Genomic DNA, 112,694 nt, shown 5'->3' with positions numbered 1-112,694 from the left:
AGCAGCGCCCACAGCACGGCCCGGACCGGTCGCGGGGCGACCAGGTCCGAGTCGTAGAAGAGCTCCAGGGTGTGCTGGCCGAACACGACGAGCGCCGCCGCCCAGCGCAGACCGGTGAGGGCCGGCAGGCGGCTGTCGCGGTTCACGCTGAATGTCTAGCCACTCTTCCCGGCCGGTGCACGCCGAGCCGGGAAGAATTCACCCCGATGTGACCAGTGGTCACCTCACATGACCGCCATGTCACCGCCGGTTCCGCTCACGGTCACGGCCACGGCCGGAAGGCAGGCGCATCGTCATCATCGTCATCAGGCTGAGCGCGAGGATGACGAGGCCGATGACGATGTTGTTGGCGATGGAGCCGCCGGACGGGTGGGCCCCCTGGATGACCCACGGGGCGACGAACGTCCACACGCCGAGCACCACCGGCACCCAGGTGAGGCCGTGGGTGCGCCCGTACGCCGCGGCGAAGCCGACGGCGAGGAAGCTGACGGCCACGCCACAGATGAAGTTGTTGACCGCGAGGTCACCCTCGAACGGCGCGAAGCCGACGATCCAGGGCGACAGGGTGAGGTAGATCCCGGCGAGCAGCAGCCCACCGTCGGTGATGTGCGCGGTCGGCGTCTCCGCCGCGCGGTCGTAGTGGGCCCGCAGCTCGAGGATGTCCGGGTGCTGTTCGAGGTCCGCGATCGGACGGGTCATGACGGTCCCCTTTCGTTGTCGACCTCGGGGTTGTCTAACCCGTACCGCTGAGAACTAACACGAATTGGGTGGGTACGGCGGCGGCGCTGCAGACGCCGGCCGCCGCACCCCGGTTCGCGATGGGAGCCGCGAAAAGGGTTGGCATCACCTCCGGTGGATCGATAGCCGTCGCGACCATAGGTGAAATCAGGACGCTTGTCCCGGGAGCGCTCCCATGCCAGAATCAGCGCCACCTCGCGTCTGGGAGCCGACGGGGCACACGCAGCGACTGGCTTATGTACCAACGCCGCCGCACTGTCGCGTGCCCGTATTCCGCCCAGAAACTTTCACGAGGAGCACCCCACACATGACCACCCGGACCCAACGCTGGATGCGTGTGGCGTCCGTCGGCCTCCTGGCCGCCGGCACGCTGTTCGTCATGCCGGCAGGACCCGCACACGCCGCCGCCGGCTGTACGGTCGTCTACTCGGTACGCAGCCAATGGCCGACGGGCTTCACCGGCGATCTGCTGGTGACGAACCTCGGCGACCCCCTGACGAGCTGGAACGTGTCCTGGACGTTCGCCGGCAACCAGCAGGTGCAGCAGAGCTGGAACGGCGACTACTCCCAGACCGGCAACCAGGTGACGATCCGCAACGCCCCGTGGAACGGCAACCTGCCCAGCAACGGCACCGTCAACCCGGGCTTCAACGCCGGGTACAGCGGCACCAACGTCAACCCGACGAGCTTCTCGCTCAACGGCGTGACCTGCACAGGCCCGAACCAGGCGCCGACGGTCGCCATCACCTCGCCGGCCGCCAACACCCGGTACACGGCGCCGGCGACGATCCCGATCGCCGTCACCGCCAGCGACCCGGACGCCGGTGACTCGATCGCGAAGGTCGAGTTCTACCACGACGGCCTGCTGCTCGGGCAGGACACGACCGCCCCGTACACGTACAGCTGGGCCAGCGTGCCGAGCCAGACCGGGGCGTACAGCCTGCAGGCCAAGGCCTACGACAGCAAGGGCGCGGTGACCACGTCCGCGGCGGTGCCGGTGTTCGTCGACCCGTTCGTCGGGCCGTCGATCGTGGCCACGCCGTCGCCGCTGACCGTGCCCGAGGGCGGCTCGACGCCGCTGTCGGTCAAGCTGAACCAGGCACCCACCTCGAACGTGACGGTGGCGGTCGCCCGTACCGGCGACACCGACATCACCGCGTCGCCGACCTCGCTGACGTTCACGGCCGCGAACTGGAACGTCGCGCAGGTCGTCACCGTCTCCGGCGCCCAGGACGCGGACACCACCAACGGTGCCGCGACGATCAACCTGACCGCTACGGGTTGGGCGTCGGCGTCGGTACCGGCGAACGAGAGCGATGACGACGTCGCCGGCGGCGTGTACGTCCAGCGGTTCCTCGAGCAGTACCAGAAGCTGCACAGCTCCGGGTACTTCTCGCCGGAGGGCGTGCCCTACCACTCGATCGAGACGCTCGTCGTCGAGGCGCCGGACTGGGGCCACGAGACCACGTCCGAGGCGTTCAGCTTCTGGCTGTGGCTGGAGGCGCAGTACGGCCGGGTGAAGCAGGACTGGGCCCCGTTCAACAAGGCCTGGGACACGATGGAGAAGTACATCATCCCCACCCACGCCAACCAGCCGACCGGCGGATACAACCCGAACGACCCCGCCGACTACGCGCCCGAGGCCGGGCAGCCCAGCCTGTACCCGCAGCAGGGCGGCCACCTCGACTCGTCGGTGAAGGTCGGTGTCGACCCGCTGTACACGGAGCTGACCTCGACCTACGGCAACACCGACGTGTACGGCATGCACTGGCTCGAGGACGTCGACAACGTCTACGGCTTCAGCTCGTGCACCCCGCAGCCGGGCTCCACGGTGTCGTACATCAACACCTACCAGCGCGGCCCGCAGGAGTCGGTGTGGGAGACCGTCGCCCACCCGTCCTGTGAGGACTTCCGCTTCGGCGCGAAGGCCAACGGCGGCTTCCTGCCGCTGTTCATCGACGGCTCGCCGGCCAAGCAGTGGCGCTACACCAACGCCCCCGACGCCGACGCGCGCGCCATCCAGGCCGCGTACTGGGCGCAGCAGTGGGCCTCGGCCCAGGGCAAGGCCGCGGACGTCGCCACCGTCGTCGGCAAGGCCGCCAAGATGGGCGACTACCTGCGGTACGCGATGTACGACAAGTACTTCAAGAAGCCCGGCTGCACGTCGACGGGCTGCGCCGCCGGCACCGGCAAGGACTCCGCCGCGTACCTGCTGAACTGGTACTACGCGTGGGGCGGCGACGCGGGCGGCCAGTGGTCGTGGCGCATCGGCTCCAGCCACAACCACCAGGGCTACCAGAACCCCCTGGCGGCGTACGTGCTGTCCAACGTCACCGGGTTCGCGCCGCGCTCGCCGTCGGCGAAGGGCGACTGGCAGACCAGCCTCGGCCGGCAGCTGGAGTTCTACCAGTGGCTGCAGTCCTCCGAGGGTGCGTTCGCCGGTGGTGCCACCAACAGCTGGGGCGGCAACTACTCGGTGCCGCCGGCCGGCACGCCGACGTTCTACGGCATGTTCTACGACGAGAAGCCGGTCTACCACGACCCGCCGTCCAACCAGTGGTTCGGCTTCCAGGCGTGGTCGGTGGAGCGGGTCGCGGAGTACTACTACGCGACCGGTGACGCCAAGGCCAAGACGATGCTCGACAAGTGGGTGGCCTGGGCGATCGCGAACACGACGTTCACCGCGAACGGCGACTTCAAGATCCCCGACACGCTCCAGTGGACCGGCGCGCCGGCGACCTGGAACCCGGCCAGCCCGGCCGCGAACACCAACCTCCACGTCAGCGTGGTCAGCACCGGCACCGACGTGGGCATCGCGGCCGCGTACGCCCGCCTGCTGACCTACTACGGCGCGAAGGCCAACAACACCGCGGCGAAGACCACGGCGAAGAAGCTCCTGGACGGCATCTGGCTGCACACCGACAGCAAGGGCGTCGGCATCCCGGAGACCCGCACCGACTACAACCGCTTCGACGACATCTGGTCCTCGTCCAACCAGCAGGGCCTGTACATCCCGTCCGGGTACAGCGGCGTCATGCCCAACGGTGACGTCATCGCCCCCGGGAAGTCCTTCCTGGACACCCGCTCCTTCTACAAGAACGACCCGAACTGGCCGGCCGTGCAGGCCTACCTGAACGGGACCGGCCCCGCGCCGACGTTCACCTTCCACCGGTTCTGGGCCCAGTCCGACATCGCGATGGCGATGGCTGACTACGGCCTGCTGATCGGCGGCTGACGCACCACCCTCGCACCGGCGACCACCGTCTCTCCTGAGGCGGTGGTCGCTGCGGTGTGAGGGCTGTGGCGGATAGGTTGGGCCGATGAGCGACAACATCCACCCGCTGCGGACCGTCCACGTCGGCACCCGTCGCGCCGAGGTGGACGAGCTGCTCGCCCCGCTCATCGAACTGCTGTGGCGCGAGGGGCTCCACACCCTGACCAGCTGCCAGGACGCCGGAGAGAGCAACGCGAGCTGGGTCGATGTCCTGCCACACATGGCGGCCTTCATCGAGTCCCGCCGCGGCTGGGCGTTCATCGACTTCCCGGTCGACGACGGCCTGTGGTTCCTCACGGCGCTCGCCAACGCCGGGCCGCGCGACGCCTTCTACGCCCGGATGACCCACTGGGCCGCCCCGGATGCCTGGGACGTCAAGATCAGGCCGAGCGACGTGGCCATGTTCGACTGGCCTCAGCCGTCCAAGTTCGAGAACCGGCTGCTGCAGGTGTGCTTCCCCGTCACCGACCTGCCGGAGATGCTGCGCCGCCTGCGCCAGCACCAGGCCGGCGAGTTTGTCGCCCCGGCTCCCGCCGACCTGACCACCGTCGGCCGGTCGCGCCCCGCGCCGGTGTCGTTCGCCCCCACGCCCGCGGTGCGTGCCTCCGCGGCGGCCCTGGCGCTGCGCGCGACCCTGTCTTCCGGCAAGACGTGGGACGACCCGGACCCGGCAACCCTGGCCGAGTTGCTCGCCGGCCTCGACCTCAACGACCGGCACCTCGTCGTCGGCCGCCTCGACCTGGCGCCTCGCGACCAGTACTACCTGCAGGTCTACCTCAACGACGACCGCAGCTTCCAGGTGGAGTTCCGCGAAGGCGGCGAGGACCGCCACTACTGCGCCTACCTCCCGCCCCAGCCCGAGGCCGCGGGCGTCGACGCCCTGCTCGACATCGTCACCGGCTGGGCCACCGATCGCCCCGCCTGGCGCGACACGCTGCAATGGTTCCCCTGGCGGAGGTAGCGCGCCGTTCTCCAGCCACGGCCAGGTCCCAGCTCGCGGCCAGGTTGTCACCAGGTGCGCGTGCCAGGCTGCTCCGGTGACCGTGGACCCTGCGTCGCACTCCTTGGGCCCCGCGTGGGACGTGCCGGAGCACGTCCTGATCGCCTACGCCACCACCCGCGACCCGCACTGGAGGATGCCCCTGGAGGAGTGGGCGACCCGCGGGCCCGGACCCCGGCACGGCATCCGTCCCCGCGCCGCGTACGACCGGCGCACCGGCGACGAGCTGCCGCTGACCGTGGTGCCGCTGCACTACCGCAACGACCTCGAGTCGCGGTCCCTGATCGCCGCCGGCCGGATCGCGCCGCCGTGGCCGCACGCGTGGCGCACCGAGGACTGGGGCGAGCCGCCGTGCGAACTGGCCGGACCCAGACCGTTGCGCCCGCACGGCACCGTCCGCCGGCTCGCGCTCGCGGGCCGCTGGTCCGAGCTCGCCTCGACCGCCTGGCCGGTCGAGGCCGCCCCGTCGCTGTGCGACGTCCTCGACTCGGACCTCGACGTGCCCGTCCGCGGCCCGCTGGTCGACCACCTCGCCCGCCTCGATCACGGCCCGGCGTCCGCCGTGATCCAGCGGCAGCTGGGCCGCTTCGTCTTCGTCGACCCCGACCTCACCGCCGCCCGTCGCTGCCTGCACGCCCTGAGCACCATGACCGGCACCGCCTTCGCCACCCTGCTCACCCACGCCTGGTTCAACGCGTGGCCGGCGCCGATCCCGCAGTGGGCCGCCGAGGAGGTCGAGGCCGCCAACGGCTACGCGCTCGGCCAGGTCGACGCCGGCGGGCGCTGGGTGTCCGCCTGGGACATTCCCGGCTGGGACTTCGGCGAGGGACGGCCCGGATCCGCTGGTACGTTGGGGCGTGTCTCAGGTTGACGGGCGGCCCGCGGCGGTCGAGGACGTGCACGTGCTGGCCGCCGGCATGCCGCACGTCACCGTCGTCCACGGCTCCGGCGACAACCCGGTCTACCAGGTCGGCGGGAAGTCCTTCGTCTTCTTCCGCAACCCGCGCCCCGACGCGGTCGACCCCGCCACCGGCGAGCGGTACCCCGACGTGATCGTCTTCTGGGTCGAGTCCGACGCGGACAAGCAGGCCCTGATCCAGGACGCGTCGACGCCGTTCTTCACCACCGCACACTTCGACGGCCACCCGTCGGTGCTGCTGCGGGCCAGCCGGATCGGCGAACTGACCCACGCCGAGCTCGCCGAGGTCGTCCAGGACGCGTGGCTGTCCCGCGCCTCGGCCCGACGGGCGGCCGCCTGGCTCGCCGCTCGCTAACCTTGGCGCCGTGACCTGGATGCTGATCGAGGACTCCTTCCCCATCCCATCCGGCGGCATCGCCGTCACCGGCCGCCCCCACGACGGCGACCTCACCCGCGGCGACCGGCTCTGGCTGACCGACGGCACCACCCGGCACCCGGTCACGATCGCCCGCGTCCTGCACATCTGCGGCCGCCGCTCGCCAGACGTCGCCCCCGCCGGTCTCAACGCCGCGTTCGAACTCACCGGCGCCCCGCCCGGCCTGACCCTCACGGGCCTGCGGCTGCTGCTCGGCGACACGGCATGAACCCCGCCACGGGTGACCTCGCCGCCGCCCTCCGGGTGGAGTTCGACCGCACCGGCGTGGTCCTGCCGGTCTCCCCGCGGCACGACGTCGCCTGCCCGTCGGAGCACGCGGTGGTCGGCGCCGGCCCGCGCACCACGCGCGTGGCGGCCTACGACTGGGACCACCTGGCCACCCCACCGATCGGCAAGGCGTACAACATCCGGTGCTACGACGGCACGCTCGGCATCGCCGACGGCTGGGTCCCCGACCTGCCCACGGCCGCCGCTCTCGCCGCCCGGTGGCAGTCCGGCTCCACCGCGCCTGCCCTCGCCGCGAAGTTCCCGCTGCTCGGCCCAGTCGAGATGCTGGCCGCCCGCGAACGCGGCGACGAGCGCGAATACATGTGGCACCGGTACGCCTCGAACCACCGGGGCTGGCTCCACGCGCCGCTCGTCCCGTTCATCGTCGCCGCCTTCCACGAGCCCCGCCTCCGCGCCTTGACCCCCGTCGTCGTCAGCCACATGCGGGTGTTCAGCGTCCGCGACCCGTCCTTGCCGGCAAGGGCCTACCCGTGTGTCACCGCCCTCGCCGACGACGTGTTCCGGGTGTGGCAGCGCGGCGGCCCCGACCTCGGCGAGACCGACATCGCCGGCAGCATCGCCCTGCTCCTCGCCACCCCCTGACCCGCCCGGTACGGTCCACCGGTGCCCTCCACCCGATGGACAGCGACCGGTGCTGGGAGCTGGTCCAGGCGGCCCGCGCCGCGGCCGGACCGATCGGCGACGACCTCGGCGACCGGCTGGCGGACGCGCTGATCGGGCTCCTCGCCGCGCTGCCGCCCGACGAGATCGTCGCCTTCGAGCTGCGGTTCAGGCAGCTGCGCGGGCGTCTCGCCGGCCGCGAGGACGTGTACGCGGCAGCGTTCCTCGGGGAGGTGCCGGCGGCGGTCATGATCGGCGAGGCGGCGGTGGCGAAACGGTCGGGCCGGTACGATCCGGCTGTGGGTGAGGAGCTCCTGGACGACTTCATCAGAGCCAACCGAGAGCGGGACCTCGGCGTGTACGGGGTGCATGTGCACCGGGAGGGTGACGAGGACGTCGAGCGGCGGGTGCGGTCCGACGACCGGGTGAACCTGTACTCGGTGTCGAAGACGTTCACCTCCGTCGCGCTCGGGATCGCCGAGGCCGAGGGGCGGCTCAGCCTCGACGACCGGCTCCTCGACCACTTCCCGGAGCTGCGGCCCATCGCGGCCGACGGGGTCGAGGACGTCACGCTGCGGCACCTCGCCACGATGGCGAGCGGCACGAGCCACGAATGGTTCGCCGACATGCGGGTCGACGCGCTCGACCTGCTGCACGAGATCGTGGCCGCGCCGCTGGACGCCGTGCCGGGGACCCGGTTCGCGTACACCGACTCGGGGCCGTACGCGATCGGGCGGGTCATCGCGAGGGCCACCGGCGCCGACGTGCGGGACTTCCTGATGCCGCGGCTGTTCGGGCCGCTGGACCTGCACAACCCGGCCTGGCACACGTGCCCGCAGGGGTTCCCGTTCGCGGCGAGCGACCTGTTCCTGCGCACCGGCGAGCTGGCCCGCTTCGCGCGGCTGCTGCTGCGGGAAGGCAAGTGGAACGGCCGGCAGCTCGTCCCGGCGGACTACGTGCGGCGGATGACGCGGGAGTTCGCGGACACGAGCAGCATCATCGAGAGCGAACGGTTCAACCACGGCTACGGGCTCGGCGTCTGGATCGACCGGGACGGCATGTACCGGATGGACGGCCGCTACGGCCAGTACGCCGTCATCTGCCCGACCCGCCGCGCCGCCGTCACCGTCACCGCCCACTCCGAGCGCGAGGTCGACCTCCTCGAGGCCATCCACGAGCTCATCCTCGACCGCCTGGGCTGACGGCGGGCCCTAACCGCGGGCCTTCACGGCCGCGACCAGGTCGTCGAGGCGACCGCGGATGGCGGCGCCGGTGACGTGGTCGAAGTAGTCGCGGGAGCTGACGATCTCGCCGTCGCGGACCCGGAGCACGAAGATGCCGGGCTGCGTGAACGGCTTGCCGTCGGCGGTGCCCTGGTACTCGAACTCGGCGATCACGACCTCCGGGTCGACGGTCTCGTGGATGGTGATGTTGGTCGCGCGGCGGTCGAGCGCCGGTCCCGTGCCGGTCGGCGCGAAGTGCGCGCGCAGCTCGTCCCGGGAGCGCAGCGCCGGCCCGCGCATCGGGTCGAACGGGTGCACGACGTTGGTCTGTTCGGCGTACAGGTCGGGCAGCTCCTCCCACCGCCCCTCGGCCACGCCGGTGACGAGCGCCAGGAACACCTCGCGGGGACTACGATGTGGAGTCATGACTCCGATTATACGGAGTCGCGACTCCGGAACAAGGGGAGCGATGCGAATGCCCGGCCGTCCACCACGCGCCGACGCGCAGGCCAACCGGCAGCGCATCCTCGACGCCGCCGAGCACGTCTTCGGTACCGGCGGCAAGGCGGCCTCGACCGAAGAGGTGGCCCGGCTCGCGGGCGTCGGCATCGCCACCGTCTTCCGGCACTTCCCGACGAAGACGGCGCTGGTGGAGTCGGTCCTGGTACGCCGCTTCGACCGGCTCCGCGCACACGCCGACGCGCTGCTGGACGCCGCCGACCCCGGCGCGGCGTTCTTCGGCTTCTTCGGCCACCTCGTCGCCGACGCCGCCACGAAGATCGCCATCGGCGAGGCGCTGCACGACCTGACCGGCGGCGGCGACACCGATGCGGTCCAGGCGTCCCTCGGCCTGCGCCGCTCGTTCGGCGCCCTGCTGGAGCGCGCCCAGCGGGCCGGCGCCGTCCGCGACGACGCCGAGCTGCCCGAGGTGTACGCGCTGCTGGTCGCCACCTCCCGCGCCGCCTCCCAGGCCGGCCTCGACGACGACGTCCGCGCCCGCATGCTCGCCATCGTCTTCGACGGCCTCGCCCGCCGCTGAGCAGAGCTGGCGCCGTCCAGCGATGAGCAGGCGTCAGCGGCCCGCCCGGTCGAAGGGCGCGTCGCGGGGGAGGAGGCGGTCGCGCGGGCCCGCCGCGCGCAGCACCACGTCGAGCACCCGGTCCGGATCGGCGGCGTAGCACGCGCTGAACCAGCCCATGTTCGCCTCCACCACCGCCCACCGCTCCTCGCCCCGGTCTGCGTCGCTCGCCAGCCCGACGTCCACCACCACCGCGCTCGGCAGCCCGCCCGCGCACGCGCCGAGCAGCCCGCCCGCGAACTCGAGCACCGCGCCCCGGTCACGGCACCCGTCCAGCGGCGCCGGGTCGAGGCGCCCGTGCGTGGCGTACCGGCTGCCCGCGTGCACGACCCCGTCGAGCACGAACAGCCGGTACTCCACCAGGAACGACACGATCCCGCTCACCAGCACCGGCGTGTCCGCCGCCAGCGCCGGCAGCCGCGACCCGTCGGCGTAGACCGTCGCCGGCAGGTCCTTGTCCCGGGGCTGCTTCACGAACACCGGCGTCCGCGTCCACCGCGCGTCGCCGACGGTGCTCATGACGATGTCGCGGCAGGTGTACCGGTATGGCAAGGTCACCAGCCAGTCGTCGGCCGGCTCGAGCAGCGCCAGGTCCAGCGCCGCCGCCACCCCGCCGGCGAACACCGGCCCGCCGTAGACGTGCCCGGCTCCGCGCGGCTCGTGCGGCCCCTGGACCACCGGCAGCCCCCGCCGCCGGGCCGCGGCGGCCAGCAGCCGGGCGGTCGCGTCGAGCCTGGGCGGCAGCACGAGGAAGTCGGTCACGCCCGGGGATTCTGCCGCAGCACCCGCACCGGCCACAGTGGATTTCAGACGGTGACGACGACGTTGCCGACCTTGTGGCCGCTGTCGACGTACCGGTGCGCCTCGACGATCTCGGTCATCGGGTACGTGCGGTCGATGACGACGCGGATGCGTTGCTGGGCGAGGAGGTCGCGCAGGTCGGCGAGGGCGGCGTGCTTGCGGACCGACATGCCGGTGCGGACGCGGGGGCCGCCGGTGACGGCGGTGCGCAGGGCGTGGACGTTGTTCACCATGCCGGTGGTGGGCAGGTAGCAGCCGCGCGGGGCGAGGACCGGGCGGCACGCGGCGAACGAGCTGCGGCTGACGGTGTCGAAGACGACGTCGTACCGCTCGCCGCTGGTGGTGAAGTCCGAGACCGTGTAGTCGTGCACGCGGGTGGCGCCGAGGGACTCGACGAGCTTCGCGTTGCGGCCGCTGCACACGGCGTGGACCTCGGCGCCGGCGTGGGCGGCGATCTGGACGGCGTACGTGCCGATGCTGCCCGACCCGCCGATGACGAGGACCCGCTGCCCGGCGCGGATGCCGGCCATGGTGCGCAGGAAGTGCCAGGCGGTCGTGAAGCCGTCGACGGCCGCCGCGGCCTCGGTGTAGCCGACCCCGTCCGGGATCGTGGTGAACGACGCCTTCTCCGGCAGGCACTTGTACTCGGCGTTCGCGCCGACGGAGAAGCCCGTGAACCCGAAGACCCGGTCCCCGACCCTGGTCCGGCTGACCGTCGGCCCGACGGCGGCGACCTCGCCGGCGAACTCCAGGCCGAGCACGCGGATGCCCTTGCGGGGCCGCCGGAGCCCGAGGATGACCCGACCCCAGCGGGGCTCGCCGCGGCGCATCCCGCACTCGGCGGTGGTGACCGTCGTGGCGTGCACGCGGACCAGCACCTGGTCGCGCTTCGGCTCCGGCGCCGGCAGCGACACCTGGGTGAGGACCTCGGGTGGACCGTACGCGTTGAACATGACCGCTCGCATGCGCGACATCATGCGGAGAGGAACCTGTCAGCACGCTGAGTGCCGAGGTCAGTCCTCCCAGACGTCGACGCGCGGCAGCCCCCGCGCGTCGCGGGCCGCGTCGACCATCCGCTGGATGAGCGCGGTCTTGGCCCGCGTGTACGCGTCGCCGTCGTGCCCGGCCCCGGCCAGCCGCCGCTTCAGCGCGCCGTACTCGTCGCGGTCCGCCGGATCGCGCAGCAGGTGGTCGCGCAGGAGCCGCTCGTTGCGCGTGTCCCAGGTGTCCGCGGTCACGACGTGCAGGTGGTAGGCGACCGGCGAACCGTCCCGCCGGTAGAACAGCCGGCCCCGCATGCCGGTCTCCAGCCGGCGGTACCCCAGCGACCCGAGCACCTCGTCGGCCTCGACCACGGCGTCGAGCGTGACGGTGGCCGACATCAGGTCGATGACCGGCTTCGCCGCCAGCCCCGGCACGGCGGTGCTGCCCACGTGCTCGACGGCGCCGAACAGCCCGGGCAGCGCCGCGGTCAGCTCCTCGACCGCCCGCCGGGCCGCGTCCGCCCAGGCTGGGTCATGGTCATGGATCTCGATCATCACACCGGGACCCTACCGGGCATACTGCTGGCATGCGTGAGACCTACGCCCACACCGCGGTGCTCGACCTGACCGGCGACGATCGGGCCCCCGGCGGCGCGATCACCGTCGCGCTGTGCGGCGCCTACGACCACGAGCCGCCGTGCCCGCTCGCCGCCCACCACACCGCGACGGTCCGCGACGGCGACGAGCTGCGGCTGCGGGTGCTGTTCGCCGCCGAGCCCGCCGACGAGCCCCGCGTCCGTGCCGGCATCGACGGGGCGCTGGCCGCCGGCGAGCTGACCGGACCAGACGGCGTCGTCACCCACTGGCGGCTGCTGCGCAGCGGTCCGGCCGGGGTCGCCGCCGCCGACGCCGCCCACGCCGAACGGCTGCGGTCGTCATAGACACCGCCGCGCTGGTCGCCGCCGCGTTCGACGCCGGCCGCCCGGTCGCGCCGCTGGTGCGCATCGGCGGGGGTGTCTCCCACGCGGTGTACCGGCTGCGGACGTCGACCGGCAGCTACGCCGCCAAACGGCTCAACGTCGTCGACGAGGCGTGGTGGTGGGACGAGTACCACGCCGCCGCCCGGATCGAGCGGGCGGCCCGGGTGAGCCGGCCCGAGCGGCTGCCACCCCTGGTCGCGGCGATCGAGGCCGAAGGCGCCACGCGGCACTGGCAGCTGCACCGCTGGTGCGACGGGGCACAACCCCGCCGACCCCGGCGACGACCTCGCCGACTGGACCGGCGCCACCCTCGCCGAGCTGCACCGCGAACCCGCCGCCGACGGGCAGCCGCAACCGGCGCTGTACCCCCTGGAGGCCTGGCACGAGTGGCTCGCCGGGCACGATTCAGACTTCGCCCGGCAGGTCCGCGAGCACCTGCCGACCGTCGCGGCGGCCCTGGCTCACCTCGCCCGGCCCGGCCCGGCGCTGACACCGGTCGCCTCCCACCGCGACATCAAACCCGACAACGTCCTGCTCACCGCGGCCGGACCGGTGCTGCTCGACTGGGACGGCGCCGGCCCCGACCTCGCCGAGCACGAGCTGCTGCGCTCGGCCCTCGCGATGGGTTTCGAGGAGCGGCGGGCCTTCAGCCGTACCGTCGCCGCCTACCACCGCGCGGGCGGCCGCCCGATCCCGCCGGACCCCGCGCTCTTCCACGGCATCGTCGAGGCGCAGCTGCGCACCGCCGAGTGGCTGCTGTGGCGGGCCCTCGGCCACCGCGGCGACGACCCTGCCGACCGGGCCCGGTCCGCGACCGAGTGCCTGGCCCGGCTCCGCGGCACCGCGAAGAGCCTCCGCCGCATCCCGGAGTGGGTGGGCTGGCTCGCCGGCCGCTGAGGCGGGATTGCCCGGCGGTGCTATCCAGGTGTGCATGGGGATGAGCCCTGAGGCGCGGCGGCGGCTGGACGAGCGGTTCGGCCAGCGGGTCGAGCGCCGGCGGCAGGACCACGCCGCGAACTGGGAGCATGCGGTGCGGGTCGGCCAGGGGCTCGGCCTCGGTGACCCGCTGGGCATCTACCACACCGAGGTCTTCCCGCCGCTCGGCGCGCGGCGGGTGCTGTGGCTGGTTGCACCGGCCGTCGCGTACGTGGCCGGCGTCGTCCTGCTCGTGCTGTGGAACCCGGACCGGGCGCTGCCGTTCATCGGCGTCTTGCCGTTCCTCGTCGGCCCGTACGTCGTCGTGTGCGTCCTGATCACGCGGCGCCGCCGGTTCACCCGGTGGCTGTACGCCTACGGCGGCGGCTTCGCCGAGGTCGACCCCGACGGGCCGCCGCGGCCGGTCCGCTGGGACGAGATCACCGACGCGGTCGACGCGTGGCGCCACGACGGCGGGGAGTCGGTCAGCAGCTGGGCCTACGACGGGTTCCTGCTGACCACCGCCGGCGGCCGGACCGTGCCGGTCACCGCGAAGTACGAGAACGCGCTCGACCCGTACGCCCCGATCGGCGGCATGATCGCCGCGCTGATGCCGGCCGAGGTCGGCGCCGCCATCCCCCGGTTCCCCACGATCGCCGGCCTGATCGTCGACCGGGCCGTGATCCCGGTCGTGGAACGCCAGGCCGGCGCCGTGCGCGGCGGCGCCGTCCTCACCCGCGGCGGCGTCCGGGTGACCCGCGACGGCATCGCCGGCCCGAAGGACACCACGGTCACGCCCTGGGCGGCGATCGACCGGATCGAGCTACGGCCCGGCCGGGTGAAGGTGCGCCCGGTCGCCGGCAAGGCCCGCACGTACACCGACCATCGCGCCGGCTCCGGCTACTCGGTGCTCTGCCGGGTTCTGCTGGCTCTCGGTGTGACCGCCTCCTACGAGGCCAGGGGCTGACCCGGTCACCTCGCCCACGACACGTCCAATGCGAGGTCGATGACGAGGCCGTCGGCGGCCCGGACGAAGGCCTCGCGGGTCGCGGGCGAGTCACCGTCGACGTTGCTCTCCACGGTCAGCAGCCGGCCGTCCGGCAGCGTCACCACGAGGGTCAGCGTCCACGAGAGGTTGCTCGCCGGTGGGGCGGTGGCGGCGATCCGGCCGGTCACGCCACGGACGTGCACCGGGTCACCACCCACCGGGACGTCGACGGCCGGGCCGACCGTCGCCTTGAGCGACAACAGCGGCGCAACAACATCGAGCATGATCGAGGTGGCGTTCCAGTGCCGGGTGTTGTCGGCGGTCATGTCGTACTTGCCGCTGGGCAATGGCCCCGGCCGTCCCTGCCGCACCGGCGGGCTGAACACGGCCGGGTCCGGGCGCACGGAGCGCGCGACGCGGAGGATGTCGTCCTGTGGGATCGCTGGGGAAGACTGCACGCGGGCGGAGTGTGTGGCGTCGATCTGCCAGGTGACCACCGCTCTGCTGTCCGGCGCCTCGCCGACGAACACGGTGCCGGGGACACCGTTGATGTCCACCGCGCCGTCCGGGGTCGGCCCGGGCCGCGCGGGCATCTCGACGATCTCGAGTTCCAGGTACCGCACCGACGGCTGGAACTGGCCGACCATCGGGCCGTCGGTCCACCTGCGGAAGACGGCGCCGCCCGTCTCCTGGTCGACGACGACGACCCCCCGGCGCCGTTCCCGGTAGCCGTCGGGGACCCAGGTCGGGCCGTACCGCAGCGCGATGCCCGGGGTCGCGGCCGGGCCGGGGGTCGCCGCCGGTGGGCCGGCCTGGCGCCGGCCGGTGGCGGCCAGCGCGACGGGCACGGCGAGGGCGAGCACCAGGACGGCGGCGACGGCGGCGACGACCGTCCGGGTGGTCCGCCGCCGGGCGATCAGCGCGGGCAGCGCGCCGCGGAGCCGGTCGGGGTCCGGTGCGGCGTCGGCCCGCTGCTCCTGCAGCTCGCGGACGAGCGTCTCGAGCTCCGTGGTCACGGTGCCTCCTTACTGGTGATGAGCGAGCCGGGCAGGGCCGCGCGCAGCGTGTCCATGGCCCGGCTCAGGTGGGTGCGGACCGTCGACGTCCGGCAGCTCAGGACGTCGGCGATCTCCTCGACGGGCATGTCCTCGTAGAACCGCAGCGCGATGACGGCGCGCTGCCGCGGCGGCAGGCCGCCGATGAGCCGCATCATGGCGTCGCGGTCCGCGTGCCGCTCCGCGTGGTCCGGCTCCGGCATGTCGATCCCGTCGCCGAGGTGCAGCAACCTGGCCGCCGCGCGGCGGCGCCACGACAGGAACTCGTTGACGACCTGCGCTGCACGTACCGCTCGGGCGCCTCGACCCGGCTGATCCGCCCCCATCGCGCCTGCGCACGGACGAGGACCTCCTGCACCACGTCCTCGGCGAGGTGCGGGTTCCAGGTCACCACCGTCGCGTACCGCAGCAACGCCGCCAACCGCGACGCGACGAACTCCTCAAACGTCACCAGAAGCGCCTCTCCTCGCGCTGACCCGTTCCGGACGGTAGGAGAACGCACCGGAACCCCCGATATGGCCACCGCCGGCCGGGCATTTTTCCGACGTTAGGGTGACGCGGTGGATCTGGGACGGGTGCGGGTGGCGTACGGGGCGGTGTCGGACCTCTACATCGAGCTGTTCGGGACGCGGGAGCAGTCGCACACCGACGACCTCGCGTTCATCGAGCGGCACCTGACGAGGGCCGGCACGGTGCTCGACGTGGGCTGCGGGCCGGGGCACATGACCGACCACCTGCGCTCGCTCGGCGTCGACGCGACCGGGATCGACCTGGTGCCCGAGTTCATCGCCCACGCCGGGGCGGCGTTCCCGGGTGGCAGGTACCTGCTCGGGTCGATGGACCACCTGCCCGTCGCCGACGGGTCCGTGGCCGGGATCCTGTCCTGGTACTCGCTGATCCACCGGACACCGCAGGAGGTCGGCGGCGTCCTCGCCGAGCTGCGGCGGGCCATGGCCCCGGGCGGGGTGCTGGTCGTCGGGTTCTTCGACGGCGACGCGGTCGAGGCGTTCGACCACAAGGTCGTGACGGCCTACCGGTGGCCCGTCGACGAGTTCTCCGGCCTCCTGGAGCAGGCCGGCTTCGCCGAGGTCGAACGGTGGCGGCGGCCCGCCGACGGCACCCACCGCGCGCACGCCGCCATCGCGGCCGTCACCGCTTGATGAGCCGCTCGGCGATCGCGTCGGCGATCTCCGGGTCCTCCGTCCACACCGGGTCACCGGGGCGCGGGTCGTGGAACACCACGTCGGTGAAGCCGAGCGCCTCGTACCGGCCGACGAAGTCCTCGAACGCGGCGACGCTCGCCAGGGGGCGCTCCGCGGTGTTGCCGACGAGGTAGATGCGGTCCAGCGACGCCGGGTCGCGGCCGAGGGCGGCGCAGCGGTCGTCGAGGATCGCGGCCTGGCGGCGGACCGCGGCCTCGATCGCGGCGGGGGACTGGTCGGCGGCGTCGGGCTCGCCGAAGGTGATCCACGCGTCGGCGTGCCGGGCGGTGAGCGCGAGCGTGCGAGGGCCGGCCGCCGCGAGGGCGATGGGCAGCCGGGGCCGCTGGACACAGCCGGGGACCATCCGGGCGTCGTCGACGGTGTAGTGCTCGCCCCGGTGCGAGTACACCTGCGAGCGCAACAGCCCGTCGAGCACGTCGACGAACTCGGTGAGCCGGTCCGCCCGCTGCCGGGGGCTGAGCACCGGGTCGCCGAGGACGGTGGCGTCGAAGCCGGTGCCGCCCGCGCCGACGCCGAGGGTGAGCCGGCCGTCGCTGACGTGGTCGAGGGTCAGCGCCTCCTTCGCCAGCAGCACCGGGTGCCGGAACGTCGGCGACGTGACCATCGTGCCGAGCCGCACCCGGCTCGTCACCCCGGCGAGCCCGGTCAGCCAGGGGATCGCCGCGTGCCACGGCTCGTCGCGGTACCGGCGCCACGACAGGTGGTCGTAGGTCCACAGGTGCGCGTAGCCGAGCGCCTCAAGGTGGCGGGCCCGGGCGACCGAGCGCGGCCACGGGTCGGTCGGGAGCAGCAGCACGCCGAGTCGCATGCCGCGATCTTATGCGGGCGCCGGCGACGACCACGACCAGCGCGGCGCCGTACGCGACCCGCTGCACCGTCGTCTGCACCAGGCCCAGGTCCGTGGCGAGCTGCGCGAAGGTGCCCGCGACGGCGAGGGTGAGCCATTCGGCGGGCGCGCCGTAGGCGACGAGCATGACCAGCAGCATCGCGTACCACGGGTAGGTCGGCGCGGTCACGAGCAGCGCCGCCGCGACCATGACGGCGGCGCCCCGCCACGGCCGGTCCGGGTCGGCGGTCCGCGCCACGTGCACGGCGGCCGCGGTGAGCAGCAGCACGGCCGCGGGCGCGACGGCGGGGGCGGGCAGCAGCAGGGCCAGCAGCGCGAAGCGGGTGCCGCTGGCGTAGCCCTCCTCGTGCAGGTAGCCGGGCAGGTAGCCGAGGACCGCGGGCCCGGCCGCGACGACGTGCGGCAGGTACACGGCGGCGACCGCGCCGGCCGCGGCGAGCGCGACGGTGACCGGCCGCCGCCGCAGGACCGCGGGGCCGAGCAGCGCCGGGGTGACCTTCGTGGCGACCGCCAGCCCGAGCAGCAGCCCGCCGAAGGCCGCCGCCCGCCGGGTGCCGGCCCGGGCCAGGACGTACAGGGCGGCGGCGGCGAGCGCGACCGCGGCGACGTCGACGTGCGCGTTGTTGCCCGCCTCCAGGGCGACGAGCGGGCACCACGCCCACAGCACCGAGCGCCGGGGGTCGCGGCCGAGGCGGCGCAGGGCGTACCAGAGCAGCATCGCCGTGCCGAGCGCGAACGCCGACATGGTCAGCTGCATCGGTCGGGTCCGCGCGCCGGCGGGCACCACCGCGAACAAGGCCTCCGCGACCGGCGGATAGATCGTCGGTACGTCCGGCCGGTTGATCAGCGTGCAGCCGCTCGGCACGCACCAGTTCGAGTGCTCCGGCCACAGGAACTCGTCGCGAAGGCGGGTGAGCTCCGGCGCGGACGGCGGGAACCGGTAGGGGTCGATCCCGGCGCGCTGGACCCGGCCGTCCCACACGTAGCGGTACATGTCGTCGCTGCTGTTCGGCGGCTCCAGCCCGGCGGCGAGCGGGAGTGCGGCGCCACCGGCGAGCACGAGGACCAGGGCGGTGCGGCGGTCGAGGCGGCACACCAGCCACGCGCCGGCCGCGAACGGCAGCCACATCAGCAGGTACCAGCGGCCCGGCAGCACCAGCAGCGCCGCCAGCATCGCGGCCAGGCACGCGACCGCGGCGACCCGCCGGGCGGTCATCGCCGCCTCCGCAGCCGCACGACGGTCCACGCGCCCGCGACCGCCCACACGACGGCGAGGACCAGCGCGAGCCCCCGGCCGTAGGACTGCGGGAACGCGGACGGGTTGCCCGCGACGCGGCCCGCGCCGATGACGAACGGCAGCGCGACGGCGGTCACCGCGGCGCTGACGACGAGCGCCGCCCGCACCGGGTCGCGGGCCGGTCGCGGCACCCACCGGGTGAGCGCGACACCGGCGAGGACGACGGCGGGGACGACGAGGAAGTCGTGGCCGGCGAGCAGCACGGCGGCGAACACCAGCTGCCCGAGCGGACTCGCGCCGCCGTCGGTGAGCAGGCCGTAGGCGCCGTAGCCGGCGGCGCCGAGCCCGAGGACCACCAGCAGCGCCCTCACGGCGACACCACGGTCAGCGCGCCGACCCACTTCGTCTGCAGCACGCCCGGCCGGTCCGGTGCGATGAGCCGGCACGGGTAGCCGTGGTCGGGGTGCAGCGGCTCACCGTGCAGCCGCAACGCCAGCAGCGTCAACGGGTCCTGCGCCAACCGGGCGTCCACCGTGGACGTGCGGTAGCCGCCGTCGCGCTGCAGCGACTCGACGGTCACCGCGAGGCCCGCGGCGCCGACGAGGCGGAGCAGGTCGGCGACCCGGACGCCGGTCCATTCGGCGTCGGCGCTCCAGCCCTCGACGCAGGCGATCGGCAGCGAGACCGTGTGCTGCGGCATCGCCTCCAGGTCGGCGAGGCTCAGCGCGTGCCGGCCGCCGGGGCCGGTCACCACGAGCCGGTAGCCGCCGTCCACCGCGGTCACGCCGGCGGCGGCCGCGGTCTTGTTCACCGGTACACCCTGCGGACCGACATCGGGCAGCCGCGGTGCCAGCAGTGACAGCCGCCGCAGCGGGCGGACCGTCTGCCCGGCGGTGGCGAGCGTGATGACCCCCGCCGCCGCCCCGACGAGCCCGAGGACGGCGCGGCGCGATCGCCGGGCGGACGGCGACGGGGTGGGCGCGCGGAGGACCGGCAGTTTCGCCGCGACGTGCAGCAGCACCGCGCCGGCCAGCAGCCACGCCGTCCAGTAGTGCGCGCCGACGAACCCGAACGGCATCAGCGAATACCAGTAGGCGATGTTGAGCAGCCCGGTGACGAGCTCGAACAGCGCGGCGGCGGACAGCAGCGCGACGGTGCCGCGTTCCAGGGCGTGCGCCACACCGCGCACCGGCGGCCACGCGAACAGCTTCGGGTAGACCGACCAGACCTTCGCGGTGAGCAGCGGGAAGCACGCGAGGCCGGTGGCGACGTGCAGACCCTGGGTCAGCCGGTACAGGTGGACCGGGCGCGACGGCCAGCGCCACCACCCGGGCGGGTGCTGGATCGCGTGGCTGATCAGGCCGGTCACGAGGCACACGGTGAACGCCCCGGCGAGCCACAGGCCCAGGTGCGCGGTCAGGCGCGGATCCGTGGGCCGCCGCGCCAGGCGTGTCAGGGCGTCAGGTGGGCGAACCATCGGCCGGCCTCCGTCCAGGTCCCGGCGAGCCGCAGCGCGGCGTCGCGGGCGACGGCGGCGATGTCGTCGACGCTGACGAACGCCCACGCGAACGCGGTGCTGGTCCGGTCCGCGTCGGTGAGCGCGACCCGGCCGCTCCAGGTCCGCCCGCCCGGCGGGTCGACCTCGACGAGGACGCTGCCGTCGCCGCCGATGAGCCCTCGGCAGCGGCGCAGCAGCCGGGCCGGGTCACCGCCGATGCCGATGTTGCCGTCGGCGAGCAGCGCGCAGGTCCAGTCGCCCTCCCGGGGCAGCGGGGCGAACAGGTTGCCACGGATGACGGGCGCGCCGCGGCGGCGGGCGTACCGGACGGCCTGCGGGCTGACGTCGACGCCGAGGACGCGGCGGCCGGTCGCGGCGACGGCCTCGGTGAGCCGGCCCGCGCCGCAGCCGAGGTCGAGGGTGCCGTCCGTGCACCGGTCGACGAGCTGCGCGTCGCCGGGCCTCGGCGCGCCGGACCACGATCCGGCATCGAGCGGGCGGACCAGGGCACCGTCGGCGTCGACCAGGTCCATCCCGGCGGGCTCGCCGCGGGCGGCGCGGCGCAGCGCGGCACCGTAGAGGGCGACCGGCGCGCTCATGTCGCGGCTCCGGCCGGTACCGACGCCGAAACCGCCATCGTGAACCGCCCCGGTTCGCAGCCGGCGGCGACGGCCCGGGCGTCCTCGGCGGTGTCGACGTCACGCAGGGTCGGCAGGGTCGCCACGCCGACGCCCAGCCCGCGCAGCGCCGCGCGGGTGGCGGCACCGGTGTCCGATGTGGACATCGGGACGCCCGCGAGCACCCTGGCGGTGGACGGGTCCCGCAGGCCGAGCGCCCACCAGCCGCCGTCCTCCGCCGGACCGAGGACCGCTCCGACGGTGGCGAGCGCCGCGCAGGCCGCGACGACGTGGCCGATGCGCAGCTGCGGGGTGTCCATGCCGACGAGGAGGGTGGCGACGCCGGGGAGCGCCGTGTCGGCGTACGCGGCGGCGAGCCGCTCGCCGAGACCGTCGCCGCGCTGCGGGCGGCGGTGCCAGCCGGGCGGGGCCGGCAGGTCGCCGTCGACGACCAGCGTCCGGCGGGCGGCGGGCGCGGCGGTGAGGACGTCGACGGTGTCGGCGAGCATGGCCGCGGCGATCCCGGCGGCCTCGGCCGGCGTGCACGGGGGACAGAGGCGGGTCTTCACCCGTCCCGGCACCGGCGTCTTCGCCAGCAGCAGCAGCTGGACCCTCATCGCGCCAGCACCTTCGACATGTCGCGCACGGCGCGGGCGGTGCCGCGGACCGACCCGGTGACCTTCGACCGGCCGCCGGCGATGCGGGGCGCGTAGTCGACGTCGACCTCGGCGATGCGCCACCCGGCCGCCGCGGCGCGGACCATCATCTCCAGGGGGTAGCCGAACCTGCGGTCGCGCAGTCCCAGCCCGAGCAGCGCCTCGCGGCGGGCGGCGCGCATGGGACCGAGGTCGTGCACGGGGATCCCGGTGGTGCGGCGCAGGCGCCACGCCACGACGGCGTTGCCGGCCCTGCCGTGCAGCGGCCAGGCACCGCGGGCGGTCGGGCGGCGGCGGCCCAGCGACAGGTCGAGGCGCCCCCGCAGGACCGGTTCGGTGACGCGGGGCAGCTGCCGCGGGTCGAACGAGCCGTCGGCGTCCATGAAGCACACGACGTCGGCGGTCGCCGCCTCGAGGCCCGCGTGGGCGGCGGCGCCGAACCCGCGCGGCGCGGCGTGGACGACGACCGCGCCGTGCGCCTCGGCGATCGCCGCCGACCCGTCGGTGGACCCGTTGTCGGCGACGACCGCCCGGTAGCCGTCCGGCAGCCGGGACAGCACCCACGGCAGCGCGGCGGCCTCATTCAGACAAGGCAATACGACATCTGGCACGGATCGGACGCTACCGAGGAACCCGGGGCGAAGATCTTACGAGGAACGAACCAACCATTACGAACCGCGAACGCGGCCATCGACCGCCGTCGCCACTGCCTACGGTCGACGGCATGCGGATCCTCGTCACCGGCGGAGCCGGGTTCATCGGCGGTCACGTCGTCACCGCGCTGCGCGCCGCGGGCCACGACGTCGGCGTGCTCGACCTGCTGCACCCGGCCGCGCACCGCTCGCCCCCGCCGGACGCCGACCGCGTCGACGTGCGCGACCGGGCCGCGGTCGCGGCGCTGCTGGACGGCGCCGACGCCGTGGTGCACCAGGCCGCGATGGTCGGCATGGGTGTCGACCTGTCGGACCTGCCGGAGTACGTCGGCTGCAACGACCTCGGCACCGCCGTTCTGCTCGCGGAGATGGCCCGCGCCGACGTCCGGCGGCTCGTCCTGGCCAGCTCGATGGTCGTCTACGGCGAGGGCGGCTACGCGTGCCCGTCGCATGGCGCGACGTCGCCGGCGCCGCGCGCCGCCGCGGATCTCGACGCCGGACGGTTCGAGCCGGGCTGCCCGTCCTGCGGCACGCCGCTGGAGCCCCGCGACGTCGACGAGGACGCGCCGATGCGGCCGCGCAGCGTGTACGCCGCGACCAAGGTCGCCCAGGAGCACCTCGCGCAGGCCTGGGCGCTCGCCGGCGCGGGGACGGTGGTGGCGTTGCGGTACCACAACGTGTACGGGCCCGGCATGCCCCGCGACACGCCCTACAGCGGCGTCGCCGCCATCTTCCGTTCCGCGCTCGCCGCCGGACGGGCACCGCGCGTCTTCGAGGACGGCGCGCAGCGCCGCGACTTCGTCCACGTCACCGACGTCGCCGCCGCCAACGTGCTGGCGCTCGGCGCGGCGGTCGACGGGTTCCGGGCGTACAACATCGCCTCGGGCCGGCCGACCACCGTCGGCGCCATGGCCGCGACCCTCGCCGCCGCGATGGACGGCCCGGCACCGGTGATCACGGGCGACCACCGCGCCGGCGACGTCCGGCACGTGGTCGCCGCCCCCGGCCGCGCCCGCGCCGAGCTCGGCTTCACCGCCGCCGTCGACCTCACCGAGGGGCTGCGCGACTTCGCCACCGCGCCGCTGCGCGCCCTCTGAGGGCTTTCTTCAGCGGGGTCCGTCAGAGGGCGGTCGGGTCGATGACCCGGACGTGCGGGTCGGTCACGTCGTAACCGAGGCGGGCCACCATGTCGGCGGTGCCGCCGGGCCCGTCGCCGTTGCGGCCGTCCCAGACCAGCAGCGCCCGCGGCCGGTCGTCGAGGCCCTTGACCAGCTCGACCATCCACTGGTTCGTCTGACTGAAGACGTCGGCGTCGCCGGTACTGTGCAGCACCCGCACCTCGCTGCCGCGCAGCACGCGCCGGAAGCGGGCGCTCCAGTCGGTGCCGGGCAGCGCCACCGACGACGGCTCGAACTCCGCGACCGGCATCGCCAGGCACAGCGTCACGGCCGCGCCGCGGGCGATCGCGGCCTCCGCGGCGATCAGGTCGGCGCCGCGGGCACCGCCGCACACGAGCACCGACCCGGGCCCGACCCGCCACTCGTCGAACGTCTCCGCCACCAGCCTCGCGACCTCGCCGGCGACCCGCTGCGGAAACCGTGGTGCCGGCCGCCCGGGCGCGTCGACGAGATGGCCGCCGGCCAGCACGACGGGCATCACCGCTCGACGCTGGGCGTGGTCGTGCCGTCGGCCTGCCTGACCACCAGCTGCCCCCAGTGTCCGTTCTCGGTCCGCAGGACCTCTTCGACCCGCAGCAGCGCGGCGCGGTCGTCCGGCGCGTCCCGCCAGGAATGACCGGCCGAGCGTACCCCCTTCAACGCGTCCTCATAGGACCGACGCAGGCTGGAGAACCCCATCAGCGAGCTGTACCCGGCGACCGCCCCGGCGAGCGCCGCGATCAGCGCCGCGACCAGGCCGCACACGCCGCGGGCCGTCGCCGAGCCGGGCCCGGTGAACACCTGCGCGGTCGCGCCGACCACACCCGACAGCACCAGCAGCCCGTTGCGGAGCCGGACGCCCTGCTTGTGAGCGTTGCGGAACTCGTCGCGCCGTCGCTCCAGAAACCGTTGCTGCTGCTGTACGCGGTGCTGCTCGTACAGGTCGCGGAACTGCGACTCGCGGTCGGTCACGTCAGCTCCTCACCCTCGTCGATCGCGTCGACCGCGCGGACGAGCAGCCGCGCCCGATTGTCGCCCGTGTATGGCTCGACGCGGGCGAGATAGATGAAGTACAGCGCCCGCAGGCGCTCCGCCTTGACCCGCGCGAGCCGGTAGTCGGCGAGCGCGTGGTCGTCCACGACGAACTGCGACACCCCCGCCAGCGCGACCGCCAGCACCGCCAGGACCGCCGACGGCCAGCGCTGGTCCGACAGGACCGCCTGCAGCCCGCCGAGCCCGGTCAGCAGCGCGGAGCCGAGCAGCACGACGATGCCCTGCAGCCGGTAGCTGTGCTGGCCGCGCAGCGCCTCGAGGTCGTAGCGCTCGAACCGCTCCTCGACCGGGCGCAGCGCCTCGAAGTCCTCGGCGAGCGCCGGGTAACCGGCCTTCGCCGCCGGTGGCATGATCGGATCGGAAACGAGCCGCGATCCGCGTCGCGGAAACCGCCGGAAAAGGTCGCGCACGCCGCCTCCGTCACCATCGACATCGTCGGCATTGAATCTACGAAAGCGCCGCAACCGTTGACAACGGTCACATCGTCCGCATACCCGACCCGAACCGCCGACCCGCTCAGATGATGCGGGAAACCGGCCGCTGGACCGTTCCGGCGTACCGTGGACTCGAGGGGGTGAGACAGATGATCGTCACCCAGGAAGAGATGCGGGTCGGCGTGCCGGCGATGAGTGCCTACAAGCACCTGGTGCATCTCAGCGAACACCCACGGTTCATGTCCGGGGTCCTCGCCGTGAGCCAGGCCGGCGACGAGGCCGCGCATCTGGCGCTCGACATCGGCGGGCGGCGGGTCGAGATCGACGCGGTCCTCGGCGACACCGAGCCGGGGCGGTACGTGCGATGGGACAGCGCGCAGCTCGTCGAGGCGTACTGGCTGGAGCCGCTCGGCGACGACGCCACCAACGTGGTGGCGGTCGCGCAGCTGGACGAGCGACTGGTGCACCCGCACGGCGCGCAGCCGGACGCGGAGTTGCACGCCCGGCTGCGCATGGATCTGAAGGGCTTCAAGCGTTACTGCGAGGAGGCCGAGGCAACCGCTGAGGAAGCTGAGTCAACCCCTCAGTAGCGGTAGTGCTCCGGCTTGTACGGGCCTGCCACGTCGACGCCGATGTACTCCGCCTGCTCCTTGGTCAGCTCGGTCAGCCGGACGCCGAGCGCCTCGAGGTGCAGCGCGGCGACCTTCTCGTCGAGGTGCTTCGGCAGGCGGTACACCTGGCGCTCGTACGCGTCCGGCTTCGTGAACAGCTCGATCTGCGCGATCGTCTGGTTGGTGAAGCTGTTGGACATGACGAAGCTCGGGTGACCGGTGGCGTTGCCCAGGTTGAGCAGCCGGCCCTCGGACAGCACGATGATCGCGTGGCCGTCGGGGAACGTCCACTCGTGCACCTGCGGCTTGATCTCGTTCTTCACGATGCCCGGGACCTTCGCCAGCCCGGCCATGTCGATCTCGTTGTCGAAGTGCCCGACGTTGCCGACGATCGCGTTGTGCTTCATGGCGGCCAGGTCGGCGGCCATGATGATGTCCTTGTTGCCGGTGGTGGTGATGAACAGGTCCGCGGTCGCGACGACGTCCTCGAGGCGGACCACGGGCAGCCCGTGCATGGCGGCCTGCAGCGCGCAGATCGGGTCGATCTCGGTGACGACGACCCGGGCCCCCATGCCGCGCAGCGCCTCGGCGGCGCCCTTGCCGACGTCGCCGTAGCCGCAGACTACGGCGAGCTTCCCGGCCAGCATCACGTCCGTGGCGCGGTTGATGCCGTCCAGCAGCGAGTGGCGGATGCCGTACGTGTTGTCGAACTTCGACTTGGTGACCGAGTCGTTGACGTTGATCGCGGGGAACAGCAGCTCACCGCTCTCGGCGAGCTTGTAGAGCCGCTTGACGCCGTTGGTGGTCTCCTCGGTGACGCCGCGGATGCCGGCGGCCAGCTTCGTGAAGCGCCGGTTGTCCTTCGCGAGGCTGTCGGCGAGGGTACCCAGTACCAGCGCGAACTCCTCCGAGTCGGCCGACGTCGGCTGCGGGACCCGGCCGGCGGCCTCGAACTCGACGCCCTTGTGCACCAGCAGCGTGGCGTCGCCGCCGTCGTCGACGATCATGTTCGGGCCGAGGCCGTCGCCGAAGTCGAACAGCTGGTCGGTGCACCACCAGTACTCGGCGAGCGTCTCGCCCTTCCACGCGAACACCGGCGTGCCGGCGGGCGCGTCGACCGTGCCGTGCGGGCCGACGACGACCGCGGCCGCCGCCTCGTCCTGCGTGGAGAAGATGTTGCAGGACACCCAGCGGACCTCGGCACCGAGCGCGACGAGGGTCTCGATCAGCACCGCCGTCTGCACGGTCATGTGCAGGGAGCCGGCGATCCGGGCGCCGCGCAACGGCTGCGCGTCGGCGAACTCGCGGCGCGTCGCCATCAGGCCCGGCATCTCGTGCTCGGCGAGGCGGATCTGGGTCCGGCCCGCGGCCGCGAGGGAGAGATCGGCAACGGCGAACTCGATCCCGTTGCGCGTCTGCAGATACTTGTGCATAGCCTAAGGTCACCTCCCGGTGACAGGAGGCGCCCTTGGGTCAAGGGTAGTCAACGACCGAGCGTGGCGAACCCTCGCGGGTCCGTCGCAGCGCCTCTCGGCCGTGACCGCGGCGCTCAGCCGCGATTGGGTTCGACGGTACCGCCTCCGTCGTTTTCCCCGCAACCGAGTGTGCGGTAGACGTCACGGAGCAGGTCGGTCACCTCGAACCGGCCGACGGTGAGCTTCAGCTGGTCGAGCTGGTCGAGGAGCGCGTCGGGTTTCGCTATCGCGCCGGGCAGGGGTTCGTTCCTTGTGGTGACCCTGGGGCCGGCGGTCCAGAAGCTCTTGGCCGTCCGGGGCTCCGGGTCCGTGGGCGCCACGTGCCTGGTCTCGGACACGCGGTGGCTGCGCAGCTCCTCCAGAAGCTCGTCGCGGCCCTTGCCGCGCCAGGCAAGGATGGTGAACGGGTCGTTGTCGAACTCCTCCGCCAGCACGTAGCAGGCGGCGGTCAGGTGCCGGCACGGCTTCTGCCAGCCGGGGCAGTCGCAGTCCATGACCAGCTCGGCGAGGCTCTGCGGGAACAGCGACAGCCCGTAGCTCTGCAGCAGCTGGTCCAGGTCGTCCGGCAGCTGACCGGCGAGCAGCTTCGCCGCGTACCGAGCCTCCTTCGACAGCGCCCGTTCGATGCGGGCCCAGTCGGCGGCGGAGAACGCCTTCGCGGCGATGCGGGACCGGTACGTCTCACCGTCCTCGTCGAGGATCAGCGCCGTCACGATGCTGCTGGAGATGGTGAGCGACCGGACGTTGCCGGCGCGGGCGTAGCGGCGGCCGACGGAAAATGTCGTACCCATGCGCAAGGATTCGAGCATGGCGATGAACTGGTGGGACCAGCTCGTCTCACTCATCCGTCGCCTCCGGGCGCAGGGTCATCAGGTCCAGGAGGTCGTCGGTGGACAGGCCCGTGAGCCAGCCCTCGCCGCTGCCGACGGCGACCCCGGCGAGGGTCCGCTTCTCCGCCATGATGGTGTCGACCCGCTCCTCGACGGTGCCGACGCAGACGAAGGTGTGCACCTGCACGTCGCGGCGCTGCCCGATGCGGAAGGCGCGGTCCGTGGCCTGCTGCTCGGTCGCCGGGTTCCACCACCTGTCGACGTGCACGACGTGGTTGGCGGCGGTCAGGTTGAGCCCGGTCCCGCCCGCCTTCAGCGACAGCAGCAGCACCCCAGGCCCCGTCCCGGTCTGGAACCGTTCCACCATCGCGTCCCGGGCGCCCTTCGCGGTGCCCCCGTGCAGGAACTCGACCCCGGTCCCGAGCCGCCCCGCCAGATAGGGCGCCAGCAGGTGGCCGAACTTGGCGAACTGTGTGAAGACCAGCGCCCGGTCCCCGGCGTCGAGGGCCGTGGCGAGGATCTCCTCGAGACGGGCCAGCTTCCCCGACCGTCCCGCCAGCGGCGTGCCGTCGCCCATCAGGTGCGCCGGGTGGTTGCACACCTGCTTGAGCTTCGTCATCGCCGACAGCACCAGGCCCTTGCGCCGCTCACCGGACCGCCCCTCGCGCAGCTTCACGAAGAGCTCGTTGACGACCGCCTTGTAGAGCGTCGCCTGTTCCAGGGTCAGGTTGCACCACTGGCGGCGTTCGAGCTTGTCCGGCAGGTCCGCGATGACCGCCCGGTCGGTCTTCACCCGGCGCAGCAGGAAGGGCCGCGTGACCCGGCGCAGGCGGGCGGCCGCGTCGGCGTCGGCGTAGCGCTCGACCGGCACCGAATAACGGGCCCGGAAGATGCTTGCCGGTCCGAGGATGCCGGGGTTGAGGAAGTCCGCGATCGACCACAGCTCCGTCAGCCGGTTCTCCACCGGGGTGCCGGTCAGCGCGACCCGGTGCCGCGCCGGGATCCGCCGCACCGCCCGCGCCGCGGCGCTGGTGCTGTTCTTCACGTGCTGCGCCTCGTCGAGCACGATCCGGTCCCAGTCCCGCGCCGCCAGCCGGTCCACGTCCCGGGTCGCGACCTGGTAGGTGGTGAGGACCAGGTCGGCGTCGTCGTGATCGTCCGCCGTCCGTTCCGTGCCGTGGTGGACGGCGACCCGCAGGCCGGGCGTGAAGCGCCCGATCTCGCGCCGCCAGTTGCCGAGCACCGACAGCGGGCACACGATCAGCGTCGGCGGCCGGGGGCTACGCTCGCGCAGCAGCGCCTCCAGCGCCAGGACCTGCACGGTCTTGCCGAGGCCCATGTCGTCGGCGAGCAGCGCCCCGACGCCGAGCCCGTCGAGGAAGGCCAGCCACGACAGGCCCTTGCGCTGGTAAGGCCGCAGCGTCGTGGCGAGGGACGCGGGCGGATCCAGCAGCTCCAGACGCTCCACGGCCCGGCCCGTCAGCAGGTCCGCGAGCCATCCCGTGCCGTCGACGCCGGTGACCGGCAGGGGCAGGTCGCCCTCGGGGATGAGCCTGACGAGCCGCATCGCCTCACCGGCCGACATGTGCCCCTGCCCGCCCCGGGCGAGGAAGGCGAGGCCGGCGCGGAGCTTCTCCCGGTCGAGGTGCACCCAGCGGCCGCGCAGCCGCACCAGGGGCACCTTCGCCCGGGCCAGCGCCCGCAGGTCCGCCTCGCTGAGGAACTCGTCACCGATCGCGAGCCCCCACCGGTAGCGCACGATCGCGGCCCGGTTCGCCGTCGTGTCGCGCAGCACCGGGGCCGCGGGCTGCGCCGTGTGCGTCGTCAGCGTCAGCCCCAGATCCTGCCGCCGCTGCCACTGCGCCGGCAGCAGCACCCCGAAGCCCGCGTCGTGCAGGATCCCCGCGTGCCGCAGGAAGCCGTAGGCGCCGATCGTGTCCAGCCGCAGCTGCTCGGGGCGCGCGTGGTGCAGCGCCTCGTCGAGCTCGGGCCAGAGCCGGCTCGCCCTGCCGAGGTCCGCCAGCAGCACGTCCTGCGGGTAGTCGACCCACCGGAAGAGCGGCGACGCCCCGCTGCGCCAGACGTCCTTGGCCGGCACGAGCAGCCCGGGCTCCGCGACCGGCTGCAGCATGAACTCCACCAGCCACCCCGACACGTCCCGCCCGTCGTCGACCCGCACCCCCGCCGCACCGGCCGCCGCCCCGACGGCGTCGTCCTCCTCGTCCTCGTCGAACTCCTCGACAAACGTCAGCCGGAAGCACAACCGCACCGCCGCCGGCCGCCCACTCTCCGCCCACCGCCGGATCTCGTCCCGCACCCGCCGCACGTCCGTGCTCTCGCGCACGGCCCGCCCCACCAAGCCACCCACCCCACCCGGCCCACTGCTGCTTGCCGTGCCGCCGTTGCTCGGCCCGCCGCCGCTGCCGTTGCTTGGGACGCCGCTTGCCGTGCTGCCGTTGCTCAGCCCACCGCTGTTGCTCGGCTCGCTGCCGCTTGCCGTGCTGTCGTTGCTCGGCCGACCGCCGTTCGGTGTGCCGTCGGCGTCCAGTGCGCTGCCGCTGCTCAGTGCGCTGCTGGTGCTCGGCACGCCGGCGGCATTCAGCGCGTCGTTGTTGCTCAGCGTGTCGCTGTTGCTCAATGCGCCGCCGCTGTTCGGTGCGCTGCCTGACGCGGGGTCGCCGTTTGGTGAGTTGGTGTTGCTTGGCGTGCTGTCGACGTTCAGTGCACCACTGTCGCTCGCCGTGTCGCTGTAGCTCGGTGTGCTGCCGCCGTTCAGCGCACTGCTGTTGCTTGGCATGCGGCGATTGCCTGGCGTGTGGTCGTCGTTCAGCCCGCTGCTGGTCGGAGTCTCGTTGCTGATCGGGACGTTGCCGCTGCCGGGTGCGCGGCCGTCGCTCGGCGCGCTGCTGGTGCTTGGCGTGTGGAGGTTGCCTGGCGTGCGGTCGTCGTTCAGTGCACCGCCGCTGGTCAGCGGTTTGTTGTAGATCGGGACGCTGCCGTTGTTTGGCGTGCGGTCGCTGGTCAGCGCGCCGTCGCTTTCCGGTCGGCTGTCGGCGTTTGATGGGTCGCTGGTGCTTGGCAACTCGCGATTGGTCGGTGCGGTGCTGTCGCTCGCAGTGTCGCTGTTCGGTGCACTCTCGTTGCTCGGCGCGTTGGAGGCGTTCAGTGCGTCGATGTTGCTCGGCGCGCTGCTGATTGCCGTGCTGCTGTTGGTCGGCACGCCGCTGCTGGCGTTCGCCTCTGCCACTCCGACGCCGTCCGGGCCCACCTCGCCCGGCGTGCTGTCGGCGTTCAGTGCGCCGCTGTCGCTCACCGTGTTGCTGTAGCTCGATGCGTTGCCGTTGCTCGGCGCGCTGTTGTTCGGCGTGTTGCCGTTGCTTGGCGTGCGGTCGCCTCTCAGTGCGTCGCCGCCTTCCGGTGCGCGACCGTTGTTCGGTGCGTTGGAGGCGTTCAGTTCGCCGCTGGTGCTTGGCGCGGTGTCGACATTCGGTGTGTCGTCGCTGCTCGGGCCGGGACCGGTGTTCGGAGTTGGGTGGTCGCGGAGGGTGGAGTCGCCGTTCCGGGTGCCGGCGCTGTTTGGGGCGGGGCCGGGGTTCGGGGTTGGGCGTTCGCGGAGGGTGGGGTCGGGGGAGGTGAGGGCGGCGAGCCAGGCGCGGACGGTGCTGTCCTGGCGGACCGCGGCGTCGGTGACGATGGGGCGGTTGGTGAGGGCGGCGCGGACTAGGGCGTCGACCTGGTGGTCGAGCGCGGCGCGGGCGGCCTCGTCGGGGGTCCAGTCGGCGGCCGCGCAGGCGGCGCCCGGCAGTGAGCCGCACAGGGATTCGAACGTGATGGCGTCGTCGGCCCACAGGACGGGGCGCCAGCGGGCCTCGATGGGGTGGTCGAGGAGGTCGGGGAGGACGCGGCACCGGTGCACCAGGTCGGCGGCGAACGTGACCAGGTCCGTCAGCGCGCCGATCGACGGGGCCGCCACGACGGTGGAGTCGGGGGCGTCGGCGGCGGTGAGGGCGGCTTCGAGGTCGGTGCCGGGTGGGGCGTACACGATCGGGACGGTCCACAGCATCGTGGCGGTGGTGTCCGGGTCGCGGTCGGTGGCGGTCGGTGGGGTGAGGGTGGGGGAGGGCAGCGGGCGGGAGCCGGTGGTCGGCAGGGCCAGGTCGGCGGTGGCGACGTCGCCGGGGAGCGGGGGGAGGACCGCGAACGGGTGGGGGACCGCCCGCCTGGGGCGGCGGCGCAGGCCTGAGGCCGGGCCTGGGGTGGTCTCGGCCCAGTAGGCGAGCCGGCCATCGCCGGTGATGACCCCGTGCACGACGTTCACTCCGAGACCCTACTCCGGACGGCCGCCACGGCCCGAACGGCGCGGCGTCAGTGCGGGTCCGGCCTCGTGTGGAGGATCTCGCGGACCTGTTCGGCGGCGCGGAGGATGCTCTCGCTGATGAAGTCGCTGAAGCGGGCGATGTTCTCGAGGCGGACGGCGGCGGGGCTGCCCGGGCCGAGGACGGCGACGCCCTGGCGGGCGGTGGCGGCCACCTGGCCGATGCCGTGGGCGCTGGCGATCGTCGACTGGTACCAGACGTCGTCGTCGACGAAGTAGCGCTCGCGGCGGCGGTCGTCGCGTTCGCGGCGGATGAGGCCCTGCTGCTCGAGGAACGCGATGGCCTTGGACACCGACGCCGGGCTGATCTGGAGGTGCTGGACGAGCTGCGCGGCGGTGAGGCTGCCGGCGTCAGCGATGAAGAGGCAGGTCAGCACCCGGGCCACCATCTTCGGCAGACCCTGCTGCATCAGCAGGGTGGTGAAGGTCTCCTCGTATTCGCGGACCGCGGCGCCGTCGCGTCCGTTGCCCTGGGCGAGGGCCCGCGGTCCGGCGGGCGGCGCGTGACGGCGGCGGTGGGCGCGGCGTTCGGTGGCCCGGTGGGCGAGGTCGGCACGGTAGGCGGTGGGGCCCCCGTTGCGCATCACCTCACGCGTGATGGTCGAAGTGGGACGGTCGAGCCGCCGGGCGATCTCCGCATACGCGAGGCTGTCGGCGAGCCCGGCCGCGATCTGCTGCCGCTCCTGCTGCGTGAGTCTGCCTCCCGGCACCGCCGTCTCCCTTCCTCCGGTACGTCCAGCGTAGCGTTCGCCGCCAGTCCAATGCAACGAACCAGGTGCAACGCATTGCGTTAGCCGTACACCTATTGCAACGAATTCAGCGCTTTGAACTGCACAAATATGAGTCAGACGCAACGACAATGTTGCCCGGAGTGCGAACGCAAAGTAGCGTTTCTGGTGTTGGAAAGAACAACGAACCGAGGAGAAACGCCATGCAGCAGTTCGACAGCCCCGCCGCCGTCACCGCCGTCCTGGAGGTCCCCGCCGGCCGGATCCAGGTCATCGCCGCCGACCGGGCCGACACCACCGTCGAGGTGCTTCCCGCCGACGCGGGCAAGCGGCGCGACGTGCAGTCGGCCGAGCAGACCCAGGTCGAGTTCGGCGACGGTGTCCTGCGGGTCAAGGCACCGGCCGGCAGCTCGGCCGGGTCGGTCGAGGTGACGGTGCGGGTCCCAGCCGGCTCGCGGGTCGAGGTGAAGGCCGCCGCCACCGAGTTCCGGGGCGTCGGCCGGCTCGGCGACGTCGCCGCCGAAGGCCTGTACCGCGCGGTGAAGCTCGACGAGGCGGCGAGCGCGCGCCTGTCCGCCCACGACGGCGACGTCACGGTCGGGCGGCTCACCGGGCCGGCCGAGATCAGCACCATGAAGGGCGACATCAACGTCGCCGAGGCCGTGCGCGGCGCGGTCGTCCTGCGCACCCAGATGGGCGACGTGACCGTCCGCGCCGCCGCCGGCGTCGACGCCTCCCTGGACGCCGGCACGGGCCACGGCCGGGTGCACAACGCGCTCAAGAACGCCGGCACCCCCGAGCTGACCATCCACGCCACCACCGCCCACGGCGACATCGACGCCCGCAGCCTCTGAACGACGAAACGACGAACGATGAAAACGACGAACGATGAAAACGACGAAACGACGAAAGACGCCCGCAGCCCCTGAACCCCGCACACACCCGAGGGAGACGCCATGAACGGCACCATGAATAGCGCGACCTGGACCGGCATGATCCCGGTCGAAGACACCGCCCTCGCCGCCACCGACACCGGCGGCCCCGGCATCCCGGTGGTGTACCTCAACGGCCAGTTCGCCACCCAGGGCTACTGGCGGCGGGTCATCGCCGAGCTCGGCGTCGGCCCGCAGTGGCGGCACATCACCTACGACGAGCGGGCCCGGGGCAAGTCGCGACGCTCGCAGGACTACTCGTTCGAGGCCGCCGTCCGCGACGTCGACGCGGTCCTCGCGGCCAGGGGTGTGGACCGGGCGCTGCTGGTCGGCTGGTCCTACGGCGCGTTCGTCGGGGCGCACTGGGCCAGCCGCAACCCGGATCGGACGATCGGCGCGGTGCTGGTCGACGGCGCGCAGCCGTACGACTGGCTGGACGAGGCCATGGAGGTGCGGATCCGCAAGATGTTCCGGCGGATGGGCTGGTTCCTGCCGCTGCTGCGCCCGACCGGTCTCGCCCCGCGGATGACCGCGGACCAGCAGGCCGACAGCAACATCGAGATCGGCAGGATCTCGCGCGTGAGCGAGCTCGGCCCGGTGCTGGACCGCATCACGGTCCCGACCCGCTACGTGGTCGCCTCCGGCACGTCGCTCGGCAGCCGCGGCGACGAGCAGGAGCGCATCCGCGCCGGCCTCGGTGCGGTGACCGAGCGGAACCCGAACATCCGCATCAGCGCGAAGGTCCCCAGCAACCACGGCGCCATCCTGAGGAAGGACTTCCGGGCCGTCGCCGACGCGGCGCGGGACGTCGCGGGCCTCTAGGGTGGCGGCGTGGCAGAGCTGAGCAGGTTCCACCGGCTGTGGGCGGCCGCCGCCGCGGGCAACCTCGGCGACGGCGTCTACCGGGTCGCGATCCTGCTGCTCGCCGCGCGGCTGACCAGCGACCCGGTGGCGTTCTCCGCGCTGACGGCCCTCGGGTTCGTGCCGTGGCTGCTGCTCGGGCTGCCCGCGGGCGTCCTCGTCGACCGGCATGACCGGCGGCGGCTGGCGCTGCTCGTCGGGATCGTGCGCACCGCGGTCCTGGCGGCACTGCTCGTGGCCGTCGCCACCGACACGATGTCGTTGTGGCTGCTGTACGGCGTGGTCGTCGTCCTCGGCGCGGGCGAGACGGTGTACGACACGTCGGTCCTGTCGATGGTGCCGGCCGTCGTCGAGCGGGACCGCCTCGAGGCCGCCAACGGCCGGCTGCAGGGCGCGGAAATACTCGTCCAGAACTTCGTCGCCCCGCCCCTCGCCAGCGCCGTGTTCGCGGTCACCGCGAGCGGGGCGTTCGGCGTCAACGTCGCCTGCTACGCGATCGCCGCGGCGCTCATGCTCGCGCTGCCCGGCACGTACCGCGCCGCCCAGGGCGACGGGACCGCGCCGATGGGGCGGGCGATCGGCGAGGCGCTGCGGTTCGTGCGCGGCCACCCCGTCCACCGCGCGATGCTCTCCGTGGTGATCGTGCTCGGGTTCGCCAACGCGATGGCCACCGCCCTCGTCGCGCTGTGGACCCGGGAGACCCTCGACGTGCCCGAGGCCGCGTTCGGCGCGTTCCTGCTGACCGCCTCCGTCGGCGGGCTCCTCGGCAGCCAGACCGCCGCCCGGGTCGCGGGACGCACCGGCCGCGGGCGGGCGATGGTCCTCGCGGCGACCGTCACCGGGCTCGGGATGCTCCTCGCGGCCGCGACCCGGAACGTGTACGTGGCGGCGTTCGCGTGGGCGCTGACCGGGTGGGCGATCCTGGTGTGGAACGTCGTCTACGGGTCGCTGCGGCAGCGCCTGACCCCGGACGCGCTGCTCGGCCGCACGATCGGCGTCTACCGGGTCGTCGCCTGGGGCGTCATGCCGCTGGGCGCGCTCGCCGGTGGCCTGCTCGCGGACGCCGGCGACCTGCGGACCCCGATCCTCGTCGCGGCGCTGCTGACCCTCGCCGTCGGCGGGTACGCAGCGTCCGCCCTCACCAACACCCGCATCGATGCGGCGGTCGCCGAGGCCGATGTCGCGAGCGCCCGGCCGTGAGTGGTAGAACCAGCGGATGGGGTACTCCGTGCGGCCCACGGGCAGGCTGCAGCTGCCGGCCGCGGACGACGTCGCCGCCGCCACCGCGATCAGGGCCGCGCTGGCCGTGCGGGACGGCTGGTTCAGCGAGGCGATCTGTCCGGACGCGAACACGATCGCCGACCTCGCCTGGGTGGGCGCGGCGCAGATCGTGCGGGACGGGGACTGGATCGAGTTCGCCCGGGACGAGGAGGGCGACGCGAAGTGGTCGGAGCAGGCGACCGCGTTCTACGTGGAGCTGGCGCCGTTCGTCCGCGCCGGCACGGTCAGCTGCACCGGCGAGGACGGCTCCACCTGGGCATACGAGTACGGCGACGGCAGGATCACGCAGCAGGGCTGGAACGCCTGGGACTGCTCCCTGGAGCCGTTCGGCGAGCCCGTGTACCCGTGGCGCGAAACCTGACGCTCAGCCGTGGTCGCGGCGCAGCGTGAGCTGGAACGCCCTGGTCGGCGGCGCCGGCTCGGAGCCGTAGGACGCCAGCAGCGTGCACGACAGCGGCGCGTCCGGCGCGGTGATCCGGTGGGCGGTCACGTGCGCGGAGTCCCAGTGGACGCGGGGCACGTCGCCGCTGGGGCCGAAGCAGGCGTCGAGCTCCGCCCGGGTCAGGGTCGGCTCGACGAAGTGGATGACGACCGCGGACAGCCCCGCCCGGTCGAAGGACAGCTCCAGACGCGCGGTGCCGGGCGGGCTCGGCTGCACGAACAGCCGGCCGAGGTCGTCCTGCGTCGGCGCGGGCAGCCCGAGCAGCGCGGCGACCTCGGCGGGGTGCTCGGTGGTGACGCCGCAGATCCGCCGCGCCCACGTCCACAACAGGTCGGTGGTGATCGGCCGGGCGATCAGGTCCAGCAGGTGCGCCGGCGCCGGCGGGCGGCGCCACACGGTGGGCCAGTCGTCGAGGTCGACCATCTCGGATCCGTCGACGATGAGGGTGTACAGCGGCTCCGCCGGGAAGTCGTTGACCCGCACGGTGAGGCTGCGCCCGTCGATCTCGGCGTGGTAGGGGAACTCGCCGTCACCCGAGTGCTCCCACCGGATGGGTGTGGCGATCAGGTCGCTCATCGCGCGGGTCCTCAAGCAGCTGGGCAAAGCGGACCTGAACAGCGTATGGGGTGTCCGCAAGCCCACACTTGAGGGGCGTCACACCTGCCCCTGTTCAGGCGGCGACAGGGCTAACGTCAGTCCCGCTATGCGTCGTCATCTGATGTGGGTCATCGGGCTCACCGCGTACATCATCGCGGTCTTCCACCGCTCGTCGCTCGGGGTCGCCGGGGTCGCCGCAGCGGACCGGTTCGGGGTCGGCACGTCGCTGCTGGCGCTGCTGTCCGTGGCGCAGCTGGCCGTGTACGCGGGCATGCAGATCCCGGTCGGGGTGCTGCTGGACCGGTTCGGGTCGCGGCGCATGCTCGTCGGCGGCGGGCTGCTCATGGTCGCCGGGCAGCTGCTGTTCGCCTACGCGCACGACATCGGGCCGGCGGTCGCGGCCCGCGTGCTGATCGGCGTCGGCGACGCGATGACGTTCATCAGCGTCCTGCGGGTCGTCGCGCTGTGGTATCCGCCGCGCCGCAACCCGCTGATGGTGCAGCTCACCGGCATGGTCGGGCAGCTCGGTGCGCTGTCGTCGGCGGTGCCGCTGGTCGTGCTGCTGCGCGACGCGGGCTGGACCGCCACGTTCCTCGGCGCGGCCGCGCTCGGCGCCGCCGCGATCGCGCTCGTGGCCGTGAGTCTGCGGGACTCACCGGTACAGGAGCCGACGAAGCCAGCGGGGTCGGACCGGGCGCTGAAGGCGTCGTGGGAGCATCCGGGCACGCGGCTCGGGCTGTGGACGCACTTCGTGTCGTCGTTCTCCGGCAGCGTGTTCGCGCTGCTGTGGGGCTATCCGTTCCTGACGCAGGGGGAGGGCCTCGCCCCGGCGACTGCCGCGCTGCTGCTGTCGCTGCTGACCGTCGGCGGCATCGTGCTCGGCCCCGTCGTCGGGCACTTCTGCGGCCGGCTGCCCTACCACCGCTCGACCCTGGTCCTGGCGATCGTCGGGAGCTCGGCGCTCGCCTGGGCGGTCGTGCTGCTGTGGCCGGGCCGCGCCCCCGTCGCCGTGCTCATCGTCCTGGTCCTGGTGCTCGCGGTGAACGGCCCCGGCTCCATGATCGGCTTCGACTACGCCCGCTCGTTCAACCCGGCGGCCCGCATCGGCGGCGCGACCGGCATCGTCAACGTGGGCGGGTTCGTCGCCTCGATCCTGGTCATCGTCGCCATCGGCGTGCTGCTGGACGTGCAGACCCCGCCCGGCGCCGCCCACCCGTCGCTGCCGGCGTTCAAGTGGGCGTTCGCCGTCCAGTACGGGTTATGGGCGCTCGGCGCCGCCCAGGTCTGGCGCTACCGGCGCACCACCCGCCGCGCCATCCCGCCGGAGCACCTCGCCGCCATGCGCCGCGGCGACCCCCTCCCGGCCGTCGGCTGACGTCGCCGGTTCCCCAGGGGGCGGCGCCGTAGCCGTGCCGCATCCGGAACAGCATCGGCTCCGTCCCGGTCGCGGTCACGTGGGCGATCAGCTGGGCCCGCAGCGGCTCCGGGATCCCGGCCCGCAACGGCCGGGTCCACTCGAGGCAGGTGAACAGGTCCGCCGCGCCGTCGAGCTGGCCCGCCGACAGCGGAGCCGCCGCCAACGCGTCGAAGATCGCCCCGGTGGGCTCGGCGAGCAGGAGCCGCTGGGGCACGAGCTCGTACCAGAACGTGCCGCCGTCTTCGCGTGCCGGCACGCCGGCCCAGGTGACCAGCGCCCGGATCCGGTCCGTCAGGTCCGGGATCCGGCGCGCCAGCATGCCCGCCAGCCGCTCCTCGGCGTGGCGGTGCCGCCGGGTCACGGATTCGGCGAAGTGCTGCAGGCCGAGCGGCGCGGCCGCCACCCAGCGAACCCGCCGCGCCTCGCTGTCCGCCGCCGCACGGGCGGCCCTGAGCTGGGCGTCCCGTGGACCGGTCAGGCCGTGCTCCGCCGGCCATCCGATCAGCGCGGCGGCGTCGCGCAGCTCGGCGGCGCGGTCGCCGAGGCCGCTGAGCCGCGTCTGACCGTGCACGGTCCACCGGGCGAGCTCGCGACCGTCGGCGCCGGACACGACCATCGTGGGCCGGTCACCGCACCAGCAGTGCTCGCTGTCCCTGACGCCGCCGTCCACGACGCTCAGCACCCGCGCCGGCCCCGCGATGTCGCCGCCGGTGACCACGATCCTGGCGGCGTCGGCGTGGTCGGCCTCGTCGGGCCGGGCGTCGGCGATGAGCACCTGTGCGGCGTTGGCCGGGATCCCCCGCAGCCGTGCCGTGCTCGGCGCCTTGACCGTCCTGCTCACGCCGGCGAGCGTACTGACGGACCGGACAGCCGGCACCCGACTTTGTCGCGCGTCTCAGTGCGGGTGCGGGGCAAGCACGTGGGCGGGCAGCACGCGCCCGGCGAGTTCGGCCAGGCGCTCCGGGTGCAGCGCCTCCGTGAGCCGCGCCGTGAGCTCCGGCGGCAGGCGGCGCGCCAGCACGGGGGCCGCCGCGGAGGCGAGCATCGTGGCGGTCGCGGCGGTGGTGGCGATGCCCCAGCCGACCGGGCCCAGCGGGGTGCAGCCGAAGAACTGGCTCAGGCCGGGGGTCTGGACGACGCCGGCGAGCACGGCGGCGGAGCCCAGGCTCGCGACGAGGACGCCGGGGCTGGTCCACCCGACGAGCAGGGTCTGGCCGAGCTGCGTGCCGACCAGCGCGGCCAGCGCGACGGTGCGGGCCCGCACGCCGCGGCCGCTGAGGGTGGCGGCGGCGACCCACGCGCCGGTGGCGCCGGTGACGGTGGCCGCCGCGCGCAGTGCGATGTCGTGGGTCAGCGCGGCGCCGAGCGACGCCTCCGGGCCCTCGCGCAGCAGGACGCCGTTGGTGCCGGAGTCCGGCCGGCGCAGCGCGACCGCCAGGGCCGGCGCCAGGTCGGTGAGCAGGTTGACCAGCAGCAGCTGCCGGGCGTTGAGCGGCGAGGCGCCGGTGATCGCGGCGCCGAGGACGGTGAAGCCGATCTCCCCGAGGTTGCCGCCGACGAGGATGCCGAGCGCCTCCCGCACGGCCCGCCACATGGCGCGGCCTTCGACCAGCGCGGCGATGATGGTCTCCAGGCGGTCGTCGGTGACGACGAGGTCGGCGGCGGCCCGGGCGGCGGGCGTGCCGCGCTGGCCGAGCGCGATGCCGACGTCGGCGAGGCGGATGGCGGGGGCGTCGTTGGCGCCGTCGCCCGTCATCGCCACGACCCGCTGGTTGGCCTGGAACGCCTGCACCACGCGGACCTTGTGGGCCGGCGTGCCGCGGGCGACCACCGCGATGTTGGGCACCAGGTCACGCAGCGCGCGGTCGTCCAGGGCGTCGATGTCGGCGCCGGTGACGACCCGGTGCCCGTTGAGCAGGCCGAGCTCGCCGGCGATGGTCTCGGCGGTGGCGGGGTGGTCCCCGGTGATCATGACGATCTGCGCGCCGGCCGTGCGCAGCTCGTCCAGCGAGGCGCCGGCGGTCGCGCGCACCGGGTCGGCGAGGGCGAGGAAGCCGAGGAAGCACAGCCGGGCCACGGCGTCGTCGGTCAGGCCGGCCTCCGCAGGGCTGTGGGTCTCGGCCACGGCGAGGACGCGGAAACCCTGCCGGGTGAGCCGCTCCAGCTGCTGGCGGACGCGGCGGCGGCCGGCGCCGGAGAGCGGCCGCTCCTCGCGGGGGCCGGCACGCCAGGTGGTGCAGCGGGCCAGCACCAGCTCGGGCGCGCCCTTCACGGACAGCAGCCGGCCGGCGGTCGTCGTCGCGGCCGTGGCGTGGTACCCGCGGCTGGGCTCGAACGGCAGCGTCGTGCGCACCTGCCAGCCCGGCGCGCCGGCGGACTCGTCGACGCCCGCGTCCTCCGCGCCGCCGCGCACGGCGCGGTCGGTGAGGTGGGCCAGCGGCTGGCCGCCGGTGGGGGCGGGGGTGGCCCGCAGGCCGGCGGCGAGCACCGCCCGGTGCGCCGGGTCCAGGCCGTCCACCGGCCGGATCGTGGCGGCGTCGGCGACGGCCGCCAGCCGGATGTGGCCCTGGGTCAGGGTGCCGGTCTTGTCGAAGCACAGCACGTCCACCCGGCCCAGCGCCTCGATCGTCCGGGCGTTGCGGACCAGCGCGCCCTGGCGGGACAGCCGCCGGGCCGCGGCCAGCTGCGCGGCGCTGACCAGGAACGGCAGCCCCTCGGGGACGCTGGCCACGGCCAGTCCCACGCCGGCGCCGATGGTGTCGCGCACCGGGCGGCCGCGCAGCAGCCCGGCGGCCATGACGGCGGCGCCCGAGCCCAGCGCGATCGGCAGCGTGGTGTGGGTGATCTGCCCGAGCCGCGCCTCCACCCCGGTGGCCGGTGCCGCCTGGGCGGCGGTGGCCATGCTGCGGCCGGCCTCGGTCGCCGCCCCGGTGGCGACCACGACGCCGACGGCCCGGCCGGCCGTCACCGTCGAGCCCTCGTACACCATGCAGGTGCGGTCGGCGACGTCGGCGGCGAGGACCGGCGCGGTGCGCTTGGCCACCGGCATCGACTCGCCCGTCAGCGAGGACTCGTCCATCTCCAGGGCCTGCGCCTCGATGAGCCGGCAGTCGGCGGGCATGACGTCACCCGGCGCCAGCTGGATGACGTCGCCGGGCACCAGCTGGTCGGCGGGCAGGCGCACCGGCCGGCCGTCGCGGCGGACCGTGGCCATCACCGCCGAGCGGGCCAGCAGCTCCGCGACGGCACGGTCGGTCACCGTCTTCTGGACCGCGCCGACCACCGCGCCGATGGCGCTGGCGCCCAGCACGATGCCGGCGTCGACCAGGGAACCGATCGCCGCGGACAGGGCCGCGCCGCCGGCGAGGATCGGGGTCAGCGGGTTGGCCAGCTCCTCGGCGAAGGAGCGCATGAGGCTGGGCCTGGGCGGGCTGATCTGCGCGTCGGGCCGGTGCCGGCGCAGCGCCGTCCGGGCGGCCAGCCCGCCGCCGGTGGATTCGAGCAGCTGCAGGACCTTGCCGGCGGGCAGCGCATGCCATGCGGTGCTGGACACGGGCGGCGAGATGGGCCGGCGGGCGAGCTCAGCGGCGGCCCACACGCCCTGCACCACGGACAGGGCGGCGGCGCCGTTGACGGAGAGCAGGGCCCGGCGGGCCGCGCCCCGGGGTGCGCCGGTGATCGTGGTGATCGCGCCGATCGCGGATCCGGACTCGGCCAGGCGGACGCCGCGCCGGCCGACCCGCCGGGCGACGTCGATCGCGTCGATGAGCAGGGCGGCGGTCTCCAGGACGTCGCCGGCCAGCACGTGCGCGCCCCAGGGCGGCCGGGCGTCCGGCCCGTGCACCCCGATGCCGACGTCGGCGCCGGCCAGCGCGGCGGCCTGGTCGGAGACCAGCAGCACCACGTGGCCGTCGGCCTGCAGCTCACGGACGTTGCCGAGCAGGTGCTGGCGGCCGGGAACGTCGCCGGCGTCGATCCGCTCGGCCCCCGGGGGCCGGCCGCCGGCGAAGACCAGCCTGGTGCCGCTGCGCCGGGCCGCCGCAATGAGCGCGTCGGCGCTGGCGGCCGGTTGGGGCACGAGACCGACCAGCGCCTCGAGCCGGGTGCCGTGCGCGAGCCCGAGCACGTGCACGGCGCCGTCACGGTGCAGGCGCTGCCGGGTCCGGGCGCCGGTCCGGCCGCGCAGCCGCAGCTGGTCGACCGGTCCGAGCAGCCAGCCGCCCTGCTCCACCGGCTGGCCGGTCGCCTCGGCGCTGAACAGCCGGTGGGCCTGGAGCCGGACCTCGTCCGGGTCGGCCCCGGGCAGCGGATGCACGTCCTGGACCATGAGGCGGCCCGTGGTCAGGACGGCCGGGTCGAGGATCACCGTGTCGACGCGGTCGAGCAGGCGCAGGACGCCCGGGTCCATCACGTGCGCGCGGCGGCCGGCGAGCGTGCGGCCCAGCTGCGCGGCGAAGGACTCCCGCCCGGCCCCCGGGGCCTTGGGCAGGCCGGCCACCGCGATCGCGGCCGCCCGCCCGGCGCCGCCCGCGGCCAGCGCGACGCCGGCCGCCCCGGCCCCGACGGCGACGCTGCGCGGGGCGTAGTGCTCGACGATCCCGTCCGGCAGAGGGCAGGGCCGTTCGGTGACGACCGGGTCGGCGGCCGCCCGCTCAGGCGTGCGCAGCAGCGCCGGCTCGGCGCGCCAGGCGTCGCGCCGGGCCCGGGCCTCGGCCAGCTGACCGAAGCGCACGGCCGCGTCCACGCCCAGCCCGGAGACGCCGCCGACCAGGCCCTGCGCCGCGGCGTTGCTGAGCGCGAGCACGGAGTCGGCCCGGTCGCGGCCGAGCGCCCGTTCGAGGACGGCCCGCACCTTCGGCTGGGTGTCGACGAAGGGGATGAGGGAGGCGGCCTCGACGGCGCCGGGCACGTGCCGGGCGATGCGGCCGAAGGTGGCGACCACCAGGCCGGCGGCATCGGCGACCAGGGCCGTGGCGGCCCGCTCCAGGGCCGCGGGGTGATCCGGTGCCGGCGCACGGTCGGCCTGCCCGTCGTGGAGGCCGGGGTACCGCTCCCGCACCGCCCGCACCGCCGCGGTGAGCTGCGCGCGGGTGGGCGCGGGCCGGGTGACGCCCAGCACGACCCGCTGCAACGGAGCGTTGACCACCGCCCACGAGACGCCGGGCACCTGCCGCAGCGCGCTGCCCAGCGCCGTCCGGTATTCGGCCGCCTCCGGGCGGGCGACGCCCGGGGCGTCGACGGCGACGCGGTCGGTGGTCACCGGCTCGCCCGGGGACCGGCCGGCGACGGCACGGGCCGCCCCGGCCACCAGCCGGGACGGGGTCCGCACCAGGTCGAGCAGCGCCACCTGGCTAGACCTTTTCCAGCGCCTCGCCGAATTCGTGCACGACCTTGTTGCGCCGGTTCGTCGCCAGCGTGTGGCCGGCCGCTACGACCACGGCCACCGGCCATTCGATGGCGCCCAGCACGGCCAGGACGCCGATGCCGCCCAGGAAGGCGAGCTCGTCGGCCGGGGGCAGCTGGAGGGTGCCCAGTTTCGGCACGCTCAGGTGGGTGCTGTTGTGGTCGGTCACCTGGTGGGCGGCCGTCCGCATGGGGTGGGCGTTCGCGCCGTCGGTGCCGTGCGGCCGTGCCGTCACTTCGGCGTGACGCGTCCGCCGGGCACGGGGAGCGGCCTTGGTCTGCGTGGGCTCCGCCGTGGCGGCTTCAGCGCCCTTCGGCTTGGCCGTCGCATCGTCCTTGCGGGTCCGCCGGGTGCGGGGAGCGGCCTTGGTCTGCGTGGTCATGGCGACCTCCTTAGGCCGAGGTTCTGAGCAGGCAGCTACCCGCGCGGGTTGGAGGTAAACGGCAGATGAACAGCGCTTGACCGAGCGGGACCCGGTGGTCAGCCCGCCGGGTTCCAGGTGGCGAGGGTGGCAAGCCGGGCGACCGCCTGCTTCGCGGCCTTCGCGACCCGCTCGGGCTGCAGCTTCGGGGCGTCGTCCCACAGCTCGCCCCACAGGTTGTCGTACAGCTGGCGCAGGGCGCCGCCCGGCTCGCTCAGCTCGGTCAGCAGGGCGTCGTCGAACTGGCGGCCCAGGTCGCGGATGAGGTCGAGGCAGTCGACGAGCCCGCCGGCGCCCTCTCCGTCCTGCGGCGACCACTTCGCCAGGCGGTCCAGCCGGAACTCGTAGGCATCCGAGACGTCCGGGGTCGGGCCGCGCAGCCCCTTGCGGAGACCGGCCCAGCCGAAGGTCCGGGAGAGCACGTGCGCGGACCCGTCGCGGCGCACGTGGTCGCAGAGCCCGTCGGCGGTGTCGAACAGCGCGTACCGCGGCCCGACCGGGAGCAGGAAGTCGGTGCCGTCGTCCGCGTTGCCGCCCCACAGTGACCATCCGGAGCGTTTCGGCAGCACCACGACCGTCGGCCAGAGCATGTTGTCGTGGAACACGTTGTCCATGCCGATCATTTCACCACTGGACAGGAACAGTTAAGAAACCTAATAATGGCGACCACCGTCGATGGAGGACACCCCCATGAAGCGCAAGCGCATAGCGCTCATCCTCGGCGCCGCGACCCTGCTGGTGACCGGTTTGCTCGTCACGACCAACGCCTACGCCGCCAACCTGCTGACCAATCCCGGTTTCGAGAGCGGAAACCTGTCCGGGTGGTCCTGTACCGGCACCGGGTCCGGGGCCGTGACCAGCCCGGTCCACTCCGGGTCCTACGCGCTCAACGGCAACGCCACCGCGTCCGACACCGCCCAGTGCACGCAGACCGTCGCCGTCCAGCCGAACACCGCCTACACGCTCACCGGCTGGGTCCGCGGCTCCTACGTGTACCTCGGCATCACCGGCGGCGCGTCCACCTGGACCAGCGGCACCGCCTACAGCAAGCTCACCGTGCCGTTCACCACCGCCGCCGGCCAGACGTCGGTGCAGGTGTTCCTGCACGGCTGGTACGGCACCGGCGCGTACCAGGCCGACGACATCTCCCTCGACGGCCCCGGCGGGCAGCCGAGCCCGACGACCGCGTCACCCACGGCGAGCAAGAGCCCGAGCGCCAGCCCGTCGCCGTCGAAGTCCCCGTCCACGTCGCCGTCGCCGTCCACGTCCCAGCCGCCGGTCACCGGGCTGCCGAAGCACGCGCTCATCGGCTACCTGCACGCCAGCTTCGCCAACGGCTCCGGCTACGTGCGGATGGCCGACATCCCGGCCGCCTGGGACATCATCAACCTGTCGTTCGGCGAGCCGACCTCGGTGACGTCCGGCGACATCCGGTTCAACCGCTGCCCGGTCGCGGAATGCCCGAACGTCGAGTCCGACGCTGAGTTCCTCGCCGCGATCAAGGCGAAGCAGGCCCAGGGCAAGAAGGTCCTGATCTCCATCGGCGGCCAGAACGGCCAGGTGCAGCTCACCACCGCCGGCGCCCGCGACGCGTTCGTCAACTCGGTCAGCGCGATCATCGACCGGTGGGGCCTGGACGGCCTCGACATCGACTTCGAGGGCCACTCGCTCTACCTGAACGCCGGTGACGCCGACTTCCGCAACCCGACGACCCCGGTCGTGGTGAACCTGATCTCCGCGCTCAAGTCGCTGAAGGCGAAGTACGGCACGAAGTTCGTGCTGACGATGGCGCCGGAGACGTTCTTCGTGCAGCTCGGCTACCAGTTCTACGGCGGCACGACGCAGGGCGACAACCGGGCCGGGTCCTACCTGCCGGTCATCCACGCCGTGCGGGACTTCCTCACCGTGCTGCACGTCCAGGACTACAACTCCGGCCCGATCACCGGCCTGGACAACCAGTACCACCAGATGGGCGGCGCCGACTTCCACATCGCGATGACCGACATGATGAAGGCCGGCTTCCCGGTCGCGAACACCGGCCAGACGTTCCCGGGGCTGCGCGAGGACCAGATCGCCTTCGGCGTTCCGGCGGCGGTCAGCGCGGGCAACGGCTACGTCGCCCCCGCGGTCGTCCAGGCGGCCGTGAACTGCCTCGTCAAGGGCACCGGCTGCGGCGGGTACACCCTGCGCGGCGGCACCTCGCCCAACTTCCGCGGCCTGATGACCTGGTCGATCAACTGGGACCGGTACTACTCCTGGGAGTTCATGAACACCCAGGAGCCGTTCCTGAACGCCCTGCCGTAGCGCCCGGGCCGCGCTGCCGTAGGTTCGAGAGCGTGAGCGCACTTGATCTCGTCAGCACCTGGCCAGTCACCACCGCATCGGTCGCGGTCGTGGGTCCCGAAGGGATCCGCGACCGCACCGGTCCGGACGACCCCCTGCCGTGGGCGTCCGTCACGAAACTGCTGACGGCGCTCACGGTGCTCGTCGCGGTCGACAAGGGCGACGTCCTGCTCGACGAGCCCGCCGGCCCCGAGGGCGCCACGGTCCGGCACCTGCTGGCCCACACCTCCGGAGTCGCGTTCGACGACGACACGCAGGTCGCCGCGCCCGGCCGGAAGCGGATCTACTCCAACCGCGGGTTCGAGCTGCTCGCCGACTTCGTCCTGACCCGCACCGGCGGCACGTTCGCGGAGCTGCTCACCGAGTCCGTGCTGCGGCCGCTCGGGATGGGCGGCACCACCCTCGAAGGCTCACCCGCCGCCGGGGCCCGGGGGCCGCTGTCGGACCTGGCCCTGCTCGGCCAGGAGCTCCTGGACCCGTCGCTGGTCCCGGACCTGATGCCGGAGGCCGTCACCGTCCAGTTCCCGGGGGTCTCCGGTGTACTGCCGGGCTTCGGCCGTCAGGACCCGAACGACTGGGGGCTGGGCTTCGAGATCCGCGACGGCAAGTCGCCGCACTGGACGGGGTCGCGCAACTCGCCCGCCACGTTCGGTCACTTCGGCCGCTCCGGCACGTTCCTGTGGGTCGACCCGGTCGCCGGCCTCGCCTGCGCCTGCCTGACCGACCGCGACTTCGGCGAGTGGTCCGCCGAGGTGTGGCCCGTGCTGTCGGACGCCGTCCTCGGGTAGCGGCACTCGGTCAGCGGCACTCGGTCAGCGGCACTCGGTCAGCGGCACTCGGTCAGCGGCACTCGGTCAGCGGCACGAAGGGCGCCCCCGTGGGTGGGGGCGCCCTTCGTTTCGGGAGGTTACGACCAGCTGGACGTCGCCCAGTCGTCGGCGGACCAGTAGTGGCCGCTCCAGTAGTGCCCGGACCAGTAGTGGCCGGTCCAGTACTGCTCGGACCACTCCGGGTCGCTCCAGGAGCCGGTGCCGGTCCACGGCGAGCCCTGCCACGAGGCCGCGGCCCAGGTGCGCGACGTCGACGGCGGGACCCAGCGCTGGTTGTCCTGGTCACCGCAGTCCCAGATCTGCAGCTGGGTGCCGTTCGCGGAGTTCCACTCGGTCACGTCGAGGCACTTGCTCGCGTTGACGTTCACCAGCTGGCGGGCGGTGTTGACCCGCCACTGCTGGGCCGGCGTGCCGTTGCAGTCGTAGAGCTGGACCTTCGTGCCGTTGACGGTGCCGGCGCCCGTGACGTCCAGGCACTTGCCGAGCGCCTGCGCGCTGCCGTCCGCGGCCAGGACCCAGTACTGCGCCGGCGTGTTGTTGCAGTCGTACAGCTGGACCGGCGTGCCGTTGATGCTCTGCCGGTTCTGCACGTCGATGCACTTGCCCGCGTAGCCGGTGACCTGGCCGGTCCCGCCCGTGCCGCCCGCACCCGTCCAGGTGTCGCCGGCCATGCGGTACCCCATCCACATGCCGCCGTTCCAGGACGTCTTCTGCGCGGCGAGGTTGGCCCACGCGGTGCCGTTGAACGGGCCGAAGATCGACTGCTCGCCCTTGAGCTCGATGTTGTTGAACGACAGGTGGTTGCCGCCCCGGGTGGTCTCCAGCGAACCGGTGCCGGTGCCCTTGGTGAGGCTCTGCGTGGCCGACGGGGTGGCCGCGGCGACCGCGGCGGAGACGTTGAGCTCCTTCAGGCCCTTGGCCGCGGCGGTGCCGGTCGTCAGCGTCGTCGCGGTGGACGTCAGCAGCTTCTTCACCTGGTCGGGGGTCAGCGACGGCCGCTGCTGCAGCAGCAGCGCCACGGCGGAGGCGGTGACGGCCGCGGCCTGCGACGTGCCGCTGCCCTTGAAGCCCGTGTCGCCGACCCGCGCCGACGCGTACTGCTGGTCGATGTTGGAGCCCGGGTCGCGCAGGGAGACGATCGACGTGCCCGGCGCCAGGATGTCGACCTTGCGGGTCGCGTTGGAGTTGTTGGTGTACGTCGCGAGGTCGTCGTCGGTCGTCGCGATGGTGTTGTTCGTGGTCGACGCGCCGACGGCGAGCACGAACGGGTCCATCGCCGGGTTCGTGAGCGCGGTGGTGGTGTTGCCGTCGTTGCCGGCGGCGACGACGACCACGATGCCGGCCTGCCAGGCCTGCTCGACGGCGTACATCAGCGGGTCCACGGTCGAGGCCGACATCCCGCTGGTGCCGTAGCTGAGGTTCAGCACCCGGATCGGGCTCGCCGGGTCGTGGTTGCGGTTCTGCACCACCCAGTCGATCGCGGCGATCATCTGCGACACGTCGTTGGCGCCGGTCGCGGTGCCGACCTTGACGGAGGTCACCTTCGCCTTCGGGGCCAGGCCGATCGTGCCGGACGCCGCGTCGTTGCCGACCATGATTCCGGCCATGTGCGTGCCGTGGCCGAACGTGTCCAGGTAGCGCAGCTGGCCCGACTGCGACTCGAACGACAGGTCCGGGCCGTTGACGACCTGCGCCGCCGGCAGCCCGGCGACCGGGGCGACCCCCGTGTCGATCAGCGCGATGCCGACCCCCTGGCCGGTCAGCGACGCCGCGGCGCCGCTGTCGGCCTTGATGATCGACCGCACGCTCTTGACCGTGGTGCCCGCGCCGGCCGGCCACTCGTCGGCCGACCAGCCACCGCCCAACCGGCTCGCGCCGGTCGGCTCCGGGCTGGTCACGGCGGCGGCGGGACCGCCGACCCCGAGCAGCCCCAACGACGTCGCGACGGCCACCAGCCCCGACGCGCCAGCGCGCAGTCGACGGCGGCCCGTCATCGGCTTCATCATCTGCATCTCCCCATCCATGGAGCACGAACGCACTCACTCCATGCGTTCGAGTCACCACGATGAGGTGCCATACACCGAAAGTCACTGGCCCATCACCAGAATGCGCCGATCGCCCGACAGGCTTTCTGACCTGCTGTCATCCCCCTCGGCGCGGCACGCTCCGGTCACCCGACACGGCTTTGTAAGGGTTCCGGCGGGCGATGCGCCCTAGGGTGAGGACCATGGCGGAAACCGTGGACGTGATCGTGGTCGGGCTCGGAGTCGGCGGCGAGGAGGTCGCCGGCCGGCTCGCCGAGGCGGGACTGACCGTGGTGGGGATCGAGGGGCGGCTCGTCGGCGGCGAGTGCCCGTACTGGGGCTGCGTGCCGAGCAAGATGATGATCCGGGCCGGCAACGCGCTCGCCGAGGCCCGCCGCGTGCCCGGCCTGGCCGGCACGTCGGAGGTGCACGCGGACTGGGCGCCGGTCGCCCGCCGGATCCGCGAGGAGGCCACCGACTCGTGGGACGACAAGGTCGCCGTCGACCGCCTGGTCGGCAAGGGCGTCACCTTCGTCCGCGGCTGGGCGTCCGTGACGGGTCCGGACGAGGTCTCGGTCGGCGACCGGGGGTTCCAGGCGACCCGCGGCATCGTGATCGGCACCGGGACCGAGCCGGCGATCCCGCCGATCGACGGCCTCGCCGGCACCCCGCTGTGGACCAACCGCGAGGCGATCGAGGCCGCCACGCTGCCCGCGTCGCTGATCGTGCTGGGCGGCGGCGCGATCGGCGTCGAGCTCGCCCAGGTCTTCGCCCGCTTCGGCGTGACGGTCACCGTCGTCGAGGCCGCCGACCGCCTCCTCGCCCTTGAGGAGCCGGAGTCCTCCGACCTCGCCCGCGACGCGCTCACCCGCGACGGCGTCACCGTCCACGTCGGCGCGAAGGCGTCGTCGGTACGCCACGACGACACCGGATTCACGGTGACCCTCGGCGACGGCTCCGCGGTCACCGCGGCGAAGCTCCTCGTCGCGACCGGCCGGAAGGTCGACCTGTCCAGGCTCGGCGTCGACAAGCTCGGCCTCGACCCCACCGCCCGCGCCGTCACCGTCGACGACCGGATGCGCGCCGCCGACCGGGTCTGGGCCGTCGGCGACGTCACCGGCCATGGCGCGTTCACCCACATGGCGATGTACCAGGCCGGCATCGCCGTGCGCGACATCCTCGGCGAGGACGGCCCGCCCGCCGACTACCGCGCGGCGCCGCGGGTCACGTTCACCGACCCGGAGATCGGCGCCGTCGGCCTCACCGCCGCCCAGGCCCGCGCCGCCGGACTGCGCGTCAGGGTCGGCACCGGCCAGGTCCCGTCGTCGTCCCGCGGCTGGATCCACAAGCTCGGCAACGAGGGCTTCATCAAGCTCGTCGAGGACGCCGACCGCGGGGTCCTCGTCGGCGCCACCTCCGCCGGCCCGGTCGGCGGCGAGGTCCTGTCCGCCCTCGCGGTCGCCGTCCACGCCCAGGTCCCGGTCGACACCCTCCGCCACATGATCTACGCCTACCCGACCTTCCACCGCGGCATTGAGGACGCCCTGCGCGACCTGCACTGATTCCCTCAACCGGCAGTCGCGGCGGCCGATAGGACGCGCACCACGACTTGGCTGGAGGGGGCACGGGTGAGCCTTCGCCGCGACCGGCTCTGGCTGGTGTTCCTCGGCCTCGGCCTGCTGTGCACCACCCTGTTCGCCGCCGGGGTCGCACCCGACCTCGCCTCCGCGGTCATCGGCGTGGCGTGCGTCCTGGCGTGGGGGCTCGGCCCCCGGCTGCACGACGTGCGCCCCCGGCGGCCGTGGCGGATGATGACGGCCGCCGCGGTGTTCTTCATCAGCGGGATCCTCCTGCGGTCGATGCTGGTCGAGCAGCCGGCCCCGGTCGCGCAGATCGGCGACGCGTTCACCGTCTGCGGGTTCGGGTTCTTCATCGCGGCCCTCGTCACGTTCCTCAACCGGTGGGGCATGGACCGGCGGGCGCTGCTCGACGGGCTCATCGTGTGCATCGCCGCGGCGCTCACCTCGACGCTGCTGTTCGTCGTGCCCGCCGCGACGATCCCGGGCCGGCCGCTCGTCGTGACCCTGATCGCCGGGCTGTACCCGCTGCTGGACACCGTCACCGTGCTGCTCGTCACCAACCTGGCGTTCACCACGGCCGTGCGCCAGCCGGCATTCGTCCTGCTCGGCGGCATGATGGTGCTGATGTTCTGCGGCGACCTCGGCTTCGCGATCATCGGCCGGCACGGCGAGGTCACCGGGCCGCCGCTGATGGACCTGCCGTTCCTGCTCGCGTTCACGCTCGGCGGCGCCGCCGCGCTGCACCCGACCGCGAGGGCCCTCGCCCGGGCGACGCCGCTGCCGATCCAGGCGTGGTCGCTGCCGAGGATGCTGGTCATCGGGCCGGCGGTGGCGGCGCCGTTCATCCTCACCGTCACCCTCGGCGCCGACACCACGGCGCTGCGCTGGGCGCTCGGCCTCGGCGGCGCCGCGATCGTCGCGCTGCTGCTGGTGCGGGCGGCCGACGCGGTGCACAGTCACGCCGCCGCGCAGCGCAGCTTCGAGCACCAGGCGACCCACGACGCGCTCACCGGCCTGCCCAACCGGCGGATGCTCACCCTCATGGTCGAGCGGCTGCTCAGCGAGGAGCGGCCGGAGCGCGGCGCCGGCGTGTGGATGTTCTACCTCGACCTCGACGGGTTCAAGCTGGTCAACGACTCGTGGGGGCACCCGGCCGGGGACCGGCTCATCGTCGACGTCGGCACCCGGCTGCGGCTGGCGCTGCCGGCGGCGGCGACGATCGCGCGGGTCGGCGGCGACGAGTTCGTCGTCGTGCAGCGCTGCACCGAGCCGGAGGCGATGGCCAACGCCCGGCGGATCATGGAGTGCGTGGAGCGGCCGCTCGTCGTGGTGACCGCCGACGGCGGCGCCGCGGACGTCGTCATCGGCGCGTCGATGGGGATCGTGCAGTCCACCAGGGGCTCGGACCAGGCTGACACGCTCATGCGGGACGCCGACACCGCCATGTACCGGGCGAAGGCGGCCGGCCGCAACCGGTGGACCGTGTTCGACGCCTCGATGCGCGACGCGGTCCGGGAGCGGGTCGAGATCGAGGTCGCGCTGCGCGCCGCCGTGGCCCAGGAGCAGCTCAGCATCGCCTACCAGCCGATCATCGCGATGGACACCGACCGGCCCGCCGGCGCCGAGGCGCTGTGCCGCTGGCAGCACCCGGTCCGCGGCTGGATCGGGCCGAACATGTTCATCGCCGTCGCCGAGGACTCCAACCTGATCTCCGCGCTCGGCGCGTGGGTGCTGCGCGAGTCCGTGCGGCAGCTCGCCGCCTGGCGCGCCGACGGCGTCGTCGACGACGACTTCTGGATGTCGGTGAACGTGTCGCCGCGGCAGCTCGGCGACCTGGCGTTCGCGGAGCGCCTCGGCGCCACCCTGCGCCAGGCGAGGGTGCCCGCCGCCAACCTCGTCCTGGAGATCACCGAGTCGGTCATGGTCGAGGGCAGCGACCTCACCGAACGGGTCCTCGTCGAGCTGCGGGCCTTGGGTGTACGGATCTCCGTCGACGACTTCGGCACCGGTTTCTCCGCGCTCGGCTACCTGCGCCGCCACCCCGTCACCGGGGTGAAGATCGACCGGTCGTTCGTCAACGGGCTCGGCACCAGCGCGGAGGACGAGGAGATCGTCCGGGCGGTCGTGGCGATGAGCAGCGCCCTGCACCTCGCCGTCGTCGCCGAGGGCGTCGAGACCCGGGCCCAGCGCGAGGTCCTCGTCGCGCTCGGAGTGCCGCTGGCGCAGGGCTGGCTGTGGGGCAAGGCGGTCGACCCCGCCACGTTCGCCGCCACGTGGGCGGTCCGCGTGGCGACGACCGGCGCCGTTCGGTCAAACTGAACCGATGACCGAGACGATCACCGCTGAGGACGCCCACCTCTGGCTGGAGGAGGTCGACGGCGCCGAGGCGATGGCCTGGGTCCGGGACCGCAACGCCGAGACCGTCGCCGCCCTGACCGGCGGGGCGCGCTTCGCGGAGCTGCGCGACGAGATCCGCACCGTCCTGGACGCCGACGACCGGATCCCGATGATCGCCTGGCACGGCGAACGGGTCTACAACCTGTGGAAGGACGCCGACCACCCGCGTGGCCTGTGGCGGCGCACCACCCTCGAGGACTACCGGGCCGGCGAACCCGCCTGGGAGACCGTCCTGGACCTCGACGCCCTCGCCGCCGCCGAGGACGAGAACTGGGTGTGGCAGGGGGTCACGTACCTGCGCCGCGGCCCCCTCGCCGGTGACCATCGCGCCCTGGTGTCCCTGTCGCGCGGCGGCGCCGACGCCGCGGTCGTGCGCGAGTTCGACCTGGACCAGCTGCGGTTCGTCCCCGACGGCTTCACCCTTCCGGAGGCGAAGAGCGACGTCAGCTGGATCACGATCGACGAGATCTTCGTCGGTACCGACACCGGCCCGGACTCGATGACGGCCTCCGGCTACCCGCGGCAGGTGCGGCGGTGGCGCCGCGGCACGCCCGTCGCGGCGGCCCCCGTCGTGTTCGAGGGCGCCGCCGAGGACGTGTCGGTCCGCGCGTCCAGCGACCCGACCGCCGCCACCGAACGCGCCGTGATCCGCCGCTCGCTGGACTTCTTCCACGCCGAGCGGCACCTGCTCGTCGACGGCACCCTCACCAAGCTCGACGTGCCCGACGACGCCGGCGTCGACCTGCACCGCGACTGGCTGCTCATCCGGGTCCGCACCGACTGGGAGGTCGGCGGCGTCACCCACCCGGCCGGGTCGCTGCTCATCGTCGACCTCGCCGCGTTCCTCGCCGGCGACCGGGACCTCACGACCCTGTTCACGCCCGACCCGCACACCTCGCTGTCGTACAGCGACTGGACCCGCGACGGGCTCATTCTGGTGCTGCTCTCCGACGTGCAGAGCCGCCTCGAGGCCGTCCGCTACGTCGACGGCGCGTGGCAGCGCACCGTCCTCGGCGGCGCCGAGCTCGGCCAGACCGACGTCTGGGACACCAACGCCGACGCCGACGAGCAGTACCTGCTGCTGTCCAGCGGCTTCGCGCTGCCGCCGACCCTGCGCCACGGCGTCCTCGGCGGCGACCCGCCGACCGTCCTCAAGCAGGGCCCGTCGTACTTCCCCGCCGACCGGATCACCACCCGGCAGTTCTTCGCCACGTCCGCCGACGGCACCCAGATCCCGTACTTCGTCGTCGGCGACCCGTCCGCCGGCCCCGGCCCGACGCTGATGAGCGGCTACGGCGGCTTCGAGGTGTCCCGGGTCCCCTCCTACAGCGCGATCATCGGCCGCGGCTGGCTCGCCCGCGGCGGCACCTACGTGGTGGCCAACATCCGCGGCGGCGGCGAGTACGGCCCGCAGTGGCACCGCTCAGCGCTGCGGGAGAAGCGCCCGCGCGCCTACGAGGACTTCTCCGCCGTCGCCGCCGACCTCGTCGAGCGCGGCATCACCACCCGCGCCCAGCTCGGCATCGAGGGCGGCTCCAACGGCGGCCTCCTCATGGGCGTCATGCTGACCCGCTACCCCGACCTCTTCGGCGCGATCGTGTGCGCGGTCCCGCTGCTGGACATGCGCCGCTACCACCTGCTGCTGGCGGGCGCCTCGTGGATGGCCGAGTACGGCGACCCCGACGACGCCTCGGACTGGGAGTACCTGCGGCTGTTCTCGCCCTACCAGAACGTCCGCCAGGGCGTCCCGTACCCGCCGACCCTGATCACCACCTCGACCCGCGACGACCGCGTCCACCCCGGCCACGCCCGGAAGATGGTCGCCCGCCTCACCGACCACGCCCACGACGTCCACTACTACGAGAACATCGAAGGCGGCCACGGCGGCGCCGCCGACAACGCGCAGATGGCCTTCAAGTGGGCCCTCGCCTTCGAGTTCCTCTGGCGCACCCTCGCCCCGTAGTCCCTGCTCGTACCCGGATGGGGCCGTCTCGTGGAGGCGACCCCATCCGCGCAGGCCGGGTTCACGTGCCACGCAGCAGCGCCGCGAGACGCTCGATCTCCTGCGCGCTGACGTCGGCGTCCAGGTAGTTGCACGCACCGTCGCGGACCAGGACGTAGTTGACGCAGCTTCCCACCGCCGCACCGTAGCGGAATTCGGTTCGTGTGAAGGGTGGGGTGTCGGTAGGGTGGGGCGCTGATCGGAGAGGACGTGGTCGCGGGAGAACGACACGACGGAGACGGGGCCCTGGTCGGGGAGCTGACCGAGGGTCGGGGTCTGTACCTCGCCGCACCCTGCGCGGGTGGCGGCGGCCGCTCCCTTGTTCGTTCGTGCCCGGCGCCGGAGTGCGCCGCGATCACCCTTGGAAACAGTCATGATTCTCGTCACCGGTGCCACGGGCACGATCGGTTCTGAGCTTGTTCCCCTGCTCGCGCGGCGGCATGCCGTGCGGGCCATGACCCGGCGGCCGGCGCGGCCCGGGGAGGTCTACGGCGACCTCGACCGGCCCGAGACGCTGCCCGCGGTGCTCGACGGGGTGGGCGCGGTGTTCGTGCTCGTCCCCGGCTACGACGACCGGGGGCCGGCGCAGGAGCTGGCGCTCGTGGCCGCCGCGCGGGACGCCGGGGTGCGGCACCTCGTCAAGCTGTCGACCAGCGGCGTCGCGTTCGGGGCCGGCGACGCGATCTCCGCGGGGCACCGCGCCGGGGAGGACGTCGTCCGCGGGTCGGGCATCCCGTGGACGGTGCTGCGGCCGGGGACGTTCATGACGTACCTGGAGCAGTACGCGCACGGGATCGCCCGCGAGCGAACCATGACGGTCACCGAGACCGACCCGGTGTCGGCGATGGTGCACCCGCTCGACGTGGCCGCCGTCGCCGCGACCGTCCTCACCCGGCCCGGGCACGTCGGGCGGGAGTACACGATCACCGGCCCCGAGGCGCTGTCGCCCCGGCGGCAGGCGGAGATCGTCGGCGAGGTGATCGGCGAACCGGTGCGGCCCGCCGTGCGTACCGTCGAGGAGACCAGGAACGTGTTCGAGCGCCGCGGCTGGGGTGGGCCCCGGCTGGAGGCGCTGCTGGAGCTCAAACGGCAGTCGGGGGCGTGGGACCACACGGTGACCGACACGGTGCCGCGGGTGGTCGGGCGGCCGGCGTTGACCCTGCGGGACTGGGTGGAGGAGCACGCCGAAGCGTTCAGTGGCGGCGGCGGTACCGCTCGTCCCTGACCAGCACGTCCATGTCGAGGTCGGTGAGGCCGAGCAGGAGGGCCTCGCCGTACCGGCGGACGTCGCGGAGATGTGGCACGTCGGCGGTGGCGCCGGTGACGGCGTCGCCGAGCTGGAACAGGGCGCGCGGCGACCCGGCACCACGCGCCGAACAGGACCAGCGCGGCCCGGGACCCGGTGAGCCGCCCGTCGCCGTGCCGGGCGAGCGGGGAGCGGACCGTGAGCGCCACGGGGGAGCGGGGCCGCAGCACCCGGCAGGAAGGAGCGTGGTGGACGACGGCGCGCAGCCGCGCGGGGCCGTGGGTCACGAGGGCAGGTCGAGGCGGTACCGCTGCTCGATTCGCCCGTTGCGCGGGTGCGGGGCGGGATCGCCGAGGGGTTGCCAGCCGAGGCGCTCGTACAGCCGGATCGCCCGCGGGTTGTCGACGTAGACGTCCAGCTCGGCGTCGGCGAACCCGGCGGCGGCGAGCAGCGGCGGCAGCGCCGTCATGAGCTGCCGGCCGACGCCCGCGCCCCAGCCGTCGGGGCGCACCCCGAGGTAGCGGACGGCGGCGGTCCGTTCGGTGTGGGGTGCGATGAGCGAAAAGCCGACGACGCGCTCGCCCAGGGCGACGACCAGCATCGTCCTGGGCGAGCTCGACAGCACCGTCTGCAACGGCACCCTGGCCAGCTCCAGCGGCGCGACCTCGGTGCCGTCGCGGGCGGCGGTGCCTTCGGCCCACACCTGCGCCGCGTCGTCGAGGTAGCGGCCCCGGTCGTCGAGCTCGATGCTCACCTGAGTCATCGGGCCAGTCTGCCGAGGCCGCCGTGCCACCGCGACCGGTTAAGGGCTCAGACGCGGACCGGCTCCGGGTCCGGGGTGGCGGCGAGGTGCTCGCGGAGCTTCTCGCCCTCGATGTCGACGTTCGGCAGGATCTTCGACAGCCAGCCCGGCAGCCACCACGCCGACCGGCCGAGCAGCGACACGACCGCCGGGACGATGGTCATGCGCACCACGAACGCGTCGATGGCGACGCCGATCGCGAGGGCGAAGCCCATCGACTTGATGACGGGGTCGTCGAGCAGGATGAAGCCGGCGAAGACCGACGTCATGATGAGCGCCGCCGCGGTCACGACGCGGGCGCCGTGGCCCATGCCGCTGATCGTCGCCTCCTGCGGGCCGGCGCCGTGCACGTAGTCCTCCCGCATCCGGGACACGAGGAACACCTCGTAGTCCATGGCGAGGCCGAACAGGATGCCGATGAGCAGGATCGGCAGGAAGCTGACCAGCGGTCCGGGCGTGTCGAGGCCGACGAGCGAGGCCAGGTGCCCCTTCTGGAAGACCAGGACGGTGACGCCGAACGTGGCGCCGACGGTGAGCAGGAACCCGGCGGCGGCCTTCAGCGGCACGAGGATCGACCGGAACACGAGCATCAGCAGCAGCACGGACAGCCCGACGACCAGCGACAGGTAGCGCGGCATCGCGTCGGACAGCTTCTCCGACACGTCGATGCCGACGGCGGTCTGGCCGGTCAGGGCGATGTCGGCGCCCTGGACCTGCTTGACGCGGGCCCGGACGTCGTGGACGAGGGTCTCGGTCGCCTCGTCGGTGGGGCCGGTCTTCGGGATGACGGCCAGGAGCGCGGTCTTGCCGTCGCGGCTGAAGTTGGGCGGGGTCGCGGCGAGGAGGTTCGGGGTGCCCTGCAGGACGCCGAGCGCCTCCTGCGCCTTCGCCTTCGTGGTGTCGGCGGAGCCGGTCGACACGACCAGCGCGAGGCGGCCGTTGAACCCGGGGCCGAAGCCCTCCTCGATGAGGTCGGCGGCCTTGCGGGCGGGGGAGTCGGTGGGCCCGGCGCTGGCGCCGGGCAGCGCGATGCGCATGTCCGCCGACGGGATCGCCAGGGCGCCGAGCCCGAGGACGCCGATGATGAGCACGGGGATGCGGAAGCGGGTGATCGCCCGCGCCCACCGGAACCCGAGGGCGTCGGTGTGGTCGGCGAGGTCCGGCCCGGCCTTGCGCAGCCGCCGCGGCAGGATGCGGGTGCCGGCGAAGCCGAGCAGCGCCGGCTGCAGGGTGATGGCGACGAGCACCGCGACGGCGACGGTACCGGCCGCGGCCAGACCCATGACGGTCAGGAACGGGATGTTGACCACGGCGAGGCCCGCGAGGGCGATGACGACGGTGGCGCCGGCGAACACGACCGCGGATCCGGCGGTGCCGACCGCGCGCCCGGCGGCCTCCTCGGGCGCGATGCCCTCGACGAGGTGCTGCCGGTGCCGGGAGGTGATGAACAGCGAGTAGTCGATGCCGACCGCCAGGCCCAGCATCAGGGCGAGGACCGGCGCGGTGCTGGTGAGCTGGATGGCGCCGCTGAGCGCGTACAGCCCGGCCATGCCGGCGCCGACGCCGATGAGCGCGTTGAGCATCGTCATGCCGGCCGCGACCAGCGCGCCGAACGTCACGACCAGCACGACGAGGGCGATGACGACGCCGATGCCCTCGGTGCCGCCGACCTCCGGCTCGCTGTTCATGACCTCGCCGCCGTGCTCGACCCGCAGCCCTGCCTGCTCCGCCGCGGCGCCGCTCGCCTCGTACGCGGTGCGCTGCTCGTCGGTGACCTTGTCGGCCCGCTCGGCGAACTGGACGGTGACCAGCGCGTAGTCGCCCTGCGGCGACACGGCGCCGGTCTGGAACGGGTCGAGCGCGCCGATGACGCCGGGCAGCTTCGACGCCTCGGCGACGAGCCCCTGCACCGCGTCCTTGGACGCCTGCAGGTTCTGCCCCTTCGGTGCGCCGATCACGATGGTGCCGGTCGCGCCGCTGGCCTCCGGGAACTGCGACTTCAGCGCGTCGATCGCCCGCTGCGACTCGGTGCCCGGCATGGTGAAGTCGCTCGAGGTGGCGCCGCGGAACGCGGCCGCCGCACCACCGAGCCCGCCGAGGATGACCACCCAGATGATCAGGACGAGCCAGCGGTGCCGGAACGATGCCCGCCCCAGCCGGTAGAGCACGGTTGCCATGTCGGTCGTCTTCCTGTCGGTTAGGTGAGGGGTTCCAGCACCCGCGCGGCGGTGGCGATGAGCGCCGCCCGCAGGGTCGCGTCGTCGTATTCGGTGCACGCGAAGACCACCGCCGGCAGCCCGGCGAGCACGAACTTCGCGGCGAGCAGCGCGGTGGGCGCGGCGGACCCGCCGGCGAGGGTGACGACGAGCTGTTCCGTCAGCTCGTGTACGGGTCGCAGCGCGGGCTGTTGCAGCAGGGCCGGCAGGTCGCCGTAGATGACCTGGATCTCCTTGCGGTACCGCATCGCGAGGTCGACGAAGCCCTCGATCGCGAGTTCGCGGGCCAGGGCGGGCGTGGTCGCGGCGGCGACCCGGGCGTCCAGGTCGGCGAGCTCGGCGATGGCCGGCGCGCACAGCTCGGTGAGGATCGCGTCCTTGCCGTCGAAGTGGTACAGCAGCGTGGCCTTGGAGCAGCCGACCTCTGCCGCGATGTCCTGCAGTGACGTGCCCTTGTAGCCGGACTCGGCGAACTGGCGCGTGGCAGCGGCCAGGATCTCGTCGCGGGTCTTGCTGCGGGCCATGGGGGTCACCTCCGACGGTCAGCATGCCTGACCGATCGGTCAGAACCTGACCGATCGGCCAGTTTTGTGCCTGACCTCACATCCCCATCGGCGGGGCGATCCCGGGCTACAGGGTTAGGCGCCGGCCGGTCGCGCCGTCCACGACCTCGCGGTCCCGCAGCGGCGTCTTCAGCGGCACCGGCACCGTCTGCGTGGTCATCGGGTCCTGCCCGCAGCTGCCTCGGCCGCGCAGGTACGCGGTCAGCCGGACCTGCCGGGAGCCCTCGGCGACGTCGATGCGGTCCAGCTCCTCGCAGCTGGAGAACGTCAGGCTCACCCGCAGGCCGTGCTCGTCGGGCACGGCGGCACCGATCGGGGTCCGGGTCGTGGACGGGGCGCTCAGCACCCATGCCACCGCCACGACCGCGCCCGCTATCAGTACCAGTGTCACGATCCTTGTCCAGGCCCGCATGTTCGTTCCCCCGTTTCGCGGGACACGATAGTGGCAGACCCTGAACGGTCAGAGGCCCTGCCGGACGGCGGCCTCCACGGTTGCGGGGACGTGGCCGCCGTGCAGTTCGTCCAGGGCGAGCAGCGCCGCGCCCGCGACCGGCAGGGAGGACAGCACCGTCACCGTCGCGCGCGGCGACAGCGCGGCGAGCCGCGCCAGGATGTCGCCGTGCAGCTGCGGGTGGCGGGCGGTCAGCACGCCGCCGCCGAGCACGACGGTGTACGCGGTGTCCAGCAGCGACAGCCGGCCGGCGGCGACCTTCACGAGGGCCTCGATCTCCGCGGCGAGCCGCGTCACGACCCGGCCGGCGACCGCGTCGCCGCCGGCGGCCACGGCGAACAGCACCTCGCTCAGCTCGTCCAGCCGCGCCGCCGGCAGGTCGCCCAGGTGCAGGGCGACGCTGACGTCCTCCGCGGTCGGCAGCCCGTACACGCTGGTGACCGCGCCGGTGAGCGCGGTGGCGGGTCCGCGGCCGTCCTCGCCGCGCACCGCGTGGTAGAGGGCGAGCGCGGCGAGGTGCTGCCCGCCGCCCCAGTCGCCGGACAGCTGCCCGAGCGCCGGGAAGCGCGACGTCCGCCCGTCGCGGGCGCGGCCCACGGCGTTGATCCCGGCACCGCAGACGACACCGACCGCGTCGGCGGCCGCGGTACCGGCGCGCAGCAGGGCGAACAGGTCGTTGTCGACGGTGACCGCGTCGGCGAGCCCCAGGGCGGCGACGCCCTCGTTGAGCCGCTCGACCTCGATGGGCAGGTCGGCGCCGGCGAGGTACACCTGCAGCCGGCTGAGCCGCAGGTCCGCGGGCACGGCCGCGGCGGCCCGCGCCTGGCCGACCAGGTCGCCGAGCAGCTTCAGGCAGGCGGGCAGCCCGATGTTGTGCGGCGACGTGGTCGGGCCGGCGACGCGGGCGAGGATCCGGCCGTCGGAGTCGCCGAGGACGACGTCGGTCTTGGAGTTGCCGCCGTCGGCCGCGGCGAACAGTTGTGCGGTCACGACAGCCACGCGAGGTGCTCGCGGTTGGCGGCGAGCAGGTCGTCGGTGAGCCTGGTGGCCTGCTGGTGCTGGCCGACGAGCGGGTGGGCGAGCAGCGCCTGGTAGACGCGGTCCCGCCCGCCGTGCACCGCGGCGTCGACGGCGAGCTCCTCGTAGGCGCTGACCGCCGAGACCAGGCCGCGCAGGTGCGGGGCGAGCGGCGGCGCCGGCAGCGGGGTGGCTCCGGCGGCGCCGACCCGGCAGGTGACCTCGATGACGGCGTCGTCGGGCAGGAACGGCATGGTGCCGCCGTTGCGGACGTTGACGGCGTGGATGCCGCCGTCGTCGTGCTGCAGGGAGGCGATGAGCCCGACGGCCGCCTCGGAGTAGAACGCGCCGCCGCGCTGGCCGAGCAGCGCGGGCTTCTCCGTCAGCGTGGGGTCGGCGTACATGCGCAGCAGCTCCGACTCGATCTCGGCGACCTTCGCGCCGCGGGTCGGCCGCCCGCGCTCCTCCGCGACCACTTCGTCGTGGCAGTAGAAGTACCGCAGGTAGTACGAGGGCACGTTGCCGAGCGCGGACACCACATCCACCGGGATCTGGACATCGGCTGAAATGTCCGAAACATGCCGTGAAAGCAGCTCCGGCAGACGGTCGACGCCGTCGACGTACGCCGCCCGTTCCCACGTGAGGTGGTTGAGCCCGACGTGGTCCAGGACCACCGCGGACGGGTCGACGCCGAACTGCGCGGCGAAGCGGCGCTGGAAGCCGATCGCCACGTTGCACAGCCCGGCGGCCTTGAACCCGTGGTCGAGCAGCGCCCGCGTCACGATCCCGACCGGGTTGGTGAAGTTGACGATCCACGCGCCCGGGTCGGCCCGCCGGGCGATGTCCAGGACGACCGGCACGGTGCGCAGCGCCTTCGCGAGGCCGCCGGCGCCGGTCGTCTCCTGCCCGACGCAGTCGCAGGCGAGCGGGAACGTCTCGTCGCTGATCCGGGCCGCCTGCCCGCCGACCCGCAGCTGGATGACCACGGTCGCCGCGCCGGCGAGGGCGTCGTCGACGTCGGACGTCCACCGCAGCGTCCCCGGGTGCCCGTGGGCGGCCATGAGCCGCCGGGCGAACGCGCCCACGACCTCGAGGCGCTCCGCGTGCGGGTCCAGCAGGACGATCTCCGAGGCGAACGGCGCCAGCCGCGCGAACCCGTCGATGAGCTCCGGGGTGTACGTGGAGCCACCCCCGACGACGGCGATTTTCAACCTTTGACTCCTGTCAGCGTGACACCCTGCACGAACGCGCGCTGGGCGAAGAAGAACAGCACCACGACCGGCACCATCGTGAGGATGGTCGCGGCGCTGACGAGGTTCCACTGCACATGATGCAGGGTCTTGAAGGACGCCAGGCCCAGCGACAGCGTCCAGTTGTGTTCGTTCTCGCTCGTGTAGAGCAGCGGGCCGTAGTAGTCGTTCCAGGCGTAGAAGAACTGGAAGAGCGCGGCGGCTGCGATCCCGGGCCGGGCCATCGGCAGCACGATCCGCAGCAGGGTCCGCCATTCGCCGCACCCGTCGACCCGGGCGGCGTCGAGGTAGTCGCCCGGGATGGTGAGCAGGAACTGCCGCAGCAGGAAGATGGAGAACGCGTCGCCGAGCAGCATCGGCAGCACCAGCGGCCACAGCGTGCCGGTGAGGTTCCAATTCGCCCACATCAGGTACAGCGGCACGGTCGTCACCTGCGGCGGGATCATCATCATGCAGACGATGACGACGAGGAACGCGCCCTGTCCCCGCCAGCGCAGCTTCGCCAGGGCGTACGCGGCCGGGACGCTGGCCAGCAGCATGAACGTGGTCGCGGCCACCGAGTAGATGACGGTGTTCAGCAGGTACCGCGGCATCGGTGTCCGGCTGAAGACGTCGGCGTAGTTCGCGAAGCGCCACTCGCGCGGCCAGTACGACGAGGTCAGCGCCTGCGAGTCGGTCATCAGCGAGGTCAGCAGCAGGAAGAGCACGGGCGCGACGAACATGACGCACAGCGCGATCGTGATGCTGTGCCTGGCCGTCCACAACAACCAGCGGTTCATGTCACCTTCAGGGTTCGGCGCAGGGTCGGCAGCGGGCGGTTCATGTGGCCTTCAGGGATCGGCGCAGGATCAGCAGCGAGACGGCGAACGCGACGAGGAACAGCACGACGGCCATCGCGTTGGCGTAGCCGAGGGCGCCGTAGCGGAAGCCGACGACGTACAGCCACAGCGGGTACGTGAACGTGGACCCCTCCGGGTAGCCGAACGTGGAGGAGATCCCGGCGCCGGTGGTGGCCTGCCCGCTGGCGGCGGACGCGGCGACGGCGGCCTGCGCGAAGTACTGCAGCGTGGTGATGACGCCGATGACGGCGGTGAACACGACGACGGGGGAGATGTTGGGCAGCGTCACGTGCCGGAAGCGCTGCCACGCGTTCGCGCCGTCGATCTGCGCCGCCTCCAGCTGCGCCTGCGGCACGTCCAGCAGCGCCGCCAGGTACAGGACCATGACGTCGCCGACGCCCCACAGGCCGAGCAGGACCAGCGACGGCTTGGACCACTCGGGGGAGTTGAACCACAGCGGCCCGTCGATCCCGATGTGCGCCAGGGCGGTGTTGACCGGGCCGACGCCGGGTTTGAGCAGGTAGACGAACGCGAGGGTGGCCGCGACCGGCGGGGCGAGCGCCGGCAGGTAGAAGATGGTGCGCACGATCCCGGCGCCGCGCCTGACGGTGGTGAGCAGCATCGCGGTGGCGAGCCCGCCGAGCATCCGGGCCGGCACGAGGATCGCGCACAGCCACAGCGTGTTCTGCGCGGCGCGGGTGAGGAACGGGTCGTCGAACAGGTGCCGGTAGTTGCGCAGCCCGACCCATTCCGGCGTGCTGAGCAGGTCGAACTTCGTGAACGAGAAGTAGACGGCGCTCAGCAGCGGGTAGAGGAAGAAGACCACGATGCCGACCGTCGCCGGCGCCATGAACGAGGCGACGGTCAGCGCGTGGCGGAGCTTGTAGGGCACGGTCAGCCGCCGAGCTTCAGCAGCGAGTCGACCTGCTTGTCCACGTCGGACAGTCCCTTGCCGAGGTCGGCGGCGCCGCCGCTCTGCCAGGTGTCGCAGAAGGTCTGGAACGTCTCCTGGTAGGCGGGGCCGGCCGACGACGGCGGGGTGGTGCTGGTCTTCGGGTGGTTGAAGATGTCGACGAACGTCTTGAACTCCGCGTCCAGGTGCAGGTCCGGCGAGGCGAGCGCCTCCTTCGTGGACGGGATGTTCTTGAGGCTGTTGGCGAGCTTGACGATCGTCTTGGTGTCGGTGGTGAGGTACTTGATGAACTCCCACGCCGCCTCGGGGTTCTTCGCGGTGCGGGAGATGCCGATCACGTTGCCGGTGACGTAGCCGGCGCCGTAGCGGTCGGGGCTCGACGTCGGCATCGGCGCGACCCCGAACTGCAGGTCGGGCGCCTGGTCCTTGGCGAACGCGATGCGGTACTCACCGTCGAAGTTCATCGCGACCTGGCCCTTCTGGAAGGCGTTCGCGTCGGAGTACTCGTCGCCGAGGGAGGCGCGGAAGGCCTCGAGCTTGTCGTAGCCGAACCAGTCGACGAGCTCCTTCTGCCACTTCAGCAGCGTCTGCCAGGCGGGGTCGCCGCCGATCGCGGAGCTGCCGTCGCCCTTGAGCCACTGCCCGCCGACCATCGGCCCGAGGTGCGACGGGGCGTTCTCGTAGAAGCCCCACAGCGGCAGGAAACCGGCGACCTGGATGGTGCCGTCGGCGGAGCGCTTGGTGAGCTTCTTCGCCGCGTCGGCGAACTCCTCGAGGGTCTTCGGCGGGCCGGCGATCCCGGCCTCGGTGAAGAGCTTCTTGTTGTAGTAGAGGCCGTACGCGTCGGCGAGGACCGGCATGGCGCAGCGTTTGCCCTTGTACTGCGTGTACTCCTTGACGGTCTGCGGGAAGCCGTCGAGGGACACCTTGTCGCGGGCGAGGTACTGGCCGAGGTCCAGCCAGGCGCCGCTGGAGCAGAACTGCCCGACGATGTCGGTGGAGTAGGACAGGCCGACGTCGGGGCCCTGCCCGCCGCCGATGGCCTGGGTCATCTTCGAGTCGTCCTGCCCGGACTTGACCACGACCTTGATCTTCGGGTGGGACGCCTGGAAGTCGGCGACGACGCCGTCGATGGCGGCGGCCTCGCGGTCGGTGAAGAAGTGCCAGAACTCCACGGTGCCGGAGACGTCGGCGCCGGGGTCGGCGATCGGTTTGTCCTTCGGGCCTGGGGTGCAGGCGGTGGCGAGCAGCGCCACGGCAGCGAGCAGAGAGACGATGCGACGCACGGAATTCCTCCTGGGGGTGGGCGTGCGGAAGCAGCCGGTCAACAAGGGCATTGACCAACGTCACTTGCATGGGGGATGGTGTGTGAAGCGCGCGGACGCCGGTCGATGCCGCCAGATCGGCCGGCGTCCGCGGTTCGTGGGCCCGTTACGTTCCGGGCGTACGCAGGCTCTCGATCAGCCTGCGGCGCACCGCGGACAGGGCGGCGTCCGCGGCGCCGAGCAGGGGAGCGTCATCCTCGACGGTGCTCACGGCGATGTCGGTCGACAGCGGCGCCGCCCGCGACATCGCCTTCGCGACCGCCTCGCCGAGTGCTGCCCCGCCGGCCCGGCCGATCTCGCCGCCGAGCACCACGAGCTGCGGGTCGAGCACCGCGACGACCGCGGCGAGCCCGATCACGACCCGGCCGGCGAGCTCCCGCAGCAGCGCCGTGTCGGTGATCCGCAGCCCGCGCTCGGCGGCCAGCTCCCGGACCGCGTCGCCGCTGACCAGGTCGTGGAAGTCCCGGGCGCCGTCGGCGGCGACCGGCATGTAGCCGATCTCGCCGGCGCCGCCGCGGGCGCCGCGCAGCAGCGTGCCGCCGCCGAGGTCGATCGCCAGACCGAGACCGGTCTGGCCGAGCCACAGCAGCACGAACCCGTCGCCGTCCGGCAGGCCCCGTGCGGCGCCGTGGGCGCGTTCGGCGAGCGCGGCGAGGTTGACGTCGTTGTCCACCTCCACCGGTACGCCGGCCGCCGCGGCCAGGTCGTCGACGAGCCCGCGCCGGCTCCAGCCCGGGACGTCCACGTGGTGGATGACCCGGTCCCGCGGGTCGAACGCGCCGGCGACGGCCAGCTGCACGTGCGCCACCGGGCCGCGGGCGACGCCGGCCGCCGCGCACAGCGCGTCGACGGTGTCGGTGACCGCGGTGGCCGGGTCGGTGCGGGCGAAGTCGACCGGGACGGCCAGCCTGGCCCGCTGGGCGCCGCGCAGGTCGTGCAGCGACGCGGTCAGCGACGGTGCGTCGTCGCGCACCGACATGGCGACGGCGTAGGCGGCGTCCGGGTTGACCGCGTACACCTCCGCGTTGGGGCCGGGGCGGCCGGTCTCGTGCCCGGCGCCGACGACCAGGTCGGCGTCGGCGAGGCGGCGGATCGCCTCGGAGATCGTCGGCTTGGACAGGCCGGTCAGGGCGCGCAGCTCGGCCCGGGTGAGCTGCCCGTGGTCGAGGAGGTGGCCGAGCGCGGCCGCCTCGTTGAGCGCCTTGAGCAGCTTGGAGGAGCCCCCGAGCGGCATTTGCTGCCTCCTCCAACTAATAGGCAGATTGACTAACAGTCGCGGGGAAAACGTAAGCGCCGCCACGCCACCGTGTCAACGGGCGTGCCCTAACCGGCTCGCCAGTCGGCAAGCACCGCCTCCACGTCCAGCGCGGGCAGGATCGTCGCCGGACCGTCCATCAGCCCGCGTCGGGCCTGCTCGATGCGCTTGTTGAGGTCCTCGACGACCGCGCGGACCCGCTCCTCGGTGCGCAGGGACGGCAGCCGCTCCGGCAGGTCCTCGACCTCACGCCGCAGCCGCAGCGTCGGCGGCACCCCGCCGGGCAGCCCCTCGCGCCTGGCGAGATCCTTGATCCACCAGTCCTCGTCGTAGAGCTCGCCGTGGTCCGGCAGCGGCTTCCCGGCACCCGGCAGGTTGTCGAACTGCCCCTGCTCCTGTGCCTCGCGGATCTGCCGGTCGATGTGTGACTCGTACCAACTCGACATGATCTCATTGTCCCGTGGAGGTACTGCAGCGCTACGGCTATCCCGCCCTCGCCCTGCTCGTGCTGCTGGAGGGGATCGGCATCCCCACGCCGGCGGTGAGTGTGGTCGTGGCGGCCGCGGTGCTCGCCGGGCACGGCTCGATGAGCCTGCCGCTGGTCGTCGTCATCACCTTCACCGCCGCGGTCGCCGGCGACAACCTCGGCTTCTGGCTCGGCCGCCGGGCCGGCCGCCCGGTGATCCTGCGGTGGGGCCGGCGGGTCGGGCTGACCGAGCGGCGGCTGAGCCGCGCCGAGGACTTCTTCGCCCGCCGCGGCCGCAACATCGTGGTCGTCGCCCGGTTCATCGACGGCCTGCGCCAGACCAACGGCCTCATCGCCGGCGCGATCGCGCTGCCCTGGCGCCAGTACACCATCCGCGACGCGATCGGCGGCGCGCTGTGGACCGCGCTGTGGGTCTCGGTCGGCGCCTTCGCCGGCGGCAACCTCGACCGCGTCCGCGCCTTCCTGCACCGCTACGAGACCACCGCCCTCATCGTCGGCGCGGTGCTCCTGGTGTCGTTGCCGCTGCTGTACCTGTGGCGCCGCCGACACTGAGCCACCCACGACTGAGCGCCTGTGTCTCAGGGACGCGCGTCGAACTGGGCGCGGGCCTCGAAGACGCGGTCCATGTGCGTCTCCGCCCAGTCCTTGATCGAGACCATGACCGGGAACAGCTCGTGGCCGAGCGGGGTGAGCTCGTAGTCGACGCGGGGCGGGATCGATGGGGTGACGGTGCGGGTGACCAGCCCGTCGCGCTCCAGGGTGCGCAGGGTCTGGGTGAGCATCTTCTGGCTGACGCCGGCGATGCGGTGGGCGAGCTCGCCGTGCCGCTGCGGGCCGCCGGCGAGCGCCGGGATCACCAGCGCGACCCACTTGTCGGTGAGCCTGCTCAGCAGCTCTCGGGTCGGGCAGCCCGCCAGGAACGCGTCGTAGTCACGTTTGGCCTGTTCGCGGCGCTGGGCCGCGCTCGTCGTCGCCATGGTGTCCTCCTCCGGTGCCTCAGGCACTTCACGGTACCTACTTACCGATGGTGCCCGCTGCTCCATACAGTCGTGGTGATCACTTCACCGCACTTCTTGGAGGAGACGGCGATGCGCGCTGTCAGCTATGCAGAGTTCGGAGGGCCGGAGGTCCTGCACGTCGCCGAGGTGCCGGTGCCCGAGCCCGGGCCGGGACAGGTCCGGGTGCGGGTCGCCGCGTCGGTGCTGCACCCGGTCGACCTGATGATCCGCTCCGGCCGGTTCCCGGCGCCGCTGCCGACCGGGCTGCCGTACACGCCCGGCTGGGACGTGGCGGGCACCGTCGACGCGCTCGGCCCGTCCGTCTCGCGGCTCGCCGTCGGTGCCGAGGTCCTCGGCTTCTCGCCGTGGCTGCAGACGACGGCCGGTGCCCACGCGGAGTACATCCTGCTCGACGCCGCCTGGCTGGCCCCGGCGCCCGCCGGCGTCCCCGCCACCGAGGCGGCGACCCTGCCGACGAACGGCCTCGCCGCCGCCCAGGCCCTCGACCTGCTCGCGCTCCCGGCGGGCTCGACCGTGCTCGTCACCGGCGCCGCCGGGCAGGTCGGCGGGTTCGTCCTGGCGCTGGCCCGGGCGACCGGCCTGCACGCCACCGGACTCGCCGGCGCCGCCGACCGGGAGTTCGTCGAGTCGCTCGGCGCGACGTTCGTCCCGCGCTCCGAGAACCCGGCCGGGCCGTTCGACGCGGTCGTCGATCTCGCGGTGATCGGCCCCTCGCTGCTGGACCTCGTCCGCGACGGCGGCGGCTACGTGGCCGCGTCGCCCCCGCTCCGCCCGGAGCCGGTGCGGGGCATCCGGACCTTCGCGCTGGAGGTCCAGCCGGACGGCACCCGGCTCGGCGAGCTGGCGGCGCTCGTCGCCGGCGGCGACATCCCGCTGCGGGTCGCCGGCGTGTACCGCTTCGCCGACGCGGCGGCCGCCCACGAGCGGCTGGCCCGGGGCGGCGTCCGCGGGGGTGTCGTGATCGTCCCCTGACCGGGGCCGCGTTCAGCAGGAGTCGGCGGCCTTGTCGCGGAACGCCTTCAGGGTGATGACCTGCGCGTCGCCCCGGCGGCCGGGGTAGCCCCAGACCTCGCCGTCCTTGAGCCTGTCCAGGTCCGCGAGGGTGAAGAAGACCGGCCTGGGCTGTGGCGCGCCGGTCCATGTCCCGAGGACGTAGCGGCCCGTGGCGGTGAGCGCGAGCGGGCGGGGCGGGTCGAACTCGTCGCGCCAGCCGTCCGGGGTGGTGCCCATGGGGATGGCCCACAGGTTGCCGATGCCGGTGCTGTTCCAGATCGACCAGAGGTCGCCCATCGCGACCCTGCCGGACCCACTGGATGCCGTCACGGCGGCGCTCGGCGTGGCGGTGCCGCTCGGTGTGGCGGCGCTCGGCGTCGGTGGCGGCCACGGGTTGAGGTAGAGGGTGGCGTTGTGGGCCGCGTGCCTGTCGCCGCACAGGTACAGGTGGGCGACCGGGCGGCCGTCGGTGTCGCGGCCGACGGCGAGGAGCGGCTCGTCCGCGGGGGTGCACGCGGCGAGCGAGCCGGCGACGAGCGCGGCGGTGACCGTGGCGGCGGCGGTACGGGCGACCAGACGTGCTGCCGTGCGAGCGGCGGGCATGGTGCCCAGTGTGGCGGAGATCGGCAAGTGTCGCTGACGCCAAGACGCCACGCCGATGGCGACTACATTACGTAACCTTGCGGGTGCATTGCGTGACTGTTTTTCGCGAAATATCCGTCCAGGACTCGCATTTCGGGTTAAGTGGGGGTCGCGACGGACGTTCACCGTCGATCACTCGTCGAAAGGTCGTCATCATGAATCGCTGGCTCATCCGGTCGGTGCAGATCGCCGCGCTGTCCTTGGGTGGCCTCGCGCTCACCGGCACCGCCGCACACGCCGACTGGGACAGCGGCCCCAACGTCGGTATCTTCAACGGCAACCAGTCCTCGACCACGGTCCAGGTTCCGGTGAACATCTGCGGCAACGCAGTGGCGATCGTCGGCTTCGCGAACGCCAACTGTGACGGCGGCGCCTACGCCGTCAACGGCAGCGGCGGCAGCTACAGCGGCGCCGGCAGCTCGAACGGCTACCACAGCCACAACGGCAACGGCAATGCCAACGCGAACGCCACCAGCCACAAGAAGAAGCACAAGCGGCACTCCGCGAACAGCAACTCCTACCACAACAGCTCGTACGGCAACGGCAACTCGTACGGCAACTCCAACGGTGGTAACGGTGGTGGCGGCGGGGCGTACGCCTACAACAGCAACGGCGACTGGACCACGGGCTACAACGCCGGGTTCTTCAACGGCAACCAGTCCTCGACCACCGTCCAGATGCCGATCAACGTGTCGTGCAACTCGGTCGCCGTGATCGGGTTCGCGTCCAGCTGCTGAGCCGCAGAGGCGCCGCCTGCCTCGGATCGTAGAGCGTTGGCCGATGGCCGCGGTGGATCAGCCCTCCCCGCGGTACACCGGCCAACGCTGCTTTCGTCAGTCGATCGGCACCGCGGTGCCGGTGACCGCGACGCCACTGCCGGGGTCGGCGGCCAGCTCGACGGTGACCAGGCTCGGCCGGCCCATGTCGTCGCCCTGGTGCACCCGCAGCGTGGCCGGCACCTCGACCAGGCCCAGCTCGCGCAGGTAGCCACCGAGCGCGGCCGCCGCGGCGCCGGTCGCCGGGTCCTCGTACACGCCGCCGGGCGGGAACGGGTTGCGGGCGTGGAACACCGTCGCCGACTCCCGCCACACCAGGTCGACCGTGGTCCAGTCGTGCCGCGCCATGAGCGCGGTGAGCGCGGGCACGTCGTAGTCGAGGTCGGCGAGCCGCTGCCGGGTGCCGGCCGCGACGATCGGGTGGCTGGCTCCCGCGTACGCCACCCGCACCGGCAGCGCCGGGTCGAGGTCGGCGGCGTCCCAGCGCAGCGCGGCGAGCAGCTCCCGCACCGTCGCGTCGGCCATGGGTGTGGTGTGCGGCGGCACGCTGCGCAGCGTCGCGGTCAGCCCGTCCACGCCGACCCGCGTCTCCACCTCGATCGCGCCGACCCGGGACTCGAAGCGCAGCGGCCCGAGCCCGAAGCGTTCCGCGTACGCGGCGGCGGTCGCGATCGTCGCGTGCCCGCAGAACGGCACCTCGGCCAGCGGGCTGAAGTAACGCACCCGGACGCGCCCGTCCTCGTGGAACAGGAACGCGGTCTCGGAGTATCCGACGTCGGTGGCGATGGCCTGCATCGCGGCGTCGTCGAGTCCGGCGGCGTCGAGCACCACCCCGGCCGGGTTGCCGCCCTTGGGGTCCGTGGTGAACGCGCTGTACCGAAGGATTTCCATGCACCCGACGCTAGGCCGGTACCAGAGCGGCGGCGCGGTCCAATCGGCGCCGGGTGGTTGTAAGCACCGCCACTGTGCCGCCGTCGTGACTTGGACAGACACCGGCGCCGGTCAGCTGCGGGGCTGACCGGCGCCGGGTGGTGCTCAGTCGGTGCCAGGTGGTGCTCAGTTGGAGGCAACGCCCAGCTGGCCGCCACCGTCGGTGTGCAGCTCCGTGGCGGAGGCGAACGACGAGTCGAGGCGCGCCTGCAGGGCGTCGAGCTCGTGGAACTCGCTCGAGGACGCCGACTCGGAGCCCTCGGCGGCGAACACGTGGTCCGTCTCGGCGGCGGAGTGGTCGTAGGAGGTGAAGTCCGACTCCTCGTACTGCGCGCCGCTCGGGTCGGTGTACGACACGTGGTGGCCCTGGTCGAAGCTGGTGGACTCGGCGGACGCGTGGTCCTGCTCGAAGACGCCGAACTGCGAGTCGTAGTTGTTGTCGCTCGCGTCGACCTGGTGCAGCTGGTTCAGCGACTCGTGGTCCTGGCCAGCCTCGATGTGGCCGAAGTCCGTGTCGGCGCCGGTGTCGAAGTCGCTCATGGGAGATCCCCTTCAATTGCTAACGCTTGGTGACGACATCGACGGTACGGCCTGTCCCGCCGCCTGGAATCCCCCGAACGTGCCACCGTGGCGAGCTGGTCGAACCGTCCGGTATGTGCTGGAGCGCCGCGAAAGCGGCCTCGGCGTTCGTCAGCGCGGCCCGGGACGCGGGCAGCAGCGGCAGCCGGACGTCCGGGGTGGGGATCCGGCCGGCGGCGTGCAGCACTGCCTTGATTACGGCCGGGTTCGGCTCCGCGAACAGCGCCGCGGACAGTGCGGCGAGGGCGGACCCGAGCCGCCGGGCGGTGGCGACGTCCCCCTCCCGCCACGCCCGCGCGAGGGCCACGAACCGGTCCGTCGCCACGTGCGCGGACGCGAGGATCCCGCCGGCGGCGCCGATGGCGAGCAGCGGGCCGATCACCGTGTCGTCGCCGCCGAGCACCGCGAACCCGGCCGGCAGCGCGCCGAGCAGCGTCACCGTGTCGCCGCTGACCGGGCCGTCGGACAGCTTCATGCCGGCCACGCCCGGAATCGCCGCGATCGCGAGCAGGGTGTCGACGTCCAGGGGCTGTCCCGTCCGGTACGGCACGTGGTACACCACGACCGGCAGCGGCGACGCGGCGGCGACGGCCCGCAGATGGGCGAGCACACCGGCCGCACCCGGACGGGTGTACGGCGGCACCACCACCATGGCGGCGTCCCCGCGCACGTGCCGGACCGCCTCCGCCGTCGCCGCCGTCGAGCTGTCACCGACCCCGACGAGCAGCGGCGTGCCGTACACCGCGGAAACGTCCCGGCAGGTGGCCACGACCGCGGCCCGCTCGGCTCCGGTCAGCGTCGCCGGCTCCCCGGTGGTGCCCAGCGCGACCAGCCCCGCGGCCCCGTCGTCGAGCACCTGCCGGGCCAGCCCGGCGACCGCCGCGAGGTCCACCGACCCGTCAGCGGCGAACGGCGTCACGAGCGGCACGAAGATCCCTTCAAGCTCCATGTACTCAGGGTCGCCGCCACCCGAGCGGAAGGTCCAGTTCACATTCGTGGCGCCGAGCATAAGCTGAACTGATGCTCGACGTGCGCAAGCTACGCCTCCTGCGCGACCTCGCCGACCGCGGCACCATCGCCGCCGTCGCCGCCGCCCACAACTACACGCCGTCCGCGGTGTCGCAGCAGCTCGCCGCGCTGGAGCGGGAGGCCGGCACGGCGCTGCTGGCCCGCACCGGCCGCGGCGTCACGCTCACCGCCGCCGGCACGGTCCTCGCGGCCCACGCCGAGGAGGTCCTCGCCGCCCTCGAACGCGCCACCGCCGCCCTCGCCGCGACCCGCACGGGGCTGTCGGGTCCGCTGCGGATCGGGGCGTTCCCGACCGCGATGCGGACGCTGCTGCCGGCGGCGCTGGTCGCCCTGGCGGGGGAGCACCCGGCGCTCGACCTCACCGTCGACGAGCTGGACCCGGCGCTCGTCCCGCCCCGCCTGCGCGACGGCACCCTGGACGTCGCACTGGTCCACGACTACGACCTCGTGCCGATCGCCCCCGACCCCGCGCTGGACACGACCCCGCTGCTGGACGAGACGATGTACCTCGCGGCGACCCGCCCCCTCGACCTCGCACAGTGCCGCGCCGAGCCGTGGATTCTCGCCGGCCCGGGCACGCTGTGCCACACGATGACACTCCGGGCCTGCGAGGCCGCCGGCTTCCTGCCCCGCGCCCGCCACCACGCCGACGACTTCGTGACCGTCCTGACCCTCGTCGCCGCCGGCCAGGGCGTCGCCGTCGTCCCTGAACTCGCCCTACGCCCCCCGTCACCCCCACCCGGCGTCGTGCTGACCCCACTCGCAACGAGACGCCGGACGAGATTCGCCTACCGCTCGGGCGCCGGCTCACACCCATCGATCGCCGAGTTCATCGCCACCGTCCGCTCAGTCACCGCCACCGGATTGCCAGCCCCAACAATCCGATAATTGAGGGCCTGTTCGGCGCGGCGGCGGTGCTGCAACAACCAGTCCGGGAAGTACGACCCGGACCGCAACTTCGGGATCGCGAGCTCGACCGTGCCGGCGCGGGTGTCCCAGCCGCGGTGCCGGTAACCGTTGCGCTGGTTCATCCGTTCGTCACTGCGTTCGCCGTAGCCGGCCCCGCAGACCCCGTCGGCCTCCGCCGACATGAGCGCTTCGGCGAACGTCTTCACCATCGAACGCAGCAGATCGGGTGACGCCGAGCCGAGTTCCTCACGCAGGAACCTGCCGACGTCCACACTCTTGGGTGCGGTCATCGCTTGATCTCTCCTTCGCACTTTGGTCAGTTCGAAGGATCAAGCGGTGACCGCCTCTATCTCCTCAACCACCGCAAAGGTGGGCGATTCGTACACCACTCCCGTGGATGTGACCGTCGCTGGGGTTCGCTTGGGGCCGCTTGGTCGCTGGGGTTCGCTTGTCGCGTCGACCTGGCGGTCGCTGCCACCGGATTTGTTGGGTGCGGCAATTCGGCGATTGGGTGGGCGTCTTCGCGGTCCCGTCATCGCTGGCTTGGTGTCGGTGCGGCCACTCGATCGCCGGAGGGGACCGCGCGGCTCTGGTCCCGGGTGTTCGTCTCAGTCGCTGCGGTCGTCCTGGTCGCAGTCTTGGTGTTGGTGCGGCCACTCGGGCGCCGTCTCGGTCGCTGCGGGCTTCTTGGTCGCATCGTTCTCTTGGTCGGTGTGGCGGGATTGTTGGGTGCGGTAATCCGGTAATCCGCTGGCCAAGAGAACCGCAGCTGGCGTGTCGCTCGACCGGGCCCACGCCGAGACCAGCACGGCACTCGACGCAACCACGCACACACTCGCCTGGCCACCGGATTGTTGGGTTGGGGAATCCGATAATCCGGCGGTGCGGAGCGGTTGCTGGGTGGGAGCGTGGCGGGGGCGTCGGTCAGGCCGGCCGAATTGGTGTCGACGTTGGACTGCGTGACCGTCTTCACCCCTCAGGACCCGGTCCTGCACCTGCTGCGCCGCGCCACGTTCGGGGCGACTTCCGCGAGCGAGGCCGAGCTGCGCAAGCTCGGTGCCGCCGCGTGGCTGGACCGGCAGCTTGCCCCGGCCACCATCGACGACGCCGCGTGCGCGAAGCTGCTCGCGCGGTACCCGATGGCCAACCTCGACATCGCCGTGGTGCGTGCCAAGGTGAAGGCCGGCGCCATGAAGTCCGGGGGCTGGGACGCCATGCAGCAGCTCGGCTCCGCCGCCGTCGCGCGCGCCGCGTGGAGCAACCGGCAGCTGCTCGAGGTCATGGTCGACGTGTGGTCCAACCACCTCAACGTCACCTGCCCGTCCAGCGACGTCTGGGACAGCCGCGGCGCCTACGACTCCCTGATCCGCCGGCACGCCCTGGGGACGTTCGCCGACCTGCTGAAGGCGTCCGCCACGTCGCCGGCGATGCTGTCGTACCTCGACAACCGCAGCTCCACGAAGGCGAAACCCAACGAGAACTACGCCCGCGAGCTCATGGAGCTGCACACCGTCGGGCTGATCTACACCGAGGCCGACGTGAAGGACGCCGCGCGGCTGCTCACCGGGCTCACCGTCGACAAGACCACCGGCCTGTACAAGTTCGACGCGACCCAGCACGCGACCGGCGCCGTCACCATCCTCGGCTGGCGCCACGACAACGCGACCGCCGGCGGCGGCGAGGCGGCCGCCCTCGCGTTCGTGGACATGCTCGCCCAGCACCCGGCCACCGCCGAGCGCGTGGCCCGCAAGCTCTGCGTCCGCTTCGTCTCCGACGACCCGCCGGCGGCCCTCGTCCAGCAGCTGCGCGAGGTGTACCTGCAACAGAAATCGGCAATCGCGCCGGTCCTGCGGGCGCTGTTCACGTCGCCGGAGTTCGCCGCGTCCGTCGGCGCCAAGGTCCGCACCCCGCTGGAGGACCTCATCGGCACGGTCCGCCTGCTGGGCCTGCAGCCCGAGGCGTCCGGCACCGAAGGGGTCCGCGCCCTGTACAACTACCTCGTCGCCGCCGGGCACGCCCCGATGCGCTGGGCCCCGCCGAACGGCTACCCGGACGTCGCCGCCGCCTGGACCGCCCCCTCGAGCCTGCTGATCCGCTGGAACGCGCACCTGAACCTCGCCGCCGGCTGGTACCCCAAGCAACTCGTGCGTCCGGCGTCGATGCTCGCGACGCTGGTGCCGAAGCTGCCGGCCACCCACGGCGCGTTCCTCGACGCCCTGGCCACCCGCCTCGTCGGGCAGCCCCTGCAGACGGCGCACAGCGCGGCGCTGCTCGGCTTCCTGAACAAGTCGGCCTCGAGCCCGCTGAAGGCGACCGACCCCGCCGTCGCAGGCCGGCTGCCGCACCTCATCGCCCTGATCCTCGACTCGCCCTACTACCTGGCCAGGTGACCGTCATGATGGATTGCTGTATTACCGATAACGGTATTTCGCGGCGCGGGCTGCTGGGCCGGGCCGCCGTGATCGGCGCGGGCGCCGCGCTCACCGGGCTCGTCGGTGAGGGCCTCGCGACCCGGCTGGCGTTCGCCGGCACACCGTACACCGGCGACACCATCGTCGTGTTGTCGTTGCGCGGCGGGTTCGACGGGCTGTCCGCCGTCGTCCCGATCGGCGACCCCGACTACTACGCCGCCCGACCCACCATCGCCGTGCCGAAGGCGTCGGTGATCGCCGGGGACGGGATGTTCGGCCTGCACCCGGCGTTCGCTCCGCTGCTGCCGCGCTGGACCGCCGGCACGTTCGGCGCGGTCCACGCCGTCGGCCAGCCCAACCCGTCCCGGTCGCACTTCCAGGCGATGGAGGAGATGGAGCGCGCCGCCGCCGGCACCTCCGTGCGCACCGGCTGGCTCGACCGGATGCTCGGCGTCACCGGCGCCTCCGCCCCGACCGCGGGCGTCGCGATGGGCGCGACGTCCCCGGCCCGCGCGTTCGCCGGCCCGTCCCCGGACGTGTCGATGTCGTCCGTCGACGGCTTCAAGCTCTCCGGCAACGACGCCAAGACCCCGATGGCCGCGACCATCGCGAAGCTGTTCGACGGCGCCCCGGCGGTCATGGCCGACCCGGCCCGCGCCGTCAACGCCACCCTGGGCACCGTCGCCGCGCTCGGCGCGTACACCCCGGCGGCGACCTATCCGTCGACCGCCCTCGGCAGGGCGCTGTGCGACGTCGCGCGCCTGGTGAAGTCGAACGTGGGCCTGATGGCGGCCACCGTCGACTTCGGCGACTGGGACATGCACGAGGGTCTCGGCGGCCCCGTGAAGGGCCAGCGGATGCACGACCACCTGACGGAGCTCGCCCTGGCGCTGGCGGCGTTCGCGACCGACCTCGGCGACGCGTTCAACCGCGTCACCCTGGTCACGCTCAGCGAGTTCGGCCGGCGCGTCGCGGAGAACGGCTCCCGCGGCGTCGACCACGGCAACGGCAACGCCATGCTCCTGCTCGGCGGCAACGTCCGCGGCGGCCGCGTGCACGGCATCTGGCCCGGTCTCGCCCCGGCCAAGCTCACCGCCGGCGACCTGACGTCCACCACCGACTACCGGTCGGTGATCGGCGAGCTGCTCCAGCGCCGCTGCGGCGTCGGGTCCCTGACGGGCATCTTCCCGAACGTCACGCCGTCCTCGTACGAGCTGGCCCTGGCCCGCCGCTGATTCCGGCGAGCAGGAGGGCGAGACCACCGCGGAACTCCTCGTCGGCGCCGACCTGACGGGCCGCCCCGCCGAGCTGCCGCATGTGAGGGAACGCGGCGGGGTCGAGCCCGGCGATGGCCGCCGTGCCGGGGCCGGACAGCGGGCCGAGGTGCTCGAGCTGGATCGCGCCGACGAGGTACGACAGCAGCCCCCGCAGCGCGACGACCCTGCGCTCCGGGTCGGTGACGGTCTCGGCCAGGATGCCGGCGACCGTCTCCGACCAGCGCAGGATGGCGGGCGACCGGTGCCGGTGCGTCATGGTCAGCGGGACGACGGCCGGGTGGGCGCCGACCGCGACGCGGACCCGTTCCACCATGACGGTGATCCGCTCGTGCCAGTCGCCGCCCTGCGGCGGTGCGGGGTCCACGGCGCCGAGCACCAGCTCGACGACGAGGCCTTCGAGCTCCTCGCGGTCGGCGACGTACCGGTACAGGCTCATCGTGCCCATGCCGAGCTGCTGGGCGACGGCGCGCATGGTCAGCCCGGCGGGCCCGTCACGGTCGAGCACCGCGAGCGCCGCCGCGGCGATCTGCGCGGATGTGAGTGATCGCGGTCGAGGCATGGCACTTGACAGCGTACGTCATACGCCTACGCTTGCCCGTAAGAGTACGTTGTACGCTTACGAACACGCGGAGGTGTCATGCTCGTCGTCGATTCCCGGCGCCTGCAGGTCGTCGTGGGGGAGCCGGTCGCCGTGCCGGACCCCTCGCTGCTGGTGCACCTGCAGTTCCGCCGCTTCGCCGGCTGCCCGGTCTGCAACCTGCACCTGCGCTCGATCGTCCGCCGCCACGACGAGATCACCGCGGCCGGCGTCCGCGAGGTGGTCGTGTTCCACTCCACCGCGGCGGCGCTGCGCGAGCACGTGACGGACCTGCCGTTCCCGGTGGTGCCCGACCCGCAGAAGCGCCTGTACCGCGAGTTCGGCGTCGAGTCCTCCCGCCGCGCCCTGCTCGACCCCCGCGTCTGGCCCACGATCCTGCGCGCCGTGGCCCGCAGCACCTGGGCCCTGCTCCGCGGCCGCGAACGCTCGCCGTCGCTCAACCCGGCCGGCGGCCGCTTCGGCCTCCCGGCCGACTTCCTCATCGCCCCCGACGGCACCGTCCTCGCCGCGAAGTACGGCGAGCACGCCTACGACCAGTGGTCCGTCGACGAGCTCCTGGACCTCGTCGAGCGGCACGGACCCGGCACGCCCTGACCGGGTAGGACTGGCACCGGCGGAAATTTGTCGTGGCGGGCTGTCGGATCCGGGGCGGGCCGTTCGTAGGACGGGTGAGCGGCGGCCGGAGGGGCTGCCGGAGGCGAGGAGGAACAGGATGCCGCACTACCTGGTCTCGTTCGACGAGGGCTGGATGAACGTCGCCGAGGAGGACGTGCCCGACGTGACGAAGGCCGCGCAGGAGGTGGCGCAGGACGCCCGCGACGCCGGCGTGTGGGTGTTCGGCGGTGGGGTGCCGGCACAGCCCGCGACGGTCGTGGCCGCGGACGGTTCGGTCACCGACGGCCCGTTCCCGGAGACCAAGGAGCACATCGGCGGGTTCGCGCTCCTCGACGTGCCGGACCGGGACGAGGCGGTGCGGTGGGCCGCCAGGTTCGCCGCGGCGTGCCGTTGCACGCAGGAGGTGCGGGAGCTGGCCGCCGACGCGGCCGACTGACCCGGCACGGGCGGCGCTGCGCGGCGATGGTGCGCTGCGGGTCGGACACAGGGTGCGCGTACTGTGCGCGCAGGTCCGTGAGGATCGGGGGCCGACCCGAGGAGGATCATTGAAGCGCAGCGCCGCGCTGGCCGTCGTCGCCGTCATGGCGGTCAGCGGATGCAGCTCGCCGGGCAAGGGCAGCGCCGCACCCGCCGCGGGGACGCCGAGCGCGCCGGGCGCAGCGGGCGGGTCCGGCGCCGGCGGCCTGGGCGCCGCGAGCCAGTCCGCGTCCGCGCCGAGCGGTGCGTGCACGATCTTCCCCGCGGACAACGTGTGGCACGCGGACGTGTCGAAGCTGCCCGTGCACCGGGACTCGGCGGCGTGGGTCGGCAGCATCGGCGCGCAGGCGCACGCGCACCCGGACTTCGGCTCGGGGCTCATCGACGGCGCGCCGTTCGGCATCCCGGTCACGACCGTCGGGCAGGGGCAGGCCGGCGTGAAGGTCAGCTTCGAGTACGCGGACGAGAGCGACAAGGGCCCGTACCCGATCCCGCGCAACGCCAGGATCGAGGGCGGGCCGAACGCCGACGGGGACCGGCACGTCATCGTGCACGACACGGCGGCGTGCAAGGTGTACGAGCTGTACGCCGCGCGCCCGAACGCGGACGGGTCGTGGAAGGCCGGGTCCGGGGCGGTGTTCGACCTGCGCCGCAACGACCTGCGCAAGGCCGGCTGGACGTCGGCGGACGCCGCGGGCCTGTCGATCCTCGCCGGGCTGCCGCGCGCCGAGGAGGCCGCCAAGGGCAGGATCGACCACGCGATCCGGTTCACCGCGCCGCGCACGAGGAACGCGTACGTGTGGCCCGCCCGGCACGCGGCGTCCAGCAGCACCGACGCGAACCTGCCGCCGATGGGTGCCCGGTTCCGGCTGAAGGCGTCCGTCGACATCTCGAAGTTCCCGGCGCAGGCGCGGGTGGTGGCGCAGGCGCTCAAGCAGTACGGCGCCGTCCTCGCCGACAACGGCTCGCCGTGGTTCTTCTCCGGCACGCAGGACGACCGGTGGAGCAACGATCAGCTCAACGCGCTCAAGGGGCTGAAGGGCAGCGACTTCGAGGCGGTGGACGCCAGCCTCCTGATGGTCGACGCGAATTCAGCCCGGTGTAAGCCATGAACCTAGCGTCCTAGGATGCGCTACGCGCTGTGGTGTGGGCCACGGGCGCGTGACCATGGTCAAAGAACCGGTAGATTAGGCATCGCCGGCAATACCCGCGCGGGAGAGATCGTCTGAGTTCAGGGCGACGCCGAAGGGGCAAATCCTCCCCGGAACCTCTCAGGCAGAAGGACCGCGACGGGTTGGCACCTCTGGAGGCCACACGACAGAGGGGGAGGGACGTGCGCAGCCCCGACCCCCGGATCCGAAAGAGTGTGGCCAATGACCAGTTTCGCCAGCAGGCACATCGGACCGTCGCCGGACGAGCAGACGACGATGCTGAAGACCGTCGGGTACGACTCCGTCGAGGCGTTGATGACGGCGGCCATCCCCGGCTCGATCCGCTGGCACCAGCCGCTCCAGCTGCCCCTGGCCGCGTCCGAGGCCGAGGTGCTGGGGGAGCTGCGCGCCCTCGCGGCGGCGAACCGGACGCTCGTCAGCATGATCGGCCTCGGCTACTACGGCACGCACACGCCGCCGGTCATCCTGCGCAACGTCCTGGAGGACCCGTCGTGGTACACGGCGTACACGCCGTACCAGCCGGAGATCAGCCAGGGCCGGCTCGAGGCGCTGCTCAACTTCCAGACGGTGATCACCGACCTGACGGGGCTGCCGGTCGCGGGCGCGTCGCTGCTGGACGAGGCGACCGCCGCCGCTGAGGCGATGACCCTGGCGCGGCGCTCGTCGAAGGTGAAGGCCGACGTGTACGTCGTGGACAGCGACGTCCTGCCGCAGACCCTCGCCGTCATCCGGACCAGGGCGGAGCCGCTCGGCATCGACGTGCAGACGGTGGACCTGCGGACCGAGGAGCTGCCGGCGGAGTTCTTCGGCCTGCACCTGCAGTACCCCGGCGCGTCCGGCGCGGTCCGTGACCTGGCGGACATCACCAGGCAGGCGCACGACAAGGGCGCGATCGTCACGTTCGCCGCCGACCTGCTCGCGCTGTGCCTGCTGCAGGAGCCGGCGGCGTTCGGCGCGGACGTCGCGGTCGGCAGCGCGCAGCGGTTCGGCGTGCCGATGGGCTTCGGCGGCCCGCATGCCGGCTACATGTCGGTCCGCAAGGGCCTGGAGCGCACCCTGCCCGGGCGGCTCGTCGGCGTGTCCAAGGACGCGGACGGCGCCCCCGCCTACCGGCTCGCCCTGCAGACCCGTGAGCAGCACATCCGGCGGGAGAAGGCGACCAGCAACATCTGCACCGCGCAGGTGCTCCTCGCGGTCACGGCCAGCATGTACGCCGTCTACCACGGCCCCGACGGGCTGCGGGAGATCGCGTCCCGCACGCACGACATGGCGGTGCGGCTCGCGGCGGGCCTGCGGGCCGGCGGTGTCACCACCGAGCACGAGGCGTTCTTCGACACGGTGACGGCCGTCGTGCCGGGGAAGGCGAAGGACGTCGTCGGCGCCGCCGCGGACCGGGGGATCAACCTGCGGCAGGTCGACGCGGACCGGGTCGGCATCGCGTGTGACGAGACGACGACGTTCGGGCACCTGCGTGACGTGCTGGCCGCGTTCGGTCTCGCGCACGTCGACGTGACCGGGCTGGACACGGCGGACGTGGTGCCGGCCGAGCTGCGCCGCACCAGCGACTACCTGAGCCACCCGGTGTTCTCCACGCACCGGTCGGAGACCGCGATGCTGCGCTACCTGAAGCGGCTCTCCGACATGGACTACGCGCTGGACCGGGGGATGATCCCGCTCGGGTCGTGCACGATGAAGCTCAACGCGACCGTGGAGATGGAGCCGATCACCTGGCCGGAGTTCGCCAACGTGCACCCGTTCGCGCCGGCGGCGCAGACGCAGGGCTACCGGAAGCTGATCGGTGACCTGGAGCGGTGGCTGGCGGAGGTCACCGGCTACGACGCGGTGTCGCTGCAGCCGAACGCGGGGTCGCAGGGCGAGCTGGCGGGGCTGCTCGCGATCCGCGCCTACCACCAGTCGCGGGGCGACACCGGGCGGGACATGTGCCTGATCCCGTCGAGCGCCCACGGCACGAACGCGGCCAGCGCCGTCATGGCGGGCATGCGGGTCGCGGTGGTGGCGTGTGACGAGCTGGGCAACGTCGACCTCGGTGACCTCGAGGCGAAGATCGAGCTGCACCGGGACCGGCTGGCCGCGATCATGGTGACGTATCCGTCGACGCACGGGGTGTACGAGACGGGGATCTCCGACCTGTGCGCGAAGGTGCACGAGGCGGGCGGCCAGGTGTACGTCGACGGGGCGAACCTGAACGCGCTGCTGGGCTACGCGAAGCCGGGGCAGTTCGGGGCGGACGTGTCGCACCTGAACCTGCACAAGACGTTCTGCATCCCGCACGGCGGCGGCGGCCCGGGTGTCGGCCCGGTCGCGGTCCGTGCCCACCTGGCGCAGTTCCTGCCGTCGCACCCGATCCTGGAGGAGGACGGCGTGGCGGCCCCGGTCGGGCCGGTGTCGGCGGCGCCGTGGGGGTCCGCGGGGATCCTGCCGATCCCGTGGGCGTACCTGCGGCTGATGGGCCCGGACGGGCTGACGAAGGCGACGGCGACGGCGGTCCTCGCGGCGAACTACGTGGCGGCGCGGCTGCGGGAGCACTACCCGGTGCTGTACAGCGGCAGCGAGGGTCTCGTCGCGCACGAGTGCATCCTGGACCTGCGCACGATCACGAAGGCGACCGGCGTGAGCGTGGCGGACGTCGCGAAGCGGCTCATCGACTACGGGTTCCACGCGCCGACGATGTCGTTCCCGGTGTCGGGCACGCTGATGGTGGAGCCGACCGAGAGCGAGGACCTGGCGGAGCTGGACCGGTTCTGTGACGCGATGATCGCGATCCGTGAGGAGATCGACCGGGTGGCGTCCGGGGAGTGGCCGGCGGGGGACAACCCCTTGGCGGGCGCGCCGCACACGGCGGCGGTCGTCACCGCGGACGAGTGGGCGCACGCCTACCCGCGGTCGCTCGCCGCCTACCCGGCCGGGGTAACGGTGGCGAAGTACTGGCCGCCGGTGCGGCGGATCGACGACAGCTACGGCGACCGGAACCTCGTCTGCTCGTGCCCGCCGGCATCAGCCTTCGAGGAGTGAACGGCTACGGAGTGTGATCGCTCAGGCGGCTTCGACGAGGACGTGCATGGCCGGGCCGCGGTGCGGTTCGATCACGCTGCAGTCAGGAAGTAGCTCTCCGGTGTCCTCGAAGACGATCACGCCGTTGCACAGGAGGCTCCACCCCTGCTCGGGGTGCGAGGCCAGGATCCTGGCGGCTTCGTGGTCGGAGTCGTGGGCCGAGGGGCACGCTGGTTGGTGCTGGCAGAGCATCCGGGGTCTCCGTTTGAGAGGTTCAGGTGGGGCCTGTGGGGTTGTTCACATGACCAGTGATGCACGCTACTACGGCCAACGACACGAATCCGCACATGTGACGGCACAACTTGGGGATAATCCGCCATTCGTATGAGCCCATTAGGACCGGTCGTCGGGTATTGGCCCGGGACGGTGGATCTGCACCCTCCCGGGTCGGATCCGGCGTGCCGGCCGCACATTTGGGAGCGTTCCCGGCTGGAGTGGCGTTCCGGCGACGGCGGTGACCCTCTGCAACTGCTGGAGGCGTTCCTCGCCGACGCCGGATTGCCCGTCTCCGACGTGTCACGGTCACGGACGGTGACGGGCGGGGTGTGTGGGGCGGCGGTGCTCCTCGCGCCGCCGTCGGCCGTGGCGTCGCCGGCGCCGGGCGTGCCGGACCTCGTCGCCGTCGTCTACGCGCACACCCCGCCGCCGATCGCGTTAGCGGAGCCGGCCGTGCCCGACGACGCCCGGGTGGGCCCGTGGACGCCGAGCTGGACCCCGGGGGAGCACGCCGCCGCGGTCGAGGCGGTCCGGGCGGCGATCGCCCGCGGCGACGTCTACCAGGCCAACGTCGTCGGCCACGCCAGCGCCCCGTTCGCCGGCGACCCCCGCGCCGCCCTCGCCCGGGTCGCGGCGCTGCCGGGCGCAAGGTACGGCGGGGTGCTGTCCGGCGCGGACGGCGCCTGGTGGGTGGCGTGCGCGTCGCCGGAGACGCTGGTCGAGGTCACCGGCGGCCGTGCGGTGACCCGCCCGATCAAAGGCACCCGCCCGGCGACCGCGCAGGGCCGCGCGGAGCTGCTCGCGTCGGCGAAGGAACGCGCCGAACACGTCATGATCGTCGACCTGGAGCGCAACGACCTGGGCCGGGTCGCCCGGACCGGCAGCGTCCGCGTCGACGAGCTGTTCGCGATCCGCCGCTGGTCGCGGCTGTGGCAGGCGGAGTCGACGGTCAGCGCCGACCTGGCGCCCGGCATCGGCCTCGCCGGGCTGCTGGGTGCCGTGTGGCCGGGCGGTTCGGTGACCGGCGCGCCGAAGCTCGCCGCGATCGAGGTCGTCAGCGCGCTCGAGCCGGTCGGGCGCGGGCCGAGCATGGGCGCCGCCGGCTGGATCGGGCACGGCCCCGACGGCAGGCTCCGCGTCGACCTGGGGCTGACGATCCGCACCGTCGCCGTCGCCGACGGGCTCGCGCACGTGTGGGCCGGTGGCGGCATCGTCTGGGACAGCGACCCGGTTGCCGAGGTCGCCGAGGCCGCCGCGAAGACCGCCCCGATCAAGGCCGCCCTGAGCGCCTGACGGCGGGCCGGTCCGCTCTCATGGTGAGCGGACCGGCCCCAAGCGTCAGACCTTGCCGAAGATGGCGGTGAGGAGGACCTCGTTGATGTCGAACGCGGTCTTCGACGTGTAGAGGGTGCCGCCGCTGACCCGGGAGATCTCCTGCAGCGCCGCGAAGTCCGCGTCGTTGCCGTATCCGACGGTCACGATCGGCACCTTCTTGTCCGACGCCGCGTTCGCCTCGAGCTTCGGGCGCAGCTGGTCGAGGCTGAGGCCGCCGGTCGGGTCGTCGTTCTTCCCGTCGGTCATCAGCACCACCAGGTTCGTGGCGCCCGGCTGGTACGCGTCGACCACGGCCTGCTGGGCGGCGGCGGCCGTGTCGTACAGGCCGGTGTCGCCGACCGGGGTCAGCTTGTCGATCGCGGCGACCATCTGCTCCCGGCGGGGCTTGCCGCCGAGCTGGTCGCCGACCCGGCCGATCGGGATCAGGGACCTGTAGTCCTGCTGGCCGTTCTGCCGGGTGGAGAACACCCACAGGCCGGCGTCGACGTCGCCGTCGAACAGCTGGACGGCCGCCCGGGCGGCGTCCTTCGCCAGCTGCATGCGGTTGCGGCCGGTGCCGGGGACCTGCTCGGCCATGGAGCCGGAGATGTCCAGGACGATGAGGACGTTGGTGGGGCGGGTCAGCGCCGTCCACGAGTCCATCGACTGCTTGACCGACTCCGGCAGCAGCACCGCCCGCGGCACCGTCTTGATCTTCGCGCTGAACGCGTTGTTGGCGCTCAGCGCGGTGCCGGCGTCGCGGTTCGGGTCGCGGAACCCGGCGTCGAGGAACGCCTTGCGCCCCTGCGGCCCGCGCAGGTACGCGAGGAACTGCCGCGCCGTGTCCTGTTTGTCCTTCCCCGCCCAGGGCGCGTCGAGGATCAGGTACGGGTTGTCGGCGTCGGCGCTGCCGTTGGACGGGTACACCGCGACCAGCGGCACCTTCGGGTTGGTCTTGTTGTAGGCGAGGACGTCCTGCTCGAGGGCGGGGAACGCCGACACGTACTGCAGGGCGGCGGTGTCGCCCTGACCGTCGGCCTTGGCCAGGTCGGCGAGCAGCGCGGCGGTGGTCGGGGTGTAGACGGCGCGTTCCTGCTTGAGCTTGGCGAGGGTCGCCTGCTCGTCGGCGGTGACCTCACCGTCGTCGTTGCCGTCGAGGATCGCCATCAGGGCGAGCAGGCCCGCGGTCGACTGCAGCGGGTCGCTCATCCCGAACTTGAACTTGCCCCAGTCGCCCTTGCCGTACTTCGCCCAGCCCTGCGGGTCGGCGGCGACCTTGTTGATGACGTCCTGCCACGACAGCTCGCCGCCGGGCCAGCCGAGCGCCTCCGCCATCGGCTTCGGCATGGCCAGGACCGACGGGGTGCGGGCCAGCATCGGCTGGAGGTCCGGCATCATCCGCTCGGCGATCGCCGCGGTCGACGCCCGCCGCACCCACGCGGTCGAGTCGGGCACCCACACGTCCGGCGGGGGGCCGGCCTTGGTGTCCCAGTCGGTGCCGAGCGCCTGCGCCATCGACGCGGTCTCCCGGGCGGTGACCTCGACGCGGGCGCAACGCCCCGCGACCGCGGGGTCGCCGTCCGTCCACGACTTGGCGAGGGACTGCAGCAGCGGCGCGGTGCTCGGCGACGCGACGATCTTCGCGGTGACCGTTCCGTTACAGGACGGTTGCAGCAGCCGGGTGCCGGCGTACGCGGCGCCGCCGGCGACGAGCGCGGCAACGACCGCGCCGATGATCACTAACCGGCGTCGTGATCGGCGCTGAGCTGGGCTCTTGCGGTGTGACCGCACGTCCGCCCTGTCGGCCTGGTAGGCCATGGGTGTGCCTCCGGGGGTGGGAAGTCGGCACAGTTTAGGCCCTCGTCAACGATCGTTCACGCCGCCCCGAAGTAGCCTGTGACGCGTGACGATCCGACCGATCCGCGTGCTGGGCGATCCCGTGCTCCGCACCCCCTGCGAGACCGTGACCTCGTTCGATGCCGAGCTGCGTGCGCTCGTGCGTGACCTGCTCGACACGGTGACCGGTGAACCGGGCCGCGCCGGGGTCGCCGCGCCGCAGATCGGGGTGGGGCTGCGGGTGTTCTCGTACGCGGCGAACAAGCAGGTCGGCTACCTCGTCAACCCGACGATCACGGTGCTGGACGGGGCCCAGGACGGCGAGGAGGGCTGCCTGTCGATCCCGGGGCTGTGGTTCCCGACGCCACGGGCGATGCACGCCACCGCCGAAGGGTTCGACGAGCACGGCGAGCCGGTCACCGTGTCCGGCAGCGGCCTGCTCGCCCGGGCGCTGCAGCACGAGACCGGCCACCTCGACGGCGTCCTGTACGTCGACACGCTCAAGGGCGACGCCCGCCGTCAGGCGCTGCGCGCGGTCCGGTCCCAGTTCGCGCCGCGCGTCACACGGTGATGAACTGCGGGTGGGCGTGGCGCAGGAAGTCGTGGTGCGCCACCTCCCACCCGTAGGCGCCGGTCCCGGCGAAGACGAGGACGTCACCGGCCCGCACCGACGCGACCGGCGCGTCCCGGGCGAGGACGTCGCGCGGGTTGCACTGCTCCCCGGCGACCGTGACCGTCGCGTCCCGCACGCCGGGCCGTTCGAACAGGTAAGGCCACGCGTCGACGGGCAGCACCGTGAACGGGTGGCTGTACCCCCAGGACGCCGGCAGCCGGAAGTGGTGGGTGCCGCCGCGGACGACGACGAACCACTGGCCGTGGGTGCGTTTCACGTCGACGACCTCGGTGGCGTACCAGCCGGCGGTCGCCGCGACGAACCGTCCGGGCTCCACGACGAGGGTCGCCCCCGCGGGCAGTTCAAGGCCGGCCAGCCCGGCCTTGAAGACGCCCAGGTCGAAGCGGCCGTCGCCGGCGATGTCGACGCCGAACCCGCCGCCGACGTTGATGACCGGCGCGGGCACGCCCCACCGGTGGGCCGCGTCACCGGCCCAGGCGACCGCTTCGCGGATGAACGCGGCGTGCGCGGCCGCGTCCAGGTTGTTGGACACCGCATGCAGGTGGAACCCCTGGACATTCCGGGCGATCGCGAACGCTTCGGGCAGGAGCGCCTCGTCGATGCCGAACGCCGTCGGGACGCCCGCCATCGCGTGGGTGCCCGGCAGCGCCGGGTGCGCCCGGTTGACCCGCAGGCACACCTTCGCCTCGCCGTACACCTGCAGCCGCCGCAACTCGTGGAGGCTCTCGACGTTCACGGTCGCGCCCGCCTCCACCGCGGCGCGCAGGTCGGCGTCGGTCTTCGCGGGCCCGCTGAAGATCGCCGGCAGTCCGGCCGCGGCGCGCAGCTCGCCGCCGGAGGCGACCTCGAACGCGTCGACGTGCCCGCGCAGCGCCGCGACGACGTCCTCGTTGCCGTTGGCCTTCATCGCGTACGCGATCCGGGTCCCCGCGGGCAGCGCGTCGCGGAGCGCGGCCACGTTGGCCCGCAGCCGCTCCCGGTCGTAGACGTAGACGCAGACGGGACGCCCGGCGCCGCGTATGGCGGCGGCCACGTTGGGGGGAACCACGCTTCGACTCCAGTTCACGCACCGGTAGGCTGGCCGGCGATGCAGCTCGACTCCCGCGACCCGATCGCCCTGTGGCAGTACGCGGAACGGTATCTCGGCGTCGGGACCCGGACCTACAGCCCCTACGCCGGCGACCTCGACATCTCCGACGTCCACCACCCCCAGCTCGGCGCGGAGTCCTTCCAGCTCCCGACGTTCCAGGTCCCGTCGCTGCGGACCGCGGCGTCAGGGCTGGTCGAGTCGTCGTTGCCGCGCCTGTACGAGGGGCTGCTGCCGGTCCATCCGGACGCCCTGGACGCCCCGGACCTGGTGGGCCGCGCCGAGCTGCTCGCGTCGCCGCGCGGCCCGTCGCTGACCGCGGTCCCGTCGGCGAACGCCCGCACGGTCTTCGTCACCGCCGTCGACGGCCGCCCGGTCGAGCCGCACTTCGTGAAGCTGCACTACCCGCGGCGCCTGTCCCGCTTCACCCGGCGGCTGCGCCGCCCGATCATCGAGCTGCAGCTGTGGGTGTCCGACCATCTCGTCGCCGCCGGCACCCCGATCCTGCCGGAGGTCGCCGGTGGCTGGTTCGGCACCGGCGACGACGCCTGGGGCTATCTGCTGCGGGCGGCGCGCCCGCTCGCGCCCGCCCCGGCGTGGACGGTGCCGCTGTTCGCGCTGTACGGCCGCGACCTGCACCACCCGTCGGACCCGACCCTGCTGGAGCAGCTCGTCGTCCGCTCCGGCGAGGACCCGCTGACCTACGTCGCGTCCCGGATCGTGGCGCCGATGGTCCGGCTGTGGTCGGAGGTGGCCCGCACGACCGGCTGCCCCCTGGAGACCCACGGCCAGAACACGCTGTTCGCGTTCGACGCCGCCGGCGGCGATACCCGCATCCTGTACCGCGACTGCGCCATCTACGTCGACGCCGCCCACCGCGCCCGCCTCGGCCTGACCGACCCGCTGCCGCCGACGAACGTCATCCCCCGCGACGTGCCGATGGCCGCGGACGAGGTGTTCAGCCTGACGTACGACAGCTTCATGGGCCATCACGCCCTGTCCTACGTCGCCGCCCTCGCGTCGTCGCTGTGGCAGGTCCCGCCGGCGGCCCTGCACGCCGCGGCCCGCGCGGCCTTCACCGCGCAGGACCTGCTCCCGCCGACGGTCTTCTACTACGACAACGTCCTGTACGACAACGGCGACTGGAAACTCGTCGACACCGGCCAGCACCCCGACTGGCGCTGATCACCGCGGCAGCGGCCCGGCGCCGAGCCCTTGCACGCTGCCGCGGAGCGTGTCGTGCCGCCCGGCCGGATCGGGCACCTCGGTGACCAGGCACAGCTCGTTCTCCCGCGACAGCCAGGCGACCCGCAGGTCGGCGCGCTGCCGGAGGTCGGGCAGACCGAGGTACGCGGCGGCGACCTCCCCGCAGGCCGCGTCGGTGTCCCCACCGGCCGCGACGGTGCCGACGAACTCCGCGGCGTGGCTCTGCGCGCACTCGCCGAACAGGTACTCCTGCTCCTCGTCGTCCCCGTCCGTGCTGGTGTCTGTGTCTGTGACGAGGCACGTGATGGCCAGCCGCCGGTCGCCCCGCATGCCGTCCTTCATGCTGCGGGTGCTGCCGACGGGACGCCCGCCGGTGCCGGCGGTCTCCGTGACCGCGCACAGCAGCCGCCCGCGCATGGGGTCCTTGTCACGCAGCAGCCCGTAGTCGGTGCGGGACTGCTCCCACGGCCCACCGAGGAACGACTCGGCCTGCTCGCGGCAACGCTCGTCGGCGCCGGCCTCGGTCAGGATCGCGATCGCCTCGTAGTCGTGCGGCTCGTCACAGCCGACCGCCTGCACCGCACCCGTGTCAGGCAGGATCCCCGCGGCGACGGGCGCGGTGTAGCACCCGAGCCCGCCCACGCCACCCGTCTCCCGCCACCACAGGAACACCGCGCCGGCAACGGCCAGCACCACTACCACCACCAGAGTCTTCGTCCGCACGCAGCGGGACGGTAGCGCCCCACCCTCCCACGACCAAGCGCATTTCGACCCCGGTCGTCGGACGCGGCGGGCCGGGGGTCAGCGCAGCGGGTTGGGGATGTGGCACCACAGGTCGTTGAGGGGGTCGGCGGCGAGACGCATCGCGGTGGTCGCCTTCAGGGGCCAGGTGTCGGCGAAGCAGGCCTTGCGGTCGTCGGCGTCGGTGACGGTGGTGCGCAGGGTCGCGGCGACGGTGTCCCACGCGGCGGTGGTGTGTCCGGCGCCGAGGGCGTGGACGAGCTCGGTGAGGACGGTGGACAGGGCGGCGGCGAAGAGCTTGGTGCGCAGCTCGTCCTCGTCGTCGGTGGGCAGGGCGCCGATGAGCGGGGGCATGCGGAGGCCGGCGCGGTCGAGGCGGGTCCGGTGGACGTGGAGGCCGCCGAGGTCGCGGTACCAGATGGTGGTGGGGCGGCCGTCGCGGACCTCGACGAGGGTGTTCTGGCCGTGGGCCTCGAGGGCGACGCCGTCGCGGAGCAGGGCGAAGAGCGGCGGCAGCATCAACCGGACCAGCTGGCCGAAGAAGGCGGGGGTGAGCAGGTCGGGGCGGTGCGGCAGGACGGCGAGGGGCACGACGAACGCGTCGGGTGGCGGGGCCTGACGCCAGACGGCGCCGAGCGTGCGCTGCGGGTCGCCGTGGTCGTCGAGGACGGTCGCGGCGGTGGTCTCGCGCAGCACCCGCAGGCCCGTGGTGCGGGCGGCGAGGGTGGCGACGAGGTCGGATGCCAGGGGCCCGTTGTGGACGGCGGCCGCGGACAGGGTCCGCACGGCACTGGTCATCTGGACCTCGACCGCGGTCTTGAGATGCTGGCCGGGGGTGTCGTGCGGGGCGAGGGTCCGCAGCGACATGAGGGGTGCGGCGGGCAGGTCGCGGCCGGTGTCGCGGACGAGGCCGGTGGCGAGCGCCCGGTCGAGCTGCCACGGGTGCACGGGCAGCAGCGGCGGGCGGGGAGCGCCGTTGGTGCGCCACCTGGCGGGGGCGACCTCGACGAGGCGGAGCCGGACGGTCGGGTGGTGCTCCGGCGCGTAGGCGAGCACGTCGGCGGTGCCCATGCCGATCCTGGTGCGGCAGCACGGGTGCAGCGGGTGCCCGTCGACGACGGACTGCTCCAGCGACACGAGGTCGTGCGCCGTGCCCCGGGCCGGGGCGGTGGCCAGGGCCAGGGCGAGGTTGGCGACGCTGTTGTCGAGCTCGCGGACGAGCCGGTCGGCGTGGCCCGCCGGGCGCAGCGCTTCGAGGAGGCGTGCGGGGTGGGTGTACGCGGCACCGCCGGCGATCACCTCGGCGGGCGCGGCGTCGTACAGGTGCCGCGGCGGCAGCGAGCCCAGCTGCCGCGGGTCGACGATGCCTTCCCGCCACAGGGCGCCCCACAGCCGTTGCAGCACACCGGCCCGTGCCGCCGGCAGCACCCGCAGGTAGGGGTCGACCAGGTCCGGCCGGATTTCGCGCAGCACGCGCAGCGTCGTCGTCTCGTCCGGTGCCACCAGCGCTTCCACACTCAAATCCTAGCATCCTAGGACGCCTTAGGTGACGTGCCTGACGGCACGCCTTTCAAACCCCTGTCTCCGACAGGGGAGCGGGGCTGGAGTTGCGGTTGGGGATCGCGTCGTCCGATCGGTCGGACTTGTCGCTGCGGTCATCGGGCTGCCCGTTCACCTGCGGTGATGCTGTCATGTACGGGAGGATCAAGCGTGGAGCACGGACGCTTCGGGAGGCACCACATGGAGATTCGACAGTTGTCGTCGGCCACGCACGCCGCTGTGCCGGTCAAGGCGACGAACACGCCCGCGGTCGAGCCGGTCGCGCCGCCCCCTAAAGGTGGGTTGCCGGGGTCGCAACAGGTGTTGAGCCAGCTGACGCCGGGGGATCGTGCGGCGATCTCGGGGTTGACGGGGTACCACCTGTCGCCGACGGGGGCGGTGACGAACGTCGGTGGGATGCCGCCGTGGTCGTTCATCATGGCGTTCGCGGCGTCGCGGACGGCGGTGCAGCCGGTGGAGGACGCCGAGCCGTCGAAGGACGTGTCCCGCGTCGAGCACGTCGACGTGACGGTGTAAGAAAAAGTTGGTGTGATCGCCGGCGTCGGGAGCGCCGTGGTGCTGGGTGTAGGTGACCTGGTGCGACGGTTGGAGTCGGCGATGCCGGGTGTTCGTGGTGGCGTGGTCGCGACGGCGGTGCGGTTGCAGGCGCAGTGGGTGGCGCAGGCGGTCGGCGGTCGCGGGCGGGTCACGATGCGGTGGGCTGCGGATCGCGGCCATCGCCGGGATGTCCGCCCCGCTTGAGACGTGCGCCGCCGGCCAGTGTTGACCGGCGGCGCTTCTTGTTGTCCGGGTGGGTGCGCTGGCACGCCGACGGCCCGCGCACCCGGATCCAGCTTAGGGTTCTGGGTATGACTCAGGAGCCGGTTGTGTTGTGGCGGGGTGTCGCGGTCGCGTTGGTGACGCTGTTCGCGGAGGACGGTTCGGTGGATGTCGCCGGCACCGCGGCGCATGCGGAGCGGTTGGTGGCTGCGGGTGTACGAGCTGTGCTGGTCGCTGGTTCGACGGGTGAGGCGGACGCGCTCAGTGACGGTGAGCGGGTGGCGTTGGTGTCGGCGGTGCGTCGGGCGTGTCCGGGGGTGCCGGTGGTGGCTGGTGCGAGTGGTGCGTGGGCGGGTCCGGCGGCGGAGTTGACGGCGGCGTCGGTGGCGGTGGGTGCGGATGCGGTGCTGGTGGCGCCGCCGCGGCGGGCGGGGGATCTGCGGGCGTTCTTCGAGCGGGTGGTCGCGGCGGCGGACCGTCGGCCGGTGCTGGCGTATCACTTCCCGGGTGTGGCGGGTGGTGCGGTGCCGTTGGAGGTGTTGCCGTCGTTGCCGGTGGCGGGGTTGAAGGATTCGACGGGGGATCCGGAGCGGTTGCTGCGGTTGTTGTCGGAGTGGGATGGGGCGGTGTATGTGGGTTCGTCGGCGTTGGTGTCGACGGCGGGGATGTTGGGTGCGGCGGGTGCGATTCTGGCGGTGGCGAATGTGGCGCCGGAGGATTGTGTGGCGGCGTGGGAGGGTGACGCCGCGGCGCAGTTGCGGTTGACGGCGGCGCATGTGGCGGCGAAGTCGGAGTTTCCGCATGGTTTGAAGCGTTTGGTGGCGGATCGCTTCGGTACGTCGGTGGCGGCGCGGATGGGTTGATCGGGTTACGGTCAGGTTTCCGGCTGTAAGAAGGCGTCGTGGCGTGTTGACGGTGGGTGGCCGGCGTTTTTCCATGGGTGTATGGCTATTGATGCAGTGCTGACAGCGTCGTCGGTGCGGTCTGGGTTGGTCCCGTCGCTGCTGGCGGTGATCGACCGGCGGGACTGGGCCGGTCTGGTGGATCTGGTGACGGATGACGTGGTGTACCACCGGCCGGGGTGCCCTCCGATCGAGGGTGTGTCGGCGTTCGTGGAGTTCTATGAGCGGCGGTGCATCGTGTTGTCGGGCCGGCATGCGGTGCAGCGGTGTGTGGAGCTGCCGGACCAGGCGTTCTGCTGGGGCCGTTTCGAGGGCATGTCGCATGCCGGTGTGCCGTTGGTGGAGACGTTCGCGGACTGGTTCGAGCTCCGTGACGGCCGGATCAGTGGCCGTCGCACGTTCTTCTACCGTCCGGCGATCTGAGCTGCTGGCTGCCGGGGCCCGGTCGGCCCCGGCAGCCTCGGTCGTGGATCGGATTCGGGTGGCGGTCCGGTCCGTTGGGTTGGGATCCTGCGTGCGTGACTGATGACGTGGTGCTGGGTCGTGCCCGGCGGGTGTGGGCCGCCTTGGCCGGTGTGCCGGTGACGTTCGCGTCGTCGGGGTTGGATGTGGCGGTGTCCGCGGCGTCGTTGCTGTGCCCGCCGGGTTGGGTGGGTGTGGTCGCGTTGGGCGGTGCGGCGGTCGCGACCGCTCCTGATGGCGGCGCGGCGGAGTTGGTGCGGCGGGCGTTGGGTGGTCTGCCGGTGCCGGCGATGACCGATCCGGTGGCGGTGTCGGGCAGGCTGCCGGTCGGTGCGGTGCTGGGTCCGGCGGCGTTGGCGTTCTGTGACGCGGCGCGGTTCCGCCCCGCTGGCGCTATGGCGAGTGCTGTCGCGGCGGTTGGTGCGGGTGACGCGGGTGTGCGCGGGTTGCTGGGCCGGGTGCCGGCCGCGGACGCCGGTGAGGCGGGCCTGGACGAGATCACGTCACCGGCGTACGTGGTCCGCGCTGGCGGCGACGTCGTCGCGGCCGCCGGTTACCGGGTCTGGGAGGGCGTTGTCGCGCACGTGAGTGTGCTGACTGCCCCGGCCGAGCGGGGCCGGGGTCTGGCGCGTCTGGTGGCTGGTGCGGCGGTCGCCGCCGCGCTGGACGCGGGTCTGCTGCCGCAGTGGCGGGCCCGCCCGGAGCCGTCCCGCCGGGTGGCGCGGGCGCTCGGGTTCGTGGAGCTGGGTTCCCAGTTGAGCGTCCGGCTCACACGCTAGCGGGCTGCGTGGAGCTTGCTCGTCGGTTCTTCGTCGCTGTCACCATCGCGAAGGTGAGGAACTCGCCGGCGTCGGCGGTGAGGAGGTCGATCACCGCCTGGCGATTGTGTTGTCGGCCGGTCCGGTCGCCGGTGTGCTCGGCCACCGCCTGTGTCCAGAGCAGCCAGTCCCGCCAGCCGTCTTCCTGCAGTCGTGCCGAGGTGACGGTCACGAGTTCGGTGACTTCCCACTGGAAGCGCCACCACTCGGCGGTGTGCCAGGCGATCGGCTCCCAGCCGAACAGTTCTTTGATGCGCGCCGGGATCGCCCCGAGTTCCCGGACCTCCTGGGTCATTCCCGGCGTCGCCATGCCGAGCTGGCCGCCGGGCCGCAGGAACCCCACGAGGTATGGCAGGTACCAGTCGGAGGTGCCGAAGTACTCGAAGGCGTCGATGCTGACGATGGCGTCGAAGCTGTTCTTCGCGAACGGCAGGTTGTGCGCCTCGGCCCGCACGGCGGTCACCTGGCCGGAGACGCCGGCGTCGGCGAACACGGCCGCTGCCTCGTCCGGTGCGATCCACCAGTCGGCCGCCACTTCCTGGACGCCGTACTCGGGGGCCAGGAACACGGACGTCGCTGATTGAAGCTGGTCACACGCCAGCATGCAACGCGTTTCACTCGCCGACGGCCTGTCCAACAGCAAGGTGTCGTGACGGCTCAGGACACTGAAGAACGTAGCGGGGTGGGCTGCGCCGACGGCGACCTGGTGTTCTTCGTCGGTGGTCGGATGGGTGGCCGATGGTTTCCTCGAGGATCAGTGCCGGGAAGGTCAGCGGGCTGTGGTTGTGGCGGCCGGCCATCCACCCTCAGCAGCTCGGGCCGGTCCGTCGGCTGATTGCGCCTGGCGTCCGCGCCGGGCCGCGTCGCCAGCGGTCGTCAGGCGGCGGCGAGGTCGCGGCGGAGGGCGTCGGCGGTGTGGGAGCCGGTGGCGTGGGTGAGCTGTTCGGGGGTGCCTTCGAAGATGACCATGCCGCCGCGGTGGCCGGCGTCGGGGCCGAGGTCGATGACCCAGTCGGCGCTTTTGATGATGTCGAGGTGGTGTTCGATGACGATGACGGTGTTGCCTTGGTCGACGAGGTGGTCCATGAGGTTGAGCAGGTGGGTGATGTCGGACATGTGCAGGCCGGTGGTTGGTTCGTCCATGACGTAGGTGGTGTTGGCGGTGTTGAGGTGGGTGGCGAGTTTGAGGCGTTGGCATTCGCCGCCGGAGAGGGTGTTGAGCGGCTGGCCGAGGGTGAGGTAGTCGAGGCCGACGTCGGTGAGTGCGTGCAGGGTGGGTTGGATGGTGGGTTCGGTGAGGAAGTCGGTGGCCTGTTCGACGGTCATGGCGAGGACGTCGGCGATGGTGTTGCCGCGGAGCCGGTGGTTGAGGGTTTCGGGGCGGAACCGGTGTCCGTGGCAGTCGGTGCAGGTGGTTTTGAGGGTTTCGAGGAACGCGAGGGTGGTGTGGGTGGTGCCGGTGCCGTGGCAGGTGGGGCAGGCGCCTTTGGAGTTGGGGCTGAAGAGGGCGGCGGGTGCGCCGGTGGCGTGGGCGAAGAGGGCCCGGAGCGGGTCCATGATGCGGGTGTAGGTGGCGGGGGTGGACCGGGAGGACGTGGCGGGTGCGGTCTGGTCGATGACGGTGGCCGCGGGGTGCTGGGTGAGGAAGTCGCCGGTGATGAGGGTGGATTTGCCGGAGCCGGCGATCCCGGTGATGGCGGTGAGGACGCCGGTGGGGATGTTGACGGTGACGTGTTTGAGGTTGTTGGTGTGGGCGTCGGTGATGGTGAGGGTGCCGGTGGGGGTGCGGGGGTTGGTGTTGAGGGCGAGCCGGTGGCGGAGGTGCCGGCCGGTGAGGGTGCGGGCGTATGGGAGGGCTTCGAGGGTGCCCTGGTAGACGACGCGGCCGCCGTGGGTGCCGGCTTCGGGGCCGAGGTCGATGATGTGGTCGGCGGTTTCGATGACGTCGCGGTCGTGTTCGACGACGAGGACGGTGTTGCCTTTGTCGCGGAGTCTGCGGAGCAGTTCGAGGAGGCGGGTGATGTCGTGGGTGTGGAGGCCGATGCTGGGTTCGTCGAGGATGTAGAGCATGTCGACGAGGCTGCTGCCGAGGTGGCGGACGAGTTTGACGCGTTGGGACTCGCCGCCGGAGAGGGTGCTGGTCTGGCGGTCGAGGGTGAGGTGGCCGAGGCCGATGTCGATGAGGTGGTCGAGGCGGTCGCGGACGGCGGTGATGTGGTGGGTGTTGGTGTCGTCGGTGAGGAGGCGGAGGACGGCGTCGAGCTCGGTGGTTTCCATGGCGGTGAGGTCGGCGATGGTGTAGCCGTTGATGCGGCTGGCGCGGGCGGTGTCGTTGAGGCGGGTGTGGTGGCAGGTGGGGCAGCCGAGGCCGTGGCAGGCGGGGCACATGCCTTGGGGGTCGTTGAAGGAGAGGCTGCGGGCGTTGGCGGGTCGGGGGTGGGCGTGGGTGGCGTAGAGGTGGCGGAGGGTGGGGTTGATGTCGGTGGCGGTGCCGACGGTGGAGCGGGCGGTGCCGCCGAGGCGTTTCTGGTCGACGATGACGGCGGGTGACAGGTTGTGGATGGCGTCGACGTCGGGCCGGTCGTATCGGGGTGTGCGGGTGCGGGCGAAGGCGGTGAAGGTTTCGTTGAGCTGGCGTTGGGCTTCGGCGGCGATGGTGTCGAAGACGAGGGAGGTCTTGCCGGAGCCGGAGACGCCGGTGAAGACGGTGATGGCGTGTTTGGGGATGTCGACGGTGATGTCGCGGAGGTTGTTCTGTCTGGCGCCGACGACGGTGATGCGGGACACGAGGGTCAGGTTATCCGCGGGGTGCGACAGTTTCGGTGAGGCGCCGTTCGAGTGGTGTGCGGAATTTGGGTGTGACGCGGATGTCGCCGATCCAGTCGGTGAGCCGGTCGGCGGTTTCCCGTACACCGGCGGCGTCCACTGACTCGAGGAGTTCGGTGGCGATGTGGCCGGTGCGGGTTTGGGCCCAGCCGCCGACGACGCGGCCGTTGATCCAGATGGTGGGGCCGGGGTTGCCGGTGCGGTCGAAGAGTGCGGGTGCGTGGGGGCCGAGGTAGAAGTCGCGGCTGGTCCAGCCCATCATGGTGGGGTCGAGGGCGGGGAGGAGCGCGACCCACCGGTCGGGTTCGGGGACGGGGTCGGTGTCGTCGGCGAGGACGATGCCGGTGTCGCCGTTGTCGAGGGTGACGGTGGTGGTGTCGAGGGCGGCGACGGCGGCGCGGGTGTGGGTCATGGTCCAGCCGGTCCACCATTTGAGGTCGTTGATGGTGCCGGGGCCGTAGCGGGCGAGCCAGAGCCGGGCGAGTTCGGTGCGGGCGGTGGCGGGGTCGAGGGTGTCGTAGGTCGGGGTCCAGTTGGTGTGGGTGTGCCAGGTGTACTGGGTGCTGGTCCAGGTGCCGCTGGGGCGGCCGCGGATGATGCGGCCTTGCGCGGCGAGGAGGAGCAGGACGCGGCTGGTGATGTACTGGTTGCCTTGCGGGAGCTCCAGGACGGTGCGGAGGCGGGGTTCGTCGGCGGCGAGTTGCGCGGCGGTGGCGGCGCCGCCGCGGGCGATGAGCGCGTCGTAGGTGGCGGTTTCCACGTCGGTGAGGAAGGCGGTGTCGCCGCCGAGGTGTTTGACCAGGAGCCGGCGTTGTTCGGCGGCGATGGTGAGGGACGCGGCGGCGTGGATGACGGGTGCGGTGGTGGTGGGGACGACGTACATGGTGCGGCGCATGCCGAGCATCCGCAGGAGGGTCCGCTGCTGGTAGAGGGCGTTGTCGAGCAGGGGTGCGTCGGGGATGCGGGCGGCGACGGAGAGGTGGACGGTCGCGGCGTCGGTGGCGTGGAGGATGACGAGGTCGGCGGCGGCCGTGACGGGGTCGGTGGCGGTGAACCCGTGCCGCCAGTAGAGGCGGGCGCGGCGCTGGGTGTCGGAGATGTGCGGGACGGTCACCGGGTCGACGATAGTCAGCGGCGCATCGAGTCGACGTAGAGCGTGATGAGGACGAGCACGACGACGGCCGTGCCGAGGATGACCCAGAGTCCGACCCCCATGGATGTGACGGTACCGACGTCGGCCCCGGCGGGGCGTCGCACGCACGGGTGACATAGGGTCCGAGCCGATGTCCACCGCATTCGTTCTTGCGCATACCAGTCTGGCCCCGGTTCCGCTCGTGCCGGAGGTCCGGCTGCGGTTGGCGGATGAGGCGATCGAGTTGTGGCAGTACACGGAGAAGTTCGCGGGTGGGGTGCAGCTGCCGCCGCCGTTCTGGGCGTTCGCGTGGGCGGGTGGTCAGGCCCTCGCCCGGTATGTTCTGGACAATCCGGGTCTGGTGGCGGGGAAGCGGGTGCTGGATGTGGCGGCGGGGTCGGGGTTGGTGGCGATCGCTGCGGTGAAGGCCGGCGCGGCGCATGTGACGGCGGTGGAGATCGACCCGCTCGCGGTGACGGCGATGGCGGTGAACGCGGCCGCGAACGGCGTGACGGTCGACGCGCGGCTGGAGGACGTGCTGCCGGGTGACGGCGGCGACGCCGACGTGGTCCTCGCCGGGGACGTGTTCTACAGCCGGGAGATGACCGGTCAGGTCCTCGACTTTCTGCGGCGGGTGACGAAGCGGGGCGCGGGGTGCCTGGTCGGGGATCCGGGGCGGGCGTATCTGCCGAAGGAGCATCTGGAGCTGGTCGCGGTGTATGACGTGCCGGTGCCGCAGACGTTGGAGGACACGCCGGTGAAACGGACGACGGTGTGGCGGCCGACCCTGTAAAGCCCATCCGGCCTGTATGGCCCGTGCAGGGGGAGCTGGAGCGGGCGTCGGGGGACTTCACCGAGGCGTGGCTGGCGAACCGGCGGTTGTCGGCGCACACGCGGGCGGCGTACCGGCGGGACGTGCACCAGTTCCTCGGCTGGTGCGCCGGCCGTGACCTGGACCCGTTGCGGGTGTCGTTTCTGCAGGTGAACGCGTATGCGCGGGATCTGGAGTCGACGGTGGACGTCAGGTCGGGGAAGGTGCTGGCGCCGGCGAGCGTGGCGCGGAAGCTGTCGGCGTTGTCGAGCTGGTACGGGTTTCTGCTGCGGTTGCAGGCGGTGGCGGTGAACCCGGTCGGGGGTGCGGACCGGCCGCGGATCGACCGGGACACGTCCTCGACGGTGGGGTTGACGGCCGGTGAGGTCGACGCGATCCTGGCCGCGGCGGCGCGGCAGACGGGGGTGACGGCGGCGCGGGACCTGGCGATCCTGGCGTTGCTGGCGGATCTGGGGTTGCGGGTCGGGGAGGTCGTCGCCCTCGACCATGCGGATCTCGGGGTGGAGCGTGGCCACCGGACGGTCCGGTTCGTCGGGAAGGGCGGCAAGCCGCGGCGGCGGGCGCTGACGGGGGCGGTGACGGCTGCTCTTGATGGTTATGTCGGCGTCGGTACCGGTGGTGAGGGGCCGCTGTTCACGACGGCGACGGGGGCGCGGGTGGATCGGCATGCGGTGTTCCGGCTGGTGCGGCGGCTGGCGCGGGAGGCTGGGGTGCCGGCGTGGGAGCGGTTGTCGCCGCATTCGCTGCGGCACGCGTTCGCGACCGCGGCCCGGGACGAGGGTGTCCCCCTGGAGGATGTGCAGGACGCGATGGGGCACGCGGATCCGCGGACGACGCGCCGGTACGACCGGGACCGGCACAACCTGGACCGGGACCCGGCGTACACGATCGCGGCGGCGCGGGCCCGCCGCGGGGACGGGGGCGGTTCGTGAGGATCAGGGCGGCGACGGACGGCGACGTGGACGGGATCGCCCGGTTGCACGCGGACAGTTGGCGGCGGCATTACCGGGGTGCGTACAGCGACGCGTTCCTGGACGGTGACGTGGTCGCGGACCGGTTGGCGGTGTGGCGGGCCCGGTTCGAGGACCGGTCCGGGACGGTGACGCTCGTGGCGGACGACGGCGGTGCGGGTGCGGGTGAGGGCGCGGGCGGTGGTGGGCTGGTCGGGTTCGCGCACGTGATGCTGGACGACGACGTGGAGTGGGGCAGTCTCGTCGACAACCTGCACGTCGCGGACGGCCGCCGGCACGGTGGTGTCGGCACGCGGCTGCTGCGGGTCGCGGCAGGTGCCGTCGTCGACCGTGCGGTCACGTCGAAGCTGTACCTGTGGGTCCTCGCGCAGAACCTGGCGGCGCAGCGGTTCTACGCCGCGCGTGGCGGGGTCCACGCGGGGACGGTGGACGTGACGGCGGCGGGTGGGGTGCCGGGCCGGTTGCAGGGCACCCCACGCAAGCACCGCATCGTCTGGACGGACGCCGACATCAGTTAGACGAGCTGGTCGAAGTGGGTGTGGAGGTCCGCTGACACGTCGGTGTTGCCGAGCCGGCGCAGCGTCCACAGCGACGCCAGCAGCGCCGGCCGGTCGTCGCCGCGGTCCGCGGCCCAGGCGGCGTGCTCGAGCAGCAGCGCGGCGGTGAGGGTGGTGCCGAGCCGCAGCGCCAGTTCCCTCGCCCCGGCGACGACCCGGTCGCTGCGGGGGTCGGCGGCGGCGGTTCCGACGTCGGCGGCGAGGCGGCGGGTCGCGGCGATGACGGTGTCGGCGACGCCGGGGAGCCGGTGGACGGCGGCGTCGGCGGCGATTTCCGCGCGGTGCAGCAGCGGCCGGGCGCCGTCGCCGGTGGTGAGGGCGCGGAGCACGTCGACGGACAGGACGTTGGTGGTGCCTTCCCAGATCGGCAGGACCTGCGCGTCGCGGAGCAGCCTGGGGATGCCGGTGTCCTCGACGTAGCCGGCGCCGCCGAACGCTTCGAGGTATTCGCTGGCGGACGCGACGGCGAGCCGGCCGGTGAGCAGTTTCGCGAGGGGGGCGGCGAGCCGCAGTTCCTCCGCCGCCGGGGTGGCCGAGGCGGTGCTGGTGGTGGCGGTGCCGAGGAGGGAGAACGCGTGGGCGGCGAGGGCGTAGGCGCCGGCGGCGTCGACGGCGAGTCCGCCGAGGGTGGCGCGGTGCAGCGGGTTCCCGGCGAGGGTTCCGCCGGCGACCTGCCGGTTCGCGGCGTGGCTGAGGGCGTATTCGAGGCCGCGGCGCATCCCGCCGGCGGCGGCCGCGGCGTTGTGGAGGCGGGTGACGACGACGAGGGTCATCATGCGGGCCAGGCCGGGGACGGCGGGGTCACCGACGGGGATCGCGGGGACGTCGTCGAGGCGGACCTCGCCGGTGGGGACGGCGCGGGTGCCGAGCTTGTCCTTGAGCCGCAGGACCTGCAGGCCGTCGGCGGGCAGGGCGGTGCCGGGGGTGTAGCGGGGGACGAGGAACGGTGCCAGGTTCCGGCTGCCGGGTCCGGCGCCTTCGGGGCGGGCGAGGGCGATCGCCATGTCGGCGTCGATCGCGGAGCAGAACCATTTGTCGCCGGTGAGGGCCCATCGGCCGTCGGGGAGCCGGCGGGCGGTGGTGGTGGACCGGGCGATGTCGGAGCCGCCCTGTGACTCGGTCATCCACTGGCCGCTGGTGACGGCCTGGTCGGGGTCGGTGCTGGTGAGCCGGGCCAGCCACGGTGAGGTGGGGTCGGTCGCGGTGAGGAGGGCGGCGGCGCCGTCGGCCATCGCGACGGGGCAGGAGAACGTCGCGGACTCCGGTCCCCACAGGTGCAGCAGCGCGTGCTGCACGACGCGGGTGCCGGCGCCCCACGTGGTGCGGGCGTCGCTGGTGTAGGGCAGGGCGACGACCGCGTGCCGGGCGGCGGACGCGCGGAGCGTCTGCCAGCCGGTGGCGGTGTCGACGCGGTCGATGCGGGCGCCCCACGCGTCGAACCGGGTCAGGGTCGGCGGGTGGGTTTCGGCGTCGTGGTGGGCGGCGCGGAGCGGGCCGAGGACGTCGGCGGACACGGCGGCGAGGCGGGCCTTGGCGGCGGCGTGCCCGTCCGGGCCGAGGAGCCGGTCCAGCCAGCCTTGCAGCTGCCAGTCGCTGGTGTACGGGTCCCGCAACGCCGGCCGGGTCTGCACGAAACGCGTCATACCCCGAAGGTTACCGTCCGGTAATCGTCGGGGTCGAGGCCGCTCACACGAGCCGGAGCTGCCCTTCGGCGCGGGCGGCGGGGCCGAGGTCACCGACGCGGTGGTGGCGGCGGCACAGCACCTGGTAGCGGACGTCGACCTCCGGGGCGCCTTCCGGGGAGCCCCCGTCGGTGCTGGTGCCGGTGTCGGTGTCGGTGTCGCCGATGACGACCTGGTCGCCTTCGCGGGCGATGCCGCCGTTGACGACCCGGGCGTTGAGCAGCCCCGGCCGGCCGCACCAGCACAGCACCTCCACCTGGACGCGGGTCACCTCGTCGGCGAGCTCGAACAGCCGCTGCGCCGCCGGGAACAGGCTGGTGCGGAAGTCGGTGGCGAGCCCGAACGCGTACACGTCGACGTCGGAGGTGTCGACGAGGTCGGCGAGCTGCTCGATCTGCGCGACGGTGTAGAAGCTCGCCTCGTCGCAGATGAGGTAGTCGACGCGGATGCCCTGCGCCCACCGTTGCCGGACGAGGCCGCGGATGTCGAGGTCGGCGCCGACCTCGACGGCTTCCTTGCCGAGGCCGATGCGGGTGGACAGGCGGCCCGGGCCGGCCCGGTCGATGGTGGTGAGGACCAGGCCGCGGCGGCCCTGCCGGGCGTGGTTGTAGTCCATCTGCAGGGCGAGGGTCGACTTGCCGCAGTCCATCGGTCCGTAGAAGAACTTCAGGGAGCCGCCGCGGCGGAGCCGGCTGTCACCGGCGGCGACGCACGCGGACGGGTCTTCGTCGAGGGTCTGGGTGGAGGACGTCACGACGGTGCAGCCTACTGGGCCGGTGGCGGGCCACCCAGCCGTTGGAGGGTGGCGCGGACCTCGTGCCGTTCCGGGGTGCCCATCTCGTCGAACAGGCGCAGCGCCGCGGTGAGGTGTTCCCGGGCGGTGTCCGGGTCGCCGGTGGCGGTGCCGAGACCGCGGTGGGCGCGGGCCTGTTCGTACCGGTGCTGGGCGCGGGTCGCCCGGTCCAGGACCCACCGGTGGACGGTTTCGGCGTCGGCGGGACGGCCGAGGGTGTGCAGGGCCTCGCCGTACGTGTTCCCGGCGTGGCAGGCGGCGGTCGGGTCGAGGTGCCGGCCGTCGTCGTACGCGCCGCGGAGCAGCCGCAGGCCGCGGTCGTGGTCGCCGAGGGCGACGAGGCTGGCGCCGATGACGGTGCGGGCCTCGATCTCCGAGCCGGGGCCGGCGTCGTCGCCGAGCTGCCGGCGCGCCCACGACAGCAGCAGCGTCGCCTGCCGGTGCTGGCCGAGGCGGGCGCGGGTCGCGCCGAGCTCGACGGCGCCGACCGCGCCCGGCCAGGTGCCGCTGGCGCCGCCGGTGCCGCGGGCGTAGGCGATGATCCGTTGGGCGACGAGGACGGACTCGTGGTGGCGGCCGAGCGCCCGCAGGGTCGCGGCGAGCGGGGTCCACTGGCCGCTGACCTGCCGCCGGTCGTCGCCGGCGGTGAGGGACCGTTCGGTGAGGGTGAGCGCTTCCCGGAACCGGCCGACGTTGAGGTACACGTAGGCGAGGTTCGACTCGGCGCGGGCCCCCCAGCGGGGGTGGCCGATGAGGCGTTGCAGGTGCCCGGCGGCGGCGGTGAGGTCGCCGCTGCGGGCGTGCGCGGACGCGAGGTAGTTGTGGGCCATCGCGACGAGGTCCGGGTCGTCGAGGGCTTCGGCGGCGGTGAGGGCGCGGCGGTGCAGGTCCAGGGACACGTCGTTGATCGAGTTGCGGAACAGGTACGCCCACAGGGCGCGGGTGAGCAGGATCGTGTGCCGGTGCCGGTGGAGCCGGTCGGCGAGGTGGGTGACGGCGGCGACGTTGACCCATTCGACGTTCAGCCATTCGCGGGTGTCGAGCATGCCGGTGAACGTGGGCACGTGCGGGCCGACGTCGGTGAAGTCGATCGGGTCCCGGTCGGGGTTGCTTTCCCAGACTTTCGTCGCGGCGGCGGCGGTGTGCAGGTAGAAGTCGAGCATCCGGGTGGTTGCCGGGTCGCGTTCCGGGTCGGTGGCGGCGAGGTGGGCGGCGTATTCGCGGAGCAGGTCGTGGAACCGGAACCGGCCGGCGGCGGGTTCGTTGAGCAGGTGCGCGTCGACGAGCTGCCCGAGGAGGTCCTCGGCGCTCGCGGTGGTGGTGCCGGTGATGGCGGCGGCGGCGCGCAGGGACAGGTCACCGGCGGGGTGCAGGCCGAGGAGCCGGAACAGCCGCTGCGCGTCCGGGGGCAGCTGCCGGTACGACAGTTCGAACGCGGCGTGCGGGGACCGGCCGTCGACGGCGAGGTCGACGGGGGCGGGGTGGGCGCGGCGGAGCCGGTCGGCGAGGTCGGCGACGCTCCACGACGGGCGGTGCGCGAGCCGGGCCGCGGCGAGCCGCAACGCGAGCGGCAGGTGCCCGCACAGGTCGGCGACGTCGGCGGTCGCGGCCGGGTCGGCGGCGGCGCGGGCCCCGACGACCCCGGTGATCAGCCGCTGCGACTCGGTGGGGGCGAGGACGTCCAGGGACACGGGGCGGACGCCGTCGAGGCCGGCGATGCGGCGGCGGCTGGTGACGATGACCAGCGACGCCGACGCGCCGGGCAGCAGCGGGGTGACCTGCGCGGCGTCGGCGGCGTCGTCGAGGACGATCAGGAGCCGCCGGCCGGCGGTTTCGGTCCGCCACCTGGCGGCGCGGTCGTCGGGGTCGGTGGGGATCCGGGCGGCGCCGAGGTGGGTGAGGAGGACACCGAGGGCCTCGTGCGGCGGCAGCGGCGGCCGGTCGCTGTGGGCGCGCAGGTCCAGCAGCAGCCGCCCGTCGGGGTAGCGGCCGGCGACGCGGTGCGCGACGTGGACGGCGAGGCTGGTCTTGCCGACGCCGGCCATCCCGTCGACGGTGACCACCACCGGAGTGCCGCCACCGTCCGCGGCGTCGACGGTGGCGAGGAGGGAGGCGACGACGTCGTCGCGGCCGGAGTAGTCGGCGACGTCCCGCGGCAGCGTCCACGGCCGCTGCGCCGCCGCCGGGACAGCGGCCGGTGGTGGTGGAGTGGGGGCCGGGTCCGGGGCGGGATGCAGCAGGTCCTCGTGCAGCCGACGCAGCGCGTCGCTCGGCGGCAGCCCCAGCTCGTCGTCGAGGGTCCGCTGCAGCCGCCGGTACACGGTGAGCGCGTCCGCGGTCCGCCCCGCGCGGGCGAGGGCCGTCATCAGCTGCCCCGTCACCCGTTCCCGCAGCGGGTACTGCTCCACCAGCGCCGTCAGCTGCCCGATCAGCTCCGCGTGCAGGCCGAGCCGCAGCTCCACGTCGACGCAGTCCTCCAGGGCGGCGTCGCGGCGTTCCTCGAACGCGACCGCGTGCGCGCGGACCGCGGGACTGTCGACGCCGGTGAGCGCCGGGCCGCGCCACAGGTCCAGGGCGGCCCGCAGCCGGGTCCGTGCCTGCGGCAGGTCACCGGCCGCGGCGGCGGCCCGGCCGGCGGCGGCGAGCGCGGTGAACGTGACGGTGTCGAGGTCGTCGCCGGCAACCGTCACCCGGTAACCGGCGGTGTCGGTGCTGATCAGGTCCGGCAGCAGCCGGCGCAGCCGGGACACGCACGTGTGCAGCTGCGCCCGCGCCGTCGCCGGCGCGTGGTCGCCCCAGACGGCGTCGACGAGCTGGTCGACGGTGACGACCCGGCCCGGGTGCAGCAGCAGCATCGCCAGCAGCACCCGGTCCCGGGCCGCGGGCACCTCGACCGGCCGGCCGTCGACGTGGACGGCGAGGGGACCGAGGAGCCGGAATCGCACGGAGGTGAATGTAATGACCTGCGGCCGGGAGGTGCGCAGGAGGGTTACAGGCGGGTCGGTGGGGTGTTCCCGGCCTGTTCGATCGCCTTGCGGATCGGGACGGCGAGCAGCGCGAGGAACCCGGCGACGAAGAACACCAGCAGCGAGATGATCGCGACCCGGTAGGAGCGGGTCGTGTCGTAGGCGAGGCCGAACAGCAGCGGCCCGAGCCAGCTGGTGCCCTTGTCGGAGATCTCGTAGATGCCGAAGTACTCGCCTTCGCGGCCCTTCGGGATCAGCTGCGAGAACAACGACCGGGACAGCGCCTGGCTGCCGCCGAGGACGAGGCCGATACCGCCGCCGAGCGCGACGAACAGCAGCGGCTCCTTCGCCGGCAGGAAGTACGCGATGACGATGATCACCGTCCAGAGCACGAGACTGCCGAGGAGGGTCTTCCACGCCCCGTACCGTTTCGCGAGCCAGCCGAGCAGCAGCGCCCCGGCGAACGCGAGGAACTGCACCATGAGGATCGTCGGGACGAGGACGTCGTCGGACAGTTGCAGCTCTTTCGTCCCGTACTGGGAGGCGAGCGCGATCACGGTCTGGATGCCGTCGTTGTAGATGAGGTACGCGACGAGGAAGAACAGGGTGAGTGGGTACGCCTTCAACGACTTCAGGGTGTGCCACAGCTGCCGGAACCCGTCGGTGAGGACGTTCACGCCCTTCGCCGGTGCCTCCTGCGGCGGCCGGTTGCGGAGGCTGAGCAGCGGGATCGTGGTGAACCCGGCCCACCACAGGCCGGCGGACACGATGCTGTACCGGGCGATCTCGCCGGTGGTCATGCCGAGGGTGTCCTTCATGAGGACGGCGACGACGTTGACCAGGAGCAGCAGGCCACCGCCGAGGTAGCCGAACGCCCAGCCGAAGCTGGACACCCGGTCGCGGTCCTCCTCGGAGGAGATCTGCGGCAGGAACGAGTTGTAGACGACGACGGACGCGCCGAACGCGATGTTCGCGATCAGGAACAGGGCGGCGCCGAGCAGGTACCGGTCGCCGGTGAGGAACAGCATCCCGGCGGTCGCGGCCGCGCCGATGTAGGCGAACAGGGCCAGGAGCTGCTTCTTGCGCGGGGACCGGTCCGCGATCGCGCCGACGACCGGCAGGACGAACACGGTCAGGAACACCGACAGGCTCACCGTGTACGGGAACAGGGCGCCGGGCGCGATCGCGATGCCGAGCGGGTGGATGACGGCGGTGTCGCAGGCGTCGCCGTCGCAGCCGGCGGCCTTCTCCGCGATCGACGTCAGGTACGGGCCGAGGAAGACGGTGACGACGGTGGTGGAGAACGCGGAGTTCGCCCAGTCGTAGAAGTACCAGCCGACCCGTTCACGTTTCGTGCTGAGCTGCGGTGCCTCGGGTGTGTCGACAGCTGACACGGGGGCCTCTCCTACGCCGGGACTTACGCGGGGTTCCAGATGCCGCGGGCGTGGTAGACGTCGCGGAGCACCTCGATGTGATCGGTCATGATGCCATCAACGCCGAGGTCCAGGAAGTGCCCGATCTGGATGGGGTCGTCGATCGTCCACAGGTGCACGTGCAGGCCGAGACGGTGCAGGTAGTCGATGAAGCGGGGCCGGGCGAGGGTGAGCCGCCCGTACCGGGGCGGGATCTGCACGGCGACGACACTGTCGGCGACCCGGACGGGCCGGCCGGTCAGGGACCCGGCCCACAGGGCGGTGACCTCCCGCATCCCGACCGACGTCGCCACCCGCGGGCCGGCCTCGCGGCGGATGCGGGTGAGGCGGGCGGAGGAGAACGACGCCAGCAGCACCCGGTCCTCGGCGCCGGCGCGGCGGACCGCGTCGACCGTCGGGGTGACCGCCGCGTCGGTCTTGCAGTCGATGTTGAACCGGACGTCCGGCCACGCCTCGAGGACCTCGTCGAGGCGGGGGACGGCGGCTGCGCCACCGACCCGGACGGCGGCGAGGTCCGCCCACGTCACGTCGACCATCCGGCCCGGCCGGCCCAGCATCCGCTGCAGGGTGTCGTCGTGGAAGACGACGGGGACACCGTCGGCGGTCGCGTGGGTGTCGGTCTCGATGTACCGGTAGCCGAGGTCGACGGCGCGGGCGAACGCCGCTGTCGTGTTCTCGTCACCGGCCGCGGCGCCGCCGCGGTGCGCGAAACCCAAGGGTCCGGGCAGGTCAAGATAGGCCACGCCGACAGTATGCGGTGATCTTCCGGTGTGGTTGCGTAACGGCGGGTTACCTGTTGCTGTCCTCGTGCTGACACACGACTGTCGGCAGGCTTGCCGGGCGACGCGGAGTGTGGATCTGTACAGGTAGGGTGACGCACATGCGCGTGCTCGGCATTGACTTCGGCACGTCGAACACGGTCGCGATGGTCCGGACCCCGGACTCACGGATGCGGCCGCTGCTGTTCGACGGTTCCCCCTTGCTGCCCTCTGCTCTGTACTTCAACACCGACGGGAAAGTGCTGGTCGGCCGGGACGCCGAGCGTAACGCGCGGCTCGACCCGGCCCGGTTCGAACCGAACCCGAAACGTCGCATCGACGACGGTGAGGTGTTCATCGGTGACCATCCGATGCCGGTGCCGCGGCTGTTCGCGCACGTGCTGTCGCTGGTCAACACGGAGGCCCGCCGGCAGCTCGGCGCCGCCCCCGACGAGGTGCGGATGACGCACCCGGCCAGGTGGGGTGAGCGGCGCCGGTCGGCGCTGATCGAGGCGGCCCGCATCTCCGGGCTCGGGAACCCGCGGCTGATCGCGGAGCCGGTCGGTGCCGCGTCGTACTTCACCGCGGTCCTCGGCTCCGCGGTGCCCGTCGGCCGGTCCCTGGCGATCTACGACCTCGGCGGCGGCACGTTCGACGCGACCGTGGTCCGGCGGACCCAGTCCGGGTTCGAGGTCCTCGCCGAGGACGGCCTGCCCGACGTCGGCGGTCTGGACTTCGACCACGCGATCGTCGAGCACCTCGGCAAGGTGTACTCCGAAAGCCACGCGCAGAAGTGGGCGTCGATCGCGACCCCGTCGGACGCGAACGCGCGCCGGCAGCGGCGGCTGCTGTACGAGGACGTCCGCGGCGCGAAGGAGATGCTGTCGCGGACCGCGTCGACGGACATCCACCTGCCGTCCCTGGAGGTGGACGCGCACCTGACGCGGGAGGAGCTGGAAGGGCTCGTCAAGCCGTACCTGGAGCGGACCGTGTCGTGTCTGCGCCGGGCGATCGAGTCCGCGCGGCTGCAGCCGAAGGACCTCGTCGGGATCTTCCTCGTCGGCGGGTCGTCGCGGATCCCGCTCGCGGCGCACCTGATCCACACGGAGCTCGGGGTGGCGCCGACGACCCTGGAGCAGCCGGAGACCGTCGTCGTCGAGGGCGCGCTGTGCATCGGGGCGCCGTCAGCGCCGGCCCGCGCGTCCGGGATGCCGCGCACGACCACCCCACCGCCGCCGCAACAGCAGCAGCGGCCGGTGTCGGCGGTGCCGGTGTCGCCGGGGATGAACCGGCCGCCGGTCCAGCAGCAGCCGCCCGTGCAGCTCGTCCGGCAGCAGCCCCCGGTGCAGCTGACGCGGCAGGCGCCGCCGCCCGTCCAGCAGCCGCCGGTCCAGCTGGTCCGGCAGCCCCCGCCGCCGGTGCAGCAGCCGCCCGTGCAGCTGGTCCGGCAGCCGCCGCCCGTCCAGCAGCAGCAGCCGGTGCAGCAGCCGTACCGTCCGCCGGTGTCGCCGGCGCCGGTCCAGCAGCCGGCGCGGCCGGGGCCGTTCCCGCCGCAGGTGACCCGGCCGGCGCAGGCGCCGGTGCCCGCCCCGCAGCAGGACGAGGGCGAGCGGAACTGGGTCGCGGTCATCGTCGTCGTGCTCGTGATCGTCCTGGTGCTGTTCGTGATCCTGCTGATGACCGCGTTCAACTGACCTGCTGAAACACGAAGGGCCCGGCACGGACGTCCGTGCCGGGCCCTGACGCTTTCTACAGGTCAGCCGCCTTCGCGTTTGATCCGCAGGTACGCGAGGACCGCCTCACGGGTCGTGCGGACACCGAGCGCCTCCCGGGCCTCCGCGATCCGCCGGTTCGCGGTCCGCAGCGACAGGAACTCCGCCGCGGCGGCGGCGGCGATCGTCTCACCGCCGGCGAGCCGCTCCAGCAGCGCCCGCTGCTCCGGGGCCAGCTGCGGGCCGCCGGCGTCGGGTTCGGGGCCGGTGCCGAGCTCCGCGTCCGGGTCGGTGCTGACCGGGCCGATCCGGGCCAGGTCGGCGAGCAACGCCCGGCCGATGTCGCCGCCGGTGTCGCAGATCGCGACGATCCCGGCGCCGCGGGCCGCGGCCAGCAACGCCAGCTCGGCGGTGTCGGCCTCCGCGACCCGCCCGTACAGGGCGAGCCGCGCGTCGGACACGTCCCACGCCTGGTCGGTGAGCGCGAACCCTTCCCGGGTGCTCCAACCGGCGCGGGCGAGCCGGCGCAGCACGCTGGTGGCGTCGCCGCCGGACGCGACGACGTAGCGGGGTGCGTGAGCGGGGTCGCCCGCCATCAGCGGCCCTGACCGTGCACGTGACCGGTCAGGAAGCCGGTTGGTCGGGGCGGTGCAGCGGGTGTCATCCGCCAACGATGCGGTGCGCAGGCACCACCGCACAAGTGCACACCGTTACTCATCCAAGTTCCTCGATCGCGAGTGCGGCGGCTTCGGTTCGGGTGCGGGCGCCGAGTTTCCGCATCCCGGAGCGGATGTGGGTTTCGACGGTCTCCCGGGAGATGCCGAGCTGCCCGGCGATCCGGCGGGTCGGTTCACCGTTCGCGACGAGCCGCAGCACGTCACGTTCCCGGTCGGTGAGGTCGTCGCCGGCGCGCCGGCCGCGGGTGTCGCGGCGGATCGCGTGGCGGCGCAACGCCCGGCGGGTCCGGCCGAGCAGGACGACGAGCCCGGCCTCCTCCGCGAGCCGTTCGGCCTCCAGCAGCGGCGGCACGGCCCGTTCCGCGTCCTCCTCGAGGGTGCCCTGGGCGAGCAGGCACCGGACCTCCTCCCGGCGGGCGAGGTCGTGCCAGGCGGCGGCGGCCGCCGCGAACAGGTCCGGGGCCTTCCACGCGTCCAGGGTCGTGGCGACCGCCGCGAGGGGCCGGTCACCGTCACCGAACCCGCCGTCGGACCCTGTGTCGAACCCTGAGTCGCCGGCGTCGTACGCGGCCCACCGGGCGGTGATCCGGCGCAGCCCGTCGACGAGCGGCGGGGCGGGCAGGTCACCGGTGCGGCCGACCGCGTGGTCCGGCTGCCCGTCCAGCCACGCCGCCTCCCGCGTCACCCAGTCCAGGACCGGACCGGTCGACGACGGCCGGCCGGTGAGCGCGTCCAGCCGCGCCCGGGCCGGGGC

The 112,694-nt window shown here is 73.1% G+C and carries 105 protein-coding genes, 2 pseudogenes and 1 riboswitch (2 of these 108 only partly in view); of the genes and pseudogenes, 46 read left to right on the top strand and 61 right to left on the bottom strand.

Going from position 1 to position 112,694, the window contains the following annotated elements; translation table 11 throughout:
- Positions 1-146: the 5' end (the start) of an acyltransferase gene (locus tag AB0J72_RS07975; RefSeq protein WP_363395908.1), read on the bottom strand. It extends 964 nt beyond the left edge of the window; 146 of the gene's 1,110 nt are visible here — the first part of the coding sequence; the start codon lies at positions 144-146; its stop codon lies beyond the left edge, outside the window.
- Between the two features lie 94 nt (positions 147-240).
- A complete protein-coding gene (locus AB0J72_RS07970; protein ID WP_363395905.1) occupies positions 241-699 on the bottom strand; it encodes an SPW repeat protein in 459 nt (152 codons plus the stop codon).
- A 370-nt stretch (positions 700-1,069) separates the two neighbouring features.
- On the opposite strand from AB0J72_RS07970, the gene AB0J72_RS07965 reads away from it, so the two are divergent.
- The 7 genes from AB0J72_RS07965 to AB0J72_RS07935 all read left to right on the top strand — a co-directional run bounded on the left by AB0J72_RS07965 (position 1,070) and on the right by AB0J72_RS07935 (position 8,457).
- Positions 1,070-3,973, top strand: a complete 2,904-nt coding sequence (locus tag AB0J72_RS07965; RefSeq protein WP_363396296.1) for a glycoside hydrolase family 48 protein — start codon at positions 1,070-1,072, stop codon at positions 3,971-3,973.
- Positions 3,974-4,058: 85 nt separating this feature from the next.
- The gene (locus AB0J72_RS07960) at positions 4,059-4,973 is read left to right on the top strand and encodes a hypothetical protein (protein ID WP_363395902.1); all 915 of its coding nucleotides are present in this window, start codon (positions 4,059-4,061) and stop codon (positions 4,971-4,973) included.
- Between the two features lie 76 nt (positions 4,974-5,049).
- The gene (locus tag AB0J72_RS07955) at positions 5,050-5,883 is read left to right on the top strand and encodes a hypothetical protein (RefSeq protein ID WP_363395899.1); all 834 of its coding nucleotides are present in this window, start codon (positions 5,050-5,052) and stop codon (positions 5,881-5,883) included.
- A complete protein-coding gene (locus tag AB0J72_RS07950) occupies positions 5,870-6,286 on the top strand; it encodes an MmcQ/YjbR family DNA-binding protein (protein ID WP_363395896.1) in 417 nt (138 codons plus the stop codon). The genes AB0J72_RS07955 and AB0J72_RS07950 overlap by 14 nt, the downstream gene beginning before the upstream one ends.
- A gap of 10 nt (positions 6,287-6,296) precedes the next feature.
- Positions 6,297-6,575, top strand: coding sequence for a hypothetical protein (locus AB0J72_RS07945; RefSeq protein WP_363395893.1), 279 nt, complete (start codon positions 6,297-6,299; stop codon positions 6,573-6,575).
- Positions 6,572-7,237: a DUF6193 family natural product biosynthesis protein gene (locus tag AB0J72_RS07940; RefSeq protein ID WP_363395890.1), complete on the top strand. Its 666-nt coding sequence runs from the start codon at positions 6,572-6,574 to the stop codon at positions 7,235-7,237. The genes AB0J72_RS07945 and AB0J72_RS07940 overlap by 4 nt, the downstream gene beginning before the upstream one ends.
- 35 nt (positions 7,238-7,272) lie before the next feature.
- Positions 7,273-8,457 carry a serine hydrolase gene (locus tag AB0J72_RS07935; protein WP_363395887.1) on the top strand — a complete coding sequence of 395 codons (1,185 nt, stop codon included), beginning with the start codon at positions 7,273-7,275 and terminating at the stop codon, positions 8,455-8,457.
- Between the two features lie 9 nt (positions 8,458-8,466).
- Here AB0J72_RS07935 and AB0J72_RS07930 read toward each other — a convergent pair whose 3' ends face one another.
- The gene (locus AB0J72_RS07930) at positions 8,467-8,904 is read right to left on the bottom strand and encodes a nuclear transport factor 2 family protein (RefSeq protein WP_363395884.1); all 438 of its coding nucleotides are present in this window, start codon (positions 8,902-8,904) and stop codon (positions 8,467-8,469) included.
- Positions 8,905-8,953: 49 nt separating this feature from the next.
- On the opposite strand from AB0J72_RS07930, the gene AB0J72_RS07925 reads away from it, so the two are divergent.
- Positions 8,954-9,517 carry a helix-turn-helix domain-containing protein gene (locus AB0J72_RS07925; RefSeq protein ID WP_363395881.1) on the top strand — a complete coding sequence of 188 codons (564 nt, stop codon included), beginning with the start codon at positions 8,954-8,956 and terminating at the stop codon, positions 9,515-9,517.
- A 33-nt stretch (positions 9,518-9,550) separates the two neighbouring features.
- Here AB0J72_RS07925 and AB0J72_RS07920 read toward each other — a convergent pair whose 3' ends face one another.
- Genes AB0J72_RS07920 through AB0J72_RS07910 form a run of 3 tightly spaced genes read right to left on the bottom strand, consistent with a single transcriptional unit; the run spans position 9,551 to position 11,895 of the window.
- Positions 9,551-10,318: an ATP-grasp domain-containing protein gene (locus AB0J72_RS07920; protein WP_363395878.1), complete on the bottom strand. Its 768-nt coding sequence runs from the start codon at positions 10,316-10,318 to the stop codon at positions 9,551-9,553.
- A gap of 44 nt (positions 10,319-10,362) precedes the next feature.
- The gene (locus AB0J72_RS07915) at positions 10,363-11,322 is read right to left on the bottom strand and encodes an NAD(P)-dependent alcohol dehydrogenase (protein ID WP_363395875.1); all 960 of its coding nucleotides are present in this window, start codon (positions 11,320-11,322) and stop codon (positions 10,363-10,365) included.
- Between the two features lie 48 nt (positions 11,323-11,370).
- Entirely contained in the window at positions 11,371-11,895 is a 525-nt protein-coding gene (locus AB0J72_RS07910) for a GrpB family protein (RefSeq protein WP_363395872.1), read from the bottom strand.
- A 32-nt stretch (positions 11,896-11,927) separates the two neighbouring features.
- On the opposite strand from AB0J72_RS07910, the gene AB0J72_RS07905 reads away from it, so the two are divergent.
- The 3 genes and pseudogenes from AB0J72_RS07905 (at position 11,928) to AB0J72_RS07895 (ending at position 14,202) form a co-directional block, all read left to right on the top strand.
- Positions 11,928-12,281, top strand: coding sequence for a hypothetical protein (locus tag AB0J72_RS07905; protein ID WP_363395869.1), 354 nt, complete (start codon positions 11,928-11,930; stop codon positions 12,279-12,281).
- A gap of 315 nt (positions 12,282-12,596) precedes the next feature.
- Positions 12,597-13,217, top strand: a pseudogene (locus AB0J72_RS07900) (phosphotransferase); the annotation flags it as partial.
- A gap of 34 nt (positions 13,218-13,251) precedes the next feature.
- Positions 13,252-14,202 carry a hypothetical protein gene (locus AB0J72_RS07895; RefSeq protein ID WP_363395866.1) on the top strand — a complete coding sequence of 317 codons (951 nt, stop codon included), beginning with the start codon at positions 13,252-13,254 and terminating at the stop codon, positions 14,200-14,202.
- 5 nt (positions 14,203-14,207) lie between these two features.
- On the opposite strand, the gene AB0J72_RS07890 is transcribed toward AB0J72_RS07895, so the two are convergent.
- Positions 14,208-15,239 (bottom strand): hypothetical protein, encoded by a 1,032-nt coding sequence (locus AB0J72_RS07890; protein WP_363395863.1) that lies wholly within the window; start codon positions 15,237-15,239, stop codon positions 14,208-14,210.
- The gene (locus tag AB0J72_RS07885; RefSeq protein ID WP_363395860.1) at positions 15,236-15,604 is read right to left on the bottom strand and encodes a sigma-70 family RNA polymerase sigma factor; all 369 of its coding nucleotides are present in this window, start codon (positions 15,602-15,604) and stop codon (positions 15,236-15,238) included. Before AB0J72_RS07885 ends, AB0J72_RS07890 begins: the two co-directional genes overlap by 4 nt.
- A 234-nt stretch (positions 15,605-15,838) precedes the next feature.
- On the opposite strand from AB0J72_RS07885, the gene AB0J72_RS07880 reads away from it, so the two are divergent.
- On the top strand, positions 15,839-16,438 hold the full coding sequence (locus AB0J72_RS07880) for a class I SAM-dependent methyltransferase (protein WP_363395857.1): 600 nt from the start codon (positions 15,839-15,841) through the stop codon (positions 16,436-16,438).
- On the opposite strand, the gene AB0J72_RS07875 is transcribed toward AB0J72_RS07880, so the two are convergent.
- From AB0J72_RS07875 to AB0J72_RS07845, 7 genes are read right to left on the bottom strand one after another with little or no spacing between them, the layout of a single operon-like run.
- Positions 16,428-17,309, bottom strand: coding sequence for an LLM class flavin-dependent oxidoreductase (locus AB0J72_RS07875; RefSeq protein ID WP_354890488.1), 882 nt, complete (start codon positions 17,307-17,309; stop codon positions 16,428-16,430). The two genes, AB0J72_RS07880 and AB0J72_RS07875, sit on opposite strands and share 11 nt — an antisense overlap.
- Complete coding sequence (locus AB0J72_RS07870) at positions 17,239-18,564, bottom strand: glycosyltransferase 87 family protein (protein ID WP_363395854.1); 1,326 nt, start codon at positions 18,562-18,564, stop codon at positions 17,239-17,241. Before AB0J72_RS07870 ends, AB0J72_RS07875 begins: the two co-directional genes overlap by 71 nt.
- Entirely contained in the window at positions 18,561-18,956 is a 396-nt protein-coding gene (locus tag AB0J72_RS07865; RefSeq protein WP_363395851.1) for a hypothetical protein, read from the bottom strand. The genes AB0J72_RS07870 and AB0J72_RS07865 overlap by 4 nt, the downstream gene beginning before the upstream one ends.
- Complete coding sequence (locus AB0J72_RS07860) at positions 18,953-20,062, bottom strand: molybdopterin-dependent oxidoreductase (protein ID WP_363395848.1); 1,110 nt, start codon at positions 20,060-20,062, stop codon at positions 18,953-18,955. The genes AB0J72_RS07865 and AB0J72_RS07860 overlap by 4 nt, the downstream gene beginning before the upstream one ends.
- Positions 20,038-20,682, bottom strand: coding sequence for a methyltransferase domain-containing protein (locus AB0J72_RS07855; RefSeq protein WP_363395845.1), 645 nt, complete (start codon positions 20,680-20,682; stop codon positions 20,038-20,040). Before AB0J72_RS07855 ends, AB0J72_RS07860 begins: the two co-directional genes overlap by 25 nt.
- Positions 20,679-21,317, bottom strand: coding sequence for a TIGR04282 family arsenosugar biosynthesis glycosyltransferase (locus AB0J72_RS07850; RefSeq protein WP_363395842.1), 639 nt, complete (start codon positions 21,315-21,317; stop codon positions 20,679-20,681). The genes AB0J72_RS07855 and AB0J72_RS07850 overlap by 4 nt, the downstream gene beginning before the upstream one ends.
- Positions 21,314-21,967: a glycosyltransferase family 2 protein gene (locus AB0J72_RS07845; RefSeq protein ID WP_344514729.1), complete on the bottom strand. Its 654-nt coding sequence runs from the start codon at positions 21,965-21,967 to the stop codon at positions 21,314-21,316. The genes AB0J72_RS07850 and AB0J72_RS07845 overlap by 4 nt, the downstream gene beginning before the upstream one ends.
- A 113-nt stretch (positions 21,968-22,080) precedes the next feature.
- Between AB0J72_RS07845 and AB0J72_RS07840 the strand changes: the two genes are divergently transcribed.
- The gene (locus AB0J72_RS07840; protein WP_363395839.1) at positions 22,081-23,106 is read left to right on the top strand and encodes an NAD-dependent epimerase/dehydratase family protein; all 1,026 of its coding nucleotides are present in this window, start codon (positions 22,081-22,083) and stop codon (positions 23,104-23,106) included.
- A 22-nt stretch (positions 23,107-23,128) separates the two neighbouring features.
- Here the strand turns inward: AB0J72_RS07840 and AB0J72_RS07835 are convergent, their stop codons facing one another.
- The 3 genes from AB0J72_RS07835 to AB0J72_RS07825 are packed head-to-tail and all read right to left on the bottom strand — an operon-like array spanning position 23,129 to position 24,569.
- Positions 23,129-23,668, bottom strand: coding sequence for a hypothetical protein (locus AB0J72_RS07835; protein ID WP_363395836.1), 540 nt, complete (start codon positions 23,666-23,668; stop codon positions 23,129-23,131).
- Positions 23,665-24,138 (bottom strand): hypothetical protein, encoded by a 474-nt coding sequence (locus tag AB0J72_RS07830; protein ID WP_363395833.1) that lies wholly within the window; start codon positions 24,136-24,138, stop codon positions 23,665-23,667. Before AB0J72_RS07830 ends, AB0J72_RS07835 begins: the two co-directional genes overlap by 4 nt.
- The gene (locus AB0J72_RS07825; protein ID WP_363395830.1) at positions 24,135-24,569 is read right to left on the bottom strand and encodes a DUF4231 domain-containing protein; all 435 of its coding nucleotides are present in this window, start codon (positions 24,567-24,569) and stop codon (positions 24,135-24,137) included. Before AB0J72_RS07825 ends, AB0J72_RS07830 begins: the two co-directional genes overlap by 4 nt.
- 233 nt (positions 24,570-24,802) lie before the next feature.
- Between AB0J72_RS07825 and AB0J72_RS07820 the strand changes: the two genes are divergently transcribed.
- Positions 24,803-25,243 (top strand): hypothetical protein, encoded by a 441-nt coding sequence (locus tag AB0J72_RS07820; protein ID WP_363395827.1) that lies wholly within the window; start codon positions 24,803-24,805, stop codon positions 25,241-25,243.
- On the opposite strand, the gene ahcY is transcribed toward AB0J72_RS07820, so the two are convergent.
- The 4 genes from ahcY to AB0J72_RS07800 all read right to left on the bottom strand — a co-directional run bounded on the left by ahcY (position 25,237) and on the right by AB0J72_RS07800 (position 32,654).
- Positions 25,237-26,697: an adenosylhomocysteinase gene (gene ahcY, locus AB0J72_RS07815; protein WP_363395824.1), complete on the bottom strand. Its 1,461-nt coding sequence runs from the start codon at positions 26,695-26,697 to the stop codon at positions 25,237-25,239. The genes AB0J72_RS07820 and ahcY overlap by 7 nt on opposite strands.
- A gap of 116 nt (positions 26,698-26,813) precedes the next feature.
- Positions 26,814-27,530, bottom strand: coding sequence for a hypothetical protein (locus tag AB0J72_RS07810; protein WP_363395821.1), 717 nt, complete (start codon positions 27,528-27,530; stop codon positions 26,814-26,816).
- 46 nt (positions 27,531-27,576) lie between these two features.
- Positions 27,577-31,887: an SNF2-related protein gene (locus AB0J72_RS07805; RefSeq protein WP_363395818.1), complete on the bottom strand. Its 4,311-nt coding sequence runs from the start codon at positions 31,885-31,887 to the stop codon at positions 27,577-27,579.
- A gap of 47 nt (positions 31,888-31,934) precedes the next feature.
- Positions 31,935-32,654 carry a helix-turn-helix domain-containing protein gene (locus AB0J72_RS07800; protein ID WP_363395815.1) on the bottom strand — a complete coding sequence of 240 codons (720 nt, stop codon included), beginning with the start codon at positions 32,652-32,654 and terminating at the stop codon, positions 31,935-31,937.
- Positions 32,655-32,875: 221 nt separating this feature from the next.
- On the opposite strand from AB0J72_RS07800, the gene AB0J72_RS07795 reads away from it, so the two are divergent.
- The 4 genes from AB0J72_RS07795 (at position 32,876) to AB0J72_RS07780 (ending at position 36,107) form a co-directional block, all read left to right on the top strand.
- A complete protein-coding gene (locus AB0J72_RS07795; RefSeq protein ID WP_363395812.1) occupies positions 32,876-33,526 on the top strand; it encodes a DUF4097 family beta strand repeat-containing protein in 651 nt (216 codons plus the stop codon).
- Between the two features lie 102 nt (positions 33,527-33,628).
- Positions 33,629-34,426, top strand: coding sequence for an alpha/beta hydrolase (locus AB0J72_RS07790; RefSeq protein ID WP_363395809.1), 798 nt, complete (start codon positions 33,629-33,631; stop codon positions 34,424-34,426).
- A 9-nt stretch (positions 34,427-34,435) separates the two neighbouring features.
- A complete protein-coding gene (locus AB0J72_RS07785) occupies positions 34,436-35,665 on the top strand; it encodes an MFS transporter (protein ID WP_363395806.1) in 1,230 nt (409 codons plus the stop codon).
- A 16-nt stretch (positions 35,666-35,681) separates the two neighbouring features.
- Complete coding sequence (locus tag AB0J72_RS07780) at positions 35,682-36,107, top strand: hypothetical protein (protein ID WP_363395803.1); 426 nt, start codon at positions 35,682-35,684, stop codon at positions 36,105-36,107.
- A gap of 3 nt (positions 36,108-36,110) precedes the next feature.
- Here the strand turns inward: AB0J72_RS07780 and AB0J72_RS07775 are convergent, their stop codons facing one another.
- On the bottom strand, positions 36,111-36,764 hold the full coding sequence (locus AB0J72_RS07775) for a hypothetical protein (protein ID WP_363395800.1): 654 nt from the start codon (positions 36,762-36,764) through the stop codon (positions 36,111-36,113).
- 127 nt (positions 36,765-36,891) lie between these two features.
- Here AB0J72_RS07775 and AB0J72_RS07770 point away from each other — a divergent pair, with 127 nt between their 5' ends.
- The gene (locus AB0J72_RS07770) at positions 36,892-38,160 is read left to right on the top strand and encodes an MFS transporter (protein WP_363395797.1); all 1,269 of its coding nucleotides are present in this window, start codon (positions 36,892-36,894) and stop codon (positions 38,158-38,160) included.
- A gap of 937 nt (positions 38,161-39,097) precedes the next feature.
- Here AB0J72_RS07770 and AB0J72_RS07765 read toward each other — a convergent pair.
- From AB0J72_RS07765 to AB0J72_RS07755, 3 genes are all read right to left on the bottom strand, one after another.
- Entirely contained in the window at positions 39,098-43,549 is a 4,452-nt protein-coding gene (locus AB0J72_RS07765) for an HAD-IC family P-type ATPase (protein WP_363395794.1), read from the bottom strand.
- A 4-nt stretch (positions 43,550-43,553) separates the two neighbouring features.
- Positions 43,554-43,988, bottom strand: coding sequence for a hypothetical protein (locus AB0J72_RS07760; RefSeq protein ID WP_363395791.1), 435 nt, complete (start codon positions 43,986-43,988; stop codon positions 43,554-43,556).
- A gap of 98 nt (positions 43,989-44,086) precedes the next feature.
- The gene (locus AB0J72_RS07755) at positions 44,087-44,641 is read right to left on the bottom strand and encodes a hypothetical protein (protein ID WP_363395788.1); all 555 of its coding nucleotides are present in this window, start codon (positions 44,639-44,641) and stop codon (positions 44,087-44,089) included.
- Positions 44,642-44,717: 76 nt separating this feature from the next.
- On the opposite strand from AB0J72_RS07755, the gene AB0J72_RS07750 reads away from it, so the two are divergent.
- On the top strand, positions 44,718-46,331 hold the full coding sequence (locus tag AB0J72_RS07750) for a glycosyl hydrolase family 18 protein (RefSeq protein ID WP_363395785.1): 1,614 nt from the start codon (positions 44,718-44,720) through the stop codon (positions 46,329-46,331).
- A 32-nt stretch (positions 46,332-46,363) separates the two neighbouring features.
- Positions 46,364-47,158, top strand: a complete 795-nt coding sequence (locus tag AB0J72_RS07745; RefSeq protein WP_363395782.1) for a serine hydrolase domain-containing protein — start codon at positions 46,364-46,366, stop codon at positions 47,156-47,158.
- A gap of 119 nt (positions 47,159-47,277) precedes the next feature.
- Here AB0J72_RS07745 and AB0J72_RS07740 read toward each other — a convergent pair whose 3' ends face one another.
- Complete coding sequence (locus AB0J72_RS07740; RefSeq protein ID WP_363395779.1) at positions 47,278-49,212, bottom strand: S8 family serine peptidase; 1,935 nt, start codon at positions 49,210-49,212, stop codon at positions 47,278-47,280.
- 215 nt (positions 49,213-49,427) lie between these two features.
- On the opposite strand from AB0J72_RS07740, the gene AB0J72_RS07735 reads away from it, so the two are divergent.
- The 4 genes from AB0J72_RS07735 to AB0J72_RS07720 all read left to right on the top strand — a co-directional run bounded on the left by AB0J72_RS07735 (position 49,428) and on the right by AB0J72_RS07720 (position 56,428).
- Positions 49,428-50,786, top strand: coding sequence for an NAD(P)/FAD-dependent oxidoreductase (locus AB0J72_RS07735; protein WP_363395777.1), 1,359 nt, complete (start codon positions 49,428-49,430; stop codon positions 50,784-50,786).
- A gap of 66 nt (positions 50,787-50,852) precedes the next feature.
- Complete coding sequence (locus AB0J72_RS07730) at positions 50,853-53,123, top strand: EAL domain-containing protein (protein ID WP_363395774.1); 2,271 nt, start codon at positions 50,853-50,855, stop codon at positions 53,121-53,123.
- 4 nt (positions 53,124-53,127) lie between these two features.
- Entirely contained in the window at positions 53,128-55,164 is a 2,037-nt protein-coding gene (locus AB0J72_RS07725) for a prolyl oligopeptidase family serine peptidase (protein ID WP_363395771.1), read from the top strand.
- A gap of 412 nt (positions 55,165-55,576) precedes the next feature.
- Positions 55,577-56,428, top strand: a complete 852-nt coding sequence (locus AB0J72_RS07720; RefSeq protein WP_363395768.1) for an NAD(P)H-binding protein — start codon at positions 55,577-55,579, stop codon at positions 56,426-56,428.
- A 304-nt stretch (positions 56,429-56,732) separates the two neighbouring features.
- On the opposite strand, the gene AB0J72_RS07715 is transcribed toward AB0J72_RS07720, so the two are convergent.
- From AB0J72_RS07715 to AB0J72_RS07665, 11 genes are all read right to left on the bottom strand, one after another.
- Positions 56,733-57,212: a GNAT family N-acetyltransferase gene (locus AB0J72_RS07715; RefSeq protein WP_363395765.1), complete on the bottom strand. Its 480-nt coding sequence runs from the start codon at positions 57,210-57,212 to the stop codon at positions 56,733-56,735.
- Between the two features lie 47 nt (positions 57,213-57,259).
- A complete protein-coding gene (locus AB0J72_RS07710) occupies positions 57,260-59,428 on the bottom strand; it encodes an MMPL family transporter (RefSeq protein WP_363395762.1) in 2,169 nt (722 codons plus the stop codon).
- Between the two features lie 20 nt (positions 59,429-59,448).
- The gene (locus tag AB0J72_RS07705) at positions 59,449-59,991 is read right to left on the bottom strand and encodes a helix-turn-helix domain-containing protein (protein WP_363395759.1); all 543 of its coding nucleotides are present in this window, start codon (positions 59,989-59,991) and stop codon (positions 59,449-59,451) included.
- Between the two features lie 106 nt (positions 59,992-60,097).
- On the bottom strand, positions 60,098-60,421 hold the full coding sequence (locus tag AB0J72_RS07700) for a hypothetical protein (protein ID WP_363395756.1): 324 nt from the start codon (positions 60,419-60,421) through the stop codon (positions 60,098-60,100).
- A 69-nt stretch (positions 60,422-60,490) separates the two neighbouring features.
- The gene (locus AB0J72_RS07695) at positions 60,491-61,471 is read right to left on the bottom strand and encodes a BadF/BadG/BcrA/BcrD ATPase family protein (RefSeq protein WP_363395753.1); all 981 of its coding nucleotides are present in this window, start codon (positions 61,469-61,471) and stop codon (positions 60,491-60,493) included.
- Complete coding sequence (locus AB0J72_RS07690; RefSeq protein WP_363395750.1) at positions 61,468-62,709, bottom strand: 6-phospho-beta-glucosidase; 1,242 nt, start codon at positions 62,707-62,709, stop codon at positions 61,468-61,470. Before AB0J72_RS07690 ends, AB0J72_RS07695 begins: the two co-directional genes overlap by 4 nt.
- Complete coding sequence (locus AB0J72_RS07685; protein WP_354890547.1) at positions 62,706-63,527, bottom strand: carbohydrate ABC transporter permease; 822 nt, start codon at positions 63,525-63,527, stop codon at positions 62,706-62,708. The genes AB0J72_RS07690 and AB0J72_RS07685 overlap by 4 nt, the downstream gene beginning before the upstream one ends.
- Positions 63,528-63,567: 40 nt before the next feature.
- Positions 63,568-64,479, bottom strand: coding sequence for a sugar ABC transporter permease (locus AB0J72_RS07680; RefSeq protein WP_363395746.1), 912 nt, complete (start codon positions 64,477-64,479; stop codon positions 63,568-63,570).
- Positions 64,480-64,481: 2 nt separating this feature from the next.
- Positions 64,482-65,786 (bottom strand): ABC transporter substrate-binding protein, encoded by a 1,305-nt coding sequence (locus AB0J72_RS07675; RefSeq protein ID WP_363395743.1) that lies wholly within the window; start codon positions 65,784-65,786, stop codon positions 64,482-64,484.
- Positions 65,787-65,931: 145 nt separating this feature from the next.
- Entirely contained in the window at positions 65,932-67,059 is a 1,128-nt protein-coding gene (locus AB0J72_RS07670; protein WP_363395740.1) for an ROK family transcriptional regulator, read from the bottom strand.
- An 89-nt stretch (positions 67,060-67,148) separates the two neighbouring features.
- Positions 67,149-67,526, bottom strand: a complete 378-nt coding sequence (locus AB0J72_RS07665; protein ID WP_363395737.1) for a DUF1992 domain-containing protein — start codon at positions 67,524-67,526, stop codon at positions 67,149-67,151.
- Between the two features lie 14 nt (positions 67,527-67,540).
- On the opposite strand from AB0J72_RS07665, the gene AB0J72_RS07660 reads away from it, so the two are divergent.
- Entirely contained in the window at positions 67,541-68,119 is a 579-nt protein-coding gene (locus tag AB0J72_RS07660; RefSeq protein WP_363395734.1) for a DedA family protein, read from the top strand.
- A 26-nt stretch (positions 68,120-68,145) separates the two neighbouring features.
- Here AB0J72_RS07660 and AB0J72_RS07655 read toward each other — a convergent pair whose 3' ends face one another.
- Positions 68,146-68,544, bottom strand: a complete 399-nt coding sequence (locus tag AB0J72_RS07655; protein ID WP_363395731.1) for a helix-turn-helix domain-containing protein — start codon at positions 68,542-68,544, stop codon at positions 68,146-68,148.
- Between the two features lie 111 nt (positions 68,545-68,655).
- Between AB0J72_RS07655 and AB0J72_RS07650 the strand changes: the two genes are divergently transcribed.
- Positions 68,656-69,558: an NADP-dependent oxidoreductase gene (locus AB0J72_RS07650; RefSeq protein WP_363395728.1), complete on the top strand. Its 903-nt coding sequence runs from the start codon at positions 68,656-68,658 to the stop codon at positions 69,556-69,558.
- A gap of 12 nt (positions 69,559-69,570) precedes the next feature.
- Here AB0J72_RS07650 and AB0J72_RS07645 read toward each other — a convergent pair whose 3' ends face one another.
- Positions 69,571-70,182 (bottom strand): hypothetical protein, encoded by a 612-nt coding sequence (locus AB0J72_RS07645; protein ID WP_363395725.1) that lies wholly within the window; start codon positions 70,180-70,182, stop codon positions 69,571-69,573.
- Positions 70,183-70,376: 194 nt separating this feature from the next.
- On the opposite strand from AB0J72_RS07645, the gene AB0J72_RS07640 reads away from it, so the two are divergent.
- Positions 70,377-70,958 carry a chaplin family protein gene (locus tag AB0J72_RS07640; protein ID WP_363395722.1) on the top strand — a complete coding sequence of 194 codons (582 nt, stop codon included), beginning with the start codon at positions 70,377-70,379 and terminating at the stop codon, positions 70,956-70,958.
- A gap of 96 nt (positions 70,959-71,054) precedes the next feature.
- On the opposite strand, the gene AB0J72_RS07635 is transcribed toward AB0J72_RS07640, so the two are convergent.
- From AB0J72_RS07635 to AB0J72_RS07625, 3 genes are all read right to left on the bottom strand, one after another.
- Complete coding sequence (locus tag AB0J72_RS07635) at positions 71,055-71,888, bottom strand: PhzF family phenazine biosynthesis isomerase (RefSeq protein ID WP_363395719.1); 834 nt, start codon at positions 71,886-71,888, stop codon at positions 71,055-71,057.
- A gap of 165 nt (positions 71,889-72,053) precedes the next feature.
- Positions 72,054-72,467 carry a hypothetical protein gene (locus AB0J72_RS07630; protein ID WP_363395716.1) on the bottom strand — a complete coding sequence of 138 codons (414 nt, stop codon included), beginning with the start codon at positions 72,465-72,467 and terminating at the stop codon, positions 72,054-72,056.
- Between the two features lie 19 nt (positions 72,468-72,486).
- A complete protein-coding gene (locus AB0J72_RS07625; RefSeq protein WP_363395713.1) occupies positions 72,487-73,455 on the bottom strand; it encodes a dihydrodipicolinate synthase family protein in 969 nt (322 codons plus the stop codon).
- 71 nt (positions 73,456-73,526) lie between these two features.
- On the opposite strand from AB0J72_RS07625, the gene AB0J72_RS07620 reads away from it, so the two are divergent.
- Complete coding sequence (locus tag AB0J72_RS07620) at positions 73,527-74,423, top strand: LysR family transcriptional regulator (protein ID WP_363395710.1); 897 nt, start codon at positions 73,527-73,529, stop codon at positions 74,421-74,423.
- Between the two features lie 2 nt (positions 74,424-74,425).
- Here the strand turns inward: AB0J72_RS07620 and AB0J72_RS07615 are convergent.
- Positions 74,426-74,734, bottom strand: a pseudogene (locus AB0J72_RS07615) (transposase); the annotation flags it as partial.
- Between the two features lie 669 nt (positions 74,735-75,403).
- Between AB0J72_RS07615 and AB0J72_RS07610 the strand changes: the two are divergent.
- On the top strand, positions 75,404-76,834 hold the full coding sequence (locus AB0J72_RS07610; RefSeq protein ID WP_363395706.1) for a DUF1800 domain-containing protein: 1,431 nt from the start codon (positions 75,404-75,406) through the stop codon (positions 76,832-76,834).
- 5 nt (positions 76,835-76,839) lie between these two features.
- The gene (locus AB0J72_RS07605) at positions 76,840-78,090 is read left to right on the top strand and encodes a DUF1501 domain-containing protein (RefSeq protein WP_363395703.1); all 1,251 of its coding nucleotides are present in this window, start codon (positions 76,840-76,842) and stop codon (positions 78,088-78,090) included.
- Here the strand turns inward: AB0J72_RS07605 and AB0J72_RS07600 are convergent.
- On the bottom strand, positions 78,050-78,691 hold the full coding sequence (locus AB0J72_RS07600; protein ID WP_363395700.1) for a TetR/AcrR family transcriptional regulator C-terminal domain-containing protein: 642 nt from the start codon (positions 78,689-78,691) through the stop codon (positions 78,050-78,052). The genes AB0J72_RS07605 and AB0J72_RS07600 overlap by 41 nt on opposite strands.
- Positions 78,692-78,769: 78 nt before the next feature.
- Between AB0J72_RS07600 and AB0J72_RS07595 the strand changes: the two genes are divergently transcribed.
- From AB0J72_RS07595 to gcvP, 4 genes are all read left to right on the top strand, one after another.
- Positions 78,770-79,324, top strand: a complete 555-nt coding sequence (locus tag AB0J72_RS07595) for a peroxiredoxin-like family protein (protein ID WP_363395697.1) — start codon at positions 78,770-78,772, stop codon at positions 79,322-79,324.
- A gap of 118 nt (positions 79,325-79,442) precedes the next feature.
- Positions 79,443-79,781, top strand: a complete 339-nt coding sequence (locus AB0J72_RS07590) for a YciI family protein (RefSeq protein WP_363395694.1) — start codon at positions 79,443-79,445, stop codon at positions 79,779-79,781.
- Positions 79,782-79,890: 109 nt separating this feature from the next.
- A complete protein-coding gene (locus AB0J72_RS07585; protein ID WP_363395691.1) occupies positions 79,891-80,934 on the top strand; it encodes a hypothetical protein in 1,044 nt (347 codons plus the stop codon).
- A 90-nt stretch (positions 80,935-81,024) separates the two neighbouring features.
- Positions 81,025-81,119, top strand: a riboswitch (glycine riboswitch).
- Between the two features lie 76 nt (positions 81,120-81,195).
- Positions 81,196-84,027, top strand: coding sequence for an aminomethyl-transferring glycine dehydrogenase (gene gcvP, locus AB0J72_RS07580; RefSeq protein ID WP_363395688.1), 2,832 nt, complete (start codon positions 81,196-81,198; stop codon positions 84,025-84,027).
- Positions 84,028-84,048: 21 nt separating this feature from the next.
- Here gcvP and AB0J72_RS07575 read toward each other — a convergent pair whose 3' ends face one another.
- The gene (locus AB0J72_RS07575; protein WP_344504824.1) at positions 84,049-84,258 is read right to left on the bottom strand and encodes a DUF5999 family protein; all 210 of its coding nucleotides are present in this window, start codon (positions 84,256-84,258) and stop codon (positions 84,049-84,051) included.
- Between the two features lie 174 nt (positions 84,259-84,432).
- Between AB0J72_RS07575 and AB0J72_RS07570 the strand changes: the two genes are divergently transcribed.
- On the top strand, positions 84,433-85,575 hold the full coding sequence (locus AB0J72_RS07570; protein ID WP_363395684.1) for a chorismate-binding protein: 1,143 nt from the start codon (positions 84,433-84,435) through the stop codon (positions 85,573-85,575).
- Positions 85,576-85,620: 45 nt separating this feature from the next.
- Here the strand turns inward: AB0J72_RS07570 and AB0J72_RS07565 are convergent, their stop codons facing one another.
- A complete protein-coding gene (locus AB0J72_RS07565; RefSeq protein ID WP_363395681.1) occupies positions 85,621-87,336 on the bottom strand; it encodes a substrate-binding and VWA domain-containing protein in 1,716 nt (571 codons plus the stop codon).
- Positions 87,337-87,499: 163 nt separating this feature from the next.
- Between AB0J72_RS07565 and AB0J72_RS07560 the strand changes: the two genes are divergently transcribed.
- On the top strand, positions 87,500-88,003 hold the full coding sequence (locus tag AB0J72_RS07560; RefSeq protein ID WP_363395678.1) for a peptide deformylase: 504 nt from the start codon (positions 87,500-87,502) through the stop codon (positions 88,001-88,003).
- Here the strand turns inward: AB0J72_RS07560 and AB0J72_RS07555 are convergent.
- Positions 87,993-89,099, bottom strand: coding sequence for an alanine racemase (locus AB0J72_RS07555; protein ID WP_363395675.1), 1,107 nt, complete (start codon positions 89,097-89,099; stop codon positions 87,993-87,995). The two genes, AB0J72_RS07560 and AB0J72_RS07555, sit on opposite strands and share 11 nt — an antisense overlap.
- Positions 89,100-89,153: 54 nt before the next feature.
- On the opposite strand from AB0J72_RS07555, the gene AB0J72_RS07550 reads away from it, so the two are divergent.
- Positions 89,154-90,338 (top strand): IucA/IucC family C-terminal-domain containing protein, encoded by a 1,185-nt coding sequence (locus AB0J72_RS07550; RefSeq protein ID WP_363395672.1) that lies wholly within the window; start codon positions 89,154-89,156, stop codon positions 90,336-90,338.
- Here AB0J72_RS07550 and AB0J72_RS07545 read toward each other — a convergent pair whose 3' ends face one another.
- Both AB0J72_RS07545 and AB0J72_RS07540 read right to left on the bottom strand, forming a co-directional pair.
- Positions 90,339-91,082 carry a septum formation family protein gene (locus tag AB0J72_RS07545; RefSeq protein WP_363395669.1) on the bottom strand — a complete coding sequence of 248 codons (744 nt, stop codon included), beginning with the start codon at positions 91,080-91,082 and terminating at the stop codon, positions 90,339-90,341.
- Positions 91,083-91,160: 78 nt separating this feature from the next.
- Positions 91,161-92,615 carry an IucA/IucC family protein gene (locus AB0J72_RS07540; RefSeq protein WP_363395666.1) on the bottom strand — a complete coding sequence of 485 codons (1,455 nt, stop codon included), beginning with the start codon at positions 92,613-92,615 and terminating at the stop codon, positions 91,161-91,163.
- A gap of 225 nt (positions 92,616-92,840) precedes the next feature.
- On the opposite strand from AB0J72_RS07540, the gene AB0J72_RS07535 reads away from it, so the two are divergent.
- The 4 genes from AB0J72_RS07535 (at position 92,841) to AB0J72_RS07520 (ending at position 95,562) form a co-directional block, all read left to right on the top strand.
- Complete coding sequence (locus AB0J72_RS07535; protein WP_363395663.1) at positions 92,841-93,176, top strand: hypothetical protein; 336 nt, start codon at positions 92,841-92,843, stop codon at positions 93,174-93,176.
- Positions 93,177-93,508: 332 nt separating this feature from the next.
- A complete protein-coding gene (locus tag AB0J72_RS07530) occupies positions 93,509-94,282 on the top strand; it encodes a dihydrodipicolinate synthase family protein (RefSeq protein ID WP_360560733.1) in 774 nt (257 codons plus the stop codon).
- 114 nt (positions 94,283-94,396) lie between these two features.
- A complete protein-coding gene (locus tag AB0J72_RS07525) occupies positions 94,397-94,744 on the top strand; it encodes a nuclear transport factor 2 family protein (RefSeq protein ID WP_363395659.1) in 348 nt (115 codons plus the stop codon).
- Between the two features lie 95 nt (positions 94,745-94,839).
- Positions 94,840-95,562, top strand: coding sequence for a GNAT family N-acetyltransferase (locus tag AB0J72_RS07520; RefSeq protein WP_363395656.1), 723 nt, complete (start codon positions 94,840-94,842; stop codon positions 95,560-95,562).
- On the opposite strand, the gene AB0J72_RS07515 is transcribed toward AB0J72_RS07520, so the two are convergent.
- The 4 genes from AB0J72_RS07515 to AB0J72_RS07500 form a co-directional block, all read right to left on the bottom strand.
- Positions 95,552-96,169, bottom strand: a complete 618-nt coding sequence (locus AB0J72_RS07515) for a class I SAM-dependent methyltransferase (protein ID WP_363395653.1) — start codon at positions 96,167-96,169, stop codon at positions 95,552-95,554. The genes AB0J72_RS07520 and AB0J72_RS07515 overlap by 11 nt on opposite strands.
- Before the next feature lie 308 nt (positions 96,170-96,477).
- Positions 96,478-98,388, bottom strand: coding sequence for an excinuclease ABC subunit UvrA (locus AB0J72_RS07510; RefSeq protein ID WP_363395650.1), 1,911 nt, complete (start codon positions 98,386-98,388; stop codon positions 96,478-96,480).
- Between the two features lie 10 nt (positions 98,389-98,398).
- Positions 98,399-99,541 (bottom strand): winged helix DNA-binding domain-containing protein, encoded by a 1,143-nt coding sequence (locus AB0J72_RS07505; RefSeq protein WP_363395647.1) that lies wholly within the window; start codon positions 99,539-99,541, stop codon positions 98,399-98,401.
- 14 nt (positions 99,542-99,555) lie between these two features.
- The gene (locus AB0J72_RS07500; RefSeq protein WP_363395644.1) at positions 99,556-99,684 is read right to left on the bottom strand and encodes a hypothetical protein; all 129 of its coding nucleotides are present in this window, start codon (positions 99,682-99,684) and stop codon (positions 99,556-99,558) included.
- 26 nt (positions 99,685-99,710) lie between these two features.
- On the opposite strand from AB0J72_RS07500, the gene AB0J72_RS07495 reads away from it, so the two are divergent.
- The 3 genes from AB0J72_RS07495 to AB0J72_RS07485 are packed head-to-tail and all read left to right on the top strand — an operon-like array spanning position 99,711 to position 101,880.
- Positions 99,711-100,352 carry a 50S ribosomal protein L11 methyltransferase gene (locus tag AB0J72_RS07495; RefSeq protein WP_363395641.1) on the top strand — a complete coding sequence of 214 codons (642 nt, stop codon included), beginning with the start codon at positions 99,711-99,713 and terminating at the stop codon, positions 100,350-100,352.
- Positions 100,353-100,375: 23 nt separating this feature from the next.
- Positions 100,376-101,323, top strand: a complete 948-nt coding sequence (locus AB0J72_RS07490; RefSeq protein WP_363395638.1) for a tyrosine-type recombinase/integrase — start codon at positions 100,376-100,378, stop codon at positions 101,321-101,323.
- Entirely contained in the window at positions 101,320-101,880 is a 561-nt protein-coding gene (locus AB0J72_RS07485) for a GNAT family N-acetyltransferase (RefSeq protein ID WP_363395635.1), read from the top strand. The genes AB0J72_RS07490 and AB0J72_RS07485 overlap by 4 nt, the downstream gene beginning before the upstream one ends.
- Here AB0J72_RS07485 and AB0J72_RS07480 read toward each other — a convergent pair.
- From AB0J72_RS07480 to AB0J72_RS07460, 5 genes are all read right to left on the bottom strand, one after another.
- On the bottom strand, positions 101,877-103,562 hold the full coding sequence (locus AB0J72_RS07480; protein WP_363395632.1) for an acyl-CoA dehydrogenase family protein: 1,686 nt from the start codon (positions 103,560-103,562) through the stop codon (positions 101,877-101,879). The two genes, AB0J72_RS07485 and AB0J72_RS07480, sit on opposite strands and share 4 nt — an antisense overlap.
- Positions 103,563-103,605: 43 nt before the next feature.
- Complete coding sequence (locus tag AB0J72_RS07475) at positions 103,606-104,271, bottom strand: thymidine kinase (RefSeq protein WP_363396293.1); 666 nt, start codon at positions 104,269-104,271, stop codon at positions 103,606-103,608.
- A 95-nt stretch (positions 104,272-104,366) separates the two neighbouring features.
- Positions 104,367-107,339: a BTAD domain-containing putative transcriptional regulator gene (locus tag AB0J72_RS07470; protein ID WP_363395629.1), complete on the bottom strand. Its 2,973-nt coding sequence runs from the start codon at positions 107,337-107,339 to the stop codon at positions 104,367-104,369.
- A gap of 44 nt (positions 107,340-107,383) precedes the next feature.
- Positions 107,384-108,754 (bottom strand): MFS transporter, encoded by a 1,371-nt coding sequence (locus tag AB0J72_RS07465; RefSeq protein ID WP_363395626.1) that lies wholly within the window; start codon positions 108,752-108,754, stop codon positions 107,384-107,386.
- Positions 108,755-108,777: 23 nt separating this feature from the next.
- Positions 108,778-109,536, bottom strand: a complete 759-nt coding sequence (locus AB0J72_RS07460; protein WP_363395623.1) for a glycerophosphodiester phosphodiesterase family protein — start codon at positions 109,534-109,536, stop codon at positions 108,778-108,780.
- Between the two features lie 137 nt (positions 109,537-109,673).
- Here AB0J72_RS07460 and AB0J72_RS07455 point away from each other — a divergent pair, with 137 nt between their 5' ends.
- Complete coding sequence (locus tag AB0J72_RS07455) at positions 109,674-111,245, top strand: Hsp70 family protein (RefSeq protein WP_363395620.1); 1,572 nt, start codon at positions 109,674-109,676, stop codon at positions 111,243-111,245.
- Between the two features lie 62 nt (positions 111,246-111,307).
- Here the strand turns inward: AB0J72_RS07455 and AB0J72_RS07450 are convergent, their stop codons facing one another.
- A complete protein-coding gene (locus AB0J72_RS07450; RefSeq protein ID WP_363395617.1) occupies positions 111,308-111,859 on the bottom strand; it encodes a LuxR family transcriptional regulator in 552 nt (183 codons plus the stop codon).
- A gap of 118 nt (positions 111,860-111,977) precedes the next feature.
- Positions 111,978-112,694, bottom strand: partial view of a LuxR C-terminal-related transcriptional regulator gene (locus AB0J72_RS07445; protein ID WP_363395614.1) — the 3' end only. It continues 1,836 nt past the right edge of the window; the window shows 717 of its 2,553 coding nt (coding positions 1,837-2,553); the start codon falls outside the window, past its right edge; its stop codon occupies positions 111,978-111,980.

This window comes from Dactylosporangium sp. NPDC049742 (assembly GCF_040674675.1).
Lineage (GTDB): Bacteria > Actinomycetota > Actinomycetes > Mycobacteriales > Micromonosporaceae > Dactylosporangium > Dactylosporangium maewongense.
The sequence above is the reverse complement of the archived record's forward strand: the minus strand, read 5'-3'. Positions and strand labels throughout refer to the sequence as shown.

What these genes read in the sequence shown, in the direction of transcription:
- AB0J72_RS07970 (WP_363395905.1), bottom strand. Translation starts at nt 699, where the DNA reads ATGACCCGTCCGATCGCGGACCTCGAACAGCACCCGGACATCCTCGAG.
- AB0J72_RS07965 (WP_363396296.1), top strand. Translation starts at nt 1,070, where the DNA reads ATGCGTGTGGCGTCCGTCGGCCTCCTGGCCGCCGGCACGCTGTTCGTC.
- AB0J72_RS07960 (WP_363395902.1), top strand. Translation starts at nt 4,059, where the DNA reads ATGAGCGACAACATCCACCCGCTGCGGACCGTCCACGTCGGCACCCGT.
- AB0J72_RS07940 (WP_363395890.1), top strand. Translation starts at nt 6,572, where the DNA reads ATGAACCCCGCCACGGGTGACCTCGCCGCCGCCCTCCGGGTGGAGTTC.
- AB0J72_RS07935 (WP_363395887.1), top strand. Translation starts at nt 7,273, where the DNA reads ATGGACAGCGACCGGTGCTGGGAGCTGGTCCAGGCGGCCCGCGCCGCG.
- AB0J72_RS07930 (WP_363395884.1), bottom strand. Translation starts at nt 8,904, where the DNA reads ATGACTCCACATCGTAGTCCCCGCGAGGTGTTCCTGGCGCTCGTCACC.
- AB0J72_RS07925 (WP_363395881.1), top strand. Translation starts at nt 8,954, where the DNA reads ATGCCCGGCCGTCCACCACGCGCCGACGCGCAGGCCAACCGGCAGCGC.
- AB0J72_RS07915 (WP_363395875.1), bottom strand. Translation starts at nt 11,322, where the DNA reads ATGCGAGCGGTCATGTTCAACGCGTACGGTCCACCCGAGGTCCTCACC.
- AB0J72_RS07910 (WP_363395872.1), bottom strand. Translation starts at nt 11,895, where the DNA reads ATGATCGAGATCCATGACCATGACCCAGCCTGGGCGGACGCGGCCCGG.
- AB0J72_RS07905 (WP_363395869.1), top strand. Translation starts at nt 11,928, where the DNA reads ATGCGTGAGACCTACGCCCACACCGCGGTGCTCGACCTGACCGGCGAC.
- AB0J72_RS07895 (WP_363395866.1), top strand. Translation starts at nt 13,252, where the DNA reads ATGGGGATGAGCCCTGAGGCGCGGCGGCGGCTGGACGAGCGGTTCGGC.
- AB0J72_RS07885 (WP_363395860.1), bottom strand. Translation starts at nt 15,604, where the DNA reads ATGGGGGCGGATCAGCCGGGTCGAGGCGCCCGAGCGGTACGTGCAGCG.
- AB0J72_RS07875 (WP_354890488.1), bottom strand. Translation starts at nt 17,309, where the DNA reads ATGCGACTCGGCGTGCTGCTGCTCCCGACCGACCCGTGGCCGCGCTCG.
- AB0J72_RS07870 (WP_363395854.1), bottom strand. Translation starts at nt 18,564, where the DNA reads ATGACCGCCCGGCGGGTCGCCGCGGTCGCGTGCCTGGCCGCGATGCTG.
- AB0J72_RS07860 (WP_363395848.1), bottom strand. Translation starts at nt 20,062, where the DNA reads ATGGTTCGCCCACCTGACGCCCTGACACGCCTGGCGCGGCGGCCCACG.
- AB0J72_RS07855 (WP_363395845.1), bottom strand. Translation starts at nt 20,682, where the DNA reads ATGAGCGCGCCGGTCGCCCTCTACGGTGCCGCGCTGCGCCGCGCCGCC.
- AB0J72_RS07850 (WP_363395842.1), bottom strand. Translation starts at nt 21,317, where the DNA reads ATGAGGGTCCAGCTGCTGCTGCTGGCGAAGACGCCGGTGCCGGGACGG.
- AB0J72_RS07840 (WP_363395839.1), top strand. Translation starts at nt 22,081, where the DNA reads ATGCGGATCCTCGTCACCGGCGGAGCCGGGTTCATCGGCGGTCACGTC.
- AB0J72_RS07825 (WP_363395830.1), bottom strand. Translation starts at nt 24,569, where the DNA reads ATGCCACCGGCGGCGAAGGCCGGTTACCCGGCGCTCGCCGAGGACTTC.
- AB0J72_RS07820 (WP_363395827.1), top strand. Translation starts at nt 24,803, where the DNA reads ATGATCGTCACCCAGGAAGAGATGCGGGTCGGCGTGCCGGCGATGAGT.
- ahcY (WP_363395824.1), bottom strand. Translation starts at nt 26,697, where the DNA reads ATGCACAAGTATCTGCAGACGCGCAACGGGATCGAGTTCGCCGTTGCC.
- AB0J72_RS07810 (WP_363395821.1), bottom strand. Translation starts at nt 27,530, where the DNA reads ATGGGTACGACATTTTCCGTCGGCCGCCGCTACGCCCGCGCCGGCAAC.
- AB0J72_RS07795 (WP_363395812.1), top strand. Translation starts at nt 32,876, where the DNA reads ATGCAGCAGTTCGACAGCCCCGCCGCCGTCACCGCCGTCCTGGAGGTC.
- AB0J72_RS07790 (WP_363395809.1), top strand. Translation starts at nt 33,629, where the DNA reads ATGAACGGCACCATGAATAGCGCGACCTGGACCGGCATGATCCCGGTC.
- AB0J72_RS07780 (WP_363395803.1), top strand. Translation starts at nt 35,682, where the DNA reads ATGGGGTACTCCGTGCGGCCCACGGGCAGGCTGCAGCTGCCGGCCGCG.
- AB0J72_RS07775 (WP_363395800.1), bottom strand. Translation starts at nt 36,764, where the DNA reads ATGAGCGACCTGATCGCCACACCCATCCGGTGGGAGCACTCGGGTGAC.
- AB0J72_RS07770 (WP_363395797.1), top strand. Translation starts at nt 36,892, where the DNA reads ATGCGTCGTCATCTGATGTGGGTCATCGGGCTCACCGCGTACATCATC.
- AB0J72_RS07760 (WP_363395791.1), bottom strand. Translation starts at nt 43,988, where the DNA reads ATGACCACGCAGACCAAGGCCGCTCCCCGCACCCGGCGGACCCGCAAG.
- AB0J72_RS07755 (WP_363395788.1), bottom strand. Translation starts at nt 44,641, where the DNA reads ATGGACAACGTGTTCCACGACAACATGCTCTGGCCGACGGTCGTGGTG.
- AB0J72_RS07750 (WP_363395785.1), top strand. Translation starts at nt 44,718, where the DNA reads ATGAAGCGCAAGCGCATAGCGCTCATCCTCGGCGCCGCGACCCTGCTG.
- AB0J72_RS07740 (WP_363395779.1), bottom strand. Translation starts at nt 49,212, where the DNA reads ATGCAGATGATGAAGCCGATGACGGGCCGCCGTCGACTGCGCGCTGGC.
- AB0J72_RS07735 (WP_363395777.1), top strand. Translation starts at nt 49,428, where the DNA reads ATGGCGGAAACCGTGGACGTGATCGTGGTCGGGCTCGGAGTCGGCGGC.
- AB0J72_RS07725 (WP_363395771.1), top strand. Translation starts at nt 53,128, where the DNA reads ATGACCGAGACGATCACCGCTGAGGACGCCCACCTCTGGCTGGAGGAG.
- AB0J72_RS07720 (WP_363395768.1), top strand. Translation starts at nt 55,577, where the DNA reads ATGATTCTCGTCACCGGTGCCACGGGCACGATCGGTTCTGAGCTTGTT.
- AB0J72_RS07715 (WP_363395765.1), bottom strand. Translation starts at nt 57,212, where the DNA reads ATGACTCAGGTGAGCATCGAGCTCGACGACCGGGGCCGCTACCTCGAC.
- AB0J72_RS07710 (WP_363395762.1), bottom strand. Translation starts at nt 59,428, where the DNA reads ATGGCAACCGTGCTCTACCGGCTGGGGCGGGCATCGTTCCGGCACCGC.
- AB0J72_RS07705 (WP_363395759.1), bottom strand. Translation starts at nt 59,991, where the DNA reads ATGGCCCGCAGCAAGACCCGCGACGAGATCCTGGCCGCTGCCACGCGC.
- AB0J72_RS07685 (WP_354890547.1), bottom strand. Translation starts at nt 63,527, where the DNA reads ATGAACCGCTGGTTGTTGTGGACGGCCAGGCACAGCATCACGATCGCG.
- AB0J72_RS07670 (WP_363395740.1), bottom strand. Translation starts at nt 67,059, where the DNA reads ATGCCGCTCGGGGGCTCCTCCAAGCTGCTCAAGGCGCTCAACGAGGCG.
- AB0J72_RS07665 (WP_363395737.1), bottom strand. Translation starts at nt 67,526, where the DNA reads ATGTCGAGTTGGTACGAGTCACACATCGACCGGCAGATCCGCGAGGCA.
- AB0J72_RS07655 (WP_363395731.1), bottom strand. Translation starts at nt 68,544, where the DNA reads ATGGCGACGACGAGCGCGGCCCAGCGCCGCGAACAGGCCAAACGTGAC.
- AB0J72_RS07650 (WP_363395728.1), top strand. Translation starts at nt 68,656, where the DNA reads ATGCGCGCTGTCAGCTATGCAGAGTTCGGAGGGCCGGAGGTCCTGCAC.
- AB0J72_RS07645 (WP_363395725.1), bottom strand. Translation starts at nt 70,182, where the DNA reads ATGCCCGCCGCTCGCACGGCAGCACGTCTGGTCGCCCGTACCGCCGCC.
- AB0J72_RS07640 (WP_363395722.1), top strand. Translation starts at nt 70,377, where the DNA reads ATGAATCGCTGGCTCATCCGGTCGGTGCAGATCGCCGCGCTGTCCTTG.
- AB0J72_RS07635 (WP_363395719.1), bottom strand. Translation starts at nt 71,888, where the DNA reads ATGGAAATCCTTCGGTACAGCGCGTTCACCACGGACCCCAAGGGCGGC.
- AB0J72_RS07630 (WP_363395716.1), bottom strand. Translation starts at nt 72,467, where the DNA reads ATGAGCGACTTCGACACCGGCGCCGACACGGACTTCGGCCACATCGAG.
- AB0J72_RS07625 (WP_363395713.1), bottom strand. Translation starts at nt 73,455, where the DNA reads ATGGAGCTTGAAGGGATCTTCGTGCCGCTCGTGACGCCGTTCGCCGCT.
- AB0J72_RS07620 (WP_363395710.1), top strand. Translation starts at nt 73,527, where the DNA reads ATGCTCGACGTGCGCAAGCTACGCCTCCTGCGCGACCTCGCCGACCGC.
- AB0J72_RS07605 (WP_363395703.1), top strand. Translation starts at nt 76,840, where the DNA reads ATGATGGATTGCTGTATTACCGATAACGGTATTTCGCGGCGCGGGCTG.
- AB0J72_RS07600 (WP_363395700.1), bottom strand. Translation starts at nt 78,691, where the DNA reads ATGCCTCGACCGCGATCACTCACATCCGCGCAGATCGCCGCGGCGGCG.
- AB0J72_RS07595 (WP_363395697.1), top strand. Translation starts at nt 78,770, where the DNA reads ATGCTCGTCGTCGATTCCCGGCGCCTGCAGGTCGTCGTGGGGGAGCCG.
- AB0J72_RS07590 (WP_363395694.1), top strand. Translation starts at nt 79,443, where the DNA reads ATGCCGCACTACCTGGTCTCGTTCGACGAGGGCTGGATGAACGTCGCC.
- gcvP (WP_363395688.1), top strand. Translation starts at nt 81,196, where the DNA reads ATGACCAGTTTCGCCAGCAGGCACATCGGACCGTCGCCGGACGAGCAG.
- AB0J72_RS07575 (WP_344504824.1), bottom strand. Translation starts at nt 84,258, where the DNA reads ATGCTCTGCCAGCACCAACCAGCGTGCCCCTCGGCCCACGACTCCGAC.
- AB0J72_RS07550 (WP_363395672.1), top strand. Translation starts at nt 89,154, where the DNA reads ATGCAGCTCGACTCCCGCGACCCGATCGCCCTGTGGCAGTACGCGGAA.
- AB0J72_RS07535 (WP_363395663.1), top strand. Translation starts at nt 92,841, where the DNA reads ATGGAGATTCGACAGTTGTCGTCGGCCACGCACGCCGCTGTGCCGGTC.
- AB0J72_RS07530 (WP_360560733.1), top strand. Translation starts at nt 93,509, where the DNA reads ATGACTCAGGAGCCGGTTGTGTTGTGGCGGGGTGTCGCGGTCGCGTTG.
- AB0J72_RS07495 (WP_363395641.1), top strand. Translation starts at nt 99,711, where the DNA reads ATGTCCACCGCATTCGTTCTTGCGCATACCAGTCTGGCCCCGGTTCCG.
- AB0J72_RS07480 (WP_363395632.1), bottom strand. Translation starts at nt 103,562, where the DNA reads ATGACGCGTTTCGTGCAGACCCGGCCGGCGTTGCGGGACCCGTACACC.
- AB0J72_RS07455 (WP_363395620.1), top strand. Translation starts at nt 109,674, where the DNA reads ATGCGCGTGCTCGGCATTGACTTCGGCACGTCGAACACGGTCGCGATG.
- AB0J72_RS07450 (WP_363395617.1), bottom strand. Translation starts at nt 111,859, where the DNA reads ATGGCGGGCGACCCCGCTCACGCACCCCGCTACGTCGTCGCGTCCGGC.